Below are 113,801 nucleotides of genomic sequence, written 5' to 3'. Positions count from 1 at the left end.
GCCTTGATCGCCTTCCTGAAGACGTTCTGACCGTGCAGGGCACGCGGCGTGGCGAGGGGCTATGGCTATGTCTGGGCAGGACGAAGCGGAGTGGGACTATGTGATCGTCGGCTCCGGCGCGGGCGGCGGCACGCTGGCCGCGCGGCTGGTGGAGGCCGGAATGCGTGTGTGCGTGCTGGAGGCTGGCGGCGATGCGCGCGCGCACGAGGCCCCGTGCATGCCCGAGGACTACGACGTGCCCGGCTTCCACGCCTGCGCAGCCGAAAACCCCGCCATGGCGTGGAATTTCTTCGTGCGCCACTATGCCGACGAAGCGCAGCAACGTCGCGACCCGAAGTGCGGTCCGGCCGGCGTGCTGTATCCACGCGCCGGCACGCTGGGCGGTTGCACGGCGCACAACGCGCTGATCTTCCTGTATCCGCACGATGCCGACTGGGACCACATCGCCGACCTGACGGGAGATCCGTCCTGGACGGCGACCCGCATGCGCCGTTACGCCAAGCTGGTGGAGCAATGCCGCCACCGTCCGCTGTGGAACCTTGCGCGCCGGCTGGGCCTGGACCTCACCATGCACGGTTGGGACGGCTGGCTCCACACGGAGCGCGCGATGCCGCTGGAAGCACTGGCCGATGATGCGCTGATCCGCGTCATCCTCGGGTCGATGGAGCTGGAGGCCCGCAGCGTGCCGAGGCGCCTGCAGGCGCTGCTGCGGTTGATCCGCTGGCAGGGCGATCCCAACTCGCGGCTCTGGGGCCGACGCGCCTTTCACGGCGTGTGCTATACGCCGCTGACCACGCAGCGCCACGCGCGCCACGGCACGCGGGAGCGCCTGCTGGATGTGGCGCAACGCCACCCCGGGAGGCTGCGGATCGAGCTGGACGCGCTGGCCGCACGCGTGATGTTCGACGCCCAGGGCAATGCATTCGGCGTGGAATACCTGAAGGGCCGGCATCTTTACCGGGCGCACGCAACGCCGGCCGGAGCGGCCGGCGAGCGGCGCGAGGTCCGGGCACGCCGCGAGGTGATCCTCGCGGGCGGCGCGTTCAATACGCCGCAACTGCTGATGTTGTCCGGCATCGGACCCGCCGCGCATCTGCGGCAACACGGCCTTCCGGTAAAGGTCGATCTGCCTGGGGTCGGACGCAATCTGCAGGATCGCTACGAGATCGGCGTGGTGAACCGCATGTCGCGGTCGTGGGAGGTCCTGCAGGGCGCGCGATTCGTGCGCGACGACGCGCCTTACCGGAGCTGGTTCGATACGCGCGAGGGCGTGTACACGACCAACGGCGTGGCCACGGCGGTGATTCGCCGCTCGGGGCGCGGGGCGCCCGTGCCGGACGTTTTCTGCATGGCGCTGCTGGAGCGCTTTGTCGGCTACTACCCGGGCTACTCCAAGGCGTTCGCGCAGAACGACAATGTGCTGACCTGGGCGCTGCTCAAGGCGCATACACGCAACCGCGCCGGCATCGTGTCGCTGCGCTCGGCCGACCCGCGCGACATGCCGGACATCGATTTCCGCTATTTCGACGACGCCGACGACCCTCGCGGCGAGGACATGCGCGCATTGATCGGTGCCATCCGCTTTGTGCGCGGACTTGCGCAACCGCTGGCGGATCGGGGCTACATCGCCCATGAGGAATTGCCCGGCGCGCAGGTGCGGAGCGACGCCGACCTGGCCAGCTATATCCGCGACAACGCGTGGGGCCACCACGCATCGTGCTCCTGCCCGATCGGGCCGCGCGCGGCGGGGGGCGTGCTGGACAGCCATTTCTCGGTGCATGGCACGCGGCGGTTGCGCGTGGTCGATGCATCGGCATTCCCCCGCATCCCGGGATTCTTTCCGGTCAGCGCCATCTACATGATGGCCGAGAAGGCGGCGGAGGTCCTGCTGGCCGCCGCGCGGACCATACCGTCCATGCAGTTCCAGATGGGAGATCGCCATGGCGTACGACGTTCACAAGCTCCTGAAAATGCAGCAGGCCGAGCTGGATGACCTGTTCCGCAACAGCCCCGCGGGCGATATCCCGAACGGCGAGGCGAAAGGCACGGCCATCATCTCGCCGGGCACCGTTTTCAGCGAAAGCATGGCGCGGATGATCAGCCTCTTTGCATGGCAGGGCAAGGTGTTCGACGCCGGCCATGGCGTGCTGAAAAACCGCATCACGCCCTTCGGGCTCGAGGCGATTCTCGCCAAGGTGTACAAGGCGGACAGCTGGCTCGACCAGAAGGAGTGCATCGTGCTCGACTACTCCGCGACATCGCTGGTCGCGCACTGGATTCGCGACGAGATCCGCTGCATCGCGCCGGGCGTGTATCTGGGCAAGGTCTACTGGGACCACACGCGCCTGATCGATTTCTGCCTGGAGTTCTGACCCGGCCATGAAGCGCAGAGCGTTCCTCTTCGGCGGTATCGGCGCGGCGGCGGGGGCCTTGCTGGTCGGCTGGACCGTGCTGCCGGTGCGGCAACGCCTCAACCCGTCGGGCCCGCTGCCGGTTGAGGCGACGCAGGTTGCCCTCAACGGCTGGGTCAAGGTTGCCGCGGACGACAGCGTGACCGTCATGATGTGCCGCTCGGAGATGGGGCAGGGCGTACACACCGGGCTGGCGATAATCCTGGCCGAGGAACTCGATGCCGACTGGGCCCGCGTGCGCGTGGAAAACGCACCGCCGGACCGTATCTACAACAACATCCAGGTGGTGGTGGATGGCTTGCCCTTCCATCCGGACGATCACGGCGTGATCCGACGGATTGCGGACCACGTGACGCGCAAGCTGATGCGGGAGATCGGCGAGGTTGTCACGGGGGGATCGTCGGGGCTCAACGACCTGTGGATGCCGATGCGCGAGGCGGGCGCATCGGCGCGCGCGATGCTGGTGGCCGCGGCGGCGGAGCGCTGGCGCGTGCCGGCCGCCGAATGCAGTGTGGCGCGCGGCAAGGTGCTCCACGCTTCGGGGAAGTCTGCCACGTTCGGGGAACTCGCCGCCGCCGCCGGACGCCAGCGCTTGCCGGGCAGTGTCCCGCTGAAGGACCCGTCGGCGTTCCGCCTGATCGGCCAGCCGCTGCATCGCCTCGACGCCGAGGCGAAGACGAATGGATCGGCGCGCTTTGGCATCGATGCATTGCCGGAGCAGTTGCTCTATGCCAGCGTGCTGATGTGCCCTACCGTCGGGGGCCGCGTGAAACATGCGGACACGAGCGCCGCCACGGCCCGGCGTGGTGTGGTCAAGGCGTTCGTGGTGCCGCCGTTCAACGGTGGCACGGGCGGGGTGGCTGTGGTCGCCGACAACGCGTTTCGCGCGATGAAGGCGCTGGAAGCGCTCAAGGTCGACTGGGAGCCCGGCCCGGCAGCCGGGTTGTCCAGTCAGGACATGATGGCGCGCATCGCCGGAACCCTCGATCAGCATGACGGGCACGCGTACTACAGCCATGGCGATGTCGACGCCGCACTGCGCAAGGCGGCGAAGGTCGTCAGCGCGGAATACAGCGCGCCCTGGCTGGCACACGGCGCCGTCGAGCCGATCAACTGCACGGTCCATTGCCGCGATGACGGCGCGACGGTGTGGGTCTCGACGCAGGTGCCGGGGATCGCCCGCGAGCAGGCCGCGAAAGTGCTTGGCATGCCCGCGCACAAGGTAGACGTGCAGGTGATGATGCTTGGCGGCGGCTTCGGGCGACGGCTGGAAGCGGATTTCATCTCGCAGGCCGCCGCCATCGCGCGCGAGGTCAAGGGGCGGCCAGTCCAGACCATCTGGACGCGGGCGCAGGACATGACGCACGATTTCTACCGGCCTGCATGCGTGGCGCGGCTACGGGCCGGCATCGATAGCCACGGCAAGCTGGTGGGCTGGCACGCACGCTCGGCCGGCCAGGCGGTGGTGCCGGAGATGCTCGCGCGCGACTTCGGATTCCCGCGTCTCCCCCTCGACAAGACGGCCATCGAAGGCGCGTTTGATCAACCGTATGCGTGGCCGGCGGCGCGGATTTCCCATGCCATGGTCGACCTGCCGATTCCGGTGGGCTTCTGGCGTTCGGTCGGGCATTCGCATCAGGCGTTCTTCACGGAGTGCTTTCTCGACGAAATGGCCGTGGCGGCAGGCAAGGACCCCGTCGCGTTCCGCGCCGGCCTGCTTGGCACGCATCCGCGTCACCTGGCGGTACTGCAGCGAGTGGCCATGCTGGCGGACTGGGGCAAGCCAGCGGGCCGTGCCGCCGACGGTGCCCGGCGCGCGCGCGGGGTGGCGCTGCATCAGTCATATGGCAGCATCGTCGGGCAGGTGGCCGAAGTCTCGGTGGCGCGTGACAAGACCATCCGCGTGCATCGCGTGGTCTGCGTCATCGACTGCGGCATCCCGGTGAATCCCAACCTGATCCGGCAGCAGGCGGAAAGCGGCATCGTATTCGGGTTGTCCGCGGCCCTGTATCAGGAAATCACGTTCGTGGACGGCGTGGTGAAGCAGCAGAACTTCCACGATTTCCCGGTTGTGCGGATAGCGGAATGCCCGGTGATCGAGACCGATATCATCGCCAGCCCGGAGGCGCCGCAAGGCGCGGGCGAAGTTTGCGTGCCGCCTGTCGCACCGGCCGTGGCCAATGCGCTGTTTGCGCTGACTGGGCAGCGGTTGCGATCGCTGCCACTGAAGCTCGCCTAGCGCACGAGACGCACCAGGAGGAAGACCGTGGCAAACCTGAACGTGAATGGCAAGGTCGTCAGCGTGGATGCGGAGCCGGACATGCCGCTGCTGTGGGTGCTGCGCTGCGACCTGGCGCTGACGGGCACCAAGTTTGGCTGCGGTGTGGGGATCTGCGGCGCTTGCACGCTGCATGTGGATGGCAAGGCCGCGCTGGCCTGCCAGTTGCTGATGTCGGCGTTGCAGGACACCGAGCGGATCACGACCATTGAAGGGGTGCAGGGCAAGGAGGCCGACGCGGTCAAGGCCGCGTGGCTCGATGTCGACGTGGTCCAGTGCGGTTACTGCCAGAGCGCGCAGATCATGGCGGCCTGCGCGCTGCTCAAAGCCAGGCCGAAGCCGACGGACGCCGATATCGATGCCGCCATGGCGGGCATTGTCTGCCGTTGCGGCACCTATCCGCGGATCCGCGCGGCGATCCACCAGGCCGCCGGACAAATGCCGCGGGCGCCGCAGGGACCACAAACACCACGCACCCCGCGCACCCCGAAGACCCCTCGCGGCTAGTCGGCGCGTTCTTCGTCCACCAGTTCGAAGATCCCGAACGCGGGCGCATCGCCGATCCAGTGCCGCGCCACGGTCCAACCGGCGCGCGCCGCCAGCGTGGCGAACGCTTCCGGCGTGAACTTGTGCGAGTTCTCCGTATGCACCCGCTCGCCGCGCCGGAACATGAACGCGTGGCCGGCGGCATGGACGATCTGGTCCACGCGGCTGACCAGGTGCATTTCGATCCGGTCGTGGACGTCGTTCCAGATCGCCAGATGGTCGAACGATTCGGGGTCGAAACTGCCGTCCAGATCGCGATTGATGCGCACCAGCAGGTTCTTGTTGAAACGCGCGGTCACCCCCTCGGCGTCGTCATAGGCGCGTAGCAGCGTCGGCAAGTCCTTGACCATGTCGGCGCCGACGATCATGCGCGCTCCGGCGCCGAGCATCGCGCGTGCGTTGCGCAGGAAGCCGACGGCTTCCTCATGCGTGAAATTGCCGATCGTCGATCCCGGAAAGAAGCCGACCTTCGGACGCTGGCGCGCGCTGTCTGGTAGCGCGAATGCCCGCGTGAAGTCGGCTTCCACAGGCAACACGGTTAGGGCGGGATAGCGTGCCGCCAGGCGCGCCGAGGCTTGCGCGAGCGCGTCACGGCTGATGTCGATCGGCACGTAGAGGTCGATGCCGGCGCGCGTGCCCAGCAGCAGGTTGGTCTTTTCGCTGGCGCCGCTGCCGAATTCGATCAGCGCGGCACCAGGTGGGAAGGCGGCCGCGATGTCCTCCGCCACGCGGGCCAGCAGCGCGGATTCCGCCCGCGTGGGGTAGTACTCCGGCGTGCGGCAGATGGCCTCGAACAGCGCGGAGCCCGCGGCGTCGTAGAAATACTTCGGCGACATCGACTTGGCATGCCCCGAGAGGCCGATGCGAACATCGCGGGCAAACGATGCGTCCCGGGCCGGCGGAAGCGGATCGCTCGCGCCGTGACCGGCATCGCGCGCCAGCCGCACGCCGGAGAACATCCAGCGCTGGTGCGGATAGAAGAAATTGCGATACGAGGGGCGCGAATGACCCGGTGGCGTCACGCTAGCGCCGCCGCGCAGCACGAGCTGGCTGACCATGAACTTGCCGTTGTACTCGCCGATCGCGTCCGCGGTGGCGCGGAAACCGGGGTACGGCCCGTAGGCGGTCTGGGTCCACTGCCAGGCGACCGTATCCGCCTGCGCCAGGATGCCGGCATGCGCGCTGATTTCCCATTCGGCTTCCGTCGGCAGCCGCGCGCCGGCCCAGCGCGCGTAGGCGCTGGCCTCGTAGTAGCTCACATGCGTCACGGGGGCGTCGGGGTCCACGGGGCGCAGGCCGCCGAGCGTCATGACCTGCCAGCCGTCGTCGATGCGTTCCCAATAGAGCGGTGCGGCCAACTCGCCCGACCGCGCCAGCGTCCAGCCATCGGCCAGCCACAGTTCCGGGCGGGCGTAGCCATCATCGGCCATGAAGCGTAGCCATTCGCCGTTGGTCACGAGCTTGTCGCTGATGTCGAATGGCGCCACGTAGGTCTTGTGGCGAGGCGACTCGTTGTCGAAGGCGAAATCGGGCGTCTCGTGGCCGATTTCAACGAGACCGCCCGCCATGCGTTGGAAGGTGCCGGGCCCCTGTGCGCGGTCGCGCGGCCATGCGGTGTCGTAGGCGGGCCGCAGCGGCGATTGCGCGAAGAGATGGAGGATGTCCATCAGCAACAATTCCTGATGCTGCTCCTCGTGCGCGAGCCCCAATGCCAGGAGGTTTTCCAGCGCGCCGTCGTGTATGCCGTCGTGCAGGCCGTCGAGCAGCCGGAGCATCTGGGCATCCACATGGCGCCGATAGGCCAGCACCTGGTCGACAGTCGGGCGGCTCAGCAGCCCGCGAAACGGGCGCGGCTGGCGCGGCCCGATCGCTTCGTAGTACGAGTTGAACAGGTAGCCGTAGCGCGCATCGTAGGGCGCATAGCCGGGCAGGTGCGGGCCGAGCAGGAAGGTCTCGAAAAACCACGTGGTATGGGCCAGGTGCCATTTGGCCGGGCTGGCGTCGGGCATCGACTGGATGGCCATGTCCTCCGCGCCGAGCGGATCGACCAGCGCGACGGTGCGCCGGCGGACATCGAGATAGCGCGTATGAAGCGGGTTGGCGTGCCGCGCGGGCACGCTATGGATGTGCGATGCCATGGATATTCTTGTTGTGTTGGGTGGGGGCAAGGGACATGGGGGCACCCTGTCCCGACCCCGAGTGATACCGGGGCCGTGTGTCAGTGGCGGGTCAGGCCGCCTCGCGGTCAGGCGGTGATATCGATGGCATCCACGCGGTCCGGGTAGAACGCCAGATGGCCGGCGATGGGGGCGACGGCTTCATAAGGCGATTCATACGTCCAGACGGCGTTGCTGGCGCGCGCGCCGCCGGCCGGGATGCTGTAGTAGGCGGCATCGCCCTTGTAAGGGCAATAGCTGGCGTGCTGCGTGCGGGCCAACTGGGACATGTCGACGTCCTCGCGCGGGATGTACTGGACGGCCGGATAGGACGCTTCCTTCAGCGTCAGGGCGCGGCGGGTATCGGCCACCACGCGGCCCGCCACGGTCACGACCACGCGACCGCCCTGCGGCGCGACGGTGATCGGGTGGTCGGGGCCGGGAATCTTCACGGTTTTGTCTGGCATGGCGGATCTCGCTCCGGAAATGGGAGAAAAGACGTGCGAAGAAAAGAAGGCGCGGCAAGTGCCGCGCCTCGCGCCGTGATCGTGTTCGGACGAACAACACCTGCACGAATCGGCGCCAAGTATGAAAAAACCGCCACGGAGGGTGACGTGAGGCCGAAGGGAGAGAAGGGAGCTACGGCCTCGTTGAGGACGATAGCAAGGGTCGTCGTTCCAGAAAAGCGTGAGGGAGGAACACACTTTTCGGGTTAATAAAACAATAGCCCGGCGTGCGGGGCTATCGTGTTGCGGCGTCGATAGGGGGAAGGCGGCGACCGCGAGGGCTGGCGAACAGGGCGCGAGGGGGATCAGGTGCCCGACTGCTCCTCGATCCAGAGCGACAGGCGCACCTTGTAGGCCTGCTGGATATGGCGGCGGGTGATCTGCTCCGCCTGCACGGGGTCGCGTGCTTCCAGCGCTTCCACCAGCGCCAGGTGTTCCTCGTACGACCCACGCGCGCGGCCCGGCACGGCCAGCGTGGAGCGGCCCAGCAGCGCCATCGATTCGTGCAGGGACCGCAGCGTCTTCAGCAGGTAGCGATTGTGGGCGCAGCGGTGCAGCGTCTCGTGGAACAGGCGATTGTTCATCGCCAGCTTGTCCGGATCCTCGGCGAATGACAGGTCGCGCTCGACGATGTCGCGTAGCAGGGAAATCTCGACATCGGTGGCATGCCGCGCGGCCAGCGCCGCGGCGGTGGATTCCAGCACCTCGCGCATGACGTAGAGTTCGCTGACCATGCTGGCATCGAGCCGCGTCACCATCATGCCGCGATTGGGCTCGTTGACGACCAGCCCTTCGGATTCCAGCCGTGACAACGCCTCGCGCACCGGCGTGCGCGACAGGCCAAGGGATTCTGCGAGTTCGACTTCGCGCAGGCGGGTGCCCGGCAACAGGTGCCCGGCCTGGATGGCCGCGCGCAACTGCTGGTAGGCCCGTTCGGAACGTGGCAGCGACGCGCTCTGATCGCCGTCGGTGCCGGCAAGATCCGTAGGAAGCATGGATGCGTGAATAGGGGATGACCGCAAGACAGCCATCATACCTGCTCGCGCCGCCCCCTCACTAGTGCGCGGGGGGCTGGCCGGCGGCGCGGCTGCGCCGGCGCCGGGCCAGCATGTTCAGGGCTTCCACGCCGCACGAGAACGCCATGGCCGTATAGATATAGCCCTTGGGCACGTGGTGACCCAGGCCGTCCGCGATCAGCGTCATGCCGATCATGATCAGGAAGGCCAGCGCCAGCATGACGATGGTGGGATTGCGGTTGATGAAATTGGCCAGCGGCGCGGCGGCAAACAGCATGACCGCGACGGCCGCGATCACCGCCACGAACATGATCGGCACGTGGTCCGTCATGCCCACTGCGGTGATGATGCTGTCGATCGAGAACACCAGGTCCAGCACCAGGATCTGGCCGATGGCCGCCGCGAACCCAGGCGCCGCGCGGGTTGCCATGCTTTCTTCTTCGCCCTCCGGCTCGGGCGCCACATGCTGGTGGATTTCGCGCGTGGCCTTCCAGACCAGGAAGGCGCCCCCGGCGATCAGGATGATGTCGCGCCAGGAAATGCCCTTGCTGAAGATGGTGAAGACCGGCTCGGTCAGCGCCACGATCCACGCGATCGTGGCCAGCAGGCCCAGCCGCATGAACAGCGCCAGGCCGATACCGGTGCGCCGCGCCTTTTCGCGCATCTGCTCCGGCAGCTTGTTGGTCAGGATGGAAATGAAGATGAGGTTGTCGATGCCTAGCACGATCTCCATCGCAACCAGGGTGGCCAGTGCGGCCCATGCGGAAGGATCGCGCGCGAGCACAAGCAGCGTTTCCATGCGAACTCCTTGACTGGGGTGGGCTGGGGGCCGCTGGCCCGCAAGCGGACAATCGAGAACATGGTAGCGCACGCCCGGTCCGAGGGGCACATCAGGGAAATACCGGAACCGTGAAGTTTGAGGTTGTGGAACGGCTGTAGTGGAATATAGTATGTGATATATCAAAGCATCCCACGCTTCACAACAACCATCCAGGAGACAACCTATGAAGATCTGTATCTACGGTGCGGGGGCCATCGGCGGCTATATGGGCGCGCAACTGGCGCTGGCGGGTGCCGATGTCAGCTTTATTGCACGCGGGCCGCATCTGGCCGCCATGCAGGCGAACGGCGTGCGCCTGCAGATCGACGGGGAGGAGCGCGTGGCGAAAGTGCGTTGCGCGAGCGATCCGCGCGAACTGGGTCCGCAAGACTATGTGTTCATCACGCTGAAGGCGCACCAGGTGCCGGGGGTGGTGGACCTGATGCAACCGTTGCTGGGGCCGGAAACCGCCGTGGTGACTGGCGTCAACGGCATTCCGTACTGGTATTTCCACAAGCATGGCGGCGAGTTTGCCGGCAGCACGCTGGAGTCCGTGGACCCGGGCGGCAAGCAATGGCACGGCCTGGGGCCCGAGCGCGCGATCGGCTGTGTGCTGTATCCGGCCGCCGAGATCGTGCAGCCGGGCGTGATTCGCCATGTCTACGGGAAGAAATTCCCGATTGGCGAGCCGGATGGCAGTCGCTCCGACCGTGTGACGCGGCTGGCGGAGATGATGGTCCGGGCCGACCTCGACGCGCCCGTGCGCGACAACATCCGCGATGAAATCTGGCTCAAGCTCTGGGGCAATCTCTGCTTCAATCCGATCAGCGCCCTGACGCACGCCACGCTGGACATCATTACGTCCGATCCCGCCACGCGGGGGCTGTCGCGCCAGATGATGCTCGAGGCCAAGGCGATTGCCGAGCGCCTGGGCGTCCATTTCCGCGTGGACGTCGAGCGTCGCATCGACGGCGCCGGTGCGGTTGGCGCACACAAGACGTCGATGCTGCAGGACCTGGAAGCGGGCAGGGCGATGGAGATCGACCCCCTGCTGACCGTGGTGCAGGAGATGGGCCGGATGATTGGCCAGCCGACGCCCATGGTCGACGCCGTGCTGGGCCTGATCAAGCAGCGCGACCGCATGGCGCAGGCGGTACAGGCCGGAGAAGTCCCCGCGCCGGTGGCGAAGGCGGCCTGAACCGGGAAGCGAGCCGAGCAGGAGAGATGAGCGCCGTCCGTCCCGCGCGTCGGACGGCAAGGTCCACGGGAGAAACGCCGCCGGTTTTGCAGTCAATGTGATATACCATATACGAAAGGTCGGACTCGCCCCTTCGTGCCCTGACAGGCGCGATAATCGCAGGATTGATGAGCAAGACACATGACGGCATGCCAAACTGGCTTCAATGTGTCCTTGCTCCTGAGACCCCTGCGGGGGCGCGTGCCGCCGGTGGCCACATTGGTCACCGGGGCCCCGGCCATCTACGAGTGCATTCATGTCTGCCCAAAGCCAACCCGAAATCCAGCCCACCGGATTGACCCTTTCGCTGCAACCGATCAACGCTGGCGCCAGCCTGCGCGACCAGGCTTACGCCATGCTGCGCCAGGCCATCGCGGACGCCGATATCTATCAGTCCCGCGAGGAAGTCCGGCTTGACGAACGCGTGCTGTCCGAAGCGCTGGGCGTCAGCCGCACGCCGATCCGCGAGGCGATGACGCTGCTGGAGCAGGAGGGCTTCCTGCGCACGGTGCCGCGGCGCGGCATCTACATCATGCGCAAGACCAAGCGCGAGATCGTGGAGATGATCCAGGTCTGGGCCGCGCTGGAAAGCATGGCGGCGCGCCTGGCCACGCTGCACGCGACCGATGAGGAAATCGGCAAGCTGCGCCACATGTTCGACAGCTTTCGCGATTCCACGCCGGCGGAACACATCGAGGAATACTCCGACGCCAATATCGTGTTCCACCAAGCGATCGTGCAGCTGTCGAAGTCGCAGATCATCATGGACGCGATCAAGAACATCTTCGTCCATGTGCGGGCCATCCGGAAGATGACGATTTCGCAGAGCGACCGTGCCGCACGGTCCATCGTCGACCATCTGCGCATCATCGAGGCGCTGGAAAAGCGCGATACCGAACTGGCCGAGAAACTGGTACGCCAGCACTCGCTGGACCTCGCCGATTACGTGGAAAAGAACTGCGACTTCCTCGACTGACTGCCAGCCGCGTCATGCGATCCCCGTCAGCCAGCCCATGACGGGGCGCGGGCATTGTTCCGCGACGTGGCCGAGTCTTCTTGCGCCCCAACACCTTTCCGGCACGTTGGGGCGTTTTCTTTGGTGCTGTCCTTTGGCACTTTTCTTTGGCTCCTCGCCGATCTTGCGGGGCGAGGGGCTGCTGTCCTTCGAACGGCCACTGCTGCATTCGCAACACCTCCCCGGCTCACGCAGCCTCCGCCACCGTAGGCGCCGTAAGGCTTTAAGCGCATTTGCTGCGACGCAGCGTCGAAACTTCCTTGATTCGGGTTTAAACCCTCTTGCATCTTGGTGATATACCACATACTGTATGTCAAAAGAGCGGAACACAAATCAGGAGACGCATCATGGCCGAGGCCCACAACCAAAGTCAGACCAGCACCACGGAGCAACGCAAAGCCCTGGACGGCATTCGCATCCTTGACATGACGCACGTGCAGGCCGGCCCCTCGGCTACGCAGTTGATGGCCTGGATGGGCGCCGACGTGATCAAGGTCGAAATGCCCGGACGCGGTGACATCACGCGCAGCCAGCTGCGTGACGTGCCTAATGCTGACAGCCTGTACTTCACCATGCTGAACAGCAACAAGCGCAGCCTGACGCTCAATATGAAAACGCCGGAAGGCAAGGCACTGCTGGAAGACCTGATCCAGCAGAGCGACGTGCTGATCGAGAACTTCGGTCCGGGCGTGCTGGACCGCGCGGGATTCGACTGGGAACATATCCAGGACCTGAATCCGCGCATGATCTATGCGTCGATCAAGGGCTTCGGTCCCGGCCCCTACCAGGACTGCAAGGCGTATGAAAACGTGGCCCAGTGCATGGGCGGTTCCGCATCGACGACGGGCGAAGCCAGCGGCATGCCAACGGTGACGGGCGCGCAGATCGGCGACTCGGGTACGGGCGTGCACTGCGTGGTCGGCATCCTGGCCGCACTACTGCAGCGCGAGCATTCGGGGCGCGGCCAGCGCGTGGAAGTCGCCATGCAGGACTCCGTACTGAACCTGTGCCGCGTGAAACTGCGTGACCAGCAGCGTCTGGATGCCGGCCCGCTGCGCGAGTACCCCAACGACCAGTTCGACGACCACGTGCCGCGCGCGGGCAATGCGTCGGGCGGCGGCCAGCCGGGCGCTACGCTGCGTTGTGCGCCGGGCGGTCCGAACGACTACGTCTACGTCATCATCCAGCCGCAGGGCTGGGAGCCGCTGATGCGTCTGTGCGGCCGCGAAGACCTGATCACCGATCCGGAATTCGCCACGCCTGAAGTGCGTCTGAAAAAGCTCGCCGCCTGCTTCGGCATCATCGAGCAATGGACCCTGGGCCGCACCAAGTTCGAGGTGATGAATGCGCTCAACGAGGTAGATGTGCCGTGTGGCCCGATATTGTCGATGAAGGACCTGATCGAGGACCAGTCGATGTACGAGCGCGGCTACCTGGTGGAGCTGGAGCACCCGGCGCGCGGCAAATACGTGCAGCTCGGCTCGCCGATCACACTGTCCGACTCGCCGGTGAAGGTCGAGCGCTCGCCGCTGCTGGGGGAGCACACCGACGAGATCCTCGAATGGCTGGGGCGCTCGCCGGCACAGATTGCGGCGCTGCGCATGGCGGGAGCGGTCTGACCCCAGGCGCCCGGCTGCGGCCGGGACCCGTCTCCACGGCCCCTGACAGGGGGCCACCCCATCTCTGCTGAAAGAGCCGGCGCGGCACCCGCGCGCCTGCCGGAGGAGCTCTGCCGTGCAAACCTGGATTCGCTTCCGCCGTCCTGATGGCGACACCGCTTATGGCCGCCTTGACGAGGGTGATGCCGACCGCGTCATCGAATGCGATGGCCCTGGCTATACCGATCCTCGCCCCACGGGAAATATCTACAGCTACGCCTCGCTGGACCTGCTGGCCCCGTGCCAGCCGGGCAAGATCGTGGCGCTGTGGAACAACTTTCACGCCCTCGCGGCCCGGCTGGAGAAAGCGGTGCCCGTGCATCCGCTGTTCCTGCTGAAGCCGGCCAGTTCGCTGGCCGGCCCCGGCGATGCCATCCTGCGTCCGAGCGGGTACACCGGCAAGATCGCCTACGAAGGCGAACTCGGCATCGTCATTGGCCGTGAATGCCGGGATGTGCCGCTCGCCGAGGCCGCCTCGCACATCTTCGGCTACACCATCGTCAATGACGTCACGGCGAGCGAGCTGCTCAATGCCGATCCCAACTTCCCGCAGTGGACGCGCGCCAAGGGTTCCGACACCTTCGGTTGCGTCGGTCCGGCCATCGTCTCCGGCTTTGACTGGCGCAGCGCCAGCGTGGTGACGCGTCTGGACGGCGTCGAGCGCCAGAACTACCCACTGTCCGACATTGTTTTTTCGCCCGAGGAGCAGGTCAGCCTCCTGTCGCGGGACATGACGTTGATGCCGGGCGACGTGATCGCCGTCGGCACCTCGATCGGGGTCGGGTCGATGAAGGAGGGGGCGGTGGTGGAGGTGTCGATCCGCGGGATCGGTGCGCTGGTCAACCATGTGCGCGGCTAACCGAGCCGGTTTGTGAATGCGGGAAGCTCAGAAATTTCCCTTATCTGGCGCGTAACTTCGGGGAAATGCTGCGGCGCATCGACGAAAGTTCGCATCAATGCTTGCTGAGTTTTGATATATCACATACCGTATTTGCAAAAGATCGCTGCCTGTAGCGAATCGTCAAGGAGGAGACATCGTGAAGTCCGAAGTAGCCAGGCGGGCGCGAGCACGACCGCTGCAGACACCCTGAAGCAGAAGTTTTCCAATCCCCGTCAATTTGTATAGAAGGATGCAACCATGGCAGAAGTCGGAAACGAGCTGCAGCGTCAGGCTGCCGAAGAACATCAGGCACAAACCGATGGTTTTCATTTGGTCATCGACGCGCTGAAGCTGAACGGCATCGAGAACATCTACGGCCTGCCCGGTATTCCGGTCACGGATCTGGCCCGCCTGGCGCAGGCCAACGGCATGCGCGTTATCAGCTTTCGTCATGAGCAGAATGCGGGCAACGCAGCAGCGATTGCCGGCTTTCTCACGCAGAAGCCGGGCGTTTGCCTGACCGTGTCTGCGCCCGGCTTCCTGAACGGGCTGACGGCGCTGGCGAATGCGACCACCAACTGCTTCCCGATGATTCTGATTAGCGGCTCGAGCGAGCGCGAGATCGTCGATCTGCAGCAGGGTGATTACGAAGAGATGGACCAGCTGGCCATCGCCCGTCCGCACGCCAAGGCTGCCTTCCGCGTGCTGCACGCTGAAGACATTGGTGTCGGTATCGCGCGTGCCATCCGCGCCGCCGTGTCGGGTCGTCCGGGCGGTGTGTACCTGGACCTGCCGGCCAAGCTGCTGGGCCAGTCGATGGAAGCCGAGCGTGGCCGCCAGTCGTTGATCAAGGTGGTGGACCCGGCCCCGCGCCAACTCCCTGCACCGGACTCGATCGACCGTGCTGTCGCGTTGCTGAAGAGCGCCAAGCGCCCGCTGATCCTGTTGGGCAAGGGCGCTGCGTACGCACGCGCCGATGCGGATATCCGCGCGCTGGTCGAGAAGACCGGCATTCCGTACCTGCCGATGTCGATGGCCAAGGGCCTGCTGCCCGATACACACCCGCAATCGGCCTCGGCCGCACGTTCGTACGTGCTGGCGGAAGCTGATGTGGTGATGCTGGTCGGCGCCCGCCTGAACTGGCTGCTGTCGCACGGCAAGGGCAAGACCTGGGGCAAGCCGAAGCAGTTCATCCAGATCGACATCTCGCCGACCGAGATGGACAGTAACGTGGCCATCGCCGCGCCGGTAGTGGGTGACATTGGTTCGTGCGTATCGGCAATGCTCGACAAGATCGGCAACGGCTTTGCCAAACCGGGCGCCGATTGGCTGAACGCGGTGGAAGAACGCAAGGACAAGAACCTGGCGAAGATGGCCGAGACCTTGTCCAAGGATGTGTCGCCGATGAACTTCCACAGCGCACTGCGCGCGCTGAAGGACGTCGTCAAAGCCAATCCGGGCATCTCGTTTGTCAACGAAGGTGCCAACACGCTGGACTACGCCCGTGCCGTGATCGACATGTACGAGCCGCGCAAGCGCCTGGACGTGGGCACCTGGGGCGTGATGGGTGTGGGCATGGGCTACGCGGTCGCCGCGGCGGTCGAAACCAGCAAGCCGGTCCTCGCGTTGTGCGGTGACAGTGCGTTCGGTTTCTCGGGCATGGAGGTTGAAACGATCTGCCGCTACAACCTGCCGATCTGCATCGTCATTTTCAACAATAACGGCGTCTACAAGGGTATCGACGTGAATCCGACCGGCGGCAACGATCCGGCGGTCACGATGTTCGTCAAGGGCGCGCGCTACGACAAGATGATGGAAGCGTTCGGCGGCGTTGGTCACAACGTCACCACTCCGGCGGAACTCGAAGCCGCGGTGAACGAAGCCTTGCGCTCGGGCAAGCCCACGCTGGTCAACGCCGTGATCGACCCGGCTGCCGGCACCGAAAGCGGTCGTCTGACCAATCTGAATCCGCAAAGCGCGGCCAGCAAGTAATCCGCCCCAGTTTCACCCTCTATTCCATTTGGAGACCGATAGTGAACCTCCCACTCAACGGCATCAAGATCATCGACTTTACGCACGTGCAAGCCGGTCCCGCCTGCACGCAGCTTCTCGCGTGGTTCGGCGCGGACGTCATCAAGGTGGAACGCCCCGGCTCCGGCGACGTCACCCGCACGCAGCTGCGCGACATTCCCGATGCGGACGCGCTGTACTTCACCATGCTGAACAGCAACAAGCGCTCGCTGACGCTGGACACCAAGAAGCCGGAAGGCAAAAAGATCCTGGAGCAGTTGATCCGCGAATCGGATGTGCTGGTCGAGAACTTCGGCCCCGGTGCGCTGGACCGCATGGGGTTCTCCTGGGAGCGCATCAAGGAACTGAACCCGAAGATGATCGTGGCATCGGTCAAGGGCTTCAGCGACGGTCACCACTATGAAGACCTGAAGGTCTACGAGAACGTGGCACAGTGCGCCGGCGGTGCCGCGTCGACCACCGGTTTCTGGGACGGCCCGCCGACCGTGTCTGCCGCCGCCCTGGGTGATTCGAACACCGGCATGCACCTGGCCATCGGCATCCTGACCGCGATCATCGGCCGCCAGCAGACCGGCCAAGGTCAGAAGGTTGCCGTATCGATGCAGGACGCTGTGCTAAATCTGTGCCGCGTGAAGCTGCGCGACCAGCAGCGACTGGACCGCCAGGGCTATCTGGAAGAGTATCCCCAGTATCCACATGGCACGTTCAGCGACGTGGTGCCCCGCGGTGGCAACGCCGGCGGTGGCGGCCAGCCGGGCTGGGTGCTGAAGTGCAAGGGCTGGGAGACCGATCCCAACGCCTATATCTACTTCACCATCCAGGGCCACGCCTGGGAGCCGATCTGCAAGGCACTGGGCAAGGAAGAGTGGATCAGCGATCCGAACTACAACACGCCCAAGGGCCGTCAGCCGCATATCTTCGAGATCTTCAAGACCATCGAAGACTGGCTTGCCGACAAGACCAAGTACGAGGCGGTGGACATCCTGCGCAAGTTCGATATTCCCTGCTCGCCGGTGCTGTCAATGAAGGAAATCGCGGCGGATGAATCGTTGCGCAAGAGCGGTTCGATCGTGGAAGTCCCGCACAAGGAACGTGGCACCTACCTGACCGTGGGCAGCCCAATCAAGTTCTCGGCCATGAAGCCGCAAATCACCGGTTCGCCGCTGCTGGGCGAGCACAGCGAGGAAGTGCTGGCCGGCCTGGGCTACGGCGCCGAGGAGGTCGCCCGCCTGCGTGAGGCGCAGGTGATCTGAGCCAGGCGCCAGCACTGCCAGTGCCCCAATGTGACAGCGGGCCACACCTGGAGCGCCGGGGAATGCGTAGACGTGGACGTACCACGCGCCCTGGCGCTTCATTGTTTGGACGCCAACCTGAGGGACCGGCATGGCCGACAGTGCCACAATGACAGCCCGGACCCCGGGTGGCGAACCTGGCCACCCTCCCATTCACATGGAAAGCCCAGGAAAGACCATGCAGACCGCGATCGACTATGAACAGCTGGTGTCGGCCATCGGCGACGCCGTCATCATCTCCGGCGCCGACGGTGCCATCACGTTGTGGAACCCGGCCGCCGAGTACATGTTCGGCTACACCCGCGAGGAGGCCCTGGGCAAGTCGCTGGATCTGATTATTCCCGAGCGCCTGCGTGCGCGCCACTGGGAGGGCTACGACAAGACCATGGCAACGGGCCAGACCCGCTACGGCCATGACTTGCTCAAGGTCCCGGCGATCAACAAGAACGGCGCTGCGATGTCGATCGCTTTTACCGTGGCGCTGCTGCACGGGCAGGGCGGGGAAATCACCGGCATCGTGGCGGTGATCCGTGACGAGACCGTGCGCTTCCAGGAAGAGCGGGCGCTGCGCAAGCGCATCACGGAACTGGAAGCCAGGGTGGGCGCCACGGCCGGAGCCGCCTGACTCATCAGACGCGGTTGCAACACGGCGCAGAAACGAAAAAGCCGGGCGCCCGGCCTTTTCCGTTTCTGCGTTCACGCGCTGGCCAACGCCAGGTTTCGTTTGAGCGGGGCGCGCCCCGATGCCTGCTTCATTGCGGCCGCCATGGTCGCACCCAGCTCCGCCGGCGACCCGGCGACATGGATGCCGGCTTCGCGCATGGCGTCGATCTTCGCTTCCGCCGTGCCTGTCCCGCTCGAGATGATCGCGCCGGCGTGCCCCATGCGGCGTCCCGGCGGCGCCGTGGTGCCGGCGATAAAGCCCACCACGGGTTTGCGTGTGCGCGCATCGCGCAGGAACCGGGCGGCCTCTTCCTCCGCCGATCCGCCAATCTCGCCGATCATGATGATGCCTTCGGTCTTGTCGTCGGCCAGGAACATCTCCAGGCAGTCGATGAAGTTGGTGCCGTTCACCGGATCGCCGCCGATGCCGATGCAGGTCGATTGCCCCAGTCCGGCCGCCGTGGTCTGCGCCACGGCCTCATAGGTCAGCGTGCCCGAGCGCGACACCACGCCGATCTTGCCCGGTGTATGGATGTGGCCCGGCATAATGCCGATCTTGCATTGCCCCGGCGTGATCACCCCCGGGCAATTCGGGCCGACCAGGCGGCTGCCGGACCCCGACAGCGCACGCTTGACCCGCACCATGTCCATCACGGGAATGCCTTCGGTGATACAGACGATCAGCGCGATGCCGGCGTCGACCGCTTCCAGGATGGCATCGGCGGCGAACGGCGGCGGCACATAGATGACCGACGCGTCGGCACCTGTGGCATGGGCGGCTGCGGCCACGGTATCGAAGACCGGCAGGCCCAGGTGCGATTCACCGCCCTTGCCGGGCGTGACGCCGCCCACCATCTTCGTGCCATAGGCCAGTGCCTGTTCCGAATGGAACGTGCCCTGTGCGCCGGTAAAGCCCTGGCAGATCACGCGCGTGTTCTGGTTGATCAGGACAGCCATATCACTTGCCTCCTTTTTTCTGCGTGGCACGCACGGCGGCCACCACTTTCCCGGCCGCGTCGGCAAGATCGTTGGCCGATACGATCGGCAGGCCCGAATCGCGCAGGATCTGCTTGCCCAGGTCGACGTTCGTACCTTCCAGCCGCACCACCAGCGGGACGGTCAGGCCGACTTCGCGCGCGGCTGCCACCACGCCTTCGGCGATCACATCGCAGCGCATGATGCCGCCGAAGATGTTCACCAGGATGCCCTCGACCTTGGGGTCGGCCAGGATCAGCCGGAAGGCGGTCGTGACACGCTCCCTGGTGGCGCCGCCCCCCACGTCGAGGAAGTTGGCCGGCTCAGCGCCATGGAGCTTGATGATGTCCATCGTGGCCATCGCCAGGCCCGCGCCATTCACCATGCAACCGATGTTGCCGTCCAGCCGCACGTAGTTCAGGGCGTGCCGGGCGGCTTCGGTCTCGGCCGGGTCTTCCTCGCTCTCGTCGCGCATGGCCTCGATGTCGGGATGGCGGAAGAGGGCGTTGTCGTCGAAATTGAACTTGGCGTCGAGCGCCATCACGTCGCCGCTGCCGGTGACCACAAGCGGATTGATCTCGACGATCGATGCGTCGAGCTCGGTGAACGCGCGGTAGGCCGAGAGGATAAAGCGGGTGGCCGCGCCCACCTGCTTGCCCGACAGCCCCAGGCCGAATGCCAGCCGGCGTGCATGAAACGGCTGGATGCCGCTGGCCGGATCGATTGCCACCTTCAGGATTTTCTCGGGCGTGCGTGCGGCGACCTCCTCGATCTCCATGCCTCCTTCGGTGGACGCCATGATCGTGATGCGCGACGTGGCGCGGTCGATCAGGATGCCCAGGTAGAGCTCGCGCGCGATGTCGCAGCCTTCCTCGACGTAGAGGCGCCGCACTACCCGGCCGGCCGGGCCGGTCTGCCTGGTGACCAGGGTCTTGCCCAGCATCTGCGCGGCGCTGGCGCGGACGTCATCGATCGACTTCACGACGTGCACGCCGCCCTTGCCCGAGCTGTCATCCACGAAGCGGCCGGCACCGCGGCCGCCTGCGTGGATCTGCGACTTCACCACCCAGACCGGGCCGCCCAGCTTGCGGGCGGCATGTGCGGCCTCGTCTGGCGTAAAGACCACGCGGCCGTGCGGTACGAGCACGTCATAGCGCCTGAGCAACTCCTTGGCCTGATATTCGTGAATGTTCACGTGTCTCCTTGGTTGAAATGCACCACGGGCCGCAGGTCGGGACTCGCCTGCTCAGCTTTCCGCAGCGTAAAATATGATATGTAATATATCAACAATAAAATCAAGCTGAAACTGCGTGAGAGTGACTCGCCCGAAAGGGATGTCCGCGCTGACAAGGCCATCGCATCAATAGAGCGGGATTGATCGCAGAGCCTTCTATGTCGCGGGTTAACGCTGGTGTTGCCCGGAGGATCTATTGCGATGCGGAATGGAAAGTCTGAACCGCGCTGCATTTTCTTCTTGTTGTGTTGTGATATATCACATACCTTATCCAAACAAGCGCGCGAGAGAATACTCAAGGAGACAACGCCATGAACAACAAAGCACTCGACGGTGTCCGCATCCTGGACATGACGCATGTGCAGGCCGGCCCTTCGGCCACCCAGCTGATGGCCTGGCTGGGGGCCGATGTGATCAAGGTGGAGCTGCCGGGGCGGGGGGACATCACCCGCAGCCAGCTGCGCGACGTGCCCAACGCCGACAGCCTGTACTTCACCATGCTGAATTCCAACAAGCGCAGCCTGACGCTGAACATGAAGACGCCGGAAGGCAAGGCGCTGCTGGAAGACCTGGTGCAGCGGTGCGACGTGCTGGTAGAGAACTTCGGCCCCGGCGTGCTGGACCGCGCCGGGTTCGACTGGGACCGCCTGCAGAGCCTGAATCCGCGTCTGATCTACGCGTCGATCAAGGGCTTCGGTCCCGGCCCGTACGCCGATTGCAAGGCCTATGAAAACGTCGCGCAGTGCATGGGCGGCTCGGCCAGCACCACCGGTGATTCGGAAGGCGTGCCGACCGTGACCGGCGCGCAGATCGGCGACTCGGGCACTGGCGTGCATTGCGTGGTCGGCATCCTGGCCGCGCTGCTGCAGCGCGAGCATTCGGGGCGCGGCCAGCGCGTGGAAGTCGCCATGCAGGACTCGGTGCTGAATCTCTGCCGCGTCAAGCTGCGCGACCAGCAGCGCCTTTCCGCTGGCCCGCTGAAGGAATACCCGAACCAGGATTTCGGGGACTTCGTGCCGCGCGCGGGCAACGCGTCGGGCGGGGGCCAGCCGGGCGCCGCGCTGCGGTGCTCGCCGGGCGGGGCCAACGACTACGTCTACGTGATCATCCAGCCGCAGGGCTGGGAGCCGCTGATGCGCCTGTGCGGCCGCGAGGACCTGATCACGCATCCGCAATTCGCCACGCCGGAGGCGCGACTGAAGTGCCTGGGCGAGTGCTTCTCCATCGTCGAGAAGTGGACCCGGACCAAGACCAAGTTCGAGGTCATGGCCGCGCTCAACGACGTGGACGTGCCGTGCGGCCCGATCCTGTCGATGAAGGACCTGATCGAGGACGGCTCGCTCTACGAGCGTGGCTACCTGGTCGAACTGGATCACCCGGAGCGCGGCAAGTACGTGCAGCTGGGCTGCCCGATCACGCTGTCGGCGTCGCCGGTGGACGTGGAACGCAGCCCGCTGCTGGGTGAGCACACCGAAGAGATCCTCGACTGGCTGGGCCGCACGCCGGCGCAGATCGCCGCGCTCAAGGCGGCCGGCGCCGTGTAGTCGCGCACGCGCCAAACGCGCAGTAAGGGAGACCGGGCCCGCATCCCAGGGCGGTCCGGTCTCCCGCCCCTCCAATGCTTTTCCATCCGAAGTCCGCACCACCGCCCGCGCCCGTGACGCGTGGCGGCTTACCCATTGCACGCCTGAACAGATGGAGACCTGACATGACACAAGACAAGGATGCGGTACGCAAGATCCTCGCGACCGTCAAGGAAGAGGGGCGCAACGCGTTGACCGCCCCCGAAGGCAAGCTGGTTTGCGACGCCTATGGCATCTCGGTGCCGGGCGAGGGTGTGGCCAAGTCTCCCACGGGCGCCGTGGAGCTGGCCAGCAAGATGGGCTTTCCGGTGGTGCTGAAGATCGTCTCGCCGGACATCCTCCACAAGACCGAAGCCGGTGGCGTGCTGGTGGGACTGAAGTCCGCGGCGGAGGTGGAGCAGGGTTACCTGACTATCATCGAGAACGCCAAGGCGTACAACGACCGCGCGGAGATCATCGGCGTGCAGGTGCAGCAGATGATCACGGGCGGTCAGGAAGTGATCATCGGTGCGGTGACCGATCCGTCGTTCGGCAAGCTGGTGGCGTTCGGCCTGGGCGGCGTACTGGTGGAAGTGCTCAAGGACGTGACGTTCCGCCTGGCGCCGGCCACGAGTGACGATGCGCTGTCGATGCTCGACGGCATTGCCGCCGCCGACGTGCTCAAGGGCGTGCGCGGCGCCGATCCGGCCAACCGCGAAGCGCTGGCCGCCATGATCCAGCGTGTGTCCGAGCTGGTGACCGACTTCCCCGAGATCTCCGAGCTGGACCTGAACCCGGTGTTCGCCAGCAAGGACGGCGCGATTGCCGCCGACGTCCGGATCGTGGTGGACTACACGCCGCAGCCGGAGAAATATCGTCCGAGCCAGGAAGTGATCGTCCGCCAGATGAACCGCATCATGCGACCGGACACGGTGGCCGTGATCGGCGCGTCGGCCGAGGACGGCAAGATCGGCAACTCGGTGATGAAGAACCTGATCAACGGCGGCTACCAGGGCAAGATCTATCCGATCCACCCGAAGGCCGAAGAGATCATGGGCATGACGGCCTACAAGAGCGTGCTGGAGGTGCCGGGGGACGTAGACGTGGCCGTGTTCGCCATCCCCGCCAAGTTCGTTGCCCAGGCGCTGGAAGAGGTCGGCAAGAAGGGTATCCCGGGCGCCGTGCTGATTCCGTCGGGCTTTGCGGAAACCGGCAACGTCGAAGGTCAGGAAGAGATCGTCGCCATCGCCCGCAAGCACGATATCCGGCTGATGGGACCGAACATCTACGGCTTCTACTACACGCCGAAGAACCTGTGCGCGACGTTCTGCACGCCGTACGACGTGAAGGGCAAGGCGGCGTTGTCGTCGCAGTCGGGCGGGATCGGCATGGCGATCATCGGCTTCTCGCGATCCGCGAAAATGGGCGTGTCCGCCATCGTCGGCTTGGGTAACAAGTCCGATATCGACGAAGACGATCTGCTGACGTTCTTCGAGCAGGATGAGAACACGGAAATCATCGCGCAGCACTGCGAGGACCTGAAGGATGGCCGCGCGTTTGCCGAGGTGGCACGCCGGGTGTCAAAGAAGAAGCCGGTGGTCGTGCTGAAAGCGGGCCGCACCAGCCTGGGCGCGCGCGCGGCCAGCTCCCACACGGGCGCGCTGGCGGGCAACGACAAGATCTATGAGGACGTGTTCAAGCAGGCCGGCGTGATCCGCGCCCGATCGCTGCGCGACCTCCTCGAATTTGCGCGCGGCATCCCCAAGCTGCCCACGCCGAAGGGCGAGAACGTGGTCATCATCACGGGCGCGGGCGGATCGGGCGTGCTGCTCTCCGATGCGTGCGTGGATAACAACCTGTCGCTGATGACGATGCCGGAGGATCTCGATGCGGCTTTCCGCAAGTTCATCCCGCCGTTCGGCGCCGCCGGCAATCCGGTGGACATCACCGGTGGCGAGCCCCCGTCGACGTACAAGAACACGCTGCGGCTGGGCATGGAGGATCCGCGCATCCACGCGATCATCCTGGGCTACTGGCACACGATCATCACGCCGCCGATGGTATTTGCCAAGCTGGTGATCGAGGTGAAGGAGGAAATGGCCGCCAGGGGCATCGAGAAGCCGATCGTGGCGTCACTGGCCGGCGACGTGCAGGTGGAAGAGGCCGCCGAGTATCTGTATGAACATGGCGTGCCGGCGTACGCCTACTCGACGGAAATCCCGGTGGCGGTGCTGGGCGCCAAGTACAAGTGGGCGCGCGGGGCCGGGAAGCTCTGACGGGACGGCAGCGGCCGGTGCGCGGTGGCGCGCCCGGTTTGCGCGCCGGATTGCGAGCCGGATTGCGAGCCGTGGCAGGCGTGACACAGACCCCCAACGAGACACGAACCGTTGGGGGCATTTTTTTGAAGAAACACGAGCGGCAAAAAAGCGCGGGGCCGCCAGGCGGGTGTCGCAGCACCCGCCGGCGGCCCCGCGCCGGTCTGGAAGCGACTGCCGTCGCGTCAATGTCAGTTGATGCCGGCGCCGGCCATCGCGCGCAGGTACTCGTTCTTCTTGTCGAAGATCAGCTGGCCCAGGAAAGCGGGATCGTAGGCCTTGAGCAGGTGCGCGTGGTATTCCTCGATGTAGCGGCACACGCGCGTCTTTTCACATTCGATGCCGCAGAGCCAGTCAAACATCGGCATATCCCAGCGGAAACGCAGGCCCAGTTCGGTGAAGGCCGCGTTGTAGGCCGCCAATTGCACGTCACGATCGAGGTGGTGCGTCTCGCCGTTGGGGGAGGTGGTGAGGCGCGCTTCGGACTGGAGTTGGTTCATGATCGTCTCCTTGAACTGCACGTGAGCAATGGCTTGGTATGTGTGCAGCTTAGGCCTGACGATCGATTTACGATAATTAAAGTTTCATCGCAAAATCATAAGTCATCGTTTATGGATGACGCGGGCGCATCGAGAGCCTGGGAAAGCGCAGGGGGATAGCGCAGGGGAACGCGAGAGCGCGCGGGGAGCGGGCCCAGGGAAAGTTCTAGAGAAGACGTCCGGGCGGAGCGCCCGTCTCAGGCGCGCAGGCGGGGCCGGATCAGGCCTTCGACGCCCGTGATCTGCTGGATCAGCGACGCACCTTCTTCCATCAGGAAATGCTTGAACGCGAGCGCCACCGGGGGCAGCCGCTTGTTCTTGCGATGGACGACGTACCAGTTCAGCATGACCGGGAAGCCCTCGATGTCGAGCACGGCCAGCTTGCCGGTCTGCAACTCAAGGCCGACGGTATGCGCCGACAGGAAGGCGATGCCCATGTTGGCAATCACCGCCTGCTTGATGGTCTCGGTGCTCTTGATCTCCATGGCGATCCGCAGGTTCGACAAGCGGCCGGCAAAGCCTTCCTGCATCGAATTCCAGGTGTCCGAGCCTTTCTCGCGCGAGACGAAGGCCTCTTCGGCCAGGCCCGCCAGCGGAATGTGGCGCTTGCCGACCAGCGGATGGTTCGGCGCGGCCACGATGACATAGGGGTGGGGGGCAAACGATTCGGCGATGGTGTCCATGCCCTCGGGCGGGCGCACCATCACGGCCAGGTCAGTCAGGTTGCCGGCCAGCTGGTGCAGCAGCTCTTCGCGATTGTGCACCGCGAGATTGAGCGTGACCCCATCGTGCCTGCCCATGAACTCGGCCAGCAGGCGTGGGAAGAAATAGTCGCCCGCGCTGATGACGGCCACGTTGAGCCGGCCTCCGGAAATACCCTTAAGCTGGGCCATCGCGTCTTCCGCTTCACGGAATTGCTGAATGATGCTGCGGCTGTAATGCAGCATCTCCGTGCCGGCGGGCGTGAGGTAGATCCGCTTGCCCAGCTGTTCGAACAGCGGCAACCCGACGTGGTGCTCCAGCTGCCGAACCTGTGTGGAAACAGCGGGTTGGGTCAGGTGTAACTCCTCCGCCGCCCGCGAAAAGCTCAGATGGCGGGCTACCGTTTCGAAGACTTTCAGCTGGCGCAGCGTGGCATTCTTCATTGCACGATTTCCTGCAATCTATAAAGGATCGTCAATGATCATAATAAAAAACTTTATGCTGTGCTGATCTAAGTTTGAAGTAGCATCAATTCACCGATGCAACGTGCCGCAATGTCAGGCGCGCTCATTCAGTAGTGAAGTAGGGCGTTCCCACGCAGGACTGCCCACCAGTCGCGCCACCAGAGCGCGAGAAACACTAATGCAAGGAGACAAGACATGGCGCACACCAATGCGGCAGGCCCGGCCGTGGGCAATTCCAATGGCGGGCTGCTACGCAACCGCTGGTTCCAGCTTTTTATCGGCGTGCTCTGCATGGGGCTGGTCGCGAATCTCCAGTATGGCTGGACGCTGTTCGTGACACCCATGAATGCCAAGCATCACTGGGGCGAGTCCGCCATCCAGGTTGCGTTTTCCATCTTTATCGTCACTGAAACCTGGCTCGTGCCGCTGGAAGGCTGGCTCGTGGACAAACTCGGGCCGCGTCCCGTGGTGGCCGGTGGCGCCCTGTGCGCCGGATTGGCCTGGGTGATGAATTCGTACGCCACCTCGCTGCCGATGCTGTACACGGCCGCCGTGATTGCCGGCATTGGCGCGGGCGGTGTCTATGGCACCTGCGTGGGCAATGCGCTCAAGTGGTTCCCGGACAAGCGCGGGCTGGCGGCCGGCCTGACCGCGGCCGGGTTTGGCGCAGGTTCCGCGTTGACGGTGATCCCCATCGCCAACATGATCCAGAAGTCCGGCTATGAGCACGCGTTCTTCACGTTCGGCATCTTGCAGGGTGTGCTGATTTTCATCATGGCCTTGCTGCTGGTGAAGCCGCAGCCGCCGAAGGGGCTCGTGGCCAACAAGGCCATCCTGACCAATCCGGTGGAGTTCACGCCGGGGCAGATGGTGAAGACGCCGGTGTTCTGGATGATCTATGTGTCGTTCGTCGCCGTGGCCGCGGGCGGCATTATGGCCACCGCGCAGATCGGGCCGATCGCCAAGGACTTCGGCTTTGCCTCGATGCCGATCACGATGCTCGGCGTCACGCTGCCGCTGCTGACGATGACGCTGTCGGTCGACAACCTCTGCAACGGACTGACGCGGCCACTGTGCGGCTTCATCTCGGACCGGATCGGCCGCGAAAACACGATGTTCTTTATCTTCATCGGCGAGGGACTGTCGCTGATCGGCCTGATGGAACTGGGTCAAAACCCGTACTGGTTCATGTTCTTCGCGGCGCTGACGTTCCTGTTCTGGGGCGAGATCTTCTCGATCTTCCCGGCGCTGTGCGCAGACACCTTCGGCAGCAAGTACGCCGCCGCCAATGCCGGCACGTTGTACACGGCCAAGGGCACGGCCGCGCTGCTGGTGCCGCTGGCCTCCGTGTTGTCGCATCACGGCGGCTGGGGCCTGGTGTTCACGGTGGCGGCTGTGATGACGGTGGCCGCGGGGCTTTCCGCCAAATTCCTGCTGCAGCCCATGCGGCGGCGTTTCATCACGGGGCACGCCCAGGCCCAACCCATCAGCGACCACGCCACTTACCTGGCCGGGTTTTCAACCGGCAAGGGCGAATGACGATGCGTTGGCGCACTGACGCCACGCAAGCGTGACGACGGGCTCGCCTCTCCGGCGAGCCTTTGTCGTCTTTCATGCGGATCGCCATCGTCACGCTGGCGGTATCCGTAATCCGGAGGAAGCTGGGTGTCGCACCCCATGCGACGCATACCAATACCAATATCAACAGGAAGGAGCGGCACCATGAATGTTTCGCTTCCCCAACTGAAGGCCTTTGCCGCCGTGGCGCGCCAGAAAAGCTTTACGCGCGCCGCAGCGGAACTCGGTCTCACTCAGTCGGCCATTAGCCGTAGCGTGCGTGAGCTCGAGGAAGAAATCGATCAGCGCCTGTTCGACCGCACCACGCGCCAGGTAGAGCTGACCGATGCGGGCGAGCATCTTTCGCAACGGATCTGTCACCTGATTGAAGAGGTCGAGCAGACGCTGCGCGAGAGCCACGGCACTTGCAAGCCGTCGCAGGGCTCGGTGCAGATCGCCTCCGATCCCGTGCTGTCGTCGATGTCCGTGCCGATGTGGCTGGCTGGCTGCCGCCAGGCGTGGCCCGGCATCGGCATCACACTGCGCGACCGGTCGCAAGAGTGCGTATTGCAAAGTGTCCGCAACGGCGAGGTGGACTTCGGCATCGCCAGCAACCCGGGTGCTTGCGACGACCTGTATTGCGAGCCCCTCTGCGCGGATCCGCTGCAGGCCGTGCTGCCGGCCGGGCATCCACTGGCCGCGCGGGAGTCGCTGGGTTGGGGCGAGCTGGCCGATGCGACGGTGCTCACGCTCGACCAGAGCTCCGGCGTGCAGCCTGCCGTCGAACGTGCGCTGGCGACCTATCACGTGCGGCCCGGATCGCTGCAGGTCCTGGGGCATTTCGCCGCCATCTTCGGCATGGTGGCGATGGGCCTCGGCATTGGCGTGGTGCCATCGCGCGCCCAGGCGGGCGGCATGGCCCCCGCGGCGGTGATGCGCCCCTTGCGCCCACAGGTGACATCGAACGTGATGCTGGTTAGGCGCAAGGCGCGCTCACTGAAGCCCAATGCGGCGGCGGTGTGGGACAACCTGCGCGCGCAGGAATACGACCAGGGCTTGCTGAAGAAGGTGGGGTAGGGCGCTGAACAGGATTCATCTGTGGCGCCGCCGCAAATGATTTTGCGATGTATGCGGCACGTTTCGGTGGTTATCTGAGACGTCGACAAAGCCAGAAATGACGCACAACGCACCCCCAGGGGTGCGTTGTTGCTTTGTCGCGGCGATCGAGTGAAATTCTTGTTGATATATCACATACAGGATATTTACAGTCCTCGCAGTGCAGCATATAATGAAAACTCCTTGACCTACCTCACTTAGGAGTTTCCATGAACGCCGCACTGCTTTCCGTCATCGCCCTGGGTCTGATTTCGATGGGTGTCACCGTTACCTACCTGCTGGCCACGCGCCTGCCGATGGCCCTGCTGACCACGGCACAGGAACATGGTCGCTTTGCCGGCCTGGGTTCCTCGCAAGAGATCGACGGTGTTGGCCGTGCGACGCCGAAGGTTTCGCCTGCTCGCCAGCCCCAGTTCGCTCACGCCTGATCGATTTTCAGCGTGTTCCTCAGGAGACTTGTAGCGGCCGGCAACTCCTGACTTCGCAATTCCAAGCCCTTCGCATTCCGCCGGGATTACGGCCGTATCCCTCTCGCAGCACCCCGCGTTTTCTCGCGCCATTCCCAATGCCCCTGCGCTCCGGATCTCAGGTCCCGACGCAGTTTGGCAGTTCTGCCTCTCCCCCGTATTCACTCACCTGACGTCCCCACTTGTCGCCACTTTGTGGATTGTCGCGTCGCAGCTCGCCCATTACCTTGTGTTCTGGACATCGACGCATTCAGATGCATTCGCACTGGCTCGCCGCCTAGGACTTTCCCTAGGACGGGTTTTCCGGGGCGCGCAGTGCAGCACGAAAGCGCCGCGTTACGCCCGATTTCATTGATGCCGATGCGCCCCCTAAGTCGTTGATTGGGAATGAAGATCGCCCGCCCGGCAGCCGGACTTTGATGCGCCCCGCGCACCATTCGGAAAATGCCTGCGACGGGCGTCCGTAAATGTCTCCATGTCCAGTCAGGCATCGCCCGGAAAACGGCTTGACTTGCTTGATATACCACATACTGTATAGCACTAGAACGGCTCAGCTGTTCGGGATCAGGCAGTACATCAGAGCAGCTACGAGAAGCAGCGAAACATCAGAGGCATCGACCAGATGCCCATCCACAACGGCAGCACGGACTGCCAGAAGGAGACACCATGGAACTTCAGCAAAACGCGCCAACGTCACGATTTGCGTCCCCATGGACGCAGCTCGCATTTGGCGTGATCTGTATGGCGATGATCGCCAACATGCAGTACGGCTGGACGCTGTTCGTCAATCCTATTGATGACAAGTACCACTGGGGCCGCACGGCGATCCAGGTGGCCTTCACGATCTTCGTGGTCACGGAGACCTGGCTGGTGCCGATCGAGGGCTACCTCGTCGACAAGTACGGCCCGCGCCCGGTGGTGGTGGGTGGTGGCCTGCTTTGCGCGATCGCGTGGGCGCTGAACTCCGTGGCGTCGTCGTTGCCGATGCTGTACTTCGCCGCGGCGGTGGGTGGCGTGGGGGCCGGGGCGGTGTACGGCACTTGCGTGGGCAATGCGCTGAAGTGGTTCCCGAACCGGCGAGGACTGGCGGCGGGCATCACGGCGGCCGGGTTTGGCGCGGGGTCGGCGATGACCGTCGTGCCTATCGCCAACATGATCAAGAGCAGCGGCTACGAGGCCACGTTCCTGTGGTTCGGTCTCGGGCAGGGCATCGTCGTGGTGATCCTGGGCATGGCGCTCTATCCGCCGTCGGCCAAGATCCTCGCCGAGGTCAAGAGCACGCTGAAGGCTGCCACCACCTATAACGCGTCGCCGCGCCAGGTGCTGTCGTCGCCGATCTTCTGGATCATGTACGCCATGTTCGTGATGATGGCGGCCGGCGGCCTGATGGCGACGGCACAGCTGGGCCCGATCGCCAAGGACTTCGGCCTGCACGATTCCCCGGTGTCGATTCTCGGGCTGACATTGCCGGCGCTGACGTTCGCACTGACGATCGACCGTGTGCTCAATGGCCTCACGCGACCGTTCTTCGGCTGGATTTCCGACAATATCGGTCGCGAGAACACCATGTTCCTGGCGTTCGCGGTCGAGGCGGTGGGCATTCTGCTGCTGGCCAAGTACGGCCACAACCCGGTTGCCTTCGTGGTGCTGACCGGCGTCGTGTTCTTTGCCTGGGGGGAAATCTACAGCCTGTTCCCGGCCACCTGTGGCGATACCTTCGGGCCGAAGTTTGCCGCGACCAATGCCGGTCTGCTGTACACGGCAAAGGGAACCGCCGCGCTGCTGGTGCCGTTCTCCAGCGTGATCACGGCGGCGACGGGCGACTGGCATGCGGTCTTCATGCTGGCGTCGGGCATGGCCGCGTTGTCCGCGGTGTTGGCGATCTTCGTCCTCAAGCCAATGCGTGAAGCGCACGCCAAAAAGTACGTACACGCCAATGCCTCATCGCCAATGGGATATCGGCCCGTGCCGGAAGACCTGACTTGACGATAATCCCTGCCGTGCAATCCTCAGCATTTCTGTGACACACAGGCCCGCCATCGCGCGGGCTTGTGTCGTTGCCGGGGTTTGCTTGTGCGATGAGCCGGCCCGATTGGCCAGTGCGATTGGTGCGATGCGCCAATTCGTGCCGCCATGCCGGAGGTATGATCGAAGCGCATTTGCACCGCATCCGAAACAGACGTTGAAGCCGTGCGTTACCTGACGCGCGGTGAGGCAGCACCTTAGCCGGCAGCATAGCCGGCGACCGACAATCGACAGGACCCCCATGAACCAGGTTGTGATTCCCATCGCGGTGGAGGGCGCGGGTCGCGAGCGCAAGCGCCGCCAGCCCAAGGGCCGGCAGGTTGACCCTGCCGCGCAGTCCGAAGTCCGGCAGTTGCTCGGCGACGCCCCACGCCGCCGGGACCTCTTGATCGAGCACCTGCACGCCATCCAGGACCATTTCGGCCAGCTGGCACTGCCGCACCTCGCCGCGCTGGCGCAGGAGATGCGGATGGCTCAGGCCGAGGTCTTCGAGGTCGCCAGCTTCTATCACCATTTCGATATCGTGCGAGAGGACGCCGATGGCCGCATCGCCGCGCCGCCTGCGCTGACGGTGCGAGTATGCGAAGGCATCGCGTGCGAGATGTCCGGGGCGCGGGCGCTGCTGGACCGGTTGCCAGCGCTGCTTGGTGCGGATGTCCGCGTGGTGGCGGCGCCGTGCATCGGCCGCTGCGAACGCGCGCCGGCGGTGCTGGTTGGCCAGCATCCCGTGGACAGGGCCAGTGAAGACGCCATCCACGCCTGCGTGACGGCCGGCACCGTGCGGCACGACCCGGAACCCTGGATCGACGATCGCACGTATCGCGCGCAAGGCGGATATCGCCTGTTGCAGGCGCTCGCCAGCGGGCAGACGGACGCCGACGCGCTGATCCGCACGATGGAGGATTCCGGGTTGCGCGGTCTGGGCGGGGCGGGTTTTCCCACCGGGCGCAAATGGCGGATCGTGCGGGCCGAGCCCGCGCCACGGCTGATGGCCGTCAATATCGACGAGGGCGAACCGGGCACGTTCAAGGACCGGGTCTATCTGGAGCGGGATCCGCACCGATTCCTGGAGGGCATGCTGATTGCCGCGCGGGTGACCGAGGTGGCGGCGATCTACGTGTACCTGCGAGACGAATACGCCGGCTGCCGCGCGGTATTGACCGAGGCGCTGCGCCAGTTGCGTGAGGACCCGCCCATCCCGGACTTGCCCGAGATTCACCTGCGGCGTGGCGCCGGCGCCTATATCTGCGGCGAGGAATCGGCCATGATCGAGTCGATCGAAGGCAAGCGGGGCATGCCCCGGCTGCGCCCGCCCTACGTGGCGCAGGTCGGGCTGTTCGGGCGGCCGACGCTGGAACACAACTTCGAAACCCTGTACTGGGTGCGCGAGATCGTCGAAAAGGGCGCCGACTGGTTTGCCGGACAGGGCCGGCATGGACGCAAGGGCCTGCGGTCTTTCTCGGTGTCCGGCCGCGTGCGCCGGCCCGGCGTGCATGTGGCGCCCGCCGGCATCACCGTGCGGGAGCTGATCGACGAATGCTGCGGCGGCATGCTGGACGGCCACGCGTTCTACGGCTATCTGCCGGGCGGCGCGTCGGGCGGCATCCTGCCTGCCGCGATGGGTGACATCCCGCTCGATTTCGATACGCTGCAGCCGTATGGCTGCTTTATCGGTTCGGCGGCGGTCGTGATCCTGTCCGACCAGGACCGCGCCGTCGACGCCGCGCGCAACCTGATGCATTTCTTCCGGACCGAGTCCTGCGGCCAGTGCACGCCTTGCCGTGCCGGCACCGCCAAGACGCTGGAACTGATCCGCCAGCCGCAATGGGATGTGGAGACGCTGGCAGACCTGTCGGCCGTCATGCGCGATGCATCGATCTGCGGGCTCGGGCAGGCGGCGCCGAATCCGGTGGACTGCGTGATCCGCTACTTTCCGCACGAGCTTTCGGCCGGGGAGGGCCAGCCATGAATGCACTGACCCGCGCCGAACACGCGCTCGTCCAGGCATCTTCCGATGCTGATATCTCGTTCCGGCTTGACGGCCGCGACGTCACGGCGCGCCCGGGCGAGACGCTGCTGCAGGTGGCCCAGCGCGAAGGCATCGACGTGCCACACCTCTGCTACAAGGAGGGGCTCGATGCCGCCGGCAATTGTCGCGCCTGCATGGTGGAGATCGATGGCGAGCGCGTGCTGGCGCCGTCCTGCTGCCGCGCGCCCGCGCAGGGCATGACGGTGCGGACCGATTCCGACCGCGCACGTCGGGCCCAGCGCATGGTGCTGGAGTTGCTGCAGTCCGACATGCCCGAAACGCACTACACGCGTCACAGTGAGCTGGAGGAATGGGCCGCCCGCATGGCGGTGGGCAAGCCACGCTTTGCGCCGCGCGATGCCGTGCGCGCCGATCTGTCGCATCCGGCAATCGCTGTCAACCTGGATGCCTGCATCCAGTGCACACGCTGCGTGCGGGCCTGCCGCGACGAGCAGGCCAACGACGTCATCGGGCTGGCATTCCGGGGCGACCAGGCCAGCATCGTCTTCGACATGGCCGACCCCATGGGTGCTTCCACCTGCGTGGCCTGCGGCGAGTGCGTGCAGGCCTGTCCGACCGGGGCGCTGATGCCGGCCCGCGATGCGGCGCTGGCCGTGCCGGACAAGCAGGTCGACTCGGTCTGCCCGTATTGCGGCGTGGGCTGCCAGCTGACCTACCACGTCAAGGACAACCGGATCTTGTTTGTCGAAGGCCGGGACGGCCCGGCCAACCATCAGCGATTGTGCGTGAAGGGGCGGTACGGGTTCGACTACGCGCAGCATCCGCACCGGCTGACGGTGCCGCTGGTGCGGCGGGAGGGCGTGCCAAAGTCCGCGGACATCGTGCTGGATCCCGATCGCGTGATGGAGGTTTTCCGCGAGGCAACCTGGGACGAGGCGCTGGCGCTGGCCGCGGGTGGCCTGGCCCGGATCCGGGACGCCCATGGCGGCCGGGCGCTGGCCGGATTTGGCTCCGCGAAGTGCAGCAACGAGGAAGCGTACCTGTTCCAGAAGCTCGTGCGGACCGGGTTTGGCAGCAACAATGTCGATCACTGCACGCGCCTGTGCCATGCGTCGTCGGTGGCGGCGCTGCTGGAGGGCATCGGCTCGGGAGCGGTGTCCAATCCCGTGATGGATGTGGGTCGCGCGGAGGTGGTGCTGCTGATCGGCGCCAACCCCTCGGTCAATCATCCGGTGGCGGCCAGCTGGATCAAGAACGCGGTGCGTAATGGCACCAGGCTGATCGTGGCCGATCCGCGGCGCTCGGACCTCGCGCGCTATGCCCATCGCTACCTGCAGTTCCAGGCCGATACCGACGTGGCGCTGCTGAACGCGATGATGCATGTCATCGTCGAGGAGGGGCTGGTCGACGCCGGATTCATCGCCTCGCGCACCATTGGCTATGAGGACCTGGTGCGCAACGTGGCCCCCTATAGTCCGGAAGTCATGGCGCCGGTGTGCGGGATCGATGCGGAGACGATTCGCGAGGTGGCCCGGCTCTATGCCACGTCCCGGGCATCGATGATCCTGTGGGGCATGGGCGTATCGCAGCATGTGCACGGTACCGATAATGCGCGCTGCCTGATCGCGCTGGCGCTGATGACGGGCCAGATCGGCCGGCCCGGGACCGGACTGCATCCGCTGCGCGGGCAGAACAACGTGCAGGGCGCGTCCGATGCGGGGCTGATCCCGATGATGTATCCCGACTACCGGCGCGTCGACGATCCCGTCGCCATGGCCGCCTTCGAGGCGCTATGGGGAACCCCGCTGGACCCGCAGCCTGGCTTGACGGTGGTGGAGGTGATGCAGGCCATCGAGGCCGGTTCGGTGCGCGGCATGTACATCATGGGCGAAAACCCGGCGATGTCCGATCCGGACGCCCAGCATGCCCGCGAGGCCCTGGCGGCGCTCGACCACCTGGTAGTGCAGGACATCTTCCTGACGGAGACCGCCTGCCTGGCGGACGTGGTGCTGCCGGCGTCGGCATTCCCGGAGAAGACCGGGACGTTCACCAATACCGATCGCACCGTGCAGCTGGGGCGCCAGGCGCTGGAGCCGCCCGGCCAGGCGCGCCAGGACCTGTGGATCCTGTGCGAACTGGCGGCGCGGCTCGGTTTGCCGTGGGATTACGGACATGGCAACGCCGCCGCTGCCGTGGCGGATGTCTTCGATGAAATGCGGCGGGCCATGCCGAGTATCGCCGGTGTGACCTGGGAGAGGCTGCAGCGCGAGCACGCGGTAACGTATCCGTGCCGGGCCGAGGGCGATCCGGGCGAGCCGGTGATTTTCACTGATCGCTTCCCGACCGCGACCGGGCGGGGCCGCATTGTGCCGGCCGATATCATTCCGGCCGCCGAACGGCCCGATGCGGAATACCCCGTCGTGCTGATTACCGGGCGCCAGCTGGAGCACTGGCACACGGGCAGCATGACGCGGCGCGCCGGCGTGCTGGACGCGATCGAGCCGGATCCCGTGGCACTGGTGCATCCGCTGGACCTGGCCGCGCTGGGCGCGCAGCCGGGCGATGTCATCACGCTGGCCTCGCGGCGCGGGTGCGTGTCGCTGTACGCGCGCGCCGACGACGGGACGCCGCGCGGTGCCGTGTTCGTGCCGTTCTGCTACTACGAGGCGGCCATCAACAAGCTGACCAACCCGGTTCTGGACCCGTTCGGAAAGATTCCGGAGTTCAAGTACTGTGCGGTCCGGATGACGCTTGGGGGTGACGTGCCCGCGCAGCTCAGCTTTGGCGGCGGCCAGATCCTGGCGCCCTTGGCGCCGGTAGTTCGGTGAGTTTCCTGAATTTCGGGAAAGTGATTGCGGAATTTTCCCGCTAATCGTTTGGATCGCGGTCGATTACCATGCAGGCATCTGCTCATGTCCCCGGAAAGGATGCCTGCCATGAAAGCTATCGGCCTGACCCGTTACCTGCCCATCAACGACCCCCTGTCGCTCGTCGACGTGGAGATCGCCCAGCCCGTTGCCAGCGGGCGCGACCTGCTGGTCAAGGTGGAGGCAATTGCCGTGAATCCCGTGGACACCAAGGTCCGCGCGCCGAAGGACAAGGTCGAGGACGCGCCGCGCGTGCTGGGATGGGATGCCGCCGGAACGGTGGTGGCCGTGGGTCCAGACGTCACGCTGTTCAAGGTGGGCGATCCCGTGTTCTACGCCGGCAGCATCACGCGCCAGGGGACCAACAGCGAGTTCCACCTCGTCGATGAACGTATCGTGGGCCACAAGCCGGCCTCGCTGGACTTCCCGCAGGCGGCGGCATTGCCGCTGACCGCGATCACCGCGTGGGAGGCGCTGTTCGATCGCCTGGGCGTCTCGCCCAAAGGCGAGGATGCCGGCCGATCGGTGCTGATCATCGGCGGTGCGGGCGGCGTGGGGTCGATCGGCATCCAGCTGGCCAAGGTGCTGGCCGGCCTGACCGTGATCGCCACGGCGTCGCGGCCGGAGTCGGAAGCCTGGTGCCGCCGCCTGGGGGCGGACCACACGATCGACCACCGTGGCGACATTCCGGCGCAACTGCGTGCGCTCGGGTTTGAAAACGTCGACTACATCCTTTGCTTCAACGACACGGATCGCCATTTCAACGCCATGGCCGACGCCATCGCCCCGCAAGGCAAGATCTGCTCGATCGTCGAGAATGCCCGTGAATTGCCGGTGGGCCTGCTCAAGAGCAAGAGCGCCACGTTCGTGTGGGAATTCATGTTCACGCGCGCGATGTTCGGCACGCCGGACATGATTGCGCAACACCGGTTGCTCAACGAGGTGGCGAGACTGATCGACGCTGGCCGGGTGCAGACCACCGTGGGCGAGAATCTGGGCACGATCAACGCGGCCAACCTGCGTCGCGCGCACGCCCTGCTCGAAGGCGGTCAGACCATCGGCAAGCTTGTGCTGTCAGGATTCTGACGCCCTGCCGTCAGCCGAGGCAGGCGGGCAGGGAAGGGCCCGCCACCGTCCCGGAGCAGTAACGGCGGGCCCACCGCTGCCTTCACTTCATCTTGGCGAGGATGTCGTTCATATCGTCCATCGAGAAGGCCCGCAGGGTTTGGGTGCGGACATTGCCGGCCTGGCCGATTGACAGCCCGAATGCGGTCATGGTCGCGTCATCGGGAGCCTCCAGCGTCAGCACGATGTCGTAGGCGCCTAGCGTCCAGTAGATATCTTTCATTTGCACGCCGAACTGCTCTCCCATTTCGCGGACGTAGGCCGCGCGCTTGGTCGTGTCCTTGACGGCACGGATGCCTTGGTCGGTAAAGCTGGCAAGCACGATGTATCGGGTCATGGTGATCTCCGGCGGGTTCATGACACGCCGCCGACTGCGCGCTGGCATGGTGGCGACGGGTTCCGGGCCGGAGTCATCGCGATGCAAGCCGGGTGCGTGCCGGCCAGGAACCATTGCGCGTTGATGCATATCGCGCGCCAAGGGCGGCAAATGGTCGGTCGCAGGCGGATTGATCGCGCCACCGGCCAAAGCGGTGGCGCAAATCGACGCAGTGGTTGCAACCTTGAAGTGCCTGAAGCGGCGGGTTTGCGGGCATTCCTGTTGATGCAAAATACGCAATTAACCGCCAAGCGTTGACGAATACAATAAAAAGGGGCCGGGCTGCTTGCGCAGCGCCGGCCCTCAGTTTTCCTGCTAGCAGGAAAAGGGGAGGAAGGGGAATCAGACGGGAAGTGCCGTGCCCGCAGCGACCCTTTGCGACGCCGGCGTCGGTGTCGTGGACGTCAGGTCTGTCACGAAGCGCGCCACCTGCTCGATCACCGCGTCGTCGTGCAGTATCCGCCGGTGTCCAAGGCCTGTCGTCGTCACGAGCCGGGCCTGTGGCCAGGCACCAGCAATGGCGGCGCCGTCTTCCCATCGCACTTCCTTGTCGTGCCGATCGTGGACGACCAATACCGGTGGCACGGGCCGGGTCCGGCCGATATCGGGCACGTTAAAGGTCGACCAGGACGTGCCCAGCCACTGTTCGCTACGGCGCTGCATACGCGCCAGCACGTGCGGGGCGATGCCCAGTTGCCAGGCCAGCGTCGAGCAGGCGCTGTACATGTCCGCTGGGGAGCCGATCATCACCGCGCCCTTCAGCGGCAAGCCTTCGCGAATCGCCTGCGCCGCGGCGGCCCCACCCAGCGAGTGCGCGATGACAGCATGTACCGGCCCCACGTGCCAGGCGACGGCGAGCAGAGAGCGAGTCATCTCCAGAATGGAAGTCTGGTCCTGCCCGCGAGCGCCCGCATCCGATGCACCGTGCGAGAGGGCGTCGAACGCCACCACGCGCATCCCGGCGGCAAGTAATGCGTGGACGACTGCGTGCCACTGGCCGGCATTGCCGCCCCATCCGTGGGCGAGCAGGACTACTGGACCCTGGCTGCCCCAGCGGTACACGCGCACGCGCCGGCTGGCTCCCTGGCCGGTCACAAGCGCCCACTCGCTGCGCGCGGAATCCAGCAGGCGCAGGCCGGGGCCACTAGTCTTGCTGCGCGGGGGACTGAACCAGAGACGCTCCAGCGCTCGCGCAGTGGCGGCGGGATGGAGCCATCCACCGGTCTGCCAACGCAATCTTCGCCAGGCCAGAGCGATAGTTTGAAAACGTTTGACCGGGGAAACGGCGGGCGACGGACGATCGATCCCTGTTTCATCCGATGGCGCGACGGCGCCTGGTGGGGATGCAGAAGACAGCACTTGCGACACGGCGAACACCTCCAACTGATCTCTTGTCTACGCGATCGGCGGCACAGTTGCTCTGACTGTGTCATTTTTTGTAATCTACGACCGACCAGTCGTGCTATTTTTCGGGCAATAAAAGACGACAAAAATGTCGTTGGATACACCGCGCGCATGCCCCGTGCGCATCGGCTGGGAAACCTGGCGGACGACGCTGGCGCCGTCCCGAATCTCAGTTTGCGGACGCTGGTTCAGCGGCTTGTGCCGCCCGCACGTCGCTCAGCAACCTGGCAAATGCGCGTCGCGCCATCGCTTCAGCGTCACTGCGGCCCATCAGCTTGAACGACGACTGGAATGACATGCCGATGCCGGCCATCTCGAACGCGAACTGGCGCGGATCGGTGTCCGCGCGGAGATCGCCCTCATCGACTGCGTCATTGATCACTCGGCCGATCGTGCTGTGCCAGTCCTTGAACGACTGCACCACCTTGTCGCGAATAATGCCGGGCTTGTCACGGTACTCCTGGGACAGCGCCATGAAGAGGCACCGACCTTCCGTCACCGTCCCGCCCAGCCACACCATATAGCCGTCGAACAGACCTTGCAGACGCGGAATGCCACGTGGCTGCCGCATCGCTGGCTGCACGACGATCTCGCTGAAGCGCTCCGCCGCGCGGTCCAGCACGGCCTCCTGCAGCGCCTCTTTCGACTTGAAGTGCGCATACAGTCCGCTCTTGGACATGTTCGTGTCCGCCGCCAGATCGGCAAGCGAAAGCTGCTCGAAGCCGACCCGGGTGGCCGACAGGAGCGCTTGTTCGATGATGGCGGTGCGAGTGAGTTGGCCTTTCTGCATGGAATGCAGATTAGCACGACCGGTCGGTTTGTCAACTTGCCTTACTCCACACATCGACAATACTGATGTGACGTCAACGCAAAGCGGACGGTCCCGTTATGTGATGGCGGGAGGAGGAAGTTGTGCTTTATCCGTCTTTTGGACGAGGGTCCGAACGGCGAGATCAAGCCATCATAAGAAATCTGCAAAAGTGTTCCACACATGACCTTACGGAACGCTTTACGTGCTCTATACTCGAATGCACGTCCGCGCACTTTTTTTTCACTGGTGACTGGAGACCGACATGAACAGTACAGCCGTGCCAAGAGGCGCTAGCGAACCGTTCCGGCAACTGCGGGCGTTGCGTCGAGCGCGCAAGCTCAAGCAGGAGGACGTCGCCCGTAAGGCCGGGATTTCCCGCGAAGCCTATCTGCGGGCAGAGTCGGGTCAGGCTGATCCGCGTATGTCAACCTTCCTTGCGGCCTGTGAGGCGCTTGGTCTGGAAGTCGTACTGGCTCCGCAGCATCTTGCCGCAGACGTAAACGCATTCATCGCCAGCCGCAATGGCGGCGTCACAGCAGCCTCGATGGCCGGCCAGCCGGCCGCCGCGGCCCCGGCTGCCTCGGCGCCCGCGTCAGGCGGATTCGGCCCCGGACCCAACGCCGGGGAGGGCCACAAGCCCATGTGATGTCTGCCGTATCCGTTGCAATCAGGCGGGACACCGTCCCGCAGGGCTGCCGGATACCCATTGTCGGATAAGCCTGACGCGACGCAACCCGTCGTGTCGGTTTGTCCGGCGTCTCGCCGCCTGCGTGCGGTTCGGCACTGCCGGTCCTGGCAGTGTGTGCAATGCCGTGCTGCGGAATCGCATATCGATCGGCTTGCCTCTCCCGCGTTTCCTCGCATCCCCTCGCTTCGCCCCCCGCGTTCCTTGCCGTTCCCGCGGTTTCACCGTTCCGCCCCCGTTTTTCCTTACCTGATTTCCTCCAGCGTCTGACGTGCGCAGCTCGGGTCACGCCATGTTCGCCTACTGTATTTGTGGTTTGACATGCGTCAGAACCGTGATTACGATATGGTAAATCGATTTCGCTATTCGTAATTTCATGCGCTGACCCGGCATGGCGTGAACGTGGCGACATGAGAAGAGCGGAGACAACATCCGCAGGATTGCCCGGCGAACTGCCGGCATTTGTTCCAGGTGCGCGAAGGCATCCGCGCCAGGAAAGCAGCGTCAAAACATAGCGCCAGGAAAGTAGCGCCAAGGCAAGGTGGCCAGCGTGCCGCCGGATGCGAGAGGAAGACTTCATGACCCAGACCCAACTGAACGTGGCGGACACCACCGCCGGCTACCTGTCCGGCTTTGCGAACGAGTTCGCCACGGAGGCCTTGCCGGGGGCGCTGCCCGTCGGGCAAAACTCGCCCCAGCGCGCCCCATACGGCCTGTATGCCGAACAACTGTCCGGCACTGCATTCACTGCGCCGCGCGCCCACAATCGCCGCTCGTGGCTATATCGCATCCGTCCGGCGGCGATGCACAAACCATTCACCCGCATCGACCAGGACCGCTGGCTCAGCCGTTTCGACGAGGTGCCCCCGTCGCCCAACCAGATGCGTTGGAGCCCGCCCACCATGCCTGCGGCGCCGACGGACTTTGTTGACGGTATCGTCACCATGGCCGGCAATGGTGGCCCGGAAGCGCTTAGCGGCTGCGGCCTCCACCTGTACCTGGTCAATCGGTCGATGCAGGATCGCTTTTTCTATAACGCCGACGGCGAGATGCTGATCGTGCCGCAGCAGGGGCGTCTGCTGATCGAGACGGAGATGGGCCGGCTGGTCGTTGAGCCGCAAGAAATCGTGGTGATCCCGCGTGGCGTGCGTTTCCGCGTCGAGTTGCCCGACGGCGAAGCGCGCGGCTATATCTGCGAAAACTACGGCGCGCTCTTCAAGCTGCCGGACCTGGGTGTGATCGGCTCCAATGGCCTCGCCAACCCGCGCGACTTCCTCACGCCGGTAGCCCGCTACGAAGACCGCGAAGGCAAGTTCGAGCTGGTGGCGAAGTTCCAGGGCAACCTGTGGCGTGCCGATATCGACCATTCGCCGCTGGACGTGGTGGCGTGGCACGGCAACTACGCGCCATACAAATATGACCTGCGACGCTTCAACACCATCGGTTCGATCAGCTTCGACCATCCGGATCCGTCGATCTTCCTGGTGCTCCAGGCGCCTTCGGACACGCCCGGCGTGGACACCATCGACTTCGTGATCTTCGGCCCGCGCTGGCTGCCCGCTCAGAACACGTTCCGCCCGCCCTGGTTCCACCGCAACGTGGCCAGCGAATTCATGGGCCTGATTGCCGGTGTCTACGATGCCAAGGCCGAGGGCTTCGCGCCGGGCGGCGCCAGCCTGCATAACTGCATGAGCGGCCACGGTCCCGATGCGGAGACCTTCGAGCGCGCCACGGCGGCGGACACCAGCGCGCCGCACCACATCACCGACACCATGGCGTTCATGTTCGAAACCCCGGGCGTCATCCGGCCAACGCCGTACGCGGCGGAGTCGGCCCAGCTGCAGCATGACTACTACACCTGCTGGCAAGGCCTGAAGAAGCATTTCAACCCGAACGTGCGCTGATTTCCGGAGTTCTAACGATGACTGCCCCCAAGACCAGCTGGGTCGAATCGGCCAACGACGGCCTGACCCATTTCCCATTGCAGAACCTGCCGTATGGCATTTTTTCGGCGAACGGCCAGTCACCGCGCGTGGGCGTGGCGATTGGCGCGTATGTGCTCGACCTGGCCGCGCTGGATGACGCCGGCCTGCTGCCCGTCGCCGCGAAGGGCGCCTTTGCAGAGGGCAGCCTCAATCGATTTATCGCGCTGGGCAAGCCTGTGTGGACGGAGACCCGCGTGCGCCTGACCGCGCTGCTGTCCGATGTCGACGCGACGCTTTCCGGTAACGCGGCACTGCGCGACAAGGCACTGGTGCCGATGGCCGCCGCCACGCTCCACCTGCCGGTCGAGATTCCGGGCTACACGGATTTCTATTCGTCGCGCGAGCATGCGACCAACGTTGGCCGCATGTTCCGCGATCCCGAGAATGCGCTGCTGCCGAACTGGCTGGAAATCCCGATTGGCTACAATGGCCGCGCCAGTTCCGTGGTGGTAAGCGGCACGGCACTGCGCCGGCCCAATGGCCAGATCAAGCTGCCCAACGAAGCGCGCCCCATCTTTGGCCCGTGCCGCAAGCTGGACTACGAGCTGGAGATGGGCTTTATCGTCGGCAAGCCGTCCGAGCTGGGTGAACCCGTGAGCACGGCGGATGCGCCGGCGCACATGTTCGGCATGGTGATCCTGAACGACTGGAGCGCGCGCGACATCCAGCAATGGGAATACGTGCCGCTGGGTCCGTTCAACAGCAAGACGTTCGGCACGTCAATCTCGCCGTGGGTGGTGACGATGGACGCGCTGGAGCCGTTCCGCCGCGACAACCCGGCCCAATCACCGGAGCCGTTGCCCTACCTCCAGCAAAAGACCCGGAACGCCTACGACATCGCACTGGAAGTGGCGCTGCAGCCAGCCGGTGCGCCGGCGGCGACCATCTGCCGAACCAACTTCAAGGCGATGTACTGGACCATGGCGCAACAGCTGGCTCACCATACGGTGTCCGGCTGCAATGTGCGGGTTGGGGACCTGATGGGCTCCGGCACCATCAGCGGCACCACGCCTGACTCCTATGGCAGCTTGCTGGAGGCCACGCGCAACGGTGCCGAGCCCCTGACGCTGGCCGATGGCAGCCGCCGCGGATTCCTGGAAGACGGCGATAGCGTCATCATGACCGGCTGGTGCCAGGGCGACGGATTCCGGGTGGGCTTTGGTGAAGTTTCGGGCAAGATCCTGCCGGCGCCCTGAGCGCCTGCTATCGGTCCGGATCGGACCCATTTGACAGGGCGGGGCTGCCATACAAGGGCTGTCCCGCCCTCGTTACATTTGCGCACTTCGCTTACTTTCCTGCATAGCCTGAGCGCGCCGCTTTATGCGAGAATTCGCCCCTGACAAAAAAAGTGGGGCGAAGTTCGCCGCGCTGGTGGCATACCCGACTTTGGGCGGGGGCCACCGGCCCAGCTCCGGCCCCGCCAATACCCCCCGACACGGCGGCTCAGTAATGTCTGGTGCCGGTCTACGGGCCGCATCCTTCGGCACTGATTCGATGTGGTCGATCCAGATCTCGGCCATCGGGTGGTTAAATAATTAAATTCGGCGAAATCCTCGGATTTTGATATTAATTTCAGGGAAATACGGAGTTATCCCCGGGTCGCGCCTTGGCGCGTGGTCTGGTGCGCGTGTATCGCGTCCAGACATCGTGTCGCCAAACGCATCGGGCGGGGCGCCGGGCTCACTTTCCACCCACCGCGCACGGCATGGCAATGGAATTCGGAATTCGCGCATGGGCGGCCTGTGCGCCGGCATTGCAGTCTCCTGAAGCATGGCAGGCATGGAGCCAGGCTCCCTGGCTGCCCGACGGCTCGGACTTGCCCACGCTCGCCGCGATGGCGCCGATGTTGCGTCGGCGCGTCAATGCCATCGGCCGCGCCGCGCTGCATCCCGCCTACGACATCACCCCCGAGCACACGCCGGCCACGCCCGCCGTGTTTGCTTCCCGCCACGGCGATACCCGCCGCGCCTTCGAAATGCTGAGCGAACTGGCTGCCGCGCAGCCGCTGTCGCCAACCGCGTTCGGTTTGTCCGTACACAACGCCATTGGCGCGATGTTTACGATCGACCGTGGCGATGCCTCCAACCTCCAGGCCCTGGCGGCCGGGCGGGACACCGTGGAGACCGCCGTGGTAGAGGCCTGCGGCCTGCTGGCCGACGGCGCCGAAGACGTCCTGCTGGTCTGTTACGACGCCCCGTTGCCCGAAGCCTATGCCGAGTTCGCCGACGAACCCGGCTGCCTGTTTGGCTGGGCCTGGCGCATTGGCCGGCCGCGCGCCGGCGAACCACTGTGGCGTCTGGAGGTGGAAGCCGCCCGCACCAGCGCGGACCCTGACACCGCCCATCCCATCCTGCCGCACGGGCTCGACGTCCTGCGCTTCATGCTGGCCGGCGAGCCCGAACTACGCCACCGTGGCGAGCGCGCGACCTGGAGGTGGCAACGCCATGGTTGAACGGATCGACCGCGCCTGGCGCGTGTGCGCCACCGGCTTCTGCTTTTCCAGCTTCGGCGTGGGCGGGCTGTTCCTGCGCGTGCTCGTGTTTCCGGTGTTGTCGCTGCTGCCGTGGTCCGTCGAGGCGCGTCAGCGCGCTAGCCGTGGCGTCGTGCACCACGCATTCCGCCTGTTCCTGTGGCTGATGCATACGGTGGGCGTGATCCGATTCGAAATTCGCCATGCCGATCGCCTACAGCGCGACGGACTGCTGATCGTGGCCAACCATCCGTCGCTGATCGACGTCGTCTTCCTGATGGCGCTGACGCGTCGCGCCGACTGCGTGGTCAAGTCCGGCCTTGTGCGCAATCCGTTCACGCGCGGCCCGGTGCTGGCTACCGGCTGGGTGCGCAATGACAGCGGCGCCGCCATGGTGGACGACTGCATCGCATCGCTGCGGGCCGGCAACAACCTCATCATTTTTCCGGAAGGCACCCGTACACGACCGGGCCAGCCGCTGCAATTGCAGCGCGGCGCGGCCAACGTGGCCGTGCGCGGTGGCTTTGCGCTGACGCCGGTCGTCATCCGCTGTGAACCGCCCACGCTGACCAAGGGCGAGAAGTGGTACCACGTGCCGGTGCGCCGGCCACGGTTCGTCATCGACGTTCGCCCCGACGTGAACGTGGCGGACTGGGTGCCCCCTGGCACGGACGACGCCATGGCCGTGCGCCAGCTGACCCAGTCACTATCAGAGTTTTTCTCCAGGGAGATCCGCCGTGAAGGCGCTTGAGCAAGAAATCAAGGAACTGATCATCTCGTCGCTGTCCCTCGAGGATGTGGCGGCGGACGATATCGACACCACGGCGCCGCTGTTCATCGAAGGCCTGGGCCTCGACTCGATCGACGCGCTGGAACTGGGCCTCGCGCTGCAGAAGCGCTACGGCATCACGATGAACGGCGACAAGGAAGAGATTCGCGCGCGCTTTGCCAGCGTTTCTGCCCTGGCGGCGTTCGTGGCGTCGCAGCGCGGCCAGGCCCCGGCCTGACGCGAACCGACCGAACCGACTGAATCGATCGAACCGGCCGGACAGGACTGGCCGGCAACATGGAGCCCTTACCATGACGCAAGACGAAATCTTCGCGCGCGTGGCGGCGGTTCTCGAAGAAACCTTCGAGATAGCGCCCGATCGCATCACGCCCGAGGCCCGGCTGTATGACGACCTCGACATCGACAGCATCGACGCCGTCGACCTGCTGGTCAAACTCAAGCCGATGCTGAACAAGCCGCTCAAGCCGGAGCAGTTCAAGTCCGTGCGCACCGTGCAGGACGTGGTGCAGGCGCTGGCGCAGCTGATCGACTCGCCGGCCACCGCCTGACCCGCGCATGGCCTGGCGCAAATGGGGGCTGGGACTGCTGACGCTGTCCTACCCGGTGGTGGTGTATCTGGGCTTGCAGCACTTTTCGCCGCGCGTGATGGCGCTGGCGCTGGTCGCGCTCGCGCTGCTGCGGGCCGGTACCAGCCGGCAGGCGGGCTGGCGCGCGATGGCGCTGCTGGCCGGTGGCCTGGCCGTGATCGTGCTGGCATCCGATCACGCGTTGCCGCTCAAGCTCTATCCCGTACTGGTCAACGTGGCGATGCTCGGCGTCTTTGGCTGGAGCCTGCGCCACCCGCCCACGCTGGTCGAGCGCCTGGCGCGCCTGCGCGAGCCCGACCTGCCGCCTAGCGGCGTGGCCTATACACGCCGCGTCACGCAGGCGTGGTGCATCTTTTTCGTCTGCAACGGCACCGTGGCCGCCATCACCGCAGTGGGGGCCAGCGACCGCATCTGGGCGCTGTACAACGGCGCCATCGCCTATGGGCTGATCGGCGCGATGTTCGCTGGCGAATGGCTGGTGCGGCAACGCGTGATGGCACGCAACGCGGAGGAGGGGCGCCATGGTTGAGCGTGTCAACGCCAACTGGTCTGGCGTCGGCGGCGTCATGGCGTCGCTGGCTGCCCGCGCCGCCCAAGGCGATACGCGCGACGTGGCGCGCGGAGGCGGTCCATCGCTCGATGCGCGCGATTTTGTCGCCCGCGCCGCGGCCTGGCGCCGCATGTTTGCCGCCGCACCGGGACACCGCTGGGCGCTCTACATCGAGCGTACCGCCGAATTCGCGGCTGCGCTGCTCGGGGCCTGGCACGCCGGCAAGCATGTCGTGCTGCCCGGCGATACACGTCAGGAAACCCTCGCGGCATTGCGCGGTCATGCCGACGGGCTGGCCGGGGAATTGCCCGATGGCCTGCAGCCATCCGCGCCGGATGGGGACGCCGGATCGTTCGACTGGCCCCCGCTGGCCACCCACGATACGTGGATCACGCTGTTCACCTCCGGTTCCACCGGCGTGCCCGGCGCGATCGACAAGCGCCTGGCGCAGCTCGACGCCGAAGTCCACACGCTCCAGCAGGCGTTCGGCGGCGACCTGCCTGCCGACGTACGCGTGCTGGGCACGGTCTCGCACCAGCATATCTATGGCCTCTTGTTCACGGTGCTCTGGCCGCTGGCGGCGGGGCGCCCGATGCCGGTCACGCGGCTGGCGTTCCACGAGGAAGTCGTCCGCGCCTGCATCGACGACACGCATCCCGCCATCTTGATCAGCAGCCCGGCGCACCTGAAGCGGATGCCGGAGGCGCTGGACTGGCCGGCCACGCGCCCGGTGCTGCGTGCGGTGTTCTCGTCCGGCGGCCCGTTGCCGCCCGAGGCCGCGGCCGAGGCGCTGCGCCTCACGGGCCGGTCGCCGATCGAAGTCTTCGGCAGTTCCGAGACCGGTGGCATCGCATGGCGCCAGCGCGCGGTGCAGGCCGACCGCTGGACGGCGCTGCCCGGCATTGCATGGCGGCTCCAGGACGGGTTCCTCGCCGTGCGCTCGGCGCACCTCGCCGACGATGACTGGTATGTCTGCGCCGACCGCGCGCTCCCTGCCGGCGACGACAGCTTCGTGCTGGCCGGACGCGCCGACCGCATCGTCAAGATCGAGGAGAAGCGTGTTTCGCTGACGCAGATCGAGCAACGGTTCGCGTTGTCGGCGTTCGTGCGCGAAGCCCGCGTGACCATGATCGAGCTTGACGTGGGAACGCGCGTGGCGGCCGCGATCGTGCCGACGGAGGCGGGGCAAGCGATGCTCGATGGCGAAGGCCGCGCCGCGCTGACCACGGCGCTGCGCAGACACCTTGCCGATGCCATCGATCCCGTGGCGCTGCCGCGCCGCTGGGCGTTCCTCGCGGCATTGCCCTGCAATGCGCAGGGCAAGACCACGGAAGCGATGCTGCGCGACGTGTTCCGCCGGACCCTGCCGGCGGTTCGCTGGATCGATGCGGAGGGCAATGGCGATGATGCTGGCGGCGGTTCGGTGACGGCATCGCTCGATATCACCGAAGACCTTGCCATTTTCGACGGCCATTTTCCCGGCACGCCGATCGTGCCTGGCGTGGCGCAGGTGGACTGGGTCATGACCATCGCGCCTCAGCGGCTGCCCGTGCCCCCGCGCGACCGCTTTGCGCGGCTCGATACCCTGAAGTTCCAGGCGGTGATCCAGCCCGGCAGCACCGTGCAAATGGCGCTGACATGGCAGCCCGAATCGCGGGTGCTGGGCTTCCGGCTGACGTCGGCTGCGGGCCCGCATGCCAGCGGAAAGATCGTCTTCCATCCCGAGGCATCATGACCCCCGCATTCCGTCCCGTCGTACTGGTTCCGGTCTATGACCACGAAGGCGCCATCGGTGCCATGGTCGACGCGATCCTCGTGCACCCGCTGCCATGCCTGCTGGTCGACGATGGCAGCAGCCCGGCCTGCGAGGCCGTGCTGCGCGAGATTGCCGCCGCGCATCCGGACCGCATCCGGCTGGTGCGCCTGACGCAGAACCAGGGCAAGGGCGGCGCGATCATGGCGGGCTTCGCGGAGGCCGCCCGGCTCGGCTACACGCACGCGCTGCAGATCGATGCGGATGGCCAGCACGATGCCGATTGCATTCCCCAATTCCTGGCGCTCGCCGAGGCCGATCCCGGCGCCATGATCTGCGGCCATCCCGTCTACGATGCCTCGGTGCCGCGCCACCGGCTGTACGCGCGCTACCTGACGCACGTCTGGGTCTGGATCAATACGTTGTCCTTTGCCGTGCGCGACTCGATGTGCGGGCTGCGCGTCTATCCCTTGCCGGCCGTGACCGCGCTGATGCGCGACGTCCGACTGGGCCGCCGGATGGAGTTCGATACCGAGGTGCTGGTGCACCTGGTCTGGCGCGGCGTGCGCGTCGTCAACGTGCCCACGCGCGTCACGTATCCGTCTGATGGCGTCTCGCACTTCAAGGCGTTTCACGACAACGTGCTGATCTCGCGCATGCATACGCGGTTGTTCTTCGGCATGGTCTGGCGCCTGCCGCGCCTGCTGTGGCGCAAGGTGAGGCCGGCATGAGCGCGACCAATTCCCGTACGGCCGACGTGGCGCGTCGTGCGCCGTCCCGGCACTGGAGCACCATCGGTGAAGCCACCTGCGTGTGGGGCGTGTGGTGCCTGTACGGCCTCTATCGCGTGTTCGGCCGTCCGCTGTTCCGCGCGGTGCTGTATCCCGTGGTCACGTACTACTGGCTGACGCATCCGCTGGCGCGGCGGGCCTCGCTAGACTACCTCACGCGTGTGCAGGCCACGGCCGGCGCGGTCGGGACCCAGCCCGGGTGGCGCCATACGTTGCGCCACCTGTTTTCGTTTGCGGACACGCTGCTGGACAAGCTGCTGGCCATCGGCGGCCAGTACCGCTTCGGCAATGTCACGCGCGAAGGCCCAGAAGTGCTGGTTAACCAGATCGCCAGCGGGCAGGGCGGCATCATCATGACGGCCCACATGGGCTGCCTGGAACTGTGCCGCGTGCTGGCCAACCAGCGGCAGGGGCTGCGCCTGACGGTGCTGGTCCATACCGCGCATGCCGAGCGTTTCAACCGCATCCTCTCCCGGCTGGATCCGCAGTCCGGCCTGCAGCTCTACCAGGTAGACGACATTTCGCCGGCCACGGCACTGGAACTGGCCGCCAAGGTGCAGGCGGGCGAATTCGTGGCGATCGCCGGCGATCGCGCTCCGGCCCACGGTGGCCGCGCGGTGCGGGTGCCGTTCCTGGGGACGCCCGCCCGGTTCCCGGTGGGGCCGTACGTGCTGGCATCGCTGATGCGCTGCCCGCTGTTCGCGATGGGCTGCGTGCGGCATGGCGATGGCCACCTGCTGCGTTTCACGGAACTTGCGCGCGCGGTGACACTCCCACGTGCCAACCGTGACGCCGCGCTGACCGCGCTCGCCACGTCCTATGCCGCCTGGCTGGAGGCGCTGCTGGTCACGTCGCCCTATGACTGGTTTAACTTCTACGACTTCTGGGCGGATGAGCCGGTCCGCGCCGGTCGCCAGGATGCGCGATAGGCCAGCGGCCTCGCGCACCGCCCACCGGAAACCCCATGTCCAAAGTTATCAGCCACGAGATTACCCTCACGCCGGCCTTTCATGACCTCGACCCGATGAACGTGGTCTGGCACGGCAACTACATCCGCTATTTCGAAGTGGCGCGTTGTGCGCTGCTGCAGCAGATCGACTACGACTATCCGCAGATGCGGGATTCCGGCTACGCCTGGCCAGTCGTGGATCTGCGCGTCAAGTATGTACGGCCCCTGGTCTATGGCCAGTCGATGATCGTCCGCGCCACCATTGTCGAGTGGGAAAACCGGCTCCGGATCGACTACGAGATCCGCGACGCCGCGTCCGGCCAGCGCCTGACCAAGGGCTATTCGATCCAGGTGGCCGTGGAGATCGCCACGCAGGAAATGCTGTACGTGTGCCCGCCGGTCCTGCTCGAGAAACTGGGAGTTGAGCCGTGAAGCGGCGCCATCTCCTGCGTGGAGCCATGGCGATGACGATGGCGGCCGGCTTGCTGGCCGCAGCCCCTGTGTTCTCCGAAGACCTGCTCGGCGCCGTGGCGGCACGGCTGGCCGACGCGCCCGTGATTCGTGGCCAGTTCGAGCAGACGCGCCGCCTGGCTGGCTTCAGCAATCCGCTGGTTTCGCGCGGGGATTTTGTGCTGGCGCGCGGACGCGGCGTGGTCTGGAGCACGCGCGATCCGTTTCCGTCGAGCCTGTTGGTCACGCCCGAGAAACTGGTCATGCGCGGCGCCGACGGCCGCGTGCAGCAGCAGATGCAGGCCGACGCCCAGCCCGCCATGCGCGTGGTGGGCGAATCGATGATTGCCGTGCTGCGCGGTGACCTGCGCGGGCTGGCCACGCGTTTCGACGTGACCGGCAAGCTGGTGGGCAACGCCGGCTGGACGCTGACCCTGACGCCGACCGATGCCGGCATGCGCCGCGTGTTCACGCGGATCGAACTGGCTGGCGACAAGTACGTGCGCAATGTGCGCCTGGAGGAGGGCAGCGGCGACAGCACCGTGGTCAGGATGATCGACCCGGTAGCGGCCGCCAGGCTCACCGCCGGGGAGGAGCAGCGCTTTGAGTAACGTGGCGGACGGGGTGGCGATGCGGGGCGGCCTGAGCCGGCTCGAACGCGCGCTGGCCATCGGCTGGCTGCTGCTGGTGATCGCGCTGGTTGCGCACCAGGTGCAGTTCTGGCGTGCGTCCCGCCTGGATACGGATGTGATGGCGCTGCTGCCAACCAGCGAGCGCACGGCCACGGCGGATCGCGTGCTGCGCCGCCTTGCCGATGGCGTGGGGCGCGAGGTCGTGGTGCTGGTCGGCAGTCCGGACTGGGCGCGCACGCGCGGCGCCGCCGAGCGCTTCCGCCAGTCGACGGCGCAGGGCGGCGATCTGCTGCAGCCGGTCGACAAGATCGCCGCGTTCGATTTCGATGCCGCGCTGGCGTTCTACCGGCCGTGGCGGGACCGCTTGCTGACCGATACGCAGCGCCAGCAATTGCAGCACGCAAATCCCGATGCGCTCGCCCAGCAGGCGCTGACCCGTCTCTATCAGTTGTCGACCGGCCCGCGCCTGACCGATTGGGCAGCCGATCCGCTCGGGCTGTGGCAGGACTGGTGGTTGTCGCGCGCCGCCGTGACCCGCGTGCACGAGCGTGACGGGCTGGCGGCGCTGACGGGCGATGGCCGGGAATGGGCGCTGTTGACGTACCACATCACCAAGCCGGCGTTCTCGGTCACCGGCAGCACCGGCTACGGCGACCTGCTGCGCGCGGCGGAAGTGGCGGCACGGCAAGGCGATGCCGATGTGCGCGTGGTGGCCGCCGGCATTCCGCTGCACGCCGAGGCCGCGGCCGCGCAGGCCAACTGGGAAATGAACGTGATCGGCTGGGGATCGCTGGCAGCGGTGCTGCTGCTGGTCTGGCTGGCGTTCCGGTCCCTGCGGCCGATCGTGCTGGTTGGCCTGTCGCTATTGATCGGGACGGCGGCCGCGATCTCCGCCACGGCTATCGTGTTCGATCGCGTGCACCTGATCACGCTGGTCTTCGGTGCCAGCCTGGTCGGCGTGGCCGAGGATTTCGGCATCCATTACTTCGTGACCCGGCAGGCCATGCCGCGCGCCACGCCGCCATCCGTGATGCGGTTCCTGCTGCCGGGCATGGCGCTGGCGCTATCCACCAGCGTCGTGGCATACCTGGCGCTCGGTGTTGCGCCGTTCCCGGGCCTACGGCAGATGGCCTTGTTTTCGGCGGTGGGGCTGGTCGCGGCCTTCCTGACCGTGGTGTTCTGGTTCCCGTTGCTGGACCGTGGCGCGCTGCGGCAGACGCGCTTGTCCAACTGGCTGTCGGCCAGCCTCGCGCGCTGGCCGCGCGTGCGCGCCGACTGGCGTACGTGGCTGGCGCTGGGGGCCCTCGCGTTGTTCATCGTGCCGGGTGTCTGGCAGGTCCGCGTTGCCGATGATGTGCGGCAGTTGCAGAGTTCGCCCCCGGCACTGATCGACGCGCAGCGCACCGCCGGACGCCTGCTCGGCACGCCAAGCCCGGCGCAGTTCGTGCTGGTGCGTGGCGCCAGCCCGGACGAGGTGCTGGCGCGCGAGGAAGCGGTCAAGGCAAGGCTCGCGGATGCCATCCGCCGTGGTGATCTGGAAGGGTTCCTGTCGATCTCCGACTGGGTGCCTTCGGCCGCGCGCCAGCGTGCCGATGCTGCGCTGGCGGACGGTCAGGAGGCCGCCGTGCGCGACCGCGTGGCCAAGGCGCTGGGTGGCGCCATCGCGGCGCCGCAAGCCACCGCCGCGGACGCCGTGCTGACATTGCCTGCGTGGCTGGCCCATCCGGTGTCTGGCACGCTGCGGCATCTGTGGCTGGACCGCGAAGGCAGCGGCTACGCCAGCGTGATGCTGTTGCGAGGCCTGGACAAGCCAGCGGTCATGCCCGGCATCGCCGCTGCCGTTAATGCGGTGCAGGGCGCCGAGTGGGTCGACCGTATCGCGGACCTGTCTTCGCTGCTGCACCACTACCGCGTGCTGATGAGCTGGCTGCTGCTGGCCGGCGCGGCGGGCGTGGCATTGCTGCTGTTCTGGCGATACGGGCGCGCCGGCTGGCGCGCGCTGGTGCCCACGCTGCTGTCGGCGGCGTTCAGCGTGGCCGTGCTCGGCTGGCTGGGCGTGCCGCTGCAACTGTTCTCCGTGCTGGCGCTGGCGCTGCTGCTGGGGGTGGGCGTCGACTATGGCATCTTCCTGCTGGAGCATCCCGGCGATGGCGTGTCGTGGACCGCCATCGTGCTCGGTGCCGCCAGCACGCTGCTGGCCTTCGGGCTGCTGGCGTTGTCTTCGACGCCGGCGCTGCATGCGTTCGGCATGACCATGCTGTCGGGCGTGGGTGCGGTCTGGGTGCTGTCGCCGTGGTTCCGGCCATCGGCTGCGGCGCATGCTTCATCACAACAAACTGAACAGGGTTGATTCACATGAAAACGGAACAGGTGGAAGTACTGATCGTCGGGGCCGGGCCCGCGGGCTCCGTGGCCGCCGGCCTGCTGCGCAAGCGCGGCATCCAGGTGCTGGTGATCGAGAAGGAAACCTTCCCGCGCTTTTCGATCGGTGAAAGCCTGCTGCCGCAAAGCATGGAATACATCGAGGAAGCCGGCATGCTGCAGGCCGTGGTCGAAGCCGGCTTCCAGTACAAGAACGGCGCCGCCTTCGCGCGCGGCGACCGCTATACCGATTTCGATTTCCGCGACAAGTTTTCCGAGGGCTGGGGCACGACGTACCAGGTCCAGCGCGCGCATTTCGATGACGTGCTGATCCGCGAGGCGCAGAAGCAGGGCGCCGAGGTGCGTTTCCGCCATGCCGTGGAGGCCGTGGACGTGTCCGGCGCGCAGCCATCGGTCACCGTGCGCGATCCGGAAGGCGAGCTGTACACCGTGCGGGCAAAGTTCCTGCTCGATGCGTCCGGCTTTGGCCGCATCCTGCCGCGCCTGCTGAAGCTGGAATCGCCCTCGAATTTCCCGGTGCGCGCGGCCATTTTCACGCACGTGGAAGACCGCGTTCCGGTGGGCACGTTCGATCGCAACAAAATCCGCATCGGCGTGCATCCGGAGCATGTGGATGTCTGGTATTGGACGATCCCGTTTTCCAACGGCCGCTGCTCGCAGGGTGTGGTCGCCGAGAAGTCGTTCCTCGACCGCTATGCCGGCGACGAGATGGCGAAGCTCAAGACGCTGGTCAGCGAAGAGCCGGGGCTGGCCGCGCTGCTCAAGGACGCCAACTGGGACACGCCGGCACGCCAGATCGTCGGATATTCGGCCAACGTCAGTTCGCTGTGGGGCAACGGTTACGCGCTGCTTGGCAATGCGGGCGAGTTCCTGGACCCCGTGTTCTCGTCGGGCGTGACCATCGCGTTCAAGTCGGCCAGCCTGGCCACGGCCTGCGTGGCGCGCCAGCTCGCCGGGGAAGCGGTGGACTGGGAGGGCGACTATGCCAGGCCGCTGAAGGCGGGCGTGGATTGCTTCCGCACCTTCGTGGAAGCCTGGTACGAAGGGCGTTTCCAGACGCTGATCTTCCACCCGAATGCCACGCCGGAGATTCGCCAGATGATCTCGGCCATCCTGGCCGGATACGCGTGGGACCGGAGCAATCCGTTCGTCGCGGAGTCGCGTCGCCGCCTGAATGTGCTGGAGCAGCTTTGCGCGGCTTGAGCCACGTCGTGTCGATGAAGGCCCGCGCGGCGGTCGTGGCGCTGGCGGCGCTTGGGACACTCACGGCGCTCGCCGGCTGCGCGACGCAGACGGGCACCGCACCGACGGAAGACGTGCGTGCCCTAGCAGTCCGCCCGGCGGTGCCGCTGCTGCGGCTGCCGCCGGCGTCGCTTGGGCGCGCGCTGAACCTGCAGCAGCAGATCACGGTGCAATACCCCTCGCCGCAGGGCGAGCAGACGCGCGATATCCTCGCACTGCTGGAGGCGGATGCCGGCCACACGCGGCTGGCTGCGGTGGCGGGCGGGCAGGTGCTGGCCCGGCTGGACTGGGATGGCCGCGAGCTGCGGGTGACGCGTGCGCCCTGGGCTCCCGCGGAACTCGTGCCGGAGCGTATCCTGAGTGATCTGCAGTTGTCGCTGTGGCCCGTCGATGCCATCCAGGCAGCCCTGCCGCCAGGGTGGCGCGTGGACATCGCGCAAGGTGTACGCCGCCTGCGCGCCGGCGACGAAACCGTGGCCGAGATCCGCTATCCCGATGCGGCCACGACCGTGTTCACGCAGCTCCGCGACGGCTACCGGCTCACTATCCGCACGTTGCGGGCAGAAGGGGGGGCGCCATGACGATTTTCCTGAACGCGATGAACGTGATCTGCGCGCTGGGCAGCGGGCAGGACGCCGTGCGCTCGGCACTCTGGCGCACCGACGGCCCGGCCGGCGGCGAGGTCACGGATCGCTATACGCCCGGCACGCCGCTGCACCTGGGCACCGTGCGGGAGCCGATTGCTGCCACCGACCTGCCCGGCGGGTTGCCGCCCGGACTGGTCAGCCGTAACAACGCGATGCTGGACCGCACGCTGGATGCGCTGCGTCCGGTGGTGCAGGAAGCCATCGCCCGGGTGGGCCCGACGCGCGTGGCCATCGTGCTGGGGACCAGCACCTCGGGGATCAGCGATGGCGAGCTGGCCGTGCGGACCCGCGCGGTGCCGGACGCATCGGGTGCGCCGGGAAAGTGGCCGGCTGCGTTCCACTACGGCCAGCAGGAGCTCGGCTCGCCCGCGCAATACCTGGCCCTGGCGCTCGGCACGGCCGGGCCGGCCTATACGATCTCCACGGCATGCTCGTCCAGCGCCAAGGCCATGGCCGCGGCCGCGCGGCTGCTGGAGCATGACATGGCCGATATCGCTATCGCCGGGGGCGTCGATACGCTCTGCAGCTTTACCATCGCGGGCTTCCGGTCGCTCGATTCGGTCAGCGCCGAGCGCTGCAATCCGCTGTCGGCGCATCGCCACGGCATCAACCTGGGCGAGGGCGCGGCGCTGTTCCTGATGTCGCGCGAAGCCGGCCCGGTCCGCCTGGCCGGCTGGGGCGAGACCTCCGACGCGCATCACATGTCCGCGCCGGATCCCGCCGGTGCCGGCGCGCGCGTGGCGATGCAGCAGGCCGTGGCGCGCGCGGGCATCGAGCCCGGCGCCATCGACTACCTGAACCTGCACGGCACGGCGACCGAACAGAATGACGCGATGGAATCGCGCGCGGTGGCGGACTTGTTCGGCCACGCGGTGCCGGTCAGCTCGACTAAGCCGCAGACCGGCCACACGCTCGGCGCGGCCGGCGCGGTGGAGGCCGCGTTGATGTACCTGACGCTGACGGACAATCCGCGCGGCAGGCTGCCGGCGCACTGGTGGGATGGCGCGTCCGACCCGTCGCTGCCGCCGCTGCACGTGGTGGGCGCGGACGAATCGCTCGGCCGCCCGGCGCGCTACGTGATGAGCAATTCGTTCGCCTTTGGCGGCAGCAACAGCGTGCTGGTCATGGGAGAGGGCTGACGTGACCGCACCCGACTTGCCATCCGGCACGCCATTGCCTCCGGTCAGCGAGGTGGTCCCGCATGCGGGCGCCATGCGGCTGATCGATGAACTGGTCCATGCCGACGCCGAGCAGTGCGTCGCGCGGGCCACCGTGCGCGCCACGCAGCTGTTTGTCGACGACGCCGGCATGCCCGGCTGGACCGGCATCGAGTACATGGCCCAGACCATCGCCGCGTGGGCCGGTGTGCGGGACCGCGCGGCCGGCCGCAAGCCCGGACTGGGCTTCCTGCTCGGCTCGCGCCGCTATGCGTGCGATGTGGCGGCATTCCCGGTGGGCAGCGTACTCACCATCCGCACGCAAGTGGAACTGATCGGGGACAACGGCCTCGGCATGTTCGCGTGCACCCTCGCGCTGGACGGACACGAGGTGGCGCGCGCCAACGTTTCGGTTTTCCAGCCTGCCGACGCGCAGGCGTTTCTCCAGGGGCAGCAAGCATGACCAACAAGACCGTGCTCGTCACGGGTTCCTCGCGTGGCATCGGCCGCGCCATCGCGCTGCGGCTGGCGCGCGACGGGTACGACGTGGTGGTGCACTGCCGCGCGCGCCGCGACGAGGCCGAATCGGTGGCGGACGCCGTGCGCGCCTTTGGCCGCAGCGCGCGCGTGCTGGCGTTCGACGTGGCGCAGCGCCAGGCCGCGGCCAGCGCGCTATTGGCCGATATCGAGGAACATGGCTGCTACTACGGCGTGGTCTGCAACGCCGGCCTGGCCCGCGATGCGGCATTTCCGGCCATGAGCGGGGAGGAATGGGACGAGGTGGTTCACACCAACCTCGATGCGTTTTATAACGTGCTGAATCCGGTCGTCATGCCGATGGTGCAGCGGCGCCAGCCGGGGCGCATCGTCACGCTGTCGTCGGTGTCCGGGCTGGTGGGCAATCGCGGCCAGACGAACTACAGCGCGGCCAAGGCCGGCATCATCGGCGCCACCAAGGCGCTGGCGATCGAGCTGGCACGCCGCCAGATCACGGTCAATTGCGTGGCGCCGGGCCTGATCGATACGGAAATGATCGAAGAACACGTGCGCGAGGAAGCGCTGAAGATGATTCCCGCGCGGCGCATCGGCACGCCGGACGAGGTGGCCGCCACGGTGGCCTTCCTGTTGTCCCCAGATGCCGGTTACATTACACGGCAGGTAATTTCCGTGAACGGGGGGATGTTCGGATGAAGCGGGTTGTCGTCACCGGCGCAGGCGCCATCAGCGCACTGGGCAACGACTGGACCACGGTGCGCGAGCGCCTGGCCAGCGGCCGCAATGCGGTCGTGCACATGCCGGAATGGGCCGATATCAGGGGCCTCAACACGCAGTTGGCGGCGCCGGTGCCGCCGTTCGCGTTGCCGCCGCACTACACGCGCAAGCTGACGCGGTCGATGGGCCGCGTGGCGCTGATGGCCGTGATGGCCAGCGAGGCCGCGCTGGCGGACGCCGGCCTGACCGGCCATTCGCTGGTGACGGGCGGGCAGATGGGCATTGCCTATGGGTCGTCCACGGGCACGCCGGCCGCGGTGCAGGATTTCGGCCGCATGATGAGCGAGCGGACCACGGAGGACATCAGCGCCACGACCTATATCCGCATGATGCCGCACACCACGGCCGTCAATATTGGCGTGTTCTTCGGCATCACGGGACGCATCCTGACCACGTCCAGCGCCTGCACCTCGGGTAGCCAGGGCATTGGCTATGCGTATGAGACCATCCGCGCCGGCCGACAGGTGGCGATGCTGGCCGGCGGCGGCGAGGAGCTGGACCCGACGGAAGCCGCGGTGTTCGACACGCTGTTCGCCACCAGCACGCGCAACGATGCGCCGCATACCACGCCGCGCCCGTTCGATGCGGACCGCGATGGCCTGGTGCTGGGCGAGGGCGCCGGCACGCTGGTGCTGGAGGAACTGGAGCACGCCCAGGCGCGCGGCGCGCGCATCCTGGCGGAGATCGTCGGCTATGGCACCAACAGCGACGGCGCCCACGTGACGCAGCCGCAGGCGGAGACGATGGCCGTGGCGATGCGGCTGGCGCTGCAGGACGCGGGCCTGGCGCCCGGGCGGATCGGCTATGTCAACGCGCATGGCACGGCCACGGACCACGGCGACATCGCCGAGTCCCACGCCACGCATGCCGTGCTGGGCCCGGCCGTGCCCGTGAGCTCGCTCAAGAGCTACCTGGGCCATACGCTTGGCGCGTGCGGCGCGCTGGAGGCCTGGATGACCATCGAGATGATGCGCGATGGCTGGTTCGCGCCCACGGTGAACCTGGTCAATCCGGATCCGCGGTGTGCGTCGCTGGATTACATCATGGGTGAGGGGCGCCGCCTCGACACCGCGTACGTGATGAGCAACAATTTTGCGTTCGGGGGGATCAACACCTCGCTGGTGTTCCGTCGCTGGGACGCCTGAATTTTCACCCGGGGCGCCCCGGGTGCTTGCCCGAGTTGTCCGCAGCACCGCTGTTTTTTCGCCTTTTCCACAACCAAGAACAAGGAAGGTCAATGAAACTCGCTCTCCCGCTGGTCGCCCTCGCCTGTGCCGGCACGCTGCTGTCCACGCCCGCTGCCGCGCGCGACACCAAGTACATGCTGCCGCTCCAGGAAGTGCTGGACATGTCCGAAGCCCGTGACAAGCTGGACGGTTCGGTCAAGTTCTACCTGGCCGGCGCGCGCACGCCCAAGGTGCTGGAGAAGAAGGAGAGCGACGTGTCCAACAAGAAGACCAACGGCGTGGGCAAGAGCGACGAGGAAGCCTGCCGCTGGGCCGCGCTGTCGGCGCTGATTGCCTTCCAGGACAAGGCCAAGTCGCTCGGCGCCAACGCGGTGGTGAACATGGTCAGCTACTACAAGAAGGACGAGAACGCCAACCCGACGGACTACGAGTGCCACGCCGGCGCCGTGGTGGTGGGGGTGGCGCTGAAGGGCACCTACGCCCGGGTCGCCAACTAACCCCGGCGCCGACCGGGCCAGAACCGCTATCGCTTGCTTTTGATGGCCCCTCCAAACACCGACCAACAGACAGAGCCATCGTCATGCCGCTTGCGCTGCGTACCGGATCGGTGATGGCATTTGCGGCCATGGCGCCGCCTGTCGGCCGCTGGATGTCGCCGGAGGAACTGGCCCGGCTGGCGGCCCTGCGAGCGCGGTCCCGCGCCGAGCAGTTTGCTGCGGGCCGCTGGCTGGCTCGGCGGCTGCTGTCGGTGACGTTTGGCGGCGACGCATCGGAATGGTCGCTATCCGCTGCACAGGACGCGCCGCCACTGGCCACCCATGCGGGCGGCGCGGTGGGCACGCCCGTATTCCTTTCCATTGCCCATTCGGGCGATCACCTTGCCTGTGCGGTCTCCGATTTGCCGGTCGGCATCGATATCGAGGAAATGCAGCCCCGCAAGCATCTCGATACGCTGATCGAGGCCACGACCACGGAGGCCGAGCGTGCCGCGCTGCCCGAGTTGCTGGCCGACAGCGAGGATGCGGCCCGGCTCACGGCGTTTTTCCAGCTCTGGACGTTGAAGGAGGCGTGGATCAAGTGCCACGGCGGCAACCTGTTCCAGACGATGATCGGTCATGTGGTGGAAGCCGTGCCGGCACCGCTGGCGCAGGCCAACGGCCTGACCTGGCGGCGCGAGGGGGCCGTGCTGGCCCTGGCCGCGTCGGCGCCCGTGGATGGCCTGGACCTGTCGGGTGCCACGGGCTGGCGCCTGCGCGCGCAGGAAACCGTCGACTAGATCGGCAGGCATCAGGCAGGCATCGACCGGTCCGGCATCGCCGGCATCCGGATCGAACCCGCTTCCACGCTCAGGTCTTTTCCAGCGCTGCGCAGGCCGCGCGCAGCATGGCGGCGTAGCGCTCCAGATGCGGCTCGATCCGATAGACCGGGCCGGCAATAGAGATCGCGTAGCACTCGCCCGACAGCCGCACCGGCCACGCCAGCGCTCCCACATCTGGCATCGATTCGCTCAGGTTCACAAAGGCCCCGCGCTCGCGGGACTGCCGCAAGTCTGTTTCCAGCATCGCCGGCGTTGCAAGCGTTCGCGCGGTAAACGCGTGGAACGGCAACTGGGCGAGCAAGGTGGCGCGCTCGGCGTCATCCATGACGGATAGCAGGGCCTTGCCGATCGAATTGGCATGCAGCTCGCGTCGTTCCCCCGCGGTGGCGATATAGCGGATCGCATGCGGGGATTCCAGCACGTCCAGATAGACCACCGCCTGGCCCTCGTGCAGCTTGCCGATGACGATGGTCTCGCCGGTGGCGTCGCGCAGCTCGCTCATTGTGCCGTGCACGCGATCCAGCACGGGATCGTGGCGGGCGATCTGTTGCGCCATCGCCAACAGCCGGCCGGTGGGGTAATAGCCCTGGCGGCGCGCGGTTTCGTAGAGGTAGCCAAGGGAGGTCAGCGTGCGGATCAACGCCAGGCAGCTCGATGCCGGCACGGCCAGCAGGCGGGCCAGTTCCGACAGCGACAGCGCGCGCCGCTCCCGCGCGAATGTTTCGATGATCTCGATCACGCGCAGGGCGGTCTTGACGTTCATCGGGGGCGGCTTGGCGGCGGACGATTCGGGGCGCGCTGGCATCGGTGGCGGCGGCATGCGGGCAGTGGCTATGGGGCGGAAATGTACCACGGCCGACGCATCCGGCTGGCCTCTTACAACGTATAAGCTGTAAATACGCTTTACAGCCTATACGTTGTATCTTGAAAATACAGCTTATCCGTAGTAAAACGGCTTTACATCCTATCGGCTGTGAGACTAAACGCCATGTCGTCGACGCCCGCCACCTATCCCATCCGCATCATCAGCCAGTTACGACCCGTCCTGCAGGGGTTCCGCAAATCCCGCGGGTTGACGCAGGCCGAACTGGCGGCCAGGCTTGGCGTAAGCCAGCAGACCTATGCACGGCTGGAAGCCAATCCCGATCGTGTCAGCATGGCCCGGCTCCTGGCCGTGCTGCAGGCGCTGGAAGTGGACTTGCAGCTGTCGCCGCGCCCGGGGGATGCCGACCCGGGCAGGCAGCTTGCCGGCGGCGCCGACCGCGAGGCCTGGTAGTGGGCCGCCGCCCGCTCAGGCGCCGGCTGGGCGTCTGGATGAACGGCCTGTTCGCCGGTATCTGGGAGCAGGGTGCCGACGGCGAGTCGCTCACCTATGACCCTGGCTGGATCGCCGATCCACAGGGACGTCCGTTGTCCCTGTCGCTGCCATTCCGGTCGGACAACGCGCCATATCGTGGCAGCGTGGTGACCGACTATTTCGACAACTTGCTGCCAGACAGCGACGCCATTCGCCGCCGTCTGGCGCAGCGCTATCGCACGCATGGCACCGGGCCGTTCGACCTGCTGGCCGCACTGGGCCGCGACTGCGTCGGCGCGCTGCAACTGCTGCCGGAGGGCGAGGCGCCCGTGGCACTGCACACGATCCAGGGCACGCCCGCCGACGAAGCGCATATCGCCCGGCTGCTGCGCGATACCACCAGCGCGGCGCCCCTCGGCCAGCACGGCGATGACGCCGACCTGCGCCTGTCGATCGCCGGCGCGCAGGAAAAGACCGCGCTGCTTCGCCACGACGCCCAATGGCTGGTGCCACATGGCAGTACGCCGACGACCCATATCCTCAAGTTGCCGCTCGGCCTGGTGGGCAATATGCGCGCCGACATGCGCACGTCGGTCGAAAATGAATGGCTCTGCGCGCAGCTGGTGCGCGCGTACGGCCTGCACGTGGCCGGCTGCGAGATGGCGGTCTTTGAAGACCAGAAGGCGCTGGTGGTGGAGCGATTCGACCGCCGCCTGGCGCCAGATGACGCGTGGATCCTTCGCCTGCCGCAGGAAGACTTCTGCCAGGCGATGGGGGTGTCGCCGCTGCGCAAATACCAGGCCGATGGTGGCCCCGGGATCGCGGACATCATGGCGATCCTTGCCGCCTCCGAAGCGGCGGCGCAGGACCGCCGCCATTTCTACAAGACGCAGATCCTGTTCTGGATGCTGGCCGCGACCGATGGCCATGCGAAGAATTTCAGCCTGGTGATTGGCCCTGGCGGGCGTTACTGGTCCACGCCGCTGTATGACGTGCTGTCCGCCCATCCGATCCTCGGCAACGGGGCGAACCAGCTGGCGCCGCAGAAGGCGCGCCTGGCGATGGCGGTGCGCGGCACGCAGAACTACTATCGCCTGGCGCAAATCCAGCGGCGTCACTGGCTGGCGCAGGGCAGGCAGGTGGGGTTGGCCGCGCCGGAGGTGGAGTCGGTGCTTGCCGAACTGCTGGCCGCCACAGAGCCCGCGATTTCGCGGACTGCGGCGGCCTTGCCGCCGGGATTTCCCGCCGACGTGGCCGAAACGATATTCGACGGATTGCGTGCGCAGGCAAGGCTGCTCGGCTGAGCGGTCCGCCGCGCGATCGACGGACTCGGAAACGTCAGCCAGCGTTCCCCTCCTTGAGCCGCTTGCGGTGCGCCGCAACCTTGGCGCGATTGCCGCAACTCGCCATGCTGCACCACCTGCGCGCGTGGCCGCGCGTGTGATCGGCAAACATCAGCGTGCACCGGTGGCCTTCGCAAGCCTTCACATGGGTGAAGTCTTCCTCGCACACGAGCCTGGCGAGCGCCTCCGCGATCGGCATCAGCAGTGACTCGGGTGATTCCCAGCGCCGCCTTGCACGGAAAGCCAGCCCCGCGCCCGCATTGGCGACGATCTCGCCGTATTGCGCGTCACGTTCGAGCCATCGATTCAAGGGCTCGAGTTTCTCCAGGTCCCTGGCAAGCAGCGCGCGACCTTTCCTCTCCTGCACAAAGCCCCTGAACCACTCCCGCAGGCTGCGTGCCTTCGCGGCAATCTCATCCATGACCTCAGGCGTGTGCTGCGACCGCATCGCTGCGAGTACCTCCGCAGGCACCAGCCCAGCCTGTTCCAGCCAGGCCATCAGCCCCTCGCCGTCGCCAATCCAGTCGACCTGCTCATCAACGGGCGTCGCGACCGAATTCAGGAAATCGAGCCCTGGCGCATCGGCGACGAATATCGGCGGAATCTGTCGGTAGTCCATGGTGGAAGCCAACTGGTCATGATGCCAAAGAGTAACCGCTAAAAATCGTCTTGACAAGTTACGCCTCCAGTTTGTAACCTGTAAAAACTAAATTTGTGGGTTACATAAAAACCCTGGCTGCTTCACACCTGACCGGTTCGAGACGAGCCGAATCACTTCATGCAGAGGAACCAATGTCCACCATCGCTTATCGCCACGCCGACGTCGACGGATTCAAGGTGTTCTATCGGGAGTCCGGGCGACCGGGCGCGCCCAAATTGCTGCTTCTGCATGGCTTTCCGAGTTCGAGCCACATGTTCCGGGACCTGATTCCCCAACTGGCGGATCGCTTCCATATCGTCGCGCCGGATCTGCCGGGATTTGGCCTCTCCGACATGCCGGGCCGCGACACTTTCACGTACACCTTTGACAACCTCGCGAACGTGATCGACCGCTTTACCGAAGTGATCGGGTTCGACCGTTTCGCGGTGTATGTCTTCGACTACGGTGCGCCGACGGGATTTCGGCTTGCGCTCAAGCATCCGGAGCGGATCACCGCGATCGTTTCGCAGAACGGCAACGCCTATGAAGACGGATTGAGCGATGGCTGGAACCCGATCCGGGCCTATTGGCAGGATCCTTCGCACGCTAACCGGGAGGCGCTTCGCGCGATGCTGACGAAGGAGACCACCGTATGGCAGTACACGCACGGCGTCAGCGATCCGGCGTCGGTATCCCCGGACGGCTACTCGCTCGATGACTACTATCTGAGCCGCCCCGGCGCGGACGAGATCCAGCTGGACCTGTTTGGCGACTACCAGAACAACGTCGCGCTCTATCCCGCATTCCAGCAATATTTCCGCAACCACAAGCCCCCCTTCCTGGCCGTCTGGGGGAAGAACGATCCGTTCTTCCTGCCGGCAGGAGCCGAGGCGTTCAAGCGCGATATCCCCGCCGCGGAAGTCCGTTTCTTCGATACCGGCCACTTCGCGCTGGAGACACATGCCGCAGACATTGCCGCGGCGATTTCCGATTTCCTGATCCGATGACCGCGGACTCCCCGAGCCGCTTCTACAACTTCCTGCTGACCGAAGGAGAACCCTCATGCGCGCAATCGTCCTCGATAAATTCGGTGGTCTCGATAGCCTCGTCTATGCCGAATTGCCGGAACCGGAACCGATGGAAGGTCACGTGGTGATCGAAATCAAGGCATTCGGTATCAATCATGCCGAGATGCATATGCGGCGTGGAGAGTGGGCGGAAGCGGCCAGGGTCAGCGGCATCGAATGCGTCGGCGTGGTCAAGTCGTGCCCGGGCGGCGAGTTTCCGGTCGGCGCGAAGGTCGCGGCGTTGATGGGCGGTCTGGGGCGGACCATCAACGGCAGCTACGCCGAGTACACGCGAGCGCCCGTCTCCAACGTGGCGCTGATCGAATCCGATCTGCCGTGGGCAGAACTTGCGGCGATTCCGGAGACCTACGCCACGGCGTGGACCTGCCTGTTTCGCAACCTCGAGCTCACCGAGGGACAAGTGCTGGTCATTCGCGGCGCGACATCGTCTTTCGGGCAGGCGGCGATCAACCTCGCCGTCAACGCCGGTGCGACGGTGATCGCCACCACGCGCAATCCCGCGCGGGCGGGGATGCTTGAGGCGCTGGGCGCTTCACGCGTCGAGCTGGAAGGGCCGGACCTTTCGAAGCGCATTGCCGAGGCAAAGCAGATCGACGCAGTACTCGACCTCGTGGGCAACAGCACGGTGCTCGATTCGCTCGCGATGGTCCGGCGCGGCGGCTCCGTCTGCCTCGCCGGCTGGCTGGGCGGCCTGGCACCGATCGCCGACTTCAATCCTCTGCTGCAGATGGCGAGCGGGGTCAATCTGACATTCTTCGGCAGCTTCGTGTTCGGCACGCCGGGCTTTCCGGTCTCCGATGTGCCGCTGCAAAATATCGCCGCCGACGTTGCCGCCGGACGCCTCAAGGCAAAGCCGTCCCGTGTATTCACGTTCGACCAGATTCATGAAGCGCACCGGATGATGGAGGCCAACGAAGCGGGCGGCAAGATGGTCGTCGTCCACTGAAGGGCCATCCCGTCGACCTCAAGCTTTTGACGTTCCCGCCGTAAGCGATGATGCGGGGGTTCAGAACAGGTGTTGTTCAGCCGGTCTGGATCGCCGTATTCTCAACGAACCGTGGAACATGTCGCATGAATACATCTCCCCTTACCGCGCTTAACAACGCCCAGCCGGGCAGTGATCCCGTATCGCTGCTGATGCTGCGCAAGACGCTCGATCTGCAAGCGCAGAACGTCGCGCAGTTGCTCCAGCCTGCCACCAGCGTGGCGCCGGCCAGCAGCAACCCGCCTCACCTTGGCCAGAATATCGACATCAAGGTTTGATGCGTCGCTGCATCTGGTGACTATCTCGGTCGTTCGCACGCCGTTCGGCGAACGACCGGGCATCGGCGCTTTCGCGCCGACGCCTCATTGCAGGCGCGGATCCTGATAGGGCCCCTGGACGACCGGCAGGCCCGGGATCTGGATCTTTGGCATCCACTCCGGCCACCCTGGCCAAGACGGCGAGGGTTCACCGCACCTGATATAGGCGATACCGCCGGCCACGCGGCGCGACGCCGCTCTATCCAGTTTTTCCATGCGGGTCAGGTCCGCGATCTTCAGCTTGCTCATGGCGTGCTCCTTGAACATGGTAGCGAACGCCAACGCGGCGCTCACTTCCGGCAGTGCACTTACCGTGCCAGACGCTTACGCGTCGTTGCCTTCTCATTGGCACCGGATAGCGTTGGCCGGCAGCCAACATGCACCGCCGTGCCGTTGGGGGTGAACACACCACGCTGACATTACTGACATCACTGACATCGAGCAAAGCGGTTGGCGTCATCGCCGGCGCCGCCCCCTACCCGTGCCGCAATAGCGCCTGCGCGGCCATGCGGACGGAAGCGTTTGCCGCGCCGTAGCCGAGATAGCCGTGCCGTTGCACGAGTTCGAAGAAAAAGCGCTCGTGAAACGGCGCGGTGTAGGCGTGGAGAAAGTCGCCATGCGCATCGCGGTCGTAGAGCAGCCCAAGCTGTTGCAGGCGGGCGAGCCGTTCGTCATCCAGCGCAAGGCGGGCTGCTACGTCGTCATAGTAGTTGTCGGGCACGTGGAGCATCGCGGCGCGCTTGCGGTCAATGGCTTCGAGCGTGTGTTCGATCCGCTCGGCGCGAAATGCAATGTGATGCACGCCTGAGCCAGCGTAGGCCGTGACAAAGCGCCCGGTGGCCGTACGACCGCTTTCGGAGACGTTGAGCGGAATGCGAACCTGCTGCCCCGGGCTGACCATCGCGCGACTCTTCACCAGTCCATAGGGGTCGGCGATCTCGTGCACCGCGTCGGCATCCATGCCGAACACCGACCGATAAAACAGCACGAAGGTGTCGAGGCGGTGCGCGGGCAGTGCCTGCGCGATATGGTCGATCGCCGTCAGGCCTGCTCCGGTGGATGACGGTTCGATTGGCGCATCGAGCGTGAAATCGCTTTCGTAGATGCTGCGGTCGGCGTTGCGATCATCGATCAGGTGGAACAGCATGCCGTCGGGCGAGCGCAATGCCGGAATCACGCGCTCGTCGGGCCCCACGCGCTCGCACCATTCCTTGCATAGCAGCGCGCGGGCGCGTGCCACGGCACGCTGGGCATCGTCGACCTTGAGGCCGATGGCGCAGACCGAGGGGCCATGCAGCTGAAAGTGCTCGGATGCGGCGGAGTCCTGCTCCGCATTGAGGATCAGGTTGATGCCGCCCTGGCGATACAGGTCGACCGCCTTCGACCGATGCCGGCCGGCGTGGACAAATCCCATTGACTCGATTTGCTGCGCCAGATCCCGGCCGGCGGTGTCGTCCACCGCGAACTCGATGAAGTCCACACCCGCAAAGACCGGCGGCGCCGGCAGCGGTGCCCCGCCGGCCTCGGCTTCGAGCCAGATCAGCGAACGCAGCCCGTCCTGGGCGATCATGCGCGCCGGCGCGGCCCGGAATTCATCGTTGAAGATCTCGAGCGAAAGCGGTCCCGTATAGCCCGATTGCAGCACGGCGCGCGCAAAGTCGGTGACGGGCAGGTCGCCTTGGCCCGGAAAGTTGCGGTAGTGGCGGCTCCACGACAGGACGTCCATGGACAGCCGGGGCGCATCGGCCAGTTGTACGAAGAAGATCTTGCTGGCTGGTACCGCGTCGAGCCCGTCGAGCGAGTCGCCCAGCGACAGCGTATGGAAACTGTCGAGGATCAGGCCCAGCGCGGGGTGGTTCGCGCGCTGCACGATGTCCCATGCCTCTTTCCAGCGGCGGGTATGGCGGCCCCAGGCGAGGGCCTCGAAGCCCACGCGCAGCCCCCGGCTCGCGGCGGCCTCCGCCATTTGTCGCAAATCGGCGGCGGCAAGCGCCGGATCGTTGATGGCGATGTCCTGCACATTGCTGCAGACCAGCACCATGTCGGCGCCAAGTTGCGCCATGACATCGAATTTCCGCTCGGCGCGCGCCATGTTGCGCGCAAACAGCTCGCGCGGCATGGCCTCGAAGTCGCGCAATGGCTGGTACAGCATGATCTGCAGGCCGAGATCGGCCGCCATCTGGCGCACCGTCGCGGGCGAACCGTCGAAATTCAGCAGGTCGTTCTCGAAGATTTCCACGCCGTCAAAGCCGGCCAGTGCGGCGGCCTCCAGCTTCTCGGGCAGCGTGCCGGAGAGCGAGACGGTGGCAATCGATTTTGGGAGGGGCTTGGGTGCGGCAATCATGAGGAATCCGGACGGGGAGGTGAGCTCAAGCGTAGAAGTCGCCGGTCTGCCGGACAACTGCCATTCGCGCATACGCGTGTGATAATCGCTCCATTGCGATCAGCCATCGCGCATAACTCGGGTTAACCATGGAAAAGGAAACGCTCAACCGGCGCGACTGGATTGCCGGCCTGGAGAAAGGCCTGGCGATTCTCGAGGCCTTCGACAACGACCATCCGCGCCTCACGCCCACCCAGGCTGCCGAGCTGACGGGCCTCACCCGTACCGCGGCACGACGCTATCTGCTCACGCTCGAGCATCTCGGCTACACCACCAGCGACGGCACGCTTTTCAGTCTCACGCCGCGAGTGCTCAAGGTGGGTTGGTCGTACTTCGATTCGGCCCGCCTGCCGCGCACGGTGCAGCCGTTCCTGCAGCAGATCACCGCGCAGGTGGGCGAGGCCGCTTACCTGAGCGTGCTCGATGGATGGGAACTCGTCTTCATCGCCCGCACCAGCTCCAACCGTGTCATGAGCACAGGCTTCGTGCTGGGCGCGCGCGTTCCGGCGCCGCTCGGTTCGGCAGGCGTGATGATGCTGGCCTCGCGGCCGGAGGAAGAGGTGCGCGCGTGGCTCGACACCTGCGTGCTCGCGCCCTACACGCCGTACACCATCCTGCAACGCGACCGCCTGCTCGATGAAGTCCGCAAGGCGGGCGCGCTGGGCTACGCGATGCTCGAGCAGCAACTGCAGACCGGCGTGCGCGGCGTGGCGGTGCCTCTGCGCGACCGCCATGGCAAGGTGATTGCCGCGCTGTCGGTCAACATGCCAATTGGCGACGAGAGCCCGCAGCAAGCGCTCGACCGTGTGCTGCAGGTGATGCAGGACACCGCGCTGCTGATCATGCGCGTGTTGTGACCCGGCGCAGCCGTGGCGGTCCGCACGGCTGGCTTCACACGACGGCCGCATCAGAACTTGTGGCGCACCCCGGCCATCACGCCAAGGCGCGTGCTGTTGCCATAGGTGTGTTGCCGCTGTTCACGAACGTGGTGGCGCTGTTGAGCGCGATCCACTGGCCCTGCAGATGGGTGTAGTCCACTTCCATATAGACGTCGGTGCGCTTGCTGAAGCTGTAGTCGAGCATGCCTGCGGTGGTTAGCCGCTTGCCGCCCTGGCCGGCGTGGCGCAACCAGTCGTACTGCACGGTGCCGATAAACGCGAGCGCTTCGGTAATGCTGAACCGCGTGCCCACGTAGCCGACATTGCTGCGATAGTCGGCCACGTCGAGCCGGTTGTTCGTGTAGCCCAGGTAGTACTGCGCCCGCGCGGCCTTCCACGTTCCGCCAAGCCCCCATACGGTCTGCTTGCTGGCTTGCGCCGCGGGCACCGCGCCAAAGAACGCGCTGGTGACGTTCTGCGTCTGCTGGTAGACACCGCCGATCTCCAGCGGGCCGGCGCTGTAAACCAGCGAACCGGCCGCGGCCGAACTGTTCTTGATGCTGCCGGCCACTTCGCCGAACGTATAGGCGGCCGCCACCTGCAACCCGCCAAAGGCCTTTATGTACTTGAGCGTGTTGTCGTAGCGCAGCCCGGTGTAGTTGCCACCCTGGTAGCCGACGATCGAATTGTTGGCGAACGCCATGGCCTCGTAGGAGGAGAGCACTTCATGCGCCAGCGTGTATTGGCGGCCAAGGGCCAGCTTGCCGTAGTCGCCGTCAAGGCCGACCACGGCCGTTCGGCCGAACAGCCGGCCACCTTGCTGACTCGTGCCGACTTCGGGATTGAAGCCCGATTCGAGGATGAACCATGCCTTGTTGCCGCCGCCGAGATCCTCGGCGCCGCGCAGGCCCCAGCGGCTGCCCGTGAGTACGCCATCGGTCATCTGCACGCGGCCGTGGCCCGCGGCGTCTTCATGGGTGCTGTAGCGAATGGTGGTGTCCAGCAGTCCGTAGAGGGTGACGCCGCCCGACGACTGGGCGAACGCGGGCAGGCTGCTCGCGCCCAGCGCGAGCAACGCAATCAGGTGTTTCTGCATGGGAGGTGTCTCTGGTTTCTTTTTCTGGCGTGAGCCGGGGGCGGGTGGTCAGGCAGCAACCTTGCGCGGGGCAAGGAAGAAGAGCCACGCCAGCGCGATGAAGTAGGCGCAAGGAATCATCGTGAACAGCACCGCGTAGTTGTTATGCGTGACGGTCAGCACATAGCCCACGAGTTGCGTCATGAACATGCCGCCGATGGCGCCGATCATGCCGCCGAAGCCGAACACCGAACTGACCACCTGCTTCGGCGTGTAGTCCATCACCATGCTCCAGATGTTGGCGGTCCAGGCCTGGTGCGCGCCGATGGCCACCGAGATGGCCGCCACGGCCATCCAGAGGCTGCTGGCACCGGCCGCCATGACGATGGAGGTAATGCAGATGGCGAAGACCAGCATCGAGAGCAGTCGTGCGCGCACGGCCGGCATGCCCTGGCTGATGAGCCAGGAGGACAACGCCCCGCCGCCCACGCTGCCAATGTCCGCCGCAAGGTAGATGACGATCAGCGGAATCCCCATCTGGGTCACGCTGATGCCAAGCTGGTACTGCTGGTTCAGGAACGGCGGCAGCCAGTACAGGTAGAACCAGAACACCGGCGCCGTGATCGCATAGGCCAGTGCGAAGGCCCAGGTGCCGCGCATGCGCAGGATGCGAGAGTAGGGGATGCGTTGCGGGGCGGGCTCGACGTCGCGCGTCACATGGGCGAGTTCGGCTGCGGTGACCGTCGGGTGCGCGTCGGGGTTGTTGTAGTGGGCAAACCAGAACACAAGCCAGATGGCGCCGAGCGCGGCGATGGCGATGAATGCGGCCTGCCAGCCCCACACTTGAAGAATCAGCGGCAGCATGATCGGCGTCAGCATGGCCCCGACGTTCGTGCCCGCGTTGAAGATGCCGGTGGCGATGGCGCGCTCGCTCGCGGGAAACCAGATGCGCGTGGTCTTGACGCAGGCTGGATAGTTCGCGGCTTCCGTCAGGCCGAGGAAGAAGCGGCAGATCATGAAGCCGACCGCCGATGCGGCCAGCGCATGCGCGCCGCAGGCAATGCTCCAGAGCAGCACGGCCAGCGCGAAGGCCCGCTTCACGCCGACCATGTCGATGAACCGGCCTTGCAACGCAAAGCCGATGGCGTAGCCCACCTGGAACCAGAAATTGATATTGGCGTAGTCCTGCGCCGTCCAGTTCATGGCCTTGGCCAGCACGGGCTGCAGCACGCCCAGCGCGGCGCGATCGATGTAGTTCAGCGTGGTGGCAAAGAAGACCAGTGCCAGCATGCCCCACCGTACCTTGCCGAGCGCGAAGGCCGCGCGAATCTTGTCTCCGAGCGAGCTGCCGAACGCGGCGCCCGGGAGCTCCTTGTGTGTCGTTGCCATGTGTCTGTCTCCACCAATGGATGAGAAATCTTTGCCGGCGCGCCTTTATCAAATGGCGCCGCTCGGGGGGCTTGTTTAGCGCGGGGGCGCTCAGTACTGAATCCGTGCCACGGCACGCAGCGCTTCCGGCGTTGCGGTGCCGAAGCCGAAGAATTCGAGATAGGCCGGAATCATCTCGAACAACATGTCGGCGCCGACCTGCACCTTGCAGCCACGTGCCATGGCGGCCTCGAGAAGCGGCGTGTATTCGGTCTTCATGACGACTTCGCCGACCATGGCGCCGGGTGCGATGCGCGAGACATCGAACGGCAGCGGGTCGCCCGGCTTCATGCCCAGCGGCGTGGCGTTGACCACAACGTCGAAACCGTCCGGATCGTCGGAACCGGTGCTGACGCGCAGGTCGGGGTAGTGTGCGCAGAGCCGGTCTCGCAGCGCATGTGCCGATGCGTCGCGGGCATCGAACAGGGCGAGCTCCGCGACACCGGCCGCCGCGAGCGAGGCGGCGATGGCACTGCCCACGCCGCCGCAGCCGGAAACGATGGCGCGTGCGCCCTCGAGCCGGCAGCCCTTGCGCGTCACGCCGCGCACAAAGCCGGCGCCGTCGAACTGGTCGCCCAGCAGCGATCCATCCTCGCGCAGCAGTACCGCATTGCAGGCGCCGGCGATGCGCGCGGTCGGTGTCAGATCGTCTACCAGTTCCACCGTGGCGACCTTGTGGGGCATGGTCACCAGCGCACCACGGAGATTGCTCAGGCGGAACAGCGAAGGAAAGACCGTGGTGTAGTCATCCGGCTTCACGCCCATCGGCACGACCACGGCGTCGATGCCCTGCTGGTCGAACCAGGGGTTGTAGATCATCGGTGCCTTGAACGTTTCCGTGGGGTACCCGAGGTGCGCGATGAGGGTGGTCTTGCCGTTGATCATGATGACTTCTGTGTTGGGGGCGATGCCGCCGTGGCGGGCATATCTGACGGCGGGGAGGCGCGTCGATGAGCGGAGATTAGTGGCCGCAAGGCGGCGCGCCAAGTAACGCATGCGGCATATTGCGCGATTGTTGAACGCATATGCGCGATCAGGAAACGCAGTGCGGGTTTCCACTGGGTGGGTGCAAACGGGGACGGATCGAAGTCGGCGGGAATGCCGTTGCTATGATCAATCGCCGCGACGCGTCTTGCGCAAAGACCGCCCGCGCCGCCCCCAAGCCACGCCACAGGAGCCACCACAATGAACGCCGCAGATGCCTTTTCTTCGCGCGCGGACGCCTTCCAGACCTGGGAAAACCCACTCGGTATCCAGGGCTACGAGTTCATCGAATTCGCCTCGCCCGACCCGGCCGCGCTGGGGCGGACATTCGAGCGCTTTGGCTTCGCCGCCATTGCCCGGCATCGCCACAAGGCGGTCAGGCTGTATCGCCAGGGCGAGATGAATTTCATCGTCGACGGCGAGCCGGATTCGTTTGCGATGCGTTACGCGAGCGAATTCGGATTGTCGATCTGCGCCATCGGCATTCGCGTGGATGACGCCGCCACCGCATTTGCCCGGGCGATCGATGCGGGGGCATGGCCCTTCGAGGGTGGCACGGTGGGGCCGATGGAGTTGAACATCCCCGCCATCCAGGGCATCGGGCAGTCGATCATCTATTTCATCGATCGCTGGCGCGGCAAGGAAGGCCAGCCGGGCGACGTCGGCGATATTTCCATCTACGACGTGGATTTCCGCCCGCTGCCGCAAGAGGGCCGTGTGCCCGGTGCGGGCCTGACGCGCGTGGATCATCTGGCGCAGGCCGTGGAGCCCGGTCACCTTGATGAGTGGCTGGAGTTCTATCGGAACGTGCTGGGCTTTCGGGCGTTGCACGAAGTCAATCCACACTGGCACGCGCCCGACGGTTCGCACGTATTGATCTCGCCTTGCGGCCAGATCCGCATTCCCTTGTATGAGAAAGGCACGCCGCGCCACGACCAGATGCGCGGATATCTCTCGGATCAGCACGGCGAGGGCATCCAGCACATCGCGCTGGCCACCGACGACATGTTGGCCAGTGCCTCGGCGCTGGCCGCCAACGGCGTGCAGTTCGTGGAGCCGCCGCCCGCGTACTACGACGCGGCGGCTGCGCGGCTGCCGTGGCTTGGACTCGATCTCGCGGCGCTGCGGCGCTTTGGCGTGCTCGTGGATGGCGCGATACGCGACGACGGTGTGCGCGAAGCGTTCCAGCAGGCGTTTGTGCGGCGAGAAGCGGGCGAGTTCTTCTTCGAGATCGTCCAGCGCGACGGGCACCATGGATTTGGCGAGGGCAACCTTCCCGTGCTTGCGGCCCTGGCCCCGCGCTGACTGGATTCCCGATCCCATCGCTTCGACGATGGAATCCGCAGGCGTGGCGCGCGCGGAGGGCGGGAGAGTGCTGCCGCGCCGACTTGGGGTTTTGCCTGATACGCGCGCCAACCACCTGATTTCATTGCAAGTATTTCGTTGAGGTGACGAAGGGGATACGTTCCCCCGCAAATTTCCTCTTGATCTCTGCGTCATGCCGATCATAATGCAAACGTTTGCAAAGGAGGCATTGATGGAAACGATTGAGCTGGAAGGCAAAGCGGCACCGGCCGGGAAACTGTCCCTGATCGACGACGAGCAGTCGGTGACCCCGGTGGTGATGGCCGCGATGGCCAATACGGAAAACCCCCGTCTGCGCACCGTAATGGCAGCGCTGGTGCGGCATCTGCATGACTTCCTGCGGGAAGTGCGGCCCACGGACGAGGAGTTCGAACTGGGGCTCGAATTCATCGCCGCGCTGGGGCATGCCACGCATGCCACTAACAACGAAGTGGTGCTGGCCGCCGATGTGCTCGGCCTCTCCACGCTGGTCACGACGATGAACAACAGCACCCGCGACGGACGCACACCGGGTGCGTTGCTGGGGCCGTTCTACCGCGACAACGCGCCGCGCTATGACTGTGGTGACTGCGTCGTGCAGGACGACACCCCGGGGCTTCCGCTGTTTGTCAGCGGCACTGTGCGCGGGACGGACGGCACACCGCTGGCAGGGGCGACGATCAGCGTCTGGCAGGCGTCGCCAGTGGGCCTCTACGACAACCAGGACCCGAACCAGCCCGATCGCAACCTGCGTGGCTGCTTCCAGGTGCGCATGGACGGCGGCTACCACTTCCGCACCGTGCGGCCGGCGGGCTATCCGGTGCCGACCGATGGCCCGGTCGGCAAGCTGCTCGACGCGCAGCAGCGCCACCCTTACCGGCCTGCGCATATCCACTTCATCGTATCCGCGCCCGGCTATCGGACGCTGGTGACGCAGGTCTTTGCCGATGACTCCGACATCCTGGAGAGCGACGTCACCTTCGGCGTCCACCGGCAGCTGGTGGGAACCTTTCATCGCGTCGAACAGGGGCGCAGCCCGTGGGGCAACCTGCCGGCGCCGTTCTACACGCTGGCCTTCGATTTCACGCTGGAACCCGGCGTGCAAACCTTTCCCAAGCCGCCGATTGACTGACGGCGCCACTCCAGATTTTCCCCAACCCTGAAACACCATGCAGATGAACTCCCTCTCGGGCAAGGTCGCCGTCATCCTCGGCGGTAGCGGCGGTATCGGCTTTGCCACTGGCAGTGCGCTGGCCGAACTGGGCGTCAGCGTCGTGCTGACCGGCCGCAACGCGGATCGTACGGAACGCGCCGTGGCGGCGCTCTCCGCTGGCAACCATCTCGCGGCCAGCGCGGAAGTAAGTGACAGTGCTTCGCTCCGACAACTGGCGGACGACGTACGCCATCACTATGGCCGCGCCGATATCCTGGTGAACACATCGGGCTTCACAAAAGCCGTGCCGCACGCCGATCTCGATGCGCTGGACGATGCGTTGATCGATGAGCTGTTCGCGGTCAACTGGCGCGGCCAGTTCGCGGCCATTCGCGCGTTTGCGCCGCTGCTGCGGGCCAATGGCGATGGCCTGGTGGTCAATGTCGGCTCCATCGCCGGACGCACGGGGCAAGGCAGCAACGTGGCCTATTGCGCGGCGAAGGCCGGGCTGGATGTCATGGCGATGTCGCTCGGCCGTGCGCTGGCGCCGGACATCCGCGTGCTGAACGTCTCCCCGGGTGTGGTCGACACTGCCTTCGTGCCCGGCCGCGACAGCAGCTTCAACGACCGCGCGGCAAAGACCACGCCGCTGAAGCGCATCGGCCAGCCTCGGGACGTGGCCGATGCCATCGTCGCCTGCGCCACGTCGCTGCGCTTTGCCACCGGCACGACCATCGTGGTCGATGGCGGCCGCCAGCTCGGCTGAACTCTCTCTTCTATATCTTCAGACGCTCCATGCACACACGCAAGACCATCATTACCTGCGCGGTGACCGGCAATATCGTCACGCCCGCGCAGCATCCCGGCCTGCCGGTTACGCCGGCGCAGATTGCCGACGCAGCGCTCGAAGCCGCCGAGGCCGGTGCCGCCGCCGCGCATATTCACGTGCGCGACCCGGAAACGGGCCGTCCGTCGATGAAGCTCGAGTACTACGCCGACGTCATCGACCGCATCCGCGCGCGCAACCGCTCGCTGATCATCAACCTCACGACGGGGCCCGGCGGGCGCTTCGTGCCGGACGAGAACGACCCGCGCGTGGCCGCACCCGGAACCACGCTGCTGCATCCGGCAAGGCGGGTCGAGCACATCGCGGCGCTGCGTCCGGACGTGTGCTCGCTGGACCTGAACACGATGAACTCCGGCGGCGACGTGGTCATCAATACGCCAGCCAATGTGCGCAAGATGGCCCAGGTCATTCGCGCCGCGGGCGTCATGCCGGAACTCGAGATCTTCGACTCCGGCGATCTGAACATGGCGCTTGATTTCATGCGCGACGGCGTGCTGGAAGGCCCGGGGCTATGGACCTTCGTGCTTGGCGTGAAGTACGGCTTCGCCCCGACGCCGGAAACCCTCTTCTATGCCCGCAACATGCTGCCGCCCGGCGCGCAGTGGTCCGCGTTTGGTATCGGCCGCGCGGAGTTCCCGATCGTCGCGCAGGCGTGGCTGGCCGGCGGCCACATACGCGTCGGGCTGGAGGACAACATCTATCTCGAAAAAGGCGTGCTGGCGCCCAGCAATGCCGCGCTGGTGGCCAAGGCGCGCGACATCGTCAAGTCTCTGGGTGGCGACATCGCGTCGCCGGCCGAGGCTCGCCAGGCGCTTGGGCTGCGTGAAGCCTGACATCCGATCCCCTACGACAACCAGGAACCCGAATGAACACGATTCAAGTCAACCAGAAGGCGCCGAGCATCGACGCCCTCGAACTCCCGCTGGTGGGCGTGCCGCGCCCCGAGGCTGCCGATGGCGAGTGTGTGATCGAAGTGGCGTGCGCAGGGGTGAATCCCAGCGACGTGAAGGCGACGCTCGGCATGATGCCGCACGCCGTGTGGCCGCGCACGCCGGGCCGCGACTATGCCGGCATTGTCATCGACGGCCCCAGCCAGATGATCGGCCTGCAGGTCTGGGGCAGCGGCGGCGAGCTGGGCATTCGACGTGACGGTACGCACGGCAAATACCTGCACATCGATGCACGGGCGGTGCGCGCCAAGCCGGCGACGCTGTCTTTGCCGGAGGCCGGCGCGGTCGGCGTGCCGTTCATCACGGCCTATGAGGGCTTGCGCCGTGCCGGCATGCCCAAGGCAGGCGATACGGTACTGGTGGGCGGCGGCAACGGCAAGGTAGGGCAGGCGACCATCCAGATCGCCACGGCATTGGGTGCGCGCGTATTCGCGGTGGAGCGAGGCGCGGAACCATACCGGGGCCACGCCACCGGCGCCGTGCGCATGATCGACGCGAGCCGCGAATCCATCGCGGAAGTCGTCCGGGGCGAAACCGGCGGCCATGGCGCGGATATCGTCTACAACACGGTGGGCAGTCCCTACTTCGAGCAGGCCAATCTCGCCATGGCCATTGGCGCGACGCAGATCTTCATCTCGACGATCGAGAAGCCCGTTCCGTTCGACATCTTCGCGTTCTACCGCGGCCAGCACACCTACGTCGGCGTGGATACGCTCGCGATGGACAGCAGCGCCTGTGCCGCCATCCTCGACCAGCTGGCGCCGATGTTTGCCTCGGGGGCGCTGAAGCCGTTCCCCGTGCTGGCCGACTACACCTACGGGCTGGCCGATGCGAAGGCCGCGTATCGCGCGGTACTGCAGGGCGCGACCGAACGCGTGGTGCTCAAGCCATGAACACGACGCGATTCTCGCTGGCCCCCGCGTACTTCCCGGCCAACCACGAAGGCATGCACTGCCTGCGCTTGCAGGGGCACGAAGCCGGCCCGTCCGAGGCGCTGTGGATGGGCGTATCGGTCATCCTGCCTGGTGGCCACACCTCGATGGATGCATCGCCCGTGGAAAAGCACTACGTCGTCCTGGAAGGGGAGGTCTGCATCCATACCCCGGAGGAAAGCGTGACGCTGGGGCAGTTCGATTCGGTGCGGCTGGCGCCCGGTGAGGCCCGGCAAATCCACAATCCCCATAACCGGCCAGCCATGCTGCTGCTGGCGATGCCTTATCCGAAAACGTAGCCCCTTTTTTTGCCTGATGCTGCAAACGTTTGCTTCACGAGCCCGCAGGCGATGCGGCACAGGCCCCGACAGCGATATCCCCACAACAAACAAGAGGAGACAACCTTGATAAGCACCCCCTTCAGGCGATGCCACATGCTGCCGCTGGCCGTCGCGGCAGCGGGCTTCGCCGCCGATGCCGCCGCGGAAACGTCGGTGACGATATTCGGCCGCCTGAATACGGCGATCGAGTACTCGCGCGCCAGTACTGCCACGGACGGGACGCAACTTGGCGGTACCGGCCGGCTGACCAACAACCGTTCGGTCTTCGGCCTGCGCGGCGAGGAAGACCTCGGCGGATCGCTGAAGGCGGTCTGGCAGATCGAGAGCAACCTTTCGCTGGACACCGGCCAGGGGCAGATCGCGGGGCGCAATTCGCGCATCGGCCTGCAGGGCCAGTACGGTCTGCTGTTCATGGGGCACTGGCAGACGCCCTATACCGAATCAACGGCGGGCTACGACCCGTATTACCCCACCACGGCTGGCTACATGGCGTTGATCGGGAATGGCTCGACGTCGAGTTCGGACAATGTGCAGGACACCAGCTCGTTCGACCGGCGCCAGAAAAACATCCTGCAGTACCGCTCGCCGCAGTTCGGCGGCTTCAGCGTGTCGCTGGGCTGGGGCCTGCCGGAGGAGAAGACGACCGTGCCGCGCAATCCGGCGCTGTACTCGGCTGCCGCGAGCTATGACAACGGGCCGCTCAATGCCACGGTGGCGTACGAAATGCATCAGCACTACCAGGCGGCCGGCCGCAATGACGACGCGCTGAAGTTCGGCGTGGCCTACCAGCTGTTCGCCGGCACGCGCATCGCGGCGGTCTACGAGCACCTGCATTACCGCACCGATAGCGGCGACCTGCAGCGCAACGCGTACTACACGTCGCTGGTGCAGAAGCTGGGCCCGGGCAGCGTGCGGGTCGGCGTGGCGTTCGCCGCCAATGGCACAGGGTCTTCCACGGACACCATCGGATTCTTCCGCAGCGGGTCCGAGACCGGTGCCATGCAGTTCACGGTCGGCTACGACTACCCGCTGTCAAAGCGCACCGCACTGTTCGCGTACTACAGCCGCATCAATAACAAGAAGAACGCGATCTACGACTTCGCCATCAACGAACTCGGCGTCAGTGCTGGCGCCGATCCGCAAACGTTCGCCCTGGGCATGCGTCATTTCTTCTGACGCCATCCCCGATATCGCATTGCGAGGAGACAACGATGATCCGATTTCTATCACGCAAGACATTGGTGCTTCGCGCCGCGCTGACCCTGTCGGCGTCCGGCGCGCTTGCCGCCGGGGGCGTCGCGGCGGCGCAGCCCCAGTACCCGACCAAGCCGATTCGGCTGGTCGTGCCATTCTCCGCAGGGAGTGCCACCGATATCCTGGCGCGCATCATCGGCAGCAAGATGGGCGAGGGCGGTACCTATCAGGTGATCGTGGACAACCGGCCCGGCGCGGGCGGCACGCTGGGCGCCACCGGCGTGGCCAAGTCCGCCCCGGACGGCTACACGCTGATCCTGGTCTCTGTCGGCCATGCCATCAACGCCACCCTGTATCCGAAGCTCGGCTATGACACGCTCAAGGACTTCACCCCGGTGTCGATGGTGGCCACGGTTCCCAATGTGCTCGTGGTCAATGCCGGCAGCCAGTACAAGTCCGTGCGCGACATCGTGGCCGCGGCGAAGGCGAAGCCGGGCAGCATGAATTTCGATTCGGCCGGCTCCGGCAGTTCCACCCACCTGAGCGGCGAGATGTTCAAGATGCAGGCTGGCATCGATATCGTCCATATCCCCTACAAAGGGACGGGCGAGGCGCTGACCGACGTGATGGCGGGGCGCGGCGACATGATGTTTGCGCCGACCGTATCGGCCATGCCGTTTGTCCGGCAGGGCAAGTTGCGTGCGTTGGCCGTGACCACGGCCAAACGGGCCGGCGCGCTGCCCGATATCCCGACGGTGGCGGAATCCGGCCTGCCTGGCTATGCCTTCGACTCCTGGTTTGGCGTGCTCGCGCCGGCAGGCACGCCGAAGGAAATCGTCAATGCGCTGAACGCCGAGATCGGCAAGGCGCTGGCGGCGCCGGACGTGCGCGAGCGCCTGGCCGCGCAGGGGGCGGAGGCACACGGCATGACGCCGCAGGAGTTTGCCGCCTACATCCAAGCGGAAATCGGCAAGCTGGCGCCGGTGGTGCGGCAGTCCGGGGTGCAGGGCGGGCAATAGCGCGGCAATAGAGGCAATAGCGGTGTGGCGGGGCCGGGGGGAAGCTAGAATGGCGCATCGCCAACCCGCCCCCCCATCCCGGCCGCCGCCATGCCCGAGCGCAAACGCCTCACCCTCAAAGATCTGGCCGCAGAGATCGATGTGCATTACTCGACCGTGTCGCGGGTGATGAATCCCGCGACGCGGCACCTGGTGGCCGACGAAGTGGCCGCCCGTATCCTGGAAGTGGCGGAGGCGCGTGGATTCCGGCCCAACCGGATCGCCGCCGGGTTGCGCACGCAGCGTTCGGGGCTGGTCGGCGTGGTGCTCCCGGACATCGCCAACCCGGTATTCCCACCGATTCTTGCCGGTATCGAGTCGGTGCTGGCCAGCCACGGCTATGTGCCGATCGTCGTCAACGCGGGCTCGGACAAGACGCGCCAGCGTTTCGTGATCGACCAGATGGTTGGCCGGCAAGTGGAAGGGCTCGTGCTGGCCACGGCGGAGCGTGACGACCCGATCCTCGACTATTGCCTCAAGCTGAATATCCCCGTGGTCATGGTCAACCGGGGCGAACACACCGGCCGTGCCTCATGCGTGGTCAGTGACAGTTTGCTGGCCATGAACCTGACCGTGGACCATCTCGTCTCGCTGGGACATCGCCGCATTGGCCATATCGCGGGCCCGGAGACCTTGTCCACCGGGCACCTGCGGCGCGAGGGCTTCCTGCAGGCGGTCAAACGCAAACGGCTGCGTCGCGACGAGTATGCGGTGGTGGAGGCCAGAAGCTATTCGCGCGAAGCCGGGCGCGACGCGTGCGCGGCATTGTTCGACGCGCTTCCGGGCCTCACGGCGATTGCGGCCGGCAATGACCTGGTGGCGATGGGCTGCTATGACCATCTGCGGGCGCACGGCATTCGCTGCCCCGACGATGTCTCCATCATCGGCCACAACGATATGCCGTTTGTCGATGCGCTGACGCCGCCGCTGACGACGATCCGCATTGCCGTCCACGAGATGGGTGAGCAGGCGGCAAAGCTGCTGCTCCGGAATATCGACAAACCGGAGAGTCCTTCGGTCACCGTAGCGTTGACGCCGGAACTGATCATTCGCGGATCGACGTCCGCGCCTTCGCGGGCATAGGCAGATTGGCATCGAGCCTCCCCGCTTCGGCCTGACGCGCAGCATCCGGCAGCCGAAGTCTTCCATTTCCCACAGGCTGCCGGAACGCCGGTATCAGAGCGTTTCGCCCACCTCCAGCACGCCCGCTGCCCGGAGCGACGCATCCAGCCATGCAGGCCGCAGCGCCTTGCCGGAGCGGATGCCATCGATACGCGCGCGCTCCGCCTCGACTTTCTCTGCGGCCAGGGCGAGCAGCGCGGGCACCTTGTCGCGCTCGATCACGACCACACCGTCCGAGTCGCCGATCACGAGGTCACCCGGGTTGACGGTCACGCCTCCGCACTGGATCGGATGATTGACGCGCCCGGGGACCAGCTTGGTCGGCCCGTTCGGGTTCGTTCCCACCGAGTACATCGGAAAGCCAAGCTCGCGGATTTCGTCGGCGTCACGGGACGCGGCGTCCAGTACGACGGCCTGCACGCCGATAGCCTTGCACTGGTTGACCATGATGGCGCCCATCAGCGCGCAGGACTGGTCGCCCTTGCCGTCGACGACGATCACGTCGCCGGGACGGGCAATCGCCATGGCCGCATGGATCATCAGGTTGTCACCGGGCCGGACCTCGACCGTGATGGCGGGGCCACAGAAGCGGCTGCGTGCGTCCAGTGGCGTGATGCGGCCATGCATGCCGCCCCGGCGGCCGGCCACGTCGGCAAGGATGGAGGAGGCGAACCGGGCGGCCTGTGCCACCAGGTCCGGGGAGACCCGCTCGATGTCGCGGGCAATTTCGTTCTGCCGGGCGTTGGCGTCCATGTCTGTTTCTCTCAGTTCAGCGTGACATTGGCTTCTTTGATGACGCCGGACCATTTGCGCTTGTCGGAAACCAGGAACTCCCGGAAATTCTCCGAGGTGCTGGCGACGACTTCCATGCCGTCCTGGCTCAGGCGCTGCGCGATGTCGGGCTGCCGCAGGACTTGCTGGACTTCGCGTTGCAGTCGGGCGATCACACTGGGCGGCGTTCCCTTGGCTGCGCAGAGGCCGGTCCATGCCACCGGGTCGAACCCGGGCACGCCTGCCTCGGCGAACGTCGGCACGTCCGGCAGCGATTTCAGGCGCTGCAATGCCGCCACCCCGAGGACGCGCAGCTTGCCGGACTTCGCGTAGGGCAGGGAACTGATCGGCTGGTCGAAGATCAGGGAGACCTGACCGCCCAGGAGGTCCGTCATGGCTTGCCCGGTGCCCTTGTAGGGGACGTGCATGATGTCGATGCCGGCACGCAGCTTGAGCATTTCGCCGGCCAGGTGGCCTGCCGTGCCGTTTCCGGACGAGGCGAAGTTGAGCTTGCCCGGGTTCGCCTTGGCGTAGGCGATCAGCTCCTTGACGTTGTGGATCGGCAAGCCGGCATTGATCAGGGCGATGTACGGCGTGTTGGCGATCAGGGACACCGGGATGATGTCCGTCTGCGGGTCATAGGGCATCTTCTGCAGGAACGGCTGGATCGACAGCATCCCCGTGGTACAGATCATCAGCGTATGGCCATCCGCCGGCGCCTTCAGCATGGTGTCGGCAGCGATGTTTCCACCCGCGCCCGGCCGGTTGTCGACCAGGACCTGCTTGCCCAATGAATCGGCCAGCTTCGGCGCGATCAGGCGCGCCACGATATCGTTCGAGCCGCCCGGGGAGAAGCCCACGAGGATGCGCACCGGCTTCGAGGGATAGGGCTCCTCGGCGTGCGCGGCCGTGGCCAGCAGCGGCAACGCGGCCGCGACGATACGCATGGCGCGTGGAGAACAGAGGCGTTTCAGGAAAGTCTTCATGGTGTCAGCAGGTGGGGGCGATCAATACGACGTGGAAACTTAGCGAATCAGTGCGGTGGCAGCCGCTGCGATCCGGCGAATGCCTTCGGCAAGTTGCGTCATGCTGGTGGCGAACGAGATCCGGAAATGCGTGTCGACGCCGTAGGCGGAGCCCTGCAGCACGGCGAGGTTCTGGGATTCGAGCAGCCAGGACACCCAGTCGTCGCTGTTGCGGATGACCTTGCCGTCAGGCGTATGCCGGCCGAACAGGCCCTCGCACGAGGCAAAGACGTAGAAGGCGCCGTCGGGGGCTTCACACGAAATGCCGTCAATCTCGTTCAGCGCCGTGACCACGGCATCGCGGCGCGCCTGGTAGGCGGCGCGGTTGGCGGCGATGAAGTCCTGGGGGCCTTCCAGCGCCGCGAGCGCCGCGGCTTGCGCAATCGCATTGGCGCCCGATGTGCTCTGCGACTGCAACTTGACCATGGCCTTGATCAGGGCCGCGGGGCCGCCCGCATAGCCAATCCGCCAGCCCGTCATGGCGTAGGCCTTGGAGACGCCGTTGATGGTCAGCGTGCGATCCTTCAGCGAGGGCGCTGCCTGCGCCAGCGTGACAAAGCCGGCATCGCCGTACATGAGGTGCTCGTAGATGTCATCCGTCATGATCCACACATGCGGATGCCGCGCCAGGACTTCCGCCAGCGCGGTCAGTTCCTCGCGGGTGTAGGCGGCACCGCTCGGGTTGTTGGGGGAATTCAGGACCAGCCAGCGCGTCCGCGGCGAAATGGCGCGTTCAAGATCTTCCGGCGTCAGCTTGAAACCGTTCTCCGGCTTGCAAGGCGCGAAAACGGGTACGCCACCGGCGAGCAAGGTGATATCGGGATACGACACCCAGTACGGCGCGGGAATGATGACTTCGTCGCCTTGCTGCACGGTGCAGAGGACGGCGTTGAAGATGACCTGCTTGGCGCCCGTGCTGACGATGATCTCGCTGGCGGTGTAGTCGAGGCCGTTTTCGCGGCGGAACTTGCGGGCCACGGCCTCGCGCAGGTCGGCGGTGCCACCGACGTCGGTGTAGCGCGTCTTGCCGGCCGTCATCGCCTCCCAGGCCGCTTCGCGGATATGGAGCGGCGTGTCGAAGTCGGGTTCTCCGGCGGTCAGGCCGATGACATCGCGCCCGGCGGCGCGAAGCTCGCGCACGCGCTGCCCCGCCATGGAGCTGGGGGAGGGCTTGATGCGATGAAGGCGATCAGTGAGTTGCAGCATGAGTGTCTCGGAAGGGGCGAAGGCGTGAGGAAAGTATCCGCGATCGGTTTGCCGCGCCCAAACGAGAAATCGGATTGCGGACGTATTCCATTTTTTCCTGATGAGCCGCCAGGCGGTGCGAGAATATGGAAGACGAAACCGACCCGCAACCGCCCCCATGCATGTGACGTTCAAGCAGCTCGAAGCTTTCTATTTCAGCGTGACTTGCGCCTCGTTCAGCGCCGCAGCCACCAAGCTCCACGCCACGCAATCGGCCATGTCCAAACGGATTGGCGAGCTCGAACAGGAGCTGGGTGTCCAGCTAGTGCATCGCATGCCCAAGGGGCTGGTTCCCACGCATGCCGGCAACCGCTTGCTGGGCCTCGCGGAAGAAGCCATGCGTCTGCGCGAGCGCATCGCGGCCGAGGTCGGCCAGGCGGACGAGATCAAGGGCACGTATCGAATCGGCGTGACCGAGTTGATCGCATTGACCTGGCTCACCGAGTTGCTACGGGAGCTGAAACTGCGCCATCCGGCCATACAGCTGGAGCCCGTGGTCGACGCCGGGATGAACCTATTCGAAGACCTGGAGGCCAACAAGATCGATATGGCGATCCTGCCCGGAACGTTCTGGGGGGAGGCCTACAAGTCCGTCGAGGTGGGCCGGGTGGAGGACCTCTGGATGGCAAGCCCCCGCCTGTCGCTGCCTGACCGGCCGCTGAAGCCGGAGGAATTTGCAGAGTATCCGGTGCTGGAGCAATCGGCCGGCTCGGCCAAGAACGCCTACTACGGCGCGTGGCGTCGCGAGCATGGATTCCGCTTCAAGAAGGCATTCTCGACCAACAGCCTGATGGTGTTGCGGGCGCTGACGATCGAGGGGCTTGGCATCAGCCAGCTGGCGCTCGACTACTTCGCCGCCGATATCGAGAAGGGGCTCCTGCGCGTGGTGGAAAGCGATCCCATGCCGCCGCCACTGGTCTACTCCGCGGTGTTCCGTCATGACGAATTCAGTCGGGCTCTCGAAGCGATCGCGCAGGCCAGCCAGGATGTCTGTGACTTTCGCCGAGGGCCGCATGACGTCGCGGCCGGCAGCGTCTAGCCACAGGAACCACGGGCCACCCCGAATGCCGACATGGATTTGTCCGCACGCAAATCCAGCCATCGCACAAAGCCGCTTCCCACCGCCGCTTGACGGCCATCAAACGGCAGGCAGACTTCCGCTCATCCACCCCAACAACCACTATATGTAGTGATAATCTTCGCGGCACACACTACATAAGGGTAACCATGAGCGATCATCAGCAAGCCGGCAGGGTGCCGGCGCCGGCCGCGGGCGAGCAGGTGGACGTGGGCAGCGCCATGGAGGAATACCTGGCCCAGCGCGACTGGCGCGTGCGCGCCAATGCCAACCAGGGCTACAGCCTGGGCGGGCTGATCCTGAACGTCGCGGGCAAGGTCACCGCCAACTACTGGCTGTCGCACATCTTCAGCCCGGAGGCGGCCCACGCGCACCGCGAGGGCGACCTGCATATCCACGACCTCGACATGCTCTCCGGCTACTGCGCCGGCTGGTCGCTGCGCCAGTTGCTGTCCGAGGGATTCAACGGCGTGCCCGGCAAGGTGGAGGCCAACCCGCCGAAGCACATGTCGGCGGCGATCGGGCAGATCGTCAATTTCCTGGGCACGCTGCAGAACGAGTGGGCGGGCGCGCAGGCCTTTTCCAGCTTCGATACCTACATGGCGCCGTTCGTGCGCCGCGATGGCATGGATTACCGCGAGGTGCGGCAGGCCATGCAGGAACTGGTCTTCAACCTGAACGTGCCCAGCCGCTGGGGCACGCAGACACCCTTCACCAACCTGACGTTCGACTGGACCTGCCCGCAGGACTTGGCTGGCCAGGTGCCGTACATCGCCGGCGAGGAAATGCCGTTCTGCTACGGCGACCTGCAGCCGGAGATGGACATGATCAACCGCGCCTACATCGAGGTCATGATGCAGGGCGATGCGCGCGGCCGCGCTTTCACGTTTCCGATCCCCACCTACAACATCACGCGGGATTTCGACTGGGAGCATCCGAACGCCGCGCAGCTGTTCGAGATGACGGCGCGCTACGGGCTGCCGTACTTCCAGAACTTCGTCAATTCGGACCTGGAGCCGCATATGGTCCGGTCGATGTGCTGCCGCCTGCAGCTCGATTTGCGCGAGCTGCTCAAGCGCGGCAACGGCCTGTTCGGCTCGGCCGAGCAGACCGGTTCGGTGGGCGTGGTCACCGTCAACTGCGCGCGGCTGGGCCACCTGCATCGCGGCGACGAAGCCGGCCTGCTGACGGCGCTGGACCGCCTGCTCGCGCTCGGCCGCGACGTGCTGGAAGACAAGCGCCGCGTGGTGCAGCACTACATCGACGAAGGGCTCTATCCCTATACGCGCCGCTACCTCGGCACGCTGCGCAACCACTTCAGCACGCTCGGCGTCAACGGCATCAACGAGATGATCCGTAACTTCTCCGACGATGCCGACGACATCACGTCGCCGCCCGGGCACGCCATGGCGATCCGGGTGCTGGATCACGTGCGCGCGCGCATCGTCGATTTCCAGGAAGGCACCGGCCATCTCTACAACCTGGAAGCCACGCCGGCCGAAGGCACCACCTACCGCTTCGCGCGCGAGGATCGCAAACGCTGGCCCGGCATCCTGCAGGCCGGCACGCCGGAGCGGCCGTACTACACCAACTCCAGCCAGCTGCCGGTCGGCTACACCGACGACCCGTTCACCGCGCTGGCGATGCAGGAGGCGCTGCAGGGCAAGTACACCGGCGGCACCGTGCTGCACCTCTACATGAACGAAGCCGTCTCCAGTGCGCAGGCTTGCAAGGAACTGGTGCGGCGCTCGCTGGCGCGCTTCCGCGTGCCGTACATCACGATCACGCCCACGTTCTCGATCTGCCCGAAGCACGGCTACCTGAGCGGGCACCACGAATTCTGTCCCAAGTGCGATGCCGAACTGCTGGCACGCAGCCACGCCGCGGCCGATGCGCCGCAAACCCACCTCGAAAAGGAGCTCACATGAACGCCGCCTTGCACCCGTCCGATACATCCGCCATGCCTGCCACGCTCAACCTCGATGCCGCGCTGCGGACCCGCTGCGAGGTCTGGACCCGCGTGATGGGCTACCACCGGCCGGTCTCATCCTTCAACACCGGCAAGCAGGGGGAATTCCATGAGCGACGCTTCTTCACCGAAGCCGCCTGCCGCTGAGATGACCGCCGCCGCCTGTGTTTTCGCGGCGCCCGCCGCGGGCAAGGCACCGCGGGGCGCCCCGGCGCTGGCGGGGCTGGTACCGTTTTCCAGCGTCGACTGGCCTGGCAAGCTGGCGGCGGTGCTGTTCCTCTCCGGTTGCCCGTGGCGTTGCGGCTATTGCCACAACGCCCACCTGCAGCGGCGCCATGCGGCATACCAGTGGCCGGCGGTGGTGGACTGGCTGAAGTCCCGCGCCGGCCTGCTGGACGGCGTGGTCTTTTCCGGCGGCGAACCGCTCGGCGAAGCACAACTGTCGGCGCTGGCCGGCACCGTCCGGGCGCTCGGCTTCAAGGTGGCCCTGCATACTGCCGGCATCTACCCCGACCGGCTCGCCGAGGTACTACCGCTCCTCGACTGGGTCGGGCTGGATATCAAGGCCGATGCGAACACGCACGACGCGCTGGTCGGCCGCCCGGGTGGTTTTCAGCGCGTCCAGGCAAGCCTGGCGCTGCTGCTCGGTGCTTCCACGCCTTTCGAATGCCGTACAACCTGGGATCCTGCGTGGCTCAGCGAGGCGCGTTTGCTGGCGCTGGCGCGCACGCTCGCGCAGCAAGGCGTGCGGCACTATGCGGTGCAGGCTTGCCGTGCCGGACCGGTGGCGATGCCCGGTGCCGACCTGAGCGCGCAGGCCCGGGACACGCTCGCGTCGTGGTTCACGACGTTCTCCTTCCGGGAGTCCTGAAGCGCCGTCGTGGTCGGCAGCTCAAGCCCGCGTGACGTGCCGCACGTCATCGAGGAAGACCTCCGCCAGCGCCGGCGTCGGATGCTGCTGGTTGTGCAGCACGAAACTCTCGAAGTGGATCGCGGGATCGAACGGGATGGCCTTCACGCCCGGTAGCTTCAGGCTGCGGACCACCACGGGATTCACCACACTGAGGCCCAGGCCCATTTCGACCATCGTGCAGATCGTCGCCGCGTAGGGCGTTTCCAGCGTCAGCACGCGCCGATCCGGTACGAAGGCCGCGTCGACGGTGGCGCGCGTGCCGTCGCCATGCGTCAGCGAGATGAACTGCTCGCCATCGAGGTCGCCGGCATTCACACGCCGCTTGCGCGCGAGCCGGTGGCTGGCCGGCACAATGCAGACGCCCGCTTCACGACGCAGCGACTCGCTGCGAATGCCCGCCGTCTCCACCACATACGACACCAGCCCGACATCGCAGAAGCGTTGTTCCGTCCATTTCGCCACGGTCGGTGAATCGCTCGTGTGCACGGCAATCGGCACATCCGGATGCCGGTCGCGAAAGCGTCGGATCGCCATCGGCATGACCGTCATCGCGATGGACGGAACGGTGCCGATTCGCAACGTTCCCACGCCCGCAGCGCGGATCGAGCGCGCCGAAGCTTGCAGGCTGTCCAGCCCCACAAACGCACGTTCGACGTCGCGGAACAGCGCTTCGGCCTCCACGGTCGGCGTCAGGCGGCCCGCGATCCGCGTGAACAGCTTGAATCCGGTTTCGCGCTCGAGTTGGGCGATGACTCGGCTGATGTTCGGCTGCGATGTGTGCAGCTGCGTGGCCGCTACGGTCATCGAGCTGGATAGCATCACCATGCGAAAGGCTTCGATCTGCTTGAAATTCATCGGTCTACGGGGGTGAATGGCGTCGGGGAAGTGTGCGGCGATGGTATATCAAATCCGCATGGCTGCTGCGGGAATACGAATTTGACGATATGACGGTGTGATTCCCATACTGGGTTCCAACACACAGGAGAACGTTGTATGGAATCGAAGGTCAGCCGCCGCCTGACGCAGACCAGCGCCCCCGAGGTCTGCGAGCACATCTACCTGCCGCGCCTCAAGCGTGAGTTCGGCAGCGGGTTCCGCTATCTCACGGACATCAACCAGGCGCACCTGCTGATGCTGCACGGCGCGCGACTGGTGCCCGACGAGGTGGCATCGACCCTGGCGCACGCGCTGCTGCAGATCGAGCGGGCGGGCGCCGACGCCGTGCCGCTCGACCCCGAACGCGAGGATGCCTATTTCAACTACGAGGCGCGCCTGATGGACGTGGCCGGCGCCGATGCGGGTGGACGCCTGCACATCGCGCGCAGCCGCAACGACATCCTGGCCACGCACGACCGCTTGTGCGCCCGTGACGCCGTGCTGGCGCTGCTGGGAGGGCTGGCCGATACGCGCGAGGTGGTGCTGCACAGGGCGTCGGAACATGCCGACGTGGTGATGCCCGGCTACACGCACCTGCAGGCCGCCCAGCCGATCACCTACGGGTACTACCTGGCTGGCGTGGCCAACGCGATCGGGCGTGACATGGCACGGCTGCAACGCGCGCTCGAAGCGCTGGACGCCTGTCCGCTCGGCGCCGGCGCGCTGGCGGGCACCGCGTTTCCGATCGATCGCGCGGCGACGGCACGCTGGCTCGGCTTCTCGACGTGGGTCGCCAATTCGCTCGATGCGGTGGCGTCGCGCGACTTCGCCTGGGAAATCCTGTCCGCCGTGGCCATCGGCACCGTGACGTGGGGCCGAGTCGCGCAGGACCTGTACGTCTGGTCGACGCCGGAGTTCGGCCTGATCGACTTCCCGGACAGCGTGGCTGGCACGTCGAGCATCATGCCGCAGAAGAAAAATCCGGTCGTGCTGGAGTACCTGAAAGGCAAGGGCGGCCACATGGTCGGCCTGCTTACCGCGTCGCTGGCGGCGCTCAAGGGCACCCATTTCAGCCACTCGGGCGACGGCAACCGCGAGACGATGCGCAGTTTCTGGGAAGCGATGGAGGAGAGCGGGCGATGCGTGGACCTGTTGCGGCTCGTACTCGCCAACGCGACGCCCCAGCGCCAGACCATGCTGGCCCGCGCGCGCCGCGACTTCTCGTCCGCCACCGATCTTGCGGACATGCTTGTGCGCGACGCCGGCATGTCGTTCCGAGAAGCGCATCACGTCGTCGGCGCGGTGGTCCGCGATGCGCTGGACAACCACGTCCCCGCCTGCGAAATCGACAGCGCCATGGTCGACAAGGCGGCGCTGCACCACACGGGGCGTGCGCTGCACCTTGCCCCTGCCGCAGTAGCCCGCTGCCTCGATCCGGAGCATGGCGTCGCCGCACGGCTGGCCGCCGGAGGACCCGCGCCGGCGCTGGTGCGGGAGCAGGTCTCGGCCCAACTCGGCGAACTCGCGAACACCCGCCACGCCATCGACACGTTGCGCAACATCATTGGCACGAATCGTGCCACGATGAAGCACGCGGTCGAACAACTCGCCAGCCTGCACGCATGACAGGCCCGCACTTCTTTCACACCTGTCCGACCCGGAGAACTGCCTCATGAAACCGTTTGCGCACGCGCTGGCTGCTGTCTGTCTGACGCTGGGATCCACCCTGGCTGCCGCGGGATCTTTCCCCGACAAGCCGATCCGCATGGTGGTGCCATTCCCGCCGGGCGGCACGACCGACTTGCTTGGCCGCGTACTGGCCAGCCGGCTGTCGGAAACGCTGGGCCAGCAGGTCGTTGTCGACAACCGTCCCGGCGCCGGCGGCACGATCGGTTCCGACGCCGTAGCAAAGGCGCCCGCCGATGGCTATACGCTGCTGTTCGGCACGGTCGGCACCCAGTCGATCAACACCTCGCTATACAAGCGGTTGCCCTATGACGCGCAGAAGGACTTCACGCCGGTCGCGCTGTTTGCGGGCGTACCCAACATCCTCGTGGTCAACCCGAAGGTGCCGGCCAATTCGGTGAAGGAACTCGTGGCCTACGCGAAGGCGCATCCGAACGCGCTCAACATGGGATCGGCCGGCAATGGCACGACCAACCACCTGTCGGGCGAGCTGTTCAAGTCGATGGCCAACGTGCAGATCGTCCATGTGCCGTACAAGGGCAGCGGCCCTGCCATGGCCGATCTGCTGGCCAACCAGGTGCAGTTGATGTTCGACAACCTGCCCGGGTCGCTGCCGCATGTGAAGGCTGGGCGCTTGCGCGCGCTGGCCGTCACCAGCGCCACGCGTTCCCCGGCCTTGCCCGATGTGCCGACGATGGCCGAGGCCGGCATCAGCGGCTATGAGGCGGCCGTATGGTTTGGCGTGGTGGGTCCGAAGGGCATGCCCGCCGATGTGGTGGCGAAGCTGTCCGCGGAGATTACGCGCATCGCCCAGGACAGCAATATGCGCGACAAGCTGCTGCAGCAAGGCGCGTCGCCCCTAACCGCCACGCCCGACCAGTTCGCCGGCGTGATCCGGCAGGACACCCTCAAGTGGTCCAGGCTGGTGCGCGAGTCCGGCGCCACGATCGATTGATCAGACATTTGATCCCGCGGCAGCAGGGGCGGCCAGAGTACACGGATTTTGTGCTCTGACCGTCTTGTTTCACGTTTCCTCCGGGCCCACCCTAGTTGACGTCGTTTTTCATGGGAATAAAATATGTTTCACAAACATGAAAATCAGGCGCCCACGCTAGACGATGGGGCGCCACGTTGGAGACAGCCTGTCCATGACCGCCGCAACACCCCACACCCCTTCGGTCGCCTCGTCCGAAACCCCCTCCGCTGATTCCCCCGTTTATTTCGTCCGCACCGAAGAGGTGGCCGGCTACCACCCGGCCAACCACGTCGGCACGCTGAACCGTCGCATCATCGGACGCGAGAACGTCGGCGCCACACAGCTGGAAGTCATCCACGGCACCATCGAGCGGGGCAAGGGTGCGCTGCCGCATGCGCACCCGGGCATCGAACAGGTTTGCTATGTGCTGGAAGGCCGCGCGCGGGCCGAAGTCAACGGCGCGTCGAAGGAGCTTGGCCCCGGTGACTGCTGCTTCTTCCCGGCCGACGCGATGCATGTCTTTACCGTGATCAGCGACGAGCCCGTCAAGCTGCTCGTGATCTACGCACCGCCGTACGAAGAGTCGCCAGACCGCGTGATCCGTCCGGCCTGACCCCCGCACGCCTTGCCTTGCGGCCGCGCTTCTTTCACACAGCAGCGACCGCTATCCGACAAAAAACCAAAGGAGACCACCATGCCGAATTTCCGCGTGCGGCGCACGCTCGTCGCAGCCTTGCTGGCGCTGCCCGCCATGACCGTGACGTTGCCACAGGCCGCGCGAGCGGCCGACGCGTATCCGAGCCGCCCGATCCGGCTGGTGGTGCCGTTTGCGGCGGGTAGCGGTACCGACGCCGTGGCCCGTATCACGGCCAAGGAACTGGGTGACGCGCTGGGCCAGAACGTGGTGGTCGACAACCGGCCGGGCGCCAACGGCGCCATCGCGGCGGAACTCGTGGCGCAGGCCGCGCCGGATGGCTACACGCTGTTCATGACGACGAATACCACGCATTCGGCCAATCCGTCGCTGATGAAGAAGCTGCCCTACGACCCGATCAAGGACTTCGCGCCGGTCGCGCGCATGGGCAACCTGCCGTTCATGCTCGTCATCAATCCCAAATTGCCGGTGAAGACCGTCGGCGAGCTGATTGCCTATGCCAAGGCCCATCCGGGCATGTCGTACGCCAGCGGCAACAGCACCGGCATCGTCTCGGGCGCCACGCTGGGGCGCATGGCCGGTGTCGACCTGCTGCACGTGCCTTACAAGAGCACGCCGCCGGCCATGACGGACGTGATCGCCGGCCAGGTGCCGATGATGTTCGTCGACGTGGCCGCCGGCATCGCGAACGTCAAGGCCGGCAAGATGCGCGCACTGGCGGTGACCACCGCGCAGCGCAGCCGGCTGCTGCCGGACCTGCCGCCGATTGGCGATACGCCGGGGCTGAAGGGCTTCGACATTACGTCGTGGAATGGCGTGTTCGCGCCGGCGAAAACGCCGCAGCCCGTCATCGAGCGGCTGAATCGCGAGCTGTCGAAGATCGCGGCCAGCAAGGAGGTGGCGCCGCGCTTCGAGGCGCTCGGCTTCGAGGCCTTCGGCCAGACGCCGCAGCAGTTTGCCGGCTTCGTGGCGGGCGAACTCGTCAAGTGGACCAAGCTGGTGAAGGACGCCGGCATCCAGCCCGAATAACCGTATCGACGGGGAATACCACATGAATTTCGAAAGGACACCCGAGCAGAACGCGATTGTCGAGGCCGTATCGCAGTTGTGCAGCGACTTCGGCCCGGACTATTGGGCCGGCCTCGACCAGCGTCACGAATTTCCCGAGGCCTTCCACCAGGCGATGGCTGGAGCCGGGTGGCTCGGCATTGCCATGCCGGAACAGTACGGCGGGGCGGGGCTGGGCATCACGGAGGCCGCACTGATCATGCAGACGGTGTCGGCGTCTGGCGCTGGCTTCTCGGGTGCATCGGCGATCCACATGAACGTGTTCGGCCTGAACCCGGTGGTGGTGTTCGGCTCGGAGGCCCAGCAGGCCGCGGCGCTGCCGCCGCTGATCGCCGGGCGCGACAAGGCCTGCTTTGCCGTCACGGAGCCCGATGCGGGGCTCGACACCACCCACCTGAAGACGCAGGCGGTGCGCACGGCCGATGGCAGCGCGTATCGCGTGGATGGCCGCAAGATCTGGATCTCCACCGCCCAGGTGGCCTCGCGCATGCTGCTGCTGGCGCGCACCACGCCGCTGGAGGCGGTGGCCAAGCCCACGCAGGGGCTGAGTCTGTTCTACACGACGCTGGACCGTGCGCACATCGAGGTCCGCGAGATCGACAAGATGGGGCGCGGGGCGGTCGATTCGAACATGCTGTTCATCGATGGCCTGATGGTGCCGGCGGCGGATCGCATCGGCGAGGAGGGCAGGGGCTTCGAGTACATCCTGCACGGGCTGAACCCGGAGCGCATCCTGATTGCCGCCGAGGCCGTGGGCCTGGGCCGTGCCGCGCTGGAAGCTGCCACGCGCTACGCGCGCGAACGCACGGTGTTTGGTCGTCCCATCGGCCAGAACCAGGGCATCCAGCATCCGCTGGCGCAGGCCTGGATGGCGCTGGAGGCCGCCGACATGATGGTCTGGAAGGCCGCCTGGCTCTATGACAATGGCAAGCCGTGCGGGGCGGAAGCCAATGCCGCGAAGTATCTCGCCGCGGAAGCCGCCCACCAGGCCTGCCAGACGGCCGTGCTGACGCTTGGCGGCATGGGCTATGCCCGCGAGTACCACGTGGAGCGCTACCTGCGCGAGTCGTATATCCCGCGCATCGCCCCTGTCAGCGCACAGCTGATCATGTGCCATATCGCGGAGCGCGTGCTCGGCTTGCCGAAATCGTATTGAAGGAGACACCGTCGTGGTCGCCTGGTCCGAGGCTATCCGGGCGTACGGCGCGGCAGAAGAGAAAGCCCCGGAGCGGATGCCCCGGGGCTTTCTCATTGCAGGTTTCCCACGGCCGCGCCATGCGGGTCCGAGAATATTCCGTCGTTGCATGCCGCGACGTCTTTCAGCGATGAAAACGTTCAATCATCGTTGAAGGACATCGCGACCGACGCCCATGGCGCGGCGCGCGGCGATATCCACTCCCCATCTGGAGGGATACCGCGCAAGCCTGGATGACCCTGCCCGCCATCCAGACCGCGGAAAATTTGGAGGCACTATCAAAATGATTCTGGCGTCGTTGCGCGGCCTTGCCGTACCACTTGTACTGTCGGCGCATGCCGCTGCGCAGGCGGATCGCGTGCGATCCGAAACCCCTGCTTCGCCCTAGCGAGAACCGCTATCGCTTCATTTTGATAGCGCCTCTGAAAAACGGATCAGCCCCAGGCGCGTCACAGCCTTACTTGCCCAGCTCGTGGCCGATCACCCCGCCAACGACTGCGCCGCCGATCGTGCCGGCCGTGCTGCCGTGCGTGACTTCATGGCCCACTACGCCGCCGGCCACTGCGCCGGTGGCCGTGCAGCCCGAGAAGGCCCAACAACATGCGCCCACGGCGAGCGCTCCTGCCAGTCGTTTCCACATGATGTGTTCTCCTGCATCCAGGACGCCGTCTCAACAGAAGCGCGGCAGCATCCTGATCGTCAAGACTCAAGAATAGGTGTGAGACAGCGCGTGGCCATTCCGGCGCGCGCCGATTGAGATGTAGGAATTGTCGGACGGCAGCTGTGCAGTGCCGTCCGCCTGTTGGCGATGCGGGTCGCGCTTCAGGCCGGTTTGAATTTGCCGATATTCCCAACGGATGCCGGGAAATACACGCTCGCGCCGCGTAGAATGCCCGGCTGCCCCAAGCCACTGTCCCGTCACGCGCCATGATTTCCCCCAGCTACGACGCGCTGCTCGTCCTGTTCTCCCTGCTTGTCGCGATTCTTGCGTCATATACCGCGCTCGACATGGCGGGACGCATTGCCACCGCCCGGGGGCGGCACGCCCACGTCTGGCTGGCTGGGGGCGCGGTGGCCATGGGGCTGGGTATCTGGTCGATGCACTTCGTCGGCATGCTGGCGTTCCGGTTGCCGATTCCGCTGGGCTACGACCCCGCCATCACGGCGTGGTCGCTGCTGATTGCCATCGTGGCGTCAGCCTTCGCGCTGCGGCTGGTGTGCCAGGAACACCTGCCCAGGCGCCGCCTGGCGCTGGGCGCGCTGGTGCTGGGCGCCGCCGTGGCCAGCATGCACTACACCGGCATGGCGGCGTTGCGCATGCAGCCGGCCATCCATTACGTGCCGTGGCTGTTCGTGTTGTCGATTGTCATTGCCGTGGTGGCATCGGGGGCGGCGCTGTGGATTGCGTTCCGCCTGCGCCGGAACATGCCGCGCATCCATCAGCTGCGCATGGGCGCGGCCGTGGTGATGGGCGGAGCCATCGCCGCCATGCATTACACGGGGATGGCCGCGGCGGAATTTCCGCTAGGCAGCGTCTGCGGCGCGGCGGGCAGGGGGATGGACGGCGGCGCGCTGGCGCTGCCGATCCTGGTGATCACGGTGTGCGTGCTCGCGGTGGCGCTGGTCACGTCCGTGCTCGATATGCGGCTGGAGATGCGTACCGCCGTGCTGGCGAAGGCGTTGGGCGTGGCCAACGAAGAACTGCAATTCCTGGCCTTGCACGACAAGCTGACCCATCTGCCCAATCGTGCGCTGCTCGACGATCGCTTCGAGCAGGCCATCCAGGCCAACGTGCGCCATCCTGGTGCCTTTGCGGTGCTCTTTGTCGACCTCGACGGATTCAAGGGCGTCAACGACACGTACGGTCACCATGTGGGCGACGCGCTGCTGGTGGAGATCGCCAACCGGCTGCGTGCCGCGGTGCGGTCGGAAGATACAATTTCGCGGGTCGGCGGCGATGAGTTCGTGCTGCTGGTGCGCGTGGAGGAACCGGAAGATGCCGGCGTGATCGCCGAAGCGGTGCTCGAGACGCTACGCGAAACCGTGCAGGTGGCAGGCCATGTGCTGCACGTCTCCGGCAGTATCGGCATCGCGCTGCATCCCGCGGACGGCCAGGACCAGGACACGCTGATGACAAATGCCGATGCCGCGATGTATCACGCCAAGGCATCGGGCCGCAATGCGTACTGCTTCTTCGAGCGGTCGATGAACCACCAGGCCCGCGCGCAGCAGACGCTGATCCAGGACCTGCGCGGCGCGCAACGCAACGGGCAATTGCAATTGCATTACCAGCCGAAATTCTCCGCGTCCGAGAACACGCTGATGGGGGCGGAGGCGCTCTTGCGCTGGAACCATCCGGTGCACGGCATGCTGATGCCGGACCAGTTCATCACCCTGGCGGAGAAGACCGGCGCGATCGTCCCGATCGGCGCATGGGTGCTCGACGAGGCCTGTCGCCAACTGGCGGTGTGGCATGCGGCGGGCCGGCCCGAATGGACCATGGCGGTCAACCTGTCGGCCTTGCAGTTCTGCCATGTGGGGATGGTCGATTCGGTGGCGCAGGCACTCGCGCGACACGCGGTGCCCGCTGGCTGCCTGACGCTGGAGATCACGGAATCCACCGCGATGCGGGATGTCGAGGCCAGCCTGGCGATCCTTACGCAGCTGGACGACATGGGGGTGCGGATTGCGATTGACGACTTCGGTACCGGCTATTCCAGCCTGCTGCATCTGAAGCGGATTCCCGCCAGCGAGCTGAAGATCGATCGTGGCTTTGTGCGCGATCTGGCGGAAGACACGGAAGACGCCGCGATTGTGTCGGCCATCGTCGCACTCGGGCGGACGCTGAACCTCAAGGTGGTTGCGGAAGGGGTGGAGACGACGGCGCAGCAGGCGTTTCTGGCGGGGCTAGGTTGCGACGCCTTGCAGGGGTACTTGCTGGGTAAGCCGATGCCGGCATCGCAGTTTCCGGGGGTGCCGGCGGCGGGCCACTGACGCTTGCCCGGGAGGTAATGACAATGCCGTCGCGCAAGGACGGCGGAGGTATTGCTGGGGTGCTGACGCGAAATCCCGAGCCGCCAGCGCCGGGATGAGCCGGGTTGAGCCGGGCTTAGGCGGGCCTGGACGCGCGCCAGCGTTCTGAAACTGCTTAGTTGCCGCTGGTGAACTTGTCGCGCGGGCCGGTGGCACTGAAGCTGCCGTCGGTGAACGGGCTGCGTGCGTCCTGGATGCTGCGTGCGCCGTCGGTGAAGGGGTCGCGCGCGCTGGTGCGGGCGCCATCGGTAAACCCATCGCGGTTGGTGATGCGCGCGCCGTCGGTAAAGGGGTCCGCGGATCGCGGTGCGGCGTTGGCCAGGCCGGCGGTGCCAGCGATCGTGGCGGTCAGGGCGGTGAAGAGCAGGGCTTGCTTGATCTTGTGCATGGAGGACTCCGTCAAGGGGTGAGAGCCGGGTGAAACCGGGCTCGGTCGCCGGACATCGTCACAGTGTGTGACAACGTGACGACCACGCTGTGCAGTCTAGAAAGCAGGTGCCGACGTCAGCATGACTTCCACATGACATTGCTGTCATGCAGCAAGACGAATTTGCCCCTGTGTTGAAAGACTATCCACTCGTTCGAGGGGTGTGTCCCCAACACCCTGTAGAATTCGTTTCTGGCCCGCCTGGCTCTGGTCTGGGCACTTCCCGAATTTCTTCTTCAGCCCGTCTCGCAGGCGGCGGGCGCGCACGAAAGTCATGTCCGAGTCTGATGCAGCCAAACAAGCCGCGGTGGCATGGATCCGCGAGCAGATGGATCGCCATGGCCTGACGTTCGACGATTTAGTCGAGGCAGGTTGTTTTGACGAAGTCGCGGAGGTCGAAGCCACCGCGCATGATGTTCCCGAAGCACCGCACGTCGAGGACACCGTGGTCCGCGTGCTCTATCGCAATGCCATGGGCCAGACGTGGGACGGCACCGGCGAATACCCGGACTGGCTGCAGCGCGCCGTCAATGCCGGGCAATCGATCGATTTCTACCGCGTGGACTGAAGCGACGCCGCGCGGCCCCCGGATGTGCCGTGGCCGCGTCGACTCGCTTGCAGCGGAGCAAATCAGAAGACCGGGCGTGTGGTGGACGCCCTGTGGATGTCAGCAGCGCCGCGCGCTTGACGGCTCGGGCTGCTCGGGCCGCCTGAGCCGCTTGGGCAACAGCGGCAGGTCGGCGGCCCACGTGGCATTGGCGGCCGGTGTGGCCAGTGGCCTGGCATGGCGAAGATATTGCAGCGCCACTAGCGGGATTTCCGTGAGCAATGTGGCGCCAGCCACGTGATGGGGGTCGGTCGCGTGGCCCATGCCGTTGCCGGCCGGCTCGGCGTCTTGCCAGCCGGGCGTCCCGGCTGCATCAGCCAATGCGTCATCCGGCGATTGCGCCACGAATGCCTCGCGGATTTCGGCTTCCGCCTCCGCCTTGAGCGCGGCATGCCGCTCAGGCATCGACAACCCCGCCGCTTCCTCCGCGCCACACACCATCATGGCTGCCGCCGAGGCACCCTCGACGGGCAGCGCGATCGTGGCAAGGCATAGCAGGAAGCGGGTGAGCGGTCGTTTCATCGAAATGGCGGATTGCGCAAGGGATTCAGGGGGATTGCAGGCCAGCACCCGCATACGCAGGCAGCGTCCCCCGGCAACGGTTCCCCGACAGAAGGCGCGATTGTACTTGGGATAACGGCCGGCAATCCGGGGTCAAAAGATGACATTCCTGCAATCTTCGTAAAAACGGGTCGATCCTCGGCTAGTGTCGTAGTTTCTCTAAACAACCCAAGCCAATGGGCCGAAGCATCCCGGCCCGGAAGTGAATTAGCATGCGCATCCTGATCGTGGAAGACGAGCCGAAGGCCGGCGATTACCTGCTCAAGGGGTTGACGGAATCGGGCTTCGTCGCGGACCTGGCGCGCGATGGCGTGGACGGCCTTGCCCACGCCCGCGAGCAGCACTACGACCTCATTGTCCTCGATGTCATGCTGCCGGGCATGGATGGCTGGCAGGTCTTGCGCGAACTGCGGCGCGACAAGGACACGCCCGTACTGTGCCTGACGGCCCGCGACGAGTTGTCGGACCGTCTCAAGGGCCTGGAGCTCGGGGCGGACGACTATATGGTCAAGCCGTTCGCGTTCGCCGAACTGGTCGCGCGTATCCGCACGATCCTGCGGCGCGGGCCGCTGCGGGAGAGCGAGTTCATGGAGGTGGCCGATCTCCAGATCGACACGATCCGCCGCCGCGTCACGCGCGCGGGCCAGAAAATCGACCTGACTTCCAAGGAATTCGCGCTGCTGCAACTGCTGGCGCGCCGGCGTGGCGAGGTGCTGTCGCGTTCGCTGATCGCCTCGCAGGTCTGGGACATGAATTTCGACAGCAATACCAACGTGGTGGATGTGTCGATCCGGCGACTGCGGGCCAAGGTCGACGATCCGTTCCCCAACAAGCTGATCCACACGCGCCGCGGCATGGGCTACGTGCTCGACGAGGCGGACGAAGCATGAGGGACGCGCGCGCAGGACACGCCATGAAGGACGCGGCATGAAGCGGTGGATGCAGTGGATGCTGTGGGTGCGATTACCCCGGGCGATCACCTCGTCGCTGACCACGCGGCTGGCGCTGGCATACGGGCTGACCACCGGCGCGATTCTGGTGTGCGTGGCCGCCTATCTGTCGAGCACGCTGGGCAGCCAGCTGCAATCGCGCGACGAAAGCGAGCTGGTCGGCGAGGTGCTGCTGGTGCGGCATTTGTTGCGTGAAGTCACCGACGAGGCCGAGATCCGTGCCGACACGCACCGCTTTGCCGATATCGCCATGGGCCACGAGGGGCTGATCCTGGTCGTGCGCACGCGCCAGGGCGAGCCGCTGATCACGCTGAATCCGCGCAACGAGTCCCTGCCACCGCTGCGTGTGCTGCCAGCGACCACGGCGCCGGACAAGTCCTTGCTGCAGACCTGGCACCCGCGCAACGGTGTGCCGTCTCGCGGCATGGCGGCGCTGGGCCAGGTGGGCGACAGTGACCGGGCCGTCGAGATCGTCGTGCTCAGTGATGCCGGCTACCGCGTGGCGTTGATGCGCGAGTATCGAAGCCAGCTGCTTGGCGCGGTGCTCTGCGGGGCGATCGTGGCCGCCGCGCTGGGTTTCCTGCTGGCAAGGCGTGGATTGCGTCCGCTGCGCCGCATGGCCCATGACGCGGCGGCGGTGACCACCAGTCGGCTGGCCACGCGGCTCGATGTGGGCGAAGCGCCCGAGGAACTGCGCGAGCTGGCCGGCGCGCTGAACGGCATGCTGGCACGACTGCAGGACAGTTTCACGCGCCTCTCCGCTTTCTCCGCCGACCTGGCGCATGACTTTCGCACGCCCATCAGCAATCTCGTCGGCCAGACCCAGGTGACGCTGGCGCAGCGACGCAACCCCGCCGAGTATGAAGCGCTGCTCGAATCGAATCTCGAGGAATACGAGCGGCTGTCGCGGATGATCGAGAACATGCTGTTCCTGGCGCGCGCGGACAACGCGCAGGTGGCGCTGGGCGCCCGGGCGCTGGATGCGCGCGGAGAACTGGACAAGGTGGCCGAGTATTTCGAAGCCGTGGCGGCGGACCGCGACCTGACGCTGGCGGTGTCCGGCGTGGCGACGGTGACGGCCGACCAGACCCTGCTGCGCCGCGCGGTGATCAACCTGCTGGACAACGCGATGCGCCACGCGCCGGCAGGCAGCACCGTGCGCATGACGGTGGCGCGTGCGAAGCCGGGTTACACCGGCATCTGCGTTGCCAACGCGGGTCCGGCGATTGCGAGCGAAGCGCTGCCGCATCTGTTCGGCCGCTTCTATCGCGCCGACCCGTCGCGCCGCAATTCGGCGACATCCACCGGTCTCGGACTGGCCATCGTCGACACGATCATGCGCCTGCATGGCGGCAGCGTCACCGTGCGCAGCGAAGCGGGCCGGACGGAATTCGAACTCGATTTTCCCGATACGCAGGCCGGTCACAAAGCCGGCGCATAATGCCAGCGCGGGAGCGATCCTCTCGCGTGACCTGGTGAGGCTGGCGTGAACCAGCCTCAACCTCTTGATCGGAAAAAATCAAGGAGACCGATATGCAGGTGCAACCCTATCTGGACTTCGGCGGACGGTTCGACGAGGCCATGGCGTTCTACGGCAAGGTGATGGGCGCCAAGGTGACTTTCATGATGCGCTACAAGGACGCGCCTCCGGGCGAGCAGCAGCCGAGCCCCACGTGGGCGGACAAGGTGATGCACGCCAACATCCAGCTCGGCGACAGCCAGATCATGGCATCGGACGGCCGCGAGGGGCAGACCCCGGCGTTCTCGGGCTTCATGCTGTCCGTCGGCGACGTGCCCAAGGCCGAAGGCGAGCGCATCTTCAACGCGCTGGCCGAAGGCGGCCAGGTCATCATGCCGTACCAGAAGACGTTCTGGGCTGAAGGTTTCGGCATGCTGGTCGACAAGTTCCAGATGACGTGGATGGTCAACTGCGAGCACTAGCCCGATCAGTTTCTGACCGCGCAAGCAAGGCCGACTGTCTAGTCGGCCTTTTTTGCGCCCATCGTCCGCCACCTTGCTTCGCATACAGGCGCCGGGGCACCCGTGAAGTCCTCCACGAAGGCTTTGCGGAGACTTCACGAACCCCTGACGAACCCCTCAGGATGCCGATGGCTCGGCACTGCGGGCGATCTCGACGGCACCCTCGTCGCGGCCATGTGCCCAGCGGTACAGCACCGGCAATACCAGCAGGGTCAGCGCCGTGGAGGACAGGATGCCGCCGATGACCACCGTGGCCAGCGGGCGCTGCACCTCGGCGCCGGTGCCGGTGGCGATCGCCATCGGCACAAAGCCGAGCGAAGCCACCAGCGCCGTCATCAGCACGGGCCGCAGCCGGGTGAGCGCACCGCTGTGCACGGCCTCGGCGAGCGGCTTGCCTTCCTCGCGCAGGCTGCGGATGAACGACAGCATCACCAGTCCGTTGAGCACCGCCACGCCGGACAGTGCGATAAAGCCCACCGCTGCGGAGATCGATAGCGGAATGCCGCGCAGCCACAACGCCAGCACGCCGCCGGTCAGCGCGAACGGAATGCCCGTGAAGACCAGCAAGCCGTCCCGCGCGTTGCCGAACATGATGAACAGCAGCACGAAGACCAGCAGCAGCGCCACCGGCACCACGATCTGCAGCCGCTGCGTGGCGGATTGCAGCTGCTCGAACGTGCCGCCCCACGCGATCCAGTACCCGGTGGGAATCGTCACCCTGGCTTCGATCGCAGCCATCGCCTCCGGCACGAAGCTGCCGACGTCGCGGCCGCGCACGTTGGCGCTGATCACGATGCGGCGCTTGCCGTTCTCGCGCGAAACCTGATTGGGGCCGGGCGCGATGGCGAGCGTGGCGATCTCGCCCAGCGGGATGTAGTTCGTACGCGCGTCGGCGCCCTTGGGCAACGGAATCGGCAGGCGTCGCAGCGCTTCCACGTCGGCACGGATGCCTTCCGGCAGGCGCACGCCGATATTGAAGCGCCGGTCGCCCTGATAGAACACGCCGGCGTCGCGGCCGCCCACGGCAATCGCCACGGTGTCCTGCACGTCAACCATGTTCAGGCCGTAGCGTGCCGCGCGCGATCGGTCGACCTCCACGCTCAGTACCGGCAGCCCCGTCGTCTGTTCCACCTTGACCTCGGTGGCGCCGGCCACGCCCTGCAGCACCTGGGCGATCCGCTGCGCGGTCGCGTCCAGCACGGCGTTGTCATCGCCGAACAGCTTGACGGCCACATCGCTGCGCACGCCCGAGATCAGCTCGTTGAAGCGCAACTGGATCGGCTGCGAGAACTCGTAGCGGTTGCCGGGGATCTGCTCCAGCTCCACCTGCATCGCCGCGCGCAAGGATTCGCGCGAGCGCGAGGGGTCGGGCCACTGATCGCGTGGCTTGAGCATGACGTAGCCATCGGAGGCATTCGGCGGCATCGGATCGGCGGCAATCTCGGCCGTGCCGGTGCGCGCGAAGACGCGTTCGATCTCCGGGAATGTCGCCTTCAGGCGCGTCTCGATCTGCTGCTGCATGGCCACCGATTGCGTCAGGCTGGTGCCGGGAATGCGCAACGCCTGCACGGCGAAGTCGCCCTCGTTCAGATTGGGAATGAACTCGCTGCCCAGCCGCGTGGCGACCAGCCCGCTCAGCAGCACGGTGACCGCCGCCGCGGTCAGCACCACAGGGGTATTGGCCAGCGCGCGCGTCAGGGCCGGGGCATACCAGCGGCGTGCCCATCCCATCAGCCGGTTTTCCTTTTCCGCCACGCGATCGCCGATAAACAAGGCCACGGCGGCGGGCACGAAGGTGACCGACAGAACCAGCGCGCCGGCCAGCGCCAGCACCACGGTCATCGCCATCGGGTGGAACATCTTGCCCTCCACGCCGGTCAGGGCAAAGATCGGGATGTACACGATCATGATGATCAGCTGGCCGAACACCAGCGGCCGGCGTGCTTCCCGCGCGGCGGCAAAGACCTCGTGGAAGCGCTCGGCGCGCGTCAGCGGGCGGCCCTGGCGCGTCCGCGCATGGGCCAGGCGGCGCACGCAGTTTTCCACGATCACCACCGCACCATCGACGATGATGCCGAAGTCCAGCGCCCCCAGGCTCATCAGGTTGGCGCTGATCTTGTACGTGACCATGCCGGTGAACGTGAACAGCATCGACAACGGAATGACCAGCGCCGTGATCAGCGCCGCGCGAAGGTTGCCCAGGAACACGAACAGCACCGCGATCACCAGCACCGCGCCTTCCAGCAGGTTCTTCTTGACCGTGGCAATCGCCTTGTCGACCAGCACCGTGCGGTCGTAGACGGTCACGGCCTTGACGCCTGCCGGCAGCGACTTGTTGATCGCCGCCATGCGGGCGTCCACCGCGCGCGATACCGCGCGGCTGTTTTCGCCGATCAGCATGAACACGGTGCCCAGCACGACCTCGCGGCCGTTGTCCGTGGCGGCGCCGGTGCGCAGTTCGCGGCCGAGATCCACCTCGGCCAGGTCGCGGATCCGGATCGGCTGGCCCTGTGCGGTGCCAACGATCACGTCGCGGATGTCGTCGATCGACTTCACCTGGCCCGGCGCCCGCACCAGGTATTGCTCGCCGCGCCGCTCGATATAGCCGGCGCCGACGTTGCTGTTGTTGCGCTCCAGCGCCTGCACCACGTCCTGCAGCGACAGGCCGTATGACGCCAGCTTCTCCGGGCTGGGGGCCACCAGGTATTCCTTGGCGAAGCCGCCGATCGAGTTGATGTCGGTCACGCCCGGCACGGTGCGCAGTTGCGGCTTGATGATCCAGTCCTGGATTTCGCGCAGGTCGGTGGCGGAATAGGGCGTGCCGTCCGGCTTGCGCGCGTCGTCGTCGGCTTCCACCGTCCACAGGTAGATCTCGCCGAGCCCGGTGGAGATCGGCCCCATTTGCGGGGAAATGCCGGACGGCAGCTGCTCGCGTGCCTCCTGCATGCGCTGGTTGACCAGCTGGCGCGCGAAGTAGATGTCGGTGCCGTCCCGGAAGATCACGGTGACCTGCGACAGCCCATAGCGGGACAGCGAGCGTGTCTGCTCCAGGCCCGGCAGGCCGGACATCGCCGTCTCCAGCGGATAGGTCACGCGCTGCTCGGCTTCCAGCGGGGAATAGCCGGGCGCCGCGGTGTTGATCTGGACCTGGACGTTGGTGATGTCCGGTACGGCGTCGATCGGCAGGCGGCTGTAGTTGTAGGCGCCCAGCAGGGCCATGCCCAACACGGCGAGCATGACCAGCCAGCGTTGCTCGATGGCGAAGCGGAGGATGCGTTCGAACATGAGGATCTCCGCTCAGTGCGCGTGCTCGGCGCTGGCCTTGCCCTGTTCCGCCTTCAGCACGAAGCTGTTGGCGGCCACGTAGCGCGTGCCCGGCGCGAGTCCGTCGGTGATTTCGATCCGCTTGCCGTCGGTGCGGCCCGCCTTGACGGGGCGCGCGGCGAATCCTCCGGGCACCTCGACGAATACCTGCGTCTGGCCGCCCTCGGTCTGCACCGCGTCGGCTTCGATGGCGACGGGCACCTCGGCGTCGCCGGTGGCAACGCTGACGGTGACGAACAGGCCGGGGCGCCAGGCCATGTCCGGATTGGCGAGCGTCACGCGTGCCGTGGCCGTGCGCGTCTGCTGGCCGAGCAGGGCGCCTACGTAGGAGATCCGGCCCTCGGCGGTGCCATTGAACGCGGTGGACACCACGCGCACGGATTCGCCCAGCCGCACGTGACCCAGGTCCTTCGGCGCGATCACGAATTCGGCCCAGACGGTGTTCAGGTCGGAGATGGTGAAGACCGTGGTATCGGCGGCAACGGCTTCGCCCAGGGCCAGGTGCTTTTCCACGACGATACCGTCGAAGGGCGCACGCAGTTCGAACTGGTTGATGGCGCCGGCTGTGGGCTTCGCGCCGATGGCCGTCAGCTTCTGCGCGGCGTTCTGCGCGGCGATCTCCGCCTCCTGCAACGCGGTGCGCGCGGCCAGGAAGTCCTGCTCGGCCGAGACCTTGTCCTCCCACAGCTTCTTTTCGCGGGCAGATGTGGTGCGGGCCAGTTCCAGCCGGCGCTGTGCGGCCAGCAGTTCGCTGCGCTGGTCGGATAGCTGGGTGCTGGCGAAGACGGCCAGCAGGTCGCCCTTCTTCACGCGCTGGCCGAGGTTGGCCGCGACCGATTCGGCGACACCCGCCACGCGGGGTACCACGTGCGCCGTGCGGTCTTCGTTGAATCGGATCTCGCCGGGGAATTGCACGGCGCTGCGGATGCGGCCCGGCGCGGCGGTGTGCAGGACGAGGTTGGCGTTGCGAATCTGTTCCGGCGTCATCGCGATCACGCCGGCCGGCGCATTGCCGTGATCGTCCGGCTTGCTGGTTGCGGTCGATGCGGCGGCGGCGATTGCGGCGGGCTTGCCGTTCGCGGCCTCGCCTGCCCCGTGCGCGTGATCGTCGTCGTGTTCGTCGCGGTGCCCGGTTCCGCCGCGCCCGGCCAGCAACAATGCCAGGGCGGCAATCAGGCCGGCGATCAGGATGGCGGCGATGGCCATCCCTTGTTTTCGTGTCATCGTCATGGCGATATTCCTTGCGTCGGCGCGCTAGCGTCCGAGAATGCGGTCGATCGTGGTCGCGGCCTGCCAGCTGCTGGCGACCACGCCGAGGTAGCGGATGCGCGCCTGGAGCAGCGTGCGCTGGGCGTCCAGCACGTCGAGGTAGTTGAACTTGCCTGCTTCAAAGCCTTGCGTGGCAGCCTGATAGGCACGTTGCGCCGCGGGCAGCACGGTCTCGCGCAGCGTCAGCGCGGAGGCCCGCGACACCGCGAGCTGGCTGGCCGCCTGCTGCAGGTCGTGATCGAGCCGGACCTGTGTGGCGCGGTATTCGTCGGCGGCCTTGTCGGCCTGCCGGATCGCGGTGTACAGGTTGCCCTGGTTGCGATCGAATAGCGGCAGCGGGATGGCGACGCCCAGCACCGGGTAGTAGCCGCGATCGGAAGCGTTTTCGCGCTTGGCGCCCACGCTCAGCGTGACGTCCGGGTACTGGCGGCTGCGCTGCACATTGATCTCCGCCTGCCGCCGCGCGAGCTCCCGCTGGCTGGCCACCAGCGCCGGGGAGGCGTCGAGCGACTGGCGCAGCAGCACGGCTTCCGGGCGAGTGGGCAGCGCTTCGAGGTTGCCGTCCGCCTCCGCAAAACGCGGCGACGGATTCCCCCATAGCGTGGATAGCGCCTGCCGGGCGGCGATCAGGGCAGCATCAGCCTCGGCGCGCTCCAGTTCGGCATTGGCCAGTTCCACGCCCGCCTTGGTTTCCTCGACTGGCGAGATCTTGCCGGCGGCCACACGGCGCGCGGCGGCACGGGCCCCACGCGCGGCAATCTCGGTGGATCCGGCGGCCAGCCGCACGCGTTCCTGTGCCACCAGGACGTTGAAGAACGCGCCGATCACGCTGGCGCGCAGATCGGCCTGCGTATTGCCGAGCTGCGCCTGCGCGAGTTCCCGCGTCCGCTGTGCGGCGCCGATGCGGGCGGCGCGCTTGCCGCCGAGTTCCACTGGCAGGTTCATCTGCGCCGTCGTGGTGCGGGTGGACTGGCGCGTGTCCTCCATCAGCAGTGCCACTTCGGGATTCGGGATCACGCGGGCTTGCGTGATGCCGCCCTCTGCGGCATCGAGTTCATGCCGGGCAGCGGAAAGCGTGGGGTTCTGTGCCGTAGCCAGCGCCAACGCGACGTCCAGCGTCAGCGCGCCCGGTGGCTCTGGTGCGGGATCGGGGCGAACAGGTGCGGCGTCCTGCGCGGACGCGAGCGGGCTGAGCAGTGCGGCCGCCAGCCCAAGCGGCATAAGGAGTCTTCTCATCGAATTTCACCGTGCAGACAGGGAAAATCGGCGAGACGTCAGGAATCAGGAAAGTGAGGGAGATGTCCGCGTCTCGCCGGCTAGACGGGACGGGACCACTGCGGGCGGTCGGGGACTGGGGCGGGAATGGAGCCGAAACCGGAAACACGCGGCAGGTAACGCACGGTGACGACGTCATCGCCACCCGGCAGCAGGACTGCCGCGAGTACGCCGTGGGAGCCTGGGAAGTGGCAGGCGGCACAGTCGGCGTCGGGCAATTTGGCGCCCGGCTTCGCGGCCTTCTGATGGTCATCGGCGTGGTGCTCGTGCGTGTGGTGGCCGATGTGCCAGGCGGTGGCGCCGGTCTTGGTGCCGCCGTCTTCGTGTGCGCAATACGCCGCCGCGCCGGCCCAGGCGAACTGGATCGGCAGCAGGATGACGAAAAAAACGAGCAGCAGGCGGCGCATGGGCAGCGATTATAAGCGCGTCGGCGGCGTGCCGGCATTACGTCCTTGTCATGCCCGCCGGCAGGAACGCGACGCTTGACCTTGTAGCCACTTCAGGGTCTTCAATACGAGGCAACCAAGAACAATCGGAACCTGACATGGCTCGCTCCACCCCTGAAAACGTCGTGCCGCCGGCATCGGCCACGCACGGCCACGGGCATGCGCACGATCACGATCATCACGGCCAGGATTGCTGCGGGCACGACCACGATCACGCCGGTCGCAGCCATGATCATCAGGGCCACGATCACGGCCTCCATGCCGCTCAAAACAGCCATGCCGGCCACGACCATGCCGGGCACGACCACGCGAGCCACGATCAGGCCAGCGACGATCACGCCGCGGCCCATGCCTGCTGCGGTTCGGCCTGCGGCACCGCCATGCCCGTGCGGGACGCTGTGACGGCGCCGGCGGGCACGCGGTCCGCGGCCTACCGGATCGATGCGATGGATTGCCCGACCGAGGAGACCCTGATCCGCAACAAGCTGGGCGGCATGGCCGGGGTGGCCGCGCTGGACTTCAACCTGATGCAGCGCGTGTTGACCGTTCATCACACGCTGGATTCGCTCGATCCCGTGATCCGGGCCATCGGTGCGCTCGGCATGAAGGCGGAGCCGGTGTCGGCGGCCGCCCCCGCTGCGCCAGCGGAGTCGCCCAAGCCGTGGTGGCCGCTCGCGCTGGCCGGCGCGGCGGCGGTGGCGGCGGAAGTCGCGCACTGGCTCCAGGCGGGCGATCCCTATGTGCCGGCAGCGCTGGCGCTGGTTGCCGTCGCCTTGTCGGGCCTCGGCGTCTATCGCAAGGGCTGGATTGCGATTCGCCACGGCAATCTCAACATCAACGCGCTGATGAGCATCGCCGTCACGGGCGCGATGCTGATCGGCCTGTGGCCGGAAGCGGCGATGGTGATGGTGCTGTTCGCGCTGGCGGAACGCATCGAGGCGGCGTCGCTGGACCGTGCCCGCAATGCCGTGCACGGCCTGCTGGCGATGGCACCGGAGCAGGCCACGGTGCGGCAGCCCGACGGCGGCTGGCAGCCCGTGGAGGCGCGCGCGGTGCCCGTCGGCGCGCTGGTGCGGTTGCGCCCCGGTGAGCGCGTGGCCCTCGATGGCCGCGTGGTGCGAGGCACATCCGCGTTGGACCAGGCGCCGATCACGGGCGAAAGCGTGCCGGTGGACAAGACTACCGGTGACGCGCTCTACGCCGGGTCGATTAATCAGTCTGGCGAACTCGAGTACGAGGTCACCGCGCCGGCCAGCGATTCCACACTGGCTCGCATCATTCACGCAGTCGAGGCCGCGCAGGGCAGCCGTGCGCCGACGCAGCGTTTCGTGGACCAGTTCGCGCGCATCTACACGCCGGTGGTCTTTGCGATCGCCGTGGCGGTAGCCGTGGTGCCGCCGCTGTGGCTCGGTGGCGGCTGGCTCGACTGGATTTACAAGGCGCTGGTCCTGCTGGTCATCGCATGCCCCTGCGCGCTGGTGATTTCGACGCCTGTGACCATTGTGAGCGGCCTGGCGGCCGCGGCGCGGCGCGGCATCCTGGTCAAGGGCGGAGTGTATCTGGAGCAGGGAAGGCATCTGGCGTGGCTGGCGCTCGACAAGACCGGCACGCTGACGCACGGCAAGCCGGCGCAGACGGATTTTGCGATGCTTGTCGACGACCTACCGCAGGCGCGCGCGATTGCGGCGAGCCTCGCGGCGCGTTCGGATCACCCGGTATCGCGGGCCGTGGCCACGGCCGCGGATGCGGACGGCGTGGAGCGTTTCGACGTGGCGGACTTCGAGGCCCTGCCGGGGCACGGCGTGCGCGGGACAGTGAACGGTGCCAGCTACAGCCTTGGCAACCACCGCATGATCCACGACCTCGGCGCGTGCTCGCCCGCGCTGGAAGCGCGCCTCGAGGCGATCGAACGGCAGGGCAAGACGCTCGTGATGCTGGCAGGCATGGCGCCGGAGCATGGCGGCACGCCGAGGGCGCTGGCGCTGTTCGCGGTGGCCGATACGGTCCGCGACACCAGCCGCCGCGCGATCGAGGAACTGCACGCGCTCGGCGTCCGGACGCTGATGTTGTCCGGCGACAATCCGCACACCGTGCAGGCGATTGGCGAGGCCGTGGGCATCGACGAGGTGCGTGGCAACCAACTGCCGCAGGACAAGGCCGCCGCGATTGCGCTACTGGCCGGGCAGGTTCACACGCACGCGGGGCGGGTCGGGATGGTCGGCGATGGCATCAACGATGCGCCGGCACTGGCGCGTGCCGACATCGGCTTTGCGATGGGGGCCGCCGGCACGGACACCGCGATCGAGACCGCGGACGTCGCCCTGATGGACGACGACCTGCGCAAAATTCCGGCGTTCGTGCGGCTGTCGCGGCGCACGTCGGCCATTCTGAAGCAGAACATCGCCTTGGCGCTTGGCATCAAGGTAGTGTTCCTCGCCCTGACGGTGATGGGCATGGGCACGATGTGGATGGCGGTCTTCGCGGATATGGGGGCGAGCCTGCTGGTCGTCTTCAACGGCCTGCGGCTGACGCACGCCGGACGCCACTGAGACGCACACTGAGATGTAAATCGCGCCGCCGACGCCGTACGGATCAGGGCTGGATGATCAGCTCGCCGCTGCGTCCTTCGATCTCGCCCCAGGTGACCGGCAGCCGGGGCAGGTCGGTGTGGTCGAGTTGGCGGTAGAACGTGGCCATCGAGACCAGCTCATGCCCCTGGGCGCGCCAGCCCGCCAGCAACCGTTCGAACACGGGCGCCAGCTTGCCGCCTTCCAGCTCGGTGTGCAGCGTGAACACGTGATCGCGCTGGCCCTCGGTCAGGCGCAGCACGGCGTGGTGCACGTTCTCTTCGGTCAGGTCGTCCACGCCGATCAGCTCGTCCAGCGTCGGTAGCGTGGTGGGCATCTGCACGTGACGGCAAGGCTTGCCGTCCACGGTGGGGATATACGGCGCGGTGCCCCGGCCGTCCGATGCGTAGACCATGCCCCAGTCGTCGATCTGGCGGAAGGCCTCGTCATTCATCTGCCAGCCAGCCGCGCCGTGGGTGGGCGGCGGGGCGGCGAAGATGTCGACGTAGCGGTCGAACGCGTGCTGCATCTGGCGGCGCGTCCAGGCGGCGTCGCGCCCGCGCACGTTGTCCTGCCAGTAGACGTGGTCCCAGGTGTGGATGCCGCACTCGTGACCCGCCGCGGCGGCCGCACGCATTTCGGCGGCGCTCCACCACCTTGTCGCGGTARGCYTCGAAGATGCGGCGCAGSGCCTGCTCCATCGTCACCTGCGGCTTCCAGCCCAGTTCCTCGATCGTATTGTCGATCTTCGGCACGCGGTGCTGYACGTCCTGGTAGCCCTTGCCGTAGAACTCGCCCGACGACGTCTCCACGATCTTGGTCTTCTGCGCTTCTTCCGCGTACTCCGGATAGTCCGCMGCCATCTTCAGCATCATCTCCGCCAGCTCGCGCACCGAGTRGATGTTGCTCGGGTTGCCGATGTTGAAGATCTTGCCGCTGGCCACACCGTCCTTGTTCTCGATGATCTGCATCAGCGCCGCGATGCCATCCGAGATATCGGCAAACGCACGCTTCTGCGCGCCGCCATCGACCAGCTTGATCGGCTCGCCGCGCACGATATGGCCGAGGAACTGCGTCACCACGCGCGAGGACCCTTCCTTCGATTCGAAGATCGAGTCCAGCCCSGCGCCGATCCAGTTGAACGGACGGAACAGCGTGTAGTTCAGGCCCTGTTCCATGCCGTAGGCGTGAATCACGCGGTCCATCAGCTGCTTGGAGCAGGCATAGATCCAGCGCGGCTTGTTGATCGGGCCGTACACCAGCGGCGAGGCTTCCGGATCGAATTCGTCATCGGCGCACATGCCGTAGACCTCGGAGGTCGACGGGAACACCAGGTGCTTGCCGTACTTCACGGCGGCGCGCACGATCGGCAGGTTGGCCTCGAAATCGAGTTCGAACACGCGCAGCGGCTGGCGCACGTAGGTGGCCGGCGTGGCGATCGCCACCAGCGGCAGGATCACGTCGCACTTGCGGATGTTGTACTCGATCCACTCCTTGTTGATGGTGATGTCACCTTCGAAGAAGTGCATGCGCGGATGGTTCACCAGGTCGCCCAGGCGGTCCGACGACATATCCATGCCGTAGACCTCCCATTGCGTGGTTTCCAGGATGCGGCGCGTCAGGTGGTGGCCGATGAAGCCGTTGACGCCAAGAATCAGGAC

The 113,801-nt window shown here is 66.1% G+C and carries 100 protein-coding genes and 5 pseudogenes (1 of these 105 running past the window's edge); 73 read left to right on the top strand and 32 right to left on the bottom strand.

Annotated features, from left to right (window positions below):
- The 5 genes in view from AC1DOX_RS20540 to AC1DOX_RS20520 are tightly spaced (at most 31 nt apart) and all read left to right on the top strand, a layout consistent with a single transcriptional unit that may run on beyond the window.
- On the top strand, positions 1-30 hold the end of the coding sequence (locus AC1DOX_RS20540) for a hypothetical protein (RefSeq protein WP_441620211.1). 2,499 nt of this gene lie to the left of the window's left edge; 30 of the gene's 2,529 nt are visible here — the last part of the coding sequence; the start codon falls outside the window, past its left edge; its stop codon occupies positions 28-30.
- 31 nt (positions 31-61) lie between these two features.
- A complete protein-coding gene (locus AC1DOX_RS20535; protein ID WP_441620209.1) occupies positions 62-1,993 on the top strand; it encodes a GMC family oxidoreductase in 1,932 nt (643 codons plus the stop codon).
- Positions 1,941-2,372: a hypothetical protein gene (locus tag AC1DOX_RS20530; protein WP_441620207.1), complete on the top strand. Its 432-nt coding sequence runs from the start codon at positions 1,941-1,943 to the stop codon at positions 2,370-2,372. The genes AC1DOX_RS20535 and AC1DOX_RS20530 overlap by 53 nt, the downstream gene beginning before the upstream one ends.
- A 7-nt stretch (positions 2,373-2,379) precedes the next feature.
- Positions 2,380-4,650 (top strand): xanthine dehydrogenase family protein molybdopterin-binding subunit, encoded by a 2,271-nt coding sequence (locus tag AC1DOX_RS20525; RefSeq protein WP_441620205.1) that lies wholly within the window; start codon positions 2,380-2,382, stop codon positions 4,648-4,650.
- 27 nt (positions 4,651-4,677) lie between these two features.
- A complete protein-coding gene (locus AC1DOX_RS20520; protein WP_441620203.1) occupies positions 4,678-5,196 on the top strand; it encodes a (2Fe-2S)-binding protein in 519 nt (172 codons plus the stop codon).
- Here AC1DOX_RS20520 and egtD read toward each other — a convergent pair.
- From egtD to AC1DOX_RS20495, 5 genes and pseudogenes are all read right to left on the bottom strand, one after another.
- Positions 5,193-6,182, bottom strand: a complete 990-nt coding sequence (egtD, locus tag AC1DOX_RS20515) for an L-histidine N(alpha)-methyltransferase (RefSeq protein WP_441620231.1) — start codon at positions 6,180-6,182, stop codon at positions 5,193-5,195. The two genes, AC1DOX_RS20520 and egtD, sit on opposite strands and share 4 nt — an antisense overlap.
- A pseudogene (egtB, locus tag AC1DOX_RS20510) lies at positions 6,165-7,373 on the bottom strand (ergothioneine biosynthesis protein EgtB); the annotation flags it as partial. The pseudogene egtB and the gene egtD, both read right to left, overlap by 18 nt.
- 107 nt (positions 7,374-7,480) lie before the next feature.
- Positions 7,481-7,858 (bottom strand): DUF427 domain-containing protein, encoded by a 378-nt coding sequence (locus AC1DOX_RS20505; RefSeq protein WP_092139843.1) that lies wholly within the window; start codon positions 7,856-7,858, stop codon positions 7,481-7,483.
- A gap of 344 nt (positions 7,859-8,202) precedes the next feature.
- Positions 8,203-8,892 carry a GntR family transcriptional regulator gene (locus AC1DOX_RS20500; RefSeq protein WP_092139841.1) on the bottom strand — a complete coding sequence of 230 codons (690 nt, stop codon included), beginning with the start codon at positions 8,890-8,892 and terminating at the stop codon, positions 8,203-8,205.
- A gap of 61 nt (positions 8,893-8,953) precedes the next feature.
- Positions 8,954-9,712 (bottom strand): TerC family protein, encoded by a 759-nt coding sequence (locus AC1DOX_RS20495; protein ID WP_441620200.1) that lies wholly within the window; start codon positions 9,710-9,712, stop codon positions 8,954-8,956.
- Between the two features lie 205 nt (positions 9,713-9,917).
- Here AC1DOX_RS20495 and AC1DOX_RS20490 point away from each other — a divergent pair, with 205 nt between their 5' ends.
- From AC1DOX_RS20490 to AC1DOX_RS20460, 7 genes are all read left to right on the top strand, one after another.
- On the top strand, positions 9,918-10,931 hold the full coding sequence (locus AC1DOX_RS20490; RefSeq protein ID WP_441620198.1) for a 2-dehydropantoate 2-reductase: 1,014 nt from the start codon (positions 9,918-9,920) through the stop codon (positions 10,929-10,931).
- Positions 10,932-11,226: 295 nt separating this feature from the next.
- Positions 11,227-11,946, top strand: a complete 720-nt coding sequence (locus AC1DOX_RS20485; protein WP_092139835.1) for a GntR family transcriptional regulator — start codon at positions 11,227-11,229, stop codon at positions 11,944-11,946.
- Positions 11,947-12,332: 386 nt separating this feature from the next.
- The gene (gene frc, locus AC1DOX_RS20480) at positions 12,333-13,604 is read left to right on the top strand and encodes a formyl-CoA transferase (RefSeq protein ID WP_441620196.1); all 1,272 of its coding nucleotides are present in this window, start codon (positions 12,333-12,335) and stop codon (positions 13,602-13,604) included.
- Positions 13,605-13,719: 115 nt separating this feature from the next.
- Positions 13,720-14,502, top strand: a complete 783-nt coding sequence (locus AC1DOX_RS20475) for a fumarylacetoacetate hydrolase family protein (protein WP_441620194.1) — start codon at positions 13,720-13,722, stop codon at positions 14,500-14,502.
- A 279-nt stretch (positions 14,503-14,781) separates the two neighbouring features.
- Positions 14,782-16,515: an oxalyl-CoA decarboxylase gene (oxc, locus tag AC1DOX_RS20470; RefSeq protein WP_441620192.1), complete on the top strand. Its 1,734-nt coding sequence runs from the start codon at positions 14,782-14,784 to the stop codon at positions 16,513-16,515.
- A gap of 41 nt (positions 16,516-16,556) precedes the next feature.
- Entirely contained in the window at positions 16,557-17,807 is a 1,251-nt protein-coding gene (frc, locus tag AC1DOX_RS20465; RefSeq protein ID WP_441620190.1) for a formyl-CoA transferase, read from the top strand.
- 217 nt (positions 17,808-18,024) lie between these two features.
- The gene (locus AC1DOX_RS20460; RefSeq protein WP_441620188.1) at positions 18,025-18,471 is read left to right on the top strand and encodes a PAS domain-containing protein; all 447 of its coding nucleotides are present in this window, start codon (positions 18,025-18,027) and stop codon (positions 18,469-18,471) included.
- A gap of 71 nt (positions 18,472-18,542) precedes the next feature.
- On the opposite strand, the gene sucD is transcribed toward AC1DOX_RS20460, so the two are convergent.
- Together sucD and sucC are read right to left on the bottom strand one after the other, a co-directional pair.
- Positions 18,543-19,466, bottom strand: coding sequence for a succinate--CoA ligase subunit alpha (gene sucD / locus AC1DOX_RS20455; RefSeq protein ID WP_441620186.1), 924 nt, complete (start codon positions 19,464-19,466; stop codon positions 18,543-18,545).
- Position 19,467: 1 nt separating this feature from the next.
- Complete coding sequence (gene sucC / locus AC1DOX_RS20450) at positions 19,468-20,679, bottom strand: ADP-forming succinate--CoA ligase subunit beta (RefSeq protein WP_441620184.1); 1,212 nt, start codon at positions 20,677-20,679, stop codon at positions 19,468-19,470.
- Between the two features lie 350 nt (positions 20,680-21,029).
- Between sucC and frc (AC1DOX_RS20445) the strand changes: the two genes are divergently transcribed.
- Both frc (AC1DOX_RS20445) and AC1DOX_RS20440 read left to right on the top strand, forming a co-directional pair.
- Positions 21,030-22,262 (top strand): formyl-CoA transferase, encoded by a 1,233-nt coding sequence (gene frc / locus AC1DOX_RS20445; RefSeq protein ID WP_441620183.1) that lies wholly within the window; start codon positions 21,030-21,032, stop codon positions 22,260-22,262.
- Positions 22,263-22,426: 164 nt separating this feature from the next.
- Complete coding sequence (locus AC1DOX_RS20440) at positions 22,427-24,556, top strand: acetate--CoA ligase family protein (RefSeq protein ID WP_441620181.1); 2,130 nt, start codon at positions 22,427-22,429, stop codon at positions 24,554-24,556.
- A 230-nt stretch (positions 24,557-24,786) separates the two neighbouring features.
- Here the strand turns inward: AC1DOX_RS20440 and AC1DOX_RS20435 are convergent, their stop codons facing one another.
- The gene (locus tag AC1DOX_RS20435) at positions 24,787-25,095 is read right to left on the bottom strand and encodes a LysR family transcriptional regulator (protein WP_441620179.1); all 309 of its coding nucleotides are present in this window, start codon (positions 25,093-25,095) and stop codon (positions 24,787-24,789) included.
- A gap of 236 nt (positions 25,096-25,331) precedes the next feature.
- Positions 25,332-26,279: a LysR family transcriptional regulator gene (locus AC1DOX_RS20430; protein WP_092139814.1), complete on the bottom strand. Its 948-nt coding sequence runs from the start codon at positions 26,277-26,279 to the stop codon at positions 25,332-25,334.
- Between the two features lie 216 nt (positions 26,280-26,495).
- On the opposite strand from AC1DOX_RS20430, the gene oxlT (AC1DOX_RS20425) reads away from it, so the two are divergent.
- From oxlT (AC1DOX_RS20425) to AC1DOX_RS20395, 7 genes are all read left to right on the top strand, one after another.
- Positions 26,496-27,839, top strand: a complete 1,344-nt coding sequence (gene oxlT, locus AC1DOX_RS20425; RefSeq protein ID WP_441620177.1) for an oxalate/formate MFS antiporter — start codon at positions 26,496-26,498, stop codon at positions 27,837-27,839.
- Between the two features lie 183 nt (positions 27,840-28,022).
- Positions 28,023-28,934: a LysR family transcriptional regulator gene (locus AC1DOX_RS20420; protein ID WP_092139810.1), complete on the top strand. Its 912-nt coding sequence runs from the start codon at positions 28,023-28,025 to the stop codon at positions 28,932-28,934.
- Positions 28,935-29,182: 248 nt separating this feature from the next.
- Positions 29,183-29,401: a hypothetical protein gene (locus tag AC1DOX_RS20415; RefSeq protein WP_092139808.1), complete on the top strand. Its 219-nt coding sequence runs from the start codon at positions 29,183-29,185 to the stop codon at positions 29,399-29,401.
- A gap of 705 nt (positions 29,402-30,106) precedes the next feature.
- Entirely contained in the window at positions 30,107-31,426 is a 1,320-nt protein-coding gene (oxlT, locus tag AC1DOX_RS20410) for an oxalate/formate MFS antiporter (protein ID WP_441620174.1), read from the top strand.
- A 280-nt stretch (positions 31,427-31,706) separates the two neighbouring features.
- Positions 31,707-33,434, top strand: a complete 1,728-nt coding sequence (locus AC1DOX_RS20405) for an NADH-ubiquinone oxidoreductase-F iron-sulfur binding region domain-containing protein (protein WP_441620172.1) — start codon at positions 31,707-31,709, stop codon at positions 33,432-33,434.
- Positions 33,431-36,283 (top strand): formate dehydrogenase subunit alpha, encoded by a 2,853-nt coding sequence (gene fdhF / locus AC1DOX_RS20400; RefSeq protein WP_441620170.1) that lies wholly within the window; start codon positions 33,431-33,433, stop codon positions 36,281-36,283. Before AC1DOX_RS20405 ends, fdhF begins: the two co-directional genes overlap by 4 nt.
- A 108-nt stretch (positions 36,284-36,391) precedes the next feature.
- Complete coding sequence (locus AC1DOX_RS20395; protein WP_441620168.1) at positions 36,392-37,408, top strand: zinc-binding alcohol dehydrogenase family protein; 1,017 nt, start codon at positions 36,392-36,394, stop codon at positions 37,406-37,408.
- Positions 37,409-37,490: 82 nt separating this feature from the next.
- On the opposite strand, the gene AC1DOX_RS20390 is transcribed toward AC1DOX_RS20395, so the two are convergent.
- The 3 genes from AC1DOX_RS20390 to AC1DOX_RS20380 all read right to left on the bottom strand — a co-directional run bounded on the left by AC1DOX_RS20390 (position 37,491) and on the right by AC1DOX_RS20380 (position 40,017).
- Positions 37,491-37,784 carry a GYD domain-containing protein gene (locus tag AC1DOX_RS20390; protein ID WP_441620229.1) on the bottom strand — a complete coding sequence of 98 codons (294 nt, stop codon included), beginning with the start codon at positions 37,782-37,784 and terminating at the stop codon, positions 37,491-37,493.
- A 381-nt stretch (positions 37,785-38,165) separates the two neighbouring features.
- Positions 38,166-39,191 carry an alpha/beta fold hydrolase gene (locus AC1DOX_RS20385; RefSeq protein WP_441620227.1) on the bottom strand — a complete coding sequence of 342 codons (1,026 nt, stop codon included), beginning with the start codon at positions 39,189-39,191 and terminating at the stop codon, positions 38,166-38,168.
- Positions 39,192-39,396: 205 nt separating this feature from the next.
- A complete protein-coding gene (locus AC1DOX_RS20380) occupies positions 39,397-40,017 on the bottom strand; it encodes a TetR family transcriptional regulator C-terminal domain-containing protein (RefSeq protein WP_441620166.1) in 621 nt (206 codons plus the stop codon).
- 283 nt (positions 40,018-40,300) lie between these two features.
- Here AC1DOX_RS20380 and AC1DOX_RS20375 point away from each other — a divergent pair, with 283 nt between their 5' ends.
- The 22 genes from AC1DOX_RS20375 to AC1DOX_RS20270 all read left to right on the top strand — a co-directional run bounded on the left by AC1DOX_RS20375 (position 40,301) and on the right by AC1DOX_RS20270 (position 60,843).
- Positions 40,301-40,684, top strand: a complete 384-nt coding sequence (locus tag AC1DOX_RS20375) for a helix-turn-helix domain-containing protein (RefSeq protein WP_441620164.1) — start codon at positions 40,301-40,303, stop codon at positions 40,682-40,684.
- A 617-nt stretch (positions 40,685-41,301) separates the two neighbouring features.
- Positions 41,302-42,627, top strand: a complete 1,326-nt coding sequence (gene hmgA, locus AC1DOX_RS20370) for a homogentisate 1,2-dioxygenase (protein WP_441620162.1) — start codon at positions 41,302-41,304, stop codon at positions 42,625-42,627.
- 17 nt (positions 42,628-42,644) lie between these two features.
- The gene (gene fahA / locus AC1DOX_RS20365; RefSeq protein WP_441620160.1) at positions 42,645-43,904 is read left to right on the top strand and encodes a fumarylacetoacetase; all 1,260 of its coding nucleotides are present in this window, start codon (positions 42,645-42,647) and stop codon (positions 43,902-43,904) included.
- A 515-nt stretch (positions 43,905-44,419) separates the two neighbouring features.
- Positions 44,420-45,160: a beta-ketoacyl synthase chain length factor gene (locus tag AC1DOX_RS20360; protein WP_441620158.1), complete on the top strand. Its 741-nt coding sequence runs from the start codon at positions 44,420-44,422 to the stop codon at positions 45,158-45,160.
- Positions 45,153-45,929 (top strand): lysophospholipid acyltransferase family protein, encoded by a 777-nt coding sequence (locus AC1DOX_RS20355; RefSeq protein ID WP_441620156.1) that lies wholly within the window; start codon positions 45,153-45,155, stop codon positions 45,927-45,929. The genes AC1DOX_RS20360 and AC1DOX_RS20355 overlap by 8 nt, the downstream gene beginning before the upstream one ends.
- The gene (locus AC1DOX_RS20350) at positions 45,916-46,185 is read left to right on the top strand and encodes a phosphopantetheine-binding protein (RefSeq protein WP_092139786.1); all 270 of its coding nucleotides are present in this window, start codon (positions 45,916-45,918) and stop codon (positions 46,183-46,185) included. The genes AC1DOX_RS20355 and AC1DOX_RS20350 overlap by 14 nt, the downstream gene beginning before the upstream one ends.
- 73 nt (positions 46,186-46,258) lie before the next feature.
- On the top strand, positions 46,259-46,516 hold the full coding sequence (locus AC1DOX_RS20345) for an acyl carrier protein (RefSeq protein ID WP_092139784.1): 258 nt from the start codon (positions 46,259-46,261) through the stop codon (positions 46,514-46,516).
- 7 nt (positions 46,517-46,523) lie between these two features.
- Entirely contained in the window at positions 46,524-47,084 is a 561-nt protein-coding gene (locus AC1DOX_RS20340; RefSeq protein WP_441620153.1) for a COG4648 family protein, read from the top strand.
- Positions 47,077-48,840, top strand: coding sequence for an ApeI family dehydratase (locus AC1DOX_RS20335; RefSeq protein ID WP_441620151.1), 1,764 nt, complete (start codon positions 47,077-47,079; stop codon positions 48,838-48,840). Before AC1DOX_RS20340 ends, AC1DOX_RS20335 begins: the two co-directional genes overlap by 8 nt.
- Positions 48,837-49,589 carry a glycosyltransferase family 2 protein gene (locus AC1DOX_RS20330; RefSeq protein ID WP_441620149.1) on the top strand — a complete coding sequence of 251 codons (753 nt, stop codon included), beginning with the start codon at positions 48,837-48,839 and terminating at the stop codon, positions 49,587-49,589. Before AC1DOX_RS20335 ends, AC1DOX_RS20330 begins: the two co-directional genes overlap by 4 nt.
- Positions 49,586-50,578 (top strand): LpxL/LpxP family acyltransferase, encoded by a 993-nt coding sequence (locus tag AC1DOX_RS20325; protein ID WP_441620147.1) that lies wholly within the window; start codon positions 49,586-49,588, stop codon positions 50,576-50,578. Before AC1DOX_RS20330 ends, AC1DOX_RS20325 begins: the two co-directional genes overlap by 4 nt.
- Before the next feature lie 35 nt (positions 50,579-50,613).
- A complete protein-coding gene (locus AC1DOX_RS20320; protein ID WP_092139776.1) occupies positions 50,614-51,030 on the top strand; it encodes an acyl-CoA thioesterase in 417 nt (138 codons plus the stop codon).
- Positions 51,027-51,659, top strand: a complete 633-nt coding sequence (locus AC1DOX_RS20315; protein ID WP_255371372.1) for an outer membrane lipoprotein carrier protein LolA — start codon at positions 51,027-51,029, stop codon at positions 51,657-51,659. Before AC1DOX_RS20320 ends, AC1DOX_RS20315 begins: the two co-directional genes overlap by 4 nt.
- Before the next feature lies 1 nt (position 51,660).
- On the top strand, positions 51,661-54,030 hold the full coding sequence (locus AC1DOX_RS20310) for an MMPL family transporter (protein WP_441620225.1): 2,370 nt from the start codon (positions 51,661-51,663) through the stop codon (positions 54,028-54,030).
- A gap of 5 nt (positions 54,031-54,035) precedes the next feature.
- Positions 54,036-55,265 (top strand): NAD(P)/FAD-dependent oxidoreductase, encoded by a 1,230-nt coding sequence (locus AC1DOX_RS20305; protein ID WP_441620144.1) that lies wholly within the window; start codon positions 54,036-54,038, stop codon positions 55,263-55,265.
- Complete coding sequence (locus tag AC1DOX_RS20300) at positions 55,262-55,885, top strand: DUF3261 domain-containing protein (RefSeq protein WP_441620142.1); 624 nt, start codon at positions 55,262-55,264, stop codon at positions 55,883-55,885. Before AC1DOX_RS20305 ends, AC1DOX_RS20300 begins: the two co-directional genes overlap by 4 nt.
- Entirely contained in the window at positions 55,882-57,090 is a 1,209-nt protein-coding gene (locus tag AC1DOX_RS20295; RefSeq protein WP_441620140.1) for a beta-ketoacyl-ACP synthase, read from the top strand. The genes AC1DOX_RS20300 and AC1DOX_RS20295 overlap by 4 nt, the downstream gene beginning before the upstream one ends.
- A gap of 1 nt (position 57,091) precedes the next feature.
- Positions 57,092-57,571: a hotdog family protein gene (locus AC1DOX_RS20290; protein WP_441620138.1), complete on the top strand. Its 480-nt coding sequence runs from the start codon at positions 57,092-57,094 to the stop codon at positions 57,569-57,571.
- Positions 57,568-58,299: a 3-oxoacyl-ACP reductase FabG gene (fabG, locus tag AC1DOX_RS20285; RefSeq protein WP_441620136.1), complete on the top strand. Its 732-nt coding sequence runs from the start codon at positions 57,568-57,570 to the stop codon at positions 58,297-58,299. Before AC1DOX_RS20290 ends, fabG begins: the two co-directional genes overlap by 4 nt.
- Positions 58,296-59,525 (top strand): beta-ketoacyl-ACP synthase, encoded by a 1,230-nt coding sequence (locus AC1DOX_RS20280; protein WP_441620134.1) that lies wholly within the window; start codon positions 58,296-58,298, stop codon positions 59,523-59,525. Before fabG ends, AC1DOX_RS20280 begins: the two co-directional genes overlap by 4 nt.
- A gap of 92 nt (positions 59,526-59,617) precedes the next feature.
- Positions 59,618-60,064: an excinuclease ATPase subunit gene (locus tag AC1DOX_RS20275; RefSeq protein WP_092139766.1), complete on the top strand. Its 447-nt coding sequence runs from the start codon at positions 59,618-59,620 to the stop codon at positions 60,062-60,064.
- 83 nt (positions 60,065-60,147) lie between these two features.
- Entirely contained in the window at positions 60,148-60,843 is a 696-nt protein-coding gene (locus AC1DOX_RS20270) for a 4'-phosphopantetheinyl transferase family protein (protein WP_092139764.1), read from the top strand.
- A 70-nt stretch (positions 60,844-60,913) separates the two neighbouring features.
- On the opposite strand, the gene AC1DOX_RS20265 is transcribed toward AC1DOX_RS20270, so the two are convergent.
- Entirely contained in the window at positions 60,914-61,648 is a 735-nt protein-coding gene (locus AC1DOX_RS20265; RefSeq protein ID WP_441620131.1) for an IclR family transcriptional regulator, read from the bottom strand.
- 225 nt (positions 61,649-61,873) lie between these two features.
- Here AC1DOX_RS20265 and AC1DOX_RS20260 point away from each other — a divergent pair.
- Positions 61,874-62,261, top strand: a pseudogene (locus tag AC1DOX_RS20260) (helix-turn-helix domain-containing protein).
- Complete coding sequence (locus AC1DOX_RS20255; protein WP_441620129.1) at positions 62,200-63,486, top strand: type II toxin-antitoxin system HipA family toxin; 1,287 nt, start codon at positions 62,200-62,202, stop codon at positions 63,484-63,486. The pseudogene AC1DOX_RS20260 and the gene AC1DOX_RS20255 overlap by 62 nt, the downstream one beginning before the upstream one ends.
- Before the next feature lie 34 nt (positions 63,487-63,520).
- Here the strand turns inward: AC1DOX_RS20255 and AC1DOX_RS20250 are convergent, their stop codons facing one another.
- Positions 63,521-64,144, bottom strand: a complete 624-nt coding sequence (locus tag AC1DOX_RS20250) for a CGNR zinc finger domain-containing protein (protein WP_441620223.1) — start codon at positions 64,142-64,144, stop codon at positions 63,521-63,523.
- Between the two features lie 173 nt (positions 64,145-64,317).
- On the opposite strand from AC1DOX_RS20250, the gene AC1DOX_RS20245 reads away from it, so the two are divergent.
- The 3 genes from AC1DOX_RS20245 (at position 64,318) to AC1DOX_RS20235 (ending at position 66,516) form a co-directional block, all read left to right on the top strand.
- Positions 64,318-65,172 carry an alpha/beta fold hydrolase gene (locus tag AC1DOX_RS20245; RefSeq protein WP_441620127.1) on the top strand — a complete coding sequence of 285 codons (855 nt, stop codon included), beginning with the start codon at positions 64,318-64,320 and terminating at the stop codon, positions 65,170-65,172.
- A gap of 55 nt (positions 65,173-65,227) precedes the next feature.
- Entirely contained in the window at positions 65,228-66,199 is a 972-nt protein-coding gene (locus tag AC1DOX_RS20240) for a zinc-binding alcohol dehydrogenase family protein (RefSeq protein WP_441620125.1), read from the top strand.
- A 125-nt stretch (positions 66,200-66,324) separates the two neighbouring features.
- Positions 66,325-66,516: a YjfB family protein gene (locus AC1DOX_RS20235; RefSeq protein ID WP_092139755.1), complete on the top strand. Its 192-nt coding sequence runs from the start codon at positions 66,325-66,327 to the stop codon at positions 66,514-66,516.
- 84 nt (positions 66,517-66,600) lie between these two features.
- On the opposite strand, the gene AC1DOX_RS20230 is transcribed toward AC1DOX_RS20235, so the two are convergent.
- Both AC1DOX_RS20230 and AC1DOX_RS20225 read right to left on the bottom strand, forming a co-directional pair.
- The gene (locus tag AC1DOX_RS20230) at positions 66,601-66,804 is read right to left on the bottom strand and encodes a hypothetical protein (RefSeq protein WP_441620123.1); all 204 of its coding nucleotides are present in this window, start codon (positions 66,802-66,804) and stop codon (positions 66,601-66,603) included.
- 226 nt (positions 66,805-67,030) lie between these two features.
- Positions 67,031-68,899 (bottom strand): bifunctional sugar phosphate isomerase/epimerase/4-hydroxyphenylpyruvate dioxygenase family protein, encoded by a 1,869-nt coding sequence (locus tag AC1DOX_RS20225; RefSeq protein ID WP_441620121.1) that lies wholly within the window; start codon positions 68,897-68,899, stop codon positions 67,031-67,033.
- Positions 68,900-69,027: 128 nt separating this feature from the next.
- On the opposite strand from AC1DOX_RS20225, the gene AC1DOX_RS20220 reads away from it, so the two are divergent.
- The gene (locus tag AC1DOX_RS20220; RefSeq protein WP_441620119.1) at positions 69,028-69,795 is read left to right on the top strand and encodes an IclR family transcriptional regulator domain-containing protein; all 768 of its coding nucleotides are present in this window, start codon (positions 69,028-69,030) and stop codon (positions 69,793-69,795) included.
- 50 nt (positions 69,796-69,845) lie between these two features.
- Here the strand turns inward: AC1DOX_RS20220 and AC1DOX_RS20215 are convergent.
- From AC1DOX_RS20215 to AC1DOX_RS20205, 3 genes and pseudogenes are all read right to left on the bottom strand, one after another.
- Positions 69,846-70,912: pseudogene (locus AC1DOX_RS20215) on the bottom strand (porin).
- A gap of 48 nt (positions 70,913-70,960) precedes the next feature.
- On the bottom strand, positions 70,961-72,280 hold the full coding sequence (locus AC1DOX_RS20210; RefSeq protein ID WP_441620117.1) for an MFS transporter: 1,320 nt from the start codon (positions 72,278-72,280) through the stop codon (positions 70,961-70,963).
- A gap of 90 nt (positions 72,281-72,370) precedes the next feature.
- Complete coding sequence (locus AC1DOX_RS20205; protein ID WP_441620115.1) at positions 72,371-73,204, bottom strand: shikimate dehydrogenase family protein; 834 nt, start codon at positions 73,202-73,204, stop codon at positions 72,371-72,373.
- A 300-nt stretch (positions 73,205-73,504) separates the two neighbouring features.
- Between AC1DOX_RS20205 and AC1DOX_RS20200 the strand changes: the two genes are divergently transcribed.
- The 9 genes from AC1DOX_RS20200 (at position 73,505) to AC1DOX_RS20160 (ending at position 82,205) form a co-directional block, all read left to right on the top strand.
- Entirely contained in the window at positions 73,505-74,608 is a 1,104-nt protein-coding gene (locus AC1DOX_RS20200; RefSeq protein ID WP_441620113.1) for a 4-hydroxyphenylpyruvate dioxygenase family protein, read from the top strand.
- A 232-nt stretch (positions 74,609-74,840) separates the two neighbouring features.
- A complete protein-coding gene (locus AC1DOX_RS20195; protein WP_441620111.1) occupies positions 74,841-75,779 on the top strand; it encodes an intradiol ring-cleavage dioxygenase in 939 nt (312 codons plus the stop codon).
- A gap of 37 nt (positions 75,780-75,816) precedes the next feature.
- Positions 75,817-76,566 carry an SDR family NAD(P)-dependent oxidoreductase gene (locus AC1DOX_RS20190; RefSeq protein WP_441620109.1) on the top strand — a complete coding sequence of 250 codons (750 nt, stop codon included), beginning with the start codon at positions 75,817-75,819 and terminating at the stop codon, positions 76,564-76,566.
- A gap of 29 nt (positions 76,567-76,595) precedes the next feature.
- Complete coding sequence (locus AC1DOX_RS20185; RefSeq protein ID WP_441620107.1) at positions 76,596-77,480, top strand: beta-keto acid cleavage family enzyme; 885 nt, start codon at positions 76,596-76,598, stop codon at positions 77,478-77,480.
- A gap of 32 nt (positions 77,481-77,512) precedes the next feature.
- Positions 77,513-78,490 (top strand): quinone oxidoreductase family protein, encoded by a 978-nt coding sequence (locus AC1DOX_RS20180; protein WP_092139733.1) that lies wholly within the window; start codon positions 77,513-77,515, stop codon positions 78,488-78,490.
- The gene (locus AC1DOX_RS20175; RefSeq protein ID WP_441620104.1) at positions 78,487-78,828 is read left to right on the top strand and encodes a cupin domain-containing protein; all 342 of its coding nucleotides are present in this window, start codon (positions 78,487-78,489) and stop codon (positions 78,826-78,828) included. The genes AC1DOX_RS20180 and AC1DOX_RS20175 overlap by 4 nt, the downstream gene beginning before the upstream one ends.
- 135 nt (positions 78,829-78,963) lie before the next feature.
- Positions 78,964-80,046, top strand: a complete 1,083-nt coding sequence (locus tag AC1DOX_RS20170; RefSeq protein ID WP_441620102.1) for a porin — start codon at positions 78,964-78,966, stop codon at positions 80,044-80,046.
- 35 nt (positions 80,047-80,081) lie between these two features.
- Positions 80,082-81,083 (top strand): tripartite tricarboxylate transporter substrate binding protein, encoded by a 1,002-nt coding sequence (locus AC1DOX_RS20165; RefSeq protein ID WP_441620100.1) that lies wholly within the window; start codon positions 80,082-80,084, stop codon positions 81,081-81,083.
- 90 nt (positions 81,084-81,173) lie between these two features.
- Positions 81,174-82,205, top strand: a complete 1,032-nt coding sequence (locus tag AC1DOX_RS20160; protein WP_441620098.1) for a LacI family DNA-binding transcriptional regulator — start codon at positions 81,174-81,176, stop codon at positions 82,203-82,205.
- A gap of 93 nt (positions 82,206-82,298) precedes the next feature.
- Here the strand turns inward: AC1DOX_RS20160 and AC1DOX_RS20155 are convergent, their stop codons facing one another.
- The 3 genes from AC1DOX_RS20155 to AC1DOX_RS20145 are packed head-to-tail and all read right to left on the bottom strand — an operon-like array spanning position 82,299 to position 85,246.
- Positions 82,299-82,997: an RraA family protein gene (locus AC1DOX_RS20155; protein WP_092139723.1), complete on the bottom strand. Its 699-nt coding sequence runs from the start codon at positions 82,995-82,997 to the stop codon at positions 82,299-82,301.
- Positions 82,998-83,008: 11 nt separating this feature from the next.
- Positions 83,009-84,001, bottom strand: coding sequence for a Bug family tripartite tricarboxylate transporter substrate binding protein (locus AC1DOX_RS20150; RefSeq protein ID WP_441620096.1), 993 nt, complete (start codon positions 83,999-84,001; stop codon positions 83,009-83,011).
- A gap of 39 nt (positions 84,002-84,040) precedes the next feature.
- Positions 84,041-85,246: a pyridoxal phosphate-dependent aminotransferase gene (locus AC1DOX_RS20145; protein ID WP_441620095.1), complete on the bottom strand. Its 1,206-nt coding sequence runs from the start codon at positions 85,244-85,246 to the stop codon at positions 84,041-84,043.
- 157 nt (positions 85,247-85,403) lie between these two features.
- Between AC1DOX_RS20145 and AC1DOX_RS20140 the strand changes: the two genes are divergently transcribed.
- The 4 genes from AC1DOX_RS20140 (at position 85,404) to AC1DOX_RS20125 (ending at position 89,203) form a co-directional block, all read left to right on the top strand.
- Positions 85,404-86,324, top strand: coding sequence for a LysR family transcriptional regulator (locus AC1DOX_RS20140; protein ID WP_441620094.1), 921 nt, complete (start codon positions 85,404-85,406; stop codon positions 86,322-86,324).
- 188 nt (positions 86,325-86,512) lie between these two features.
- Positions 86,513-88,291: a ribonucleoside triphosphate reductase gene (locus AC1DOX_RS20135; RefSeq protein ID WP_441620092.1), complete on the top strand. Its 1,779-nt coding sequence runs from the start codon at positions 86,513-86,515 to the stop codon at positions 88,289-88,291.
- Positions 88,292-88,323: 32 nt separating this feature from the next.
- A complete protein-coding gene (gene nrdD / locus AC1DOX_RS20130; protein ID WP_255371384.1) occupies positions 88,324-88,479 on the top strand; it encodes an anaerobic ribonucleoside-triphosphate reductase in 156 nt (51 codons plus the stop codon).
- Entirely contained in the window at positions 88,442-89,203 is a 762-nt protein-coding gene (locus AC1DOX_RS20125; RefSeq protein WP_441620090.1) for an anaerobic ribonucleoside-triphosphate reductase activating protein, read from the top strand. Before nrdD ends, AC1DOX_RS20125 begins: the two co-directional genes overlap by 38 nt.
- A gap of 21 nt (positions 89,204-89,224) precedes the next feature.
- On the opposite strand, the gene AC1DOX_RS20120 is transcribed toward AC1DOX_RS20125, so the two are convergent.
- A complete protein-coding gene (locus AC1DOX_RS20120) occupies positions 89,225-90,100 on the bottom strand; it encodes a LysR family transcriptional regulator (protein ID WP_441620088.1) in 876 nt (291 codons plus the stop codon).
- Positions 90,101-90,238: 138 nt separating this feature from the next.
- Here AC1DOX_RS20120 and argH point away from each other — a divergent pair, with 138 nt between their 5' ends.
- The 5 genes from argH to AC1DOX_RS20095 all read left to right on the top strand — a co-directional run bounded on the left by argH (position 90,239) and on the right by AC1DOX_RS20095 (position 95,662).
- On the top strand, positions 90,239-91,747 hold the full coding sequence (gene argH, locus AC1DOX_RS20115; RefSeq protein WP_441620086.1) for an argininosuccinate lyase: 1,509 nt from the start codon (positions 90,239-90,241) through the stop codon (positions 91,745-91,747).
- 46 nt (positions 91,748-91,793) lie between these two features.
- Positions 91,794-92,762: a Bug family tripartite tricarboxylate transporter substrate binding protein gene (locus AC1DOX_RS20110; protein WP_441620084.1), complete on the top strand. Its 969-nt coding sequence runs from the start codon at positions 91,794-91,796 to the stop codon at positions 92,760-92,762.
- 193 nt (positions 92,763-92,955) lie between these two features.
- The gene (locus AC1DOX_RS20105; RefSeq protein WP_092139702.1) at positions 92,956-93,396 is read left to right on the top strand and encodes a cupin domain-containing protein; all 441 of its coding nucleotides are present in this window, start codon (positions 92,956-92,958) and stop codon (positions 93,394-93,396) included.
- A gap of 81 nt (positions 93,397-93,477) precedes the next feature.
- Complete coding sequence (locus AC1DOX_RS20100) at positions 93,478-94,467, top strand: Bug family tripartite tricarboxylate transporter substrate binding protein (protein WP_441620082.1); 990 nt, start codon at positions 93,478-93,480, stop codon at positions 94,465-94,467.
- 22 nt (positions 94,468-94,489) lie between these two features.
- Positions 94,490-95,662 carry an acyl-CoA dehydrogenase family protein gene (locus tag AC1DOX_RS20095; RefSeq protein ID WP_441620080.1) on the top strand — a complete coding sequence of 391 codons (1,173 nt, stop codon included), beginning with the start codon at positions 94,490-94,492 and terminating at the stop codon, positions 95,660-95,662.
- A 496-nt stretch (positions 95,663-96,158) separates the two neighbouring features.
- Here AC1DOX_RS20095 and AC1DOX_RS20090 read toward each other — a convergent pair whose 3' ends face one another.
- Complete coding sequence (locus AC1DOX_RS20090; protein WP_092143747.1) at positions 96,159-96,341, bottom strand: glycine zipper 2TM domain-containing protein; 183 nt, start codon at positions 96,339-96,341, stop codon at positions 96,159-96,161.
- Between the two features lie 287 nt (positions 96,342-96,628).
- Between AC1DOX_RS20090 and AC1DOX_RS20085 the strand changes: the two genes are divergently transcribed.
- Positions 96,629-98,695, top strand: a complete 2,067-nt coding sequence (locus AC1DOX_RS20085) for a putative bifunctional diguanylate cyclase/phosphodiesterase (RefSeq protein WP_441620077.1) — start codon at positions 96,629-96,631, stop codon at positions 98,693-98,695.
- A 154-nt stretch (positions 98,696-98,849) separates the two neighbouring features.
- Here AC1DOX_RS20085 and AC1DOX_RS20080 read toward each other — a convergent pair whose 3' ends face one another.
- Positions 98,850-99,122, bottom strand: a complete 273-nt coding sequence (locus AC1DOX_RS20080) for a copper resistance protein CopQ (RefSeq protein ID WP_441620075.1) — start codon at positions 99,120-99,122, stop codon at positions 98,850-98,852.
- A gap of 313 nt (positions 99,123-99,435) precedes the next feature.
- On the opposite strand from AC1DOX_RS20080, the gene AC1DOX_RS20075 reads away from it, so the two are divergent.
- The gene (locus tag AC1DOX_RS20075) at positions 99,436-99,729 is read left to right on the top strand and encodes an H-NS family nucleoid-associated regulatory protein (protein ID WP_092143758.1); all 294 of its coding nucleotides are present in this window, start codon (positions 99,436-99,438) and stop codon (positions 99,727-99,729) included.
- Positions 99,730-99,828: 99 nt separating this feature from the next.
- On the opposite strand, the gene AC1DOX_RS20070 is transcribed toward AC1DOX_RS20075, so the two are convergent.
- A complete protein-coding gene (locus tag AC1DOX_RS20070; protein WP_477101493.1) occupies positions 99,829-100,290 on the bottom strand; it encodes a hypothetical protein in 462 nt (153 codons plus the stop codon).
- Positions 100,291-100,541: 251 nt separating this feature from the next.
- Here AC1DOX_RS20070 and AC1DOX_RS20065 point away from each other — a divergent pair, with 251 nt between their 5' ends.
- The 3 genes from AC1DOX_RS20065 (at position 100,542) to AC1DOX_RS20055 (ending at position 103,220) form a co-directional block, all read left to right on the top strand.
- Complete coding sequence (locus AC1DOX_RS20065) at positions 100,542-101,219, top strand: heavy metal response regulator transcription factor (protein ID WP_092143761.1); 678 nt, start codon at positions 100,542-100,544, stop codon at positions 101,217-101,219.
- Between the two features lie 37 nt (positions 101,220-101,256).
- Entirely contained in the window at positions 101,257-102,720 is a 1,464-nt protein-coding gene (locus AC1DOX_RS20060; RefSeq protein WP_441620070.1) for a heavy metal sensor histidine kinase, read from the top strand.
- A gap of 92 nt (positions 102,721-102,812) precedes the next feature.
- Positions 102,813-103,220 (top strand): VOC family protein, encoded by a 408-nt coding sequence (locus AC1DOX_RS20055; RefSeq protein ID WP_092143763.1) that lies wholly within the window; start codon positions 102,813-102,815, stop codon positions 103,218-103,220.
- 156 nt (positions 103,221-103,376) lie between these two features.
- Here AC1DOX_RS20055 and AC1DOX_RS20050 read toward each other — a convergent pair whose 3' ends face one another.
- From AC1DOX_RS20050 to czcI, 4 genes are all read right to left on the bottom strand, one after another.
- Entirely contained in the window at positions 103,377-106,544 is a 3,168-nt protein-coding gene (locus AC1DOX_RS20050; RefSeq protein WP_441620068.1) for a CusA/CzcA family heavy metal efflux RND transporter, read from the bottom strand.
- Between the two features lie 12 nt (positions 106,545-106,556).
- Positions 106,557-107,813, bottom strand: coding sequence for an efflux RND transporter periplasmic adaptor subunit (locus AC1DOX_RS20045; RefSeq protein WP_441620066.1), 1,257 nt, complete (start codon positions 107,811-107,813; stop codon positions 106,557-106,559).
- Positions 107,814-107,837: 24 nt separating this feature from the next.
- The gene (locus tag AC1DOX_RS20040; RefSeq protein WP_143018570.1) at positions 107,838-109,088 is read right to left on the bottom strand and encodes a TolC family protein; all 1,251 of its coding nucleotides are present in this window, start codon (positions 109,086-109,088) and stop codon (positions 107,838-107,840) included.
- A gap of 80 nt (positions 109,089-109,168) precedes the next feature.
- Positions 109,169-109,534, bottom strand: coding sequence for a cation efflux protein, CzcI family (gene czcI / locus AC1DOX_RS20035; protein ID WP_441620063.1), 366 nt, complete (start codon positions 109,532-109,534; stop codon positions 109,169-109,171).
- A 137-nt stretch (positions 109,535-109,671) separates the two neighbouring features.
- On the opposite strand from czcI, the gene AC1DOX_RS20030 reads away from it, so the two are divergent.
- A complete protein-coding gene (locus AC1DOX_RS20030) occupies positions 109,672-112,122 on the top strand; it encodes a heavy metal translocating P-type ATPase (protein WP_441620061.1) in 2,451 nt (816 codons plus the stop codon).
- Positions 112,123-112,165: 43 nt separating this feature from the next.
- On the opposite strand, the pseudogene AC1DOX_RS20025 reads toward AC1DOX_RS20030, so the two are convergent.
- Both AC1DOX_RS20025 and AC1DOX_RS20020 read right to left on the bottom strand, forming a co-directional pair.
- Positions 112,166-112,789 (bottom strand): annotated as a pseudogene (locus tag AC1DOX_RS20025) (polysaccharide deacetylase family protein); the annotation flags it as partial.
- Positions 112,782-113,801: pseudogene (locus tag AC1DOX_RS20020) on the bottom strand (bifunctional UDP-4-keto-pentose/UDP-xylose synthase); the annotation flags it as partial. The pseudogenes AC1DOX_RS20025 and AC1DOX_RS20020, both read right to left, overlap by 8 nt.

This window comes from Cupriavidus sp. 01L415 (assembly GCF_056400065.1).
This window is presented reverse-complemented; position numbering and strand designations above follow the sequence as displayed.

Excerpts from the sequence above, each read along its gene's own strand:
- AC1DOX_RS20135 (WP_441620092.1), top strand. The coding sequence starts at position 86,513 with ATGAGCGATCATCAGCAAGCCGGCAGGGTGCCGGCGCCGGCCGCGGGC.
- AC1DOX_RS20080 (WP_441620075.1), bottom strand. The coding sequence starts at position 99,122 with ATGCACAAGATCAAGCAAGCCCTGCTCTTCACCGCCCTGACCGCCACG.
- AC1DOX_RS20145 (WP_441620095.1), bottom strand. The coding sequence starts at position 85,246 with ATGCTGCAACTCACTGATCGCCTTCATCGCATCAAGCCCTCCCCCAGC.
- AC1DOX_RS20165 (WP_441620100.1), top strand. The coding sequence starts at position 80,082 with ATGATCCGATTTCTATCACGCAAGACATTGGTGCTTCGCGCCGCGCTG.
- AC1DOX_RS20140 (WP_441620094.1), top strand. The coding sequence starts at position 85,404 with ATGCATGTGACGTTCAAGCAGCTCGAAGCTTTCTATTTCAGCGTGACT.
- AC1DOX_RS20440 (WP_441620181.1), top strand. The coding sequence starts at position 22,427 with ATGACACAAGACAAGGATGCGGTACGCAAGATCCTCGCGACCGTCAAG.
- AC1DOX_RS20160 (WP_441620098.1), top strand. The coding sequence starts at position 81,174 with ATGCCCGAGCGCAAACGCCTCACCCTCAAAGATCTGGCCGCAGAGATC.
- AC1DOX_RS20490 (WP_441620198.1), top strand. The coding sequence starts at position 9,918 with ATGAAGATCTGTATCTACGGTGCGGGGGCCATCGGCGGCTATATGGGC.
- AC1DOX_RS20175 (WP_441620104.1), top strand. The coding sequence starts at position 78,487 with ATGAACACGACGCGATTCTCGCTGGCCCCCGCGTACTTCCCGGCCAAC.
- frc (WP_441620183.1), top strand. The coding sequence starts at position 21,030 with ATGAACAACAAAGCACTCGACGGTGTCCGCATCCTGGACATGACGCAT.
- AC1DOX_RS20210 (WP_441620117.1), bottom strand. The coding sequence starts at position 72,280 with ATGGCAACGACACACAAGGAGCTCCCGGGCGCCGCGTTCGGCAGCTCG.
- AC1DOX_RS20055 (WP_092143763.1), top strand. The coding sequence starts at position 102,813 with ATGCAGGTGCAACCCTATCTGGACTTCGGCGGACGGTTCGACGAGGCC.
- AC1DOX_RS20205 (WP_441620115.1), bottom strand. The coding sequence starts at position 73,204 with ATGATCAACGGCAAGACCACCCTCATCGCGCACCTCGGGTACCCCACG.
- AC1DOX_RS20085 (WP_441620077.1), top strand. The coding sequence starts at position 96,629 with ATGATTTCCCCCAGCTACGACGCGCTGCTCGTCCTGTTCTCCCTGCTT.
- AC1DOX_RS20380 (WP_441620166.1), bottom strand. The coding sequence starts at position 40,017 with ATGCAGAAAGGCCAACTCACTCGCACCGCCATCATCGAACAAGCGCTC.
- AC1DOX_RS20050 (WP_441620068.1), bottom strand. The coding sequence starts at position 106,544 with ATGTTCGAACGCATCCTCCGCTTCGCCATCGAGCAACGCTGGCTGGTC.
- AC1DOX_RS20390 (WP_441620229.1), bottom strand. The coding sequence starts at position 37,784 with ATGACCCGATACATCGTGCTTGCCAGCTTTACCGACCAAGGCATCCGT.
- AC1DOX_RS20525 (WP_441620205.1), top strand. The coding sequence starts at position 2,380 with ATGAAGCGCAGAGCGTTCCTCTTCGGCGGTATCGGCGCGGCGGCGGGG.
- AC1DOX_RS20430 (WP_092139814.1), bottom strand. The coding sequence starts at position 26,279 with ATGAAGAATGCCACGCTGCGCCAGCTGAAAGTCTTCGAAACGGTAGCC.
- AC1DOX_RS20250 (WP_441620223.1), bottom strand. The coding sequence starts at position 64,144 with ATGGACTACCGACAGATTCCGCCGATATTCGTCGCCGATGCGCCAGGG.
- AC1DOX_RS20305 (WP_441620144.1), top strand. The coding sequence starts at position 54,036 with ATGAAAACGGAACAGGTGGAAGTACTGATCGTCGGGGCCGGGCCCGCG.
- AC1DOX_RS20355 (WP_441620156.1), top strand. The coding sequence starts at position 45,153 with ATGGTTGAACGGATCGACCGCGCCTGGCGCGTGTGCGCCACCGGCTTC.
- AC1DOX_RS20090 (WP_092143747.1), bottom strand. The coding sequence starts at position 96,341 with ATGTGGAAACGACTGGCAGGAGCGCTCGCCGTGGGCGCATGTTGTTGG.
- AC1DOX_RS20320 (WP_092139776.1), top strand. The coding sequence starts at position 50,614 with ATGTCCAAAGTTATCAGCCACGAGATTACCCTCACGCCGGCCTTTCAT.
- argH (WP_441620086.1), top strand. The coding sequence starts at position 90,239 with ATGGAATCGAAGGTCAGCCGCCGCCTGACGCAGACCAGCGCCCCCGAG.
- AC1DOX_RS20345 (WP_092139784.1), top strand. The coding sequence starts at position 46,259 with ATGACGCAAGACGAAATCTTCGCGCGCGTGGCGGCGGTTCTCGAAGAA.
- nrdD (WP_255371384.1), top strand. The coding sequence starts at position 88,324 with ATGCCTGCCACGCTCAACCTCGATGCCGCGCTGCGGACCCGCTGCGAG.
- AC1DOX_RS20195 (WP_441620111.1), top strand. The coding sequence starts at position 74,841 with ATGGAAACGATTGAGCTGGAAGGCAAAGCGGCACCGGCCGGGAAACTG.
- oxc (WP_441620192.1), top strand. The coding sequence starts at position 14,782 with ATGGCAGAAGTCGGAAACGAGCTGCAGCGTCAGGCTGCCGAAGAACAT.
- AC1DOX_RS20485 (WP_092139835.1), top strand. The coding sequence starts at position 11,227 with ATGTCTGCCCAAAGCCAACCCGAAATCCAGCCCACCGGATTGACCCTT.
- AC1DOX_RS20395 (WP_441620168.1), top strand. The coding sequence starts at position 36,392 with ATGAAAGCTATCGGCCTGACCCGTTACCTGCCCATCAACGACCCCCTG.
- AC1DOX_RS20280 (WP_441620134.1), top strand. The coding sequence starts at position 58,296 with ATGAAGCGGGTTGTCGTCACCGGCGCAGGCGCCATCAGCGCACTGGGC.
- AC1DOX_RS20150 (WP_441620096.1), bottom strand. The coding sequence starts at position 84,001 with ATGAAGACTTTCCTGAAACGCCTCTGTTCTCCACGCGCCATGCGTATC.
- AC1DOX_RS20325 (WP_441620147.1), top strand. The coding sequence starts at position 49,586 with ATGAGCGCGACCAATTCCCGTACGGCCGACGTGGCGCGTCGTGCGCCG.
- AC1DOX_RS20505 (WP_092139843.1), bottom strand. The coding sequence starts at position 7,858 with ATGCCAGACAAAACCGTGAAGATTCCCGGCCCCGACCACCCGATCACC.
- AC1DOX_RS20045 (WP_441620066.1), bottom strand. The coding sequence starts at position 107,813 with ATGACGATGACACGAAAACAAGGGATGGCCATCGCCGCCATCCTGATC.
- AC1DOX_RS20460 (WP_441620188.1), top strand. The coding sequence starts at position 18,025 with ATGCAGACCGCGATCGACTATGAACAGCTGGTGTCGGCCATCGGCGAC.
- AC1DOX_RS20060 (WP_441620070.1), top strand. The coding sequence starts at position 101,257 with ATGAAGCGGTGGATGCAGTGGATGCTGTGGGTGCGATTACCCCGGGCG.
- fahA (WP_441620160.1), top strand. The coding sequence starts at position 42,645 with ATGACTGCCCCCAAGACCAGCTGGGTCGAATCGGCCAACGACGGCCTG.
- AC1DOX_RS20105 (WP_092139702.1), top strand. The coding sequence starts at position 92,956 with ATGACCGCCGCAACACCCCACACCCCTTCGGTCGCCTCGTCCGAAACC.
- AC1DOX_RS20155 (WP_092139723.1), bottom strand. The coding sequence starts at position 82,997 with ATGGACGCCAACGCCCGGCAGAACGAAATTGCCCGCGACATCGAGCGG.
- AC1DOX_RS20495 (WP_441620200.1), bottom strand. The coding sequence starts at position 9,712 with ATGGAAACGCTGCTTGTGCTCGCGCGCGATCCTTCCGCATGGGCCGCA.
- sucD (WP_441620186.1), bottom strand. The coding sequence starts at position 19,466 with ATGGCTGTCCTGATCAACCAGAACACGCGCGTGATCTGCCAGGGCTTT.
- fabG (WP_441620136.1), top strand. The coding sequence starts at position 57,568 with ATGACCAACAAGACCGTGCTCGTCACGGGTTCCTCGCGTGGCATCGGC.
- AC1DOX_RS20330 (WP_441620149.1), top strand. The coding sequence starts at position 48,837 with ATGACCCCCGCATTCCGTCCCGTCGTACTGGTTCCGGTCTATGACCAC.
- fdhF (WP_441620170.1), top strand. The coding sequence starts at position 33,431 with ATGAATGCACTGACCCGCGCCGAACACGCGCTCGTCCAGGCATCTTCC.
- AC1DOX_RS20275 (WP_092139766.1), top strand. The coding sequence starts at position 59,618 with ATGAAACTCGCTCTCCCGCTGGTCGCCCTCGCCTGTGCCGGCACGCTG.
- AC1DOX_RS20075 (WP_092143758.1), top strand. The coding sequence starts at position 99,436 with ATGTCCGAGTCTGATGCAGCCAAACAAGCCGCGGTGGCATGGATCCGC.
- AC1DOX_RS20420 (WP_092139810.1), top strand. The coding sequence starts at position 28,023 with ATGAATGTTTCGCTTCCCCAACTGAAGGCCTTTGCCGCCGTGGCGCGC.
- AC1DOX_RS20435 (WP_441620179.1), bottom strand. The coding sequence starts at position 25,095 with ATGAACCAACTCCAGTCCGAAGCGCGCCTCACCACCTCCCCCAACGGC.
- AC1DOX_RS20070 (WP_477101493.1), bottom strand. The coding sequence starts at position 100,290 with ATGAAACGACCGCTCACCCGCTTCCTGCTATGCCTTGCCACGATCGCG.
- frc (WP_441620196.1), top strand. The coding sequence starts at position 12,333 with ATGGCCGAGGCCCACAACCAAAGTCAGACCAGCACCACGGAGCAACGC.
- AC1DOX_RS20185 (WP_441620107.1), top strand. The coding sequence starts at position 76,596 with ATGCACACACGCAAGACCATCATTACCTGCGCGGTGACCGGCAATATC.
- AC1DOX_RS20200 (WP_441620113.1), top strand. The coding sequence starts at position 73,505 with ATGAACGCCGCAGATGCCTTTTCTTCGCGCGCGGACGCCTTCCAGACC.
- AC1DOX_RS20235 (WP_092139755.1), top strand. The coding sequence starts at position 66,325 with ATGAATACATCTCCCCTTACCGCGCTTAACAACGCCCAGCCGGGCAGT.
- AC1DOX_RS20040 (WP_143018570.1), bottom strand. The coding sequence starts at position 109,088 with ATGAGAAGACTCCTTATGCCGCTTGGGCTGGCGGCCGCACTGCTCAGC.
- AC1DOX_RS20240 (WP_441620125.1), top strand. The coding sequence starts at position 65,228 with ATGCGCGCAATCGTCCTCGATAAATTCGGTGGTCTCGATAGCCTCGTC.
- AC1DOX_RS20030 (WP_441620061.1), top strand. The coding sequence starts at position 109,672 with ATGGCTCGCTCCACCCCTGAAAACGTCGTGCCGCCGGCATCGGCCACG.
- AC1DOX_RS20360 (WP_441620158.1), top strand. The coding sequence starts at position 44,420 with ATGGAATTCGGAATTCGCGCATGGGCGGCCTGTGCGCCGGCATTGCAG.
- AC1DOX_RS20120 (WP_441620088.1), bottom strand. The coding sequence starts at position 90,100 with ATGAATTTCAAGCAGATCGAAGCCTTTCGCATGGTGATGCTATCCAGC.
- oxlT (WP_441620174.1), top strand. The coding sequence starts at position 30,107 with ATGGAACTTCAGCAAAACGCGCCAACGTCACGATTTGCGTCCCCATGG.
- AC1DOX_RS20125 (WP_441620090.1), top strand. The coding sequence starts at position 88,442 with ATGAGCGACGCTTCTTCACCGAAGCCGCCTGCCGCTGAGATGACCGCC.
- AC1DOX_RS20190 (WP_441620109.1), top strand. The coding sequence starts at position 75,817 with ATGCAGATGAACTCCCTCTCGGGCAAGGTCGCCGTCATCCTCGGCGGT.
- AC1DOX_RS20110 (WP_441620084.1), top strand. The coding sequence starts at position 91,794 with ATGAAACCGTTTGCGCACGCGCTGGCTGCTGTCTGTCTGACGCTGGGA.
- AC1DOX_RS20335 (WP_441620151.1), top strand. The coding sequence starts at position 47,077 with ATGGTTGAGCGTGTCAACGCCAACTGGTCTGGCGTCGGCGGCGTCATG.
- AC1DOX_RS20230 (WP_441620123.1), bottom strand. The coding sequence starts at position 66,804 with ATGAGCAAGCTGAAGATCGCGGACCTGACCCGCATGGAAAAACTGGAT.
- AC1DOX_RS20295 (WP_441620140.1), top strand. The coding sequence starts at position 55,882 with ATGACGATTTTCCTGAACGCGATGAACGTGATCTGCGCGCTGGGCAGC.
- AC1DOX_RS20220 (WP_441620119.1), top strand. The coding sequence starts at position 69,028 with ATGGAAAAGGAAACGCTCAACCGGCGCGACTGGATTGCCGGCCTGGAG.
- AC1DOX_RS20180 (WP_092139733.1), top strand. The coding sequence starts at position 77,513 with ATGAACACGATTCAAGTCAACCAGAAGGCGCCGAGCATCGACGCCCTC.
- AC1DOX_RS20265 (WP_441620131.1), bottom strand. The coding sequence starts at position 61,648 with ATGAACGTCAAGACCGCCCTGCGCGTGATCGAGATCATCGAAACATTC.
- AC1DOX_RS20245 (WP_441620127.1), top strand. The coding sequence starts at position 64,318 with ATGTCCACCATCGCTTATCGCCACGCCGACGTCGACGGATTCAAGGTG.
- AC1DOX_RS20255 (WP_441620129.1), top strand. The coding sequence starts at position 62,200 with ATGAACGGCCTGTTCGCCGGTATCTGGGAGCAGGGTGCCGACGGCGAG.
- AC1DOX_RS20095 (WP_441620080.1), top strand. The coding sequence starts at position 94,490 with ATGAATTTCGAAAGGACACCCGAGCAGAACGCGATTGTCGAGGCCGTA.
- czcI (WP_441620063.1), bottom strand. The coding sequence starts at position 109,534 with ATGCGCCGCCTGCTGCTCGTTTTTTTCGTCATCCTGCTGCCGATCCAG.
- hmgA (WP_441620162.1), top strand. The coding sequence starts at position 41,302 with ATGACCCAGACCCAACTGAACGTGGCGGACACCACCGCCGGCTACCTG.
- AC1DOX_RS20065 (WP_092143761.1), top strand. The coding sequence starts at position 100,542 with ATGCGCATCCTGATCGTGGAAGACGAGCCGAAGGCCGGCGATTACCTG.
- AC1DOX_RS20270 (WP_092139764.1), top strand. The coding sequence starts at position 60,148 with ATGCCGCTTGCGCTGCGTACCGGATCGGTGATGGCATTTGCGGCCATG.
- AC1DOX_RS20170 (WP_441620102.1), top strand. The coding sequence starts at position 78,964 with ATGCTGCCGCTGGCCGTCGCGGCAGCGGGCTTCGCCGCCGATGCCGCC.
- AC1DOX_RS20415 (WP_092139808.1), top strand. The coding sequence starts at position 29,183 with ATGAACGCCGCACTGCTTTCCGTCATCGCCCTGGGTCTGATTTCGATG.
- AC1DOX_RS20225 (WP_441620121.1), bottom strand. The coding sequence starts at position 68,899 with ATGATTGCCGCACCCAAGCCCCTCCCAAAATCGATTGCCACCGTCTCG.
- oxlT (WP_441620177.1), top strand. The coding sequence starts at position 26,496 with ATGGCGCACACCAATGCGGCAGGCCCGGCCGTGGGCAATTCCAATGGC.
- AC1DOX_RS20535 (WP_441620209.1), top strand. The coding sequence starts at position 62 with ATGGCTATGTCTGGGCAGGACGAAGCGGAGTGGGACTATGTGATCGTC.
- AC1DOX_RS20375 (WP_441620164.1), top strand. The coding sequence starts at position 40,301 with ATGAACAGTACAGCCGTGCCAAGAGGCGCTAGCGAACCGTTCCGGCAA.
- AC1DOX_RS20340 (WP_441620153.1), top strand. The coding sequence starts at position 46,524 with ATGGCCTGGCGCAAATGGGGGCTGGGACTGCTGACGCTGTCCTACCCG.
- AC1DOX_RS20100 (WP_441620082.1), top strand. The coding sequence starts at position 93,478 with ATGCCGAATTTCCGCGTGCGGCGCACGCTCGTCGCAGCCTTGCTGGCG.
- AC1DOX_RS20405 (WP_441620172.1), top strand. The coding sequence starts at position 31,707 with ATGAACCAGGTTGTGATTCCCATCGCGGTGGAGGGCGCGGGTCGCGAG.
- AC1DOX_RS20500 (WP_092139841.1), bottom strand. The coding sequence starts at position 8,892 with ATGCTTCCTACGGATCTTGCCGGCACCGACGGCGATCAGAGCGCGTCG.
- AC1DOX_RS20530 (WP_441620207.1), top strand. The coding sequence starts at position 1,941 with ATGGCGTACGACGTTCACAAGCTCCTGAAAATGCAGCAGGCCGAGCTG.